Here is a 115343-nt window from a genome sequence, read left to right as displayed (position 1 = left end):
TTGGATAAACTACTGCAAAGGCTGGTGGATTACGGTAATTTTACACTGGCAGAAGTTTGGCTGATCGGCGCCGATAAGAACAGGATCAGTTTGGCAGCGCATATATCCGGCATCCCGGACATGAAGCAATTTTATGATGCAAGTGAACGCTTAAAAAGTTTTGCAAAAGGGGAAAGCCTGCCGGGCGCCGCCTGGGCGGTCCAAAACATACTCGTGTGGGACCATCTCGATGAACGGAAAGAATTTATACGTAGGCACGCGGCCAGGCTGGCAGATTTGAAAAAAGCTTATGGCATTCCCCTCGTTTCAGAAAATGCGGTTATTGGTGTTTTACTATTGGGGATGTGCGACGATGAAATCCCGGAAAATAACCTTATAGCACTATTTAATTCATTTGGAACCCATTTTGGTGCGGAGATCAGGCGTAAACAACTGGAACAGGACCTTGACCAGGTATTTAATTTTGCCCCGGATATTATCGCCATTTTAGGTGCCGACCGTTATTTTAAAAAGGTAAACCCGGCGATGAGCATTTTACTGGAATATACCGAGGAGGAACTGTTAGCGATGCCCATGAATGCACTGGTACACCCGGATGAGCTTGTTGAAAGTAAAGCCAGGACCCAAAGTTTTGTAAAGGCCGGAGCTACCATCTACTTCGAAAACCGGTTCATCACGAAATCCGGCAAGATCAAATGGATTTCATGGACAGCTACGAGCGGCACAGAGGAAGGCCTGATATTTTGTGTCGGTAAGGACATTACCGATAAAAAAAACCTCGAGAACCTGCTGAACAAGGTAAACGGCCTTGCCCGGATAGGCGGCTGGGAGGTTGACCTGGTCAGGGAAACGCTCTACTGGTCAACCATCACTAAGGAAATACATGAAGTAGCCGGAGATTTTGAGCCCGGCCTGGCAACCGGCCTCAGTTTTTACAAAGAGGGGAAAGACCGCAGCCTGATCACCCGCAAGGTAAATAAGGCTATTGAAAAGAGGACTGCTTTTGATTTGGAACTACAAATTGTAACGGCAAAAAAAAATATAAAATGGGTGCGCGTAATTGGTGAGCCCGAATTCATCGACGGTAAATGCGTAAGGATATATGGTAGTTTCCAGGATGTCGATGCACGGGTAAAGGCTGAGCTTAATGCGAAGCATGCGCTGAAGGAAAGGAATATCATATTGGAAAGCATCGGGGACGCTTTTTTTGCCGTTGATAAAAATTGGGTGGTCAATTATTGGAACAAAATGGCCGAAAAAGCACTTCGCCGAACAAAAAAAGAAGTGCTTGGCCATGACTTATGGGACATATTTGCTGATGCCATTAATTCTGATTCCTATAAAAAATACCACCTGGCCATTGAGTCGGGCAAACCGGTTCATTTCGAAGACTATTACCAGCCTTTGGATAAATGGTACGAAATCGGTGCCTACCCTTCAGCCTACGGCTTGTCGGTTTATTTTAAAGACATATCAGAACGCAAGTTGAGTGAGGCCCGTTTAATGGAGTCGGAAAAACGGTACAGCGAATTGTTCCAGTTTAGTCCGCTGCCAAAATGGGTATTTGACCTGGACACCTTAAGGTTTTTGGATGTTAACCAGGCAGCGATCCACCATTATGGCTACAGCAGGAAAGAGTTTCTCTCCATGACCATCAAAGACATCCGGCCGCCTGGGAAAATACCGGAAATGGAAAAAGCCTTAATCCGGGACGCCAAACAAAAAACCGTTACTTTTCACGACGTTTTCACCCATAAAAAGAAGGACGCCAATTTGATCCAGGTGGATGCTCAAAGCAAACATATTCAATACAAAGGAAAAAGGGCAAAAATCGTAGCCATAAATGACATTACAGAGCGATTGAATTATATACAGGCGATAGAAGAACAGAACGTAAAACTTAAGGAAATATCATGGATGCAGTCGCATGTGATCAGGGCCCCGCTGGCCCGGATAATGGCGCTTATCCCGCTCGCCGTTGATGAACAGACGAACGCGGTTGACAGAAAGCAAATACTGGACTACCTGCAAACTTCAGCAACCGAGCTGGATGAGGTGATAGGCGACATCACCAATAAAACCGCAGTGGCGGATTATACAGGTATGACGAAAAATCAAAAAACAGCGGTGCTTGCTCAAAGTTCATCAAAATGACGGGTATTATAGCCGCCGACTTATTAAGCAGCTTTAGCTGAATCAATTAATACGTTAGCCAAAAGCGACAAAACCGGTGGTCACACAACCAGTTTGGGTAAGGCAGCTATGGTTAAAACAGGAAAGTGTCGATACAAATCGCGATAGTATCGGCACTCGTTTTTTTACCGGGTTTTATATGATTCCTTTGCCCGTGAAGAAGCACCACCGTACATGAACCCAAAAGGAATTTTATTATTTTTCAGCTGCCTGATCAGCGGGATGACAGTGTTTGCCCAGGACAGCCTGAACGTTGTTAAATGGAATTTGCAGACCTGTCTGGACTACGCCAAAAAAAACAATATCCAGGTGAGCGGCGCCCGGCTCAGCCAGCAAACCAGCCAGCAGGAACTGATCCTTTCCAGGGGTGCTGCATTACCCAATTTGTATGGTTCAGCCACCCAATATGTCAATCATTATCACAACGAAGCGGTTTATGGCTCCGGTAACTACGGACTGACATCATCCTGGACTCTTTACCAGGGCGGCTACATCAAAAGCGATATCCGGCAAAAGAACTTGGAAGTAGAGCGGGCCAACCTGAGCATCCTGCAACAGGTCAATGACCTGACCCTGCAGATCACCCAATATTACCTGAATATTTTACTGGATAAAGAAACCATCATTTACCAGCAAAATGTAGTCGCTACTTCACAGGCACAGGTAGACCGGGCCAAAAAACGCCTGGAAGCCGGCAGTATCGCACAAAAGGACGTTGCCCAGCTGCTGGCCCAGCTGGCAAACGACAAATACACACTGGTTACCGCCGAAAATGCACAGCGCCAGGACCTGATCAGTCTGAAACAGCTCCTTCAGCTGACCGTAGCGACGTTCGATGTGGTCACACCCGATACCATCATTTCTAAAAAAGCGGTCGATAAGCTGCTGAACGTACAACAAACGGCCCTTAAAGATCGCCCGGAGGTAAAAAATGGCGAGCTGAATATTAAATCGGCCGAATTCGGATTGCAAAAAGCCAATTCCGGTTACCTGCCTACCCTTACCGCCTCGGGCTTTGCCGGCAGCAGCTACCAGGGCGCTGGGAGCGGTTATTTTAACCAGTTGAACAACGGCTTTAACCAGCAGATCGGACTTACCTTGTCCGTTCCCATTTTTACCCGCAAAGTTAACCAGGTGAACCGGGCGGAAGCGAAGATCAATATTGATCAGGCCAGGCTCTCGCTAAAAGATACCCAAACGACCCTTGCGCTAACGATCGAAAAGGCTTACATCAACGTGGTCAATTCACAAAATCAATATGATGCGGCAGCCGAGGCATTTAAATACAACCAGGAAACTTACCGGGTCGCTAACGAGCAATTAAAAGTAGGTATCGTAAACATGGTTGACTTTCTACAGCAAAAATCCCTGTACACGCAGGCCCTTCAACAATATATACAGGCAAAGTACAACGCGGCCCTTACCATAGAGATCTACGAATTCTACAAAGGCACTCCTGTTAAACTTTAACCGCGCATGATCATTATGAAAAAAAATACAAAAAGAACGCTCGTTATCGCTGCCATCATTATAGTGGTTGGCGGTATTTGGTTCATTACTACTAAAAAGAAAGAAAAACTGGTGGTGCTGCCTACCGAAGTACCAACCTATGGTTACATCGCCCAAACCGTTACCGCAACCGGTACCATTCAACCCGTAGATACCGTAGCGGTAGGCACCCAGGTATCGGGCATCGTTAAAGTAATCAATGCCGATTTCAACTCCAAAGTAAAAAAAGGCCAGTTATTGGCGCAGCTGGATAAATCGCTATTGCAGGCAACGGTCGATCAGGCCAGCGCTACCCTGCGCACACAGCAAAGCCAGCTGGTTTACAATGAGAATTTTTATAACCGGCAAAAGCTGTTGTACAGCAGCGGCTCGATCAGTAAGCAGGATTATGAATCGGCTTTGAACAATTTTAATTCGTCGAAAGCGGCGGTTGATAATGCTTCGGCTGCGCTGCGCTCGGCCGAAAAAAACCTCTCTTATACCGACATTTATTCGCCGGTAGACGGCGTGGTGCTATCGCGCAGTGTCAGCCTCGGGCAAACCGTTGCCGCAGCATTCAGTACACCAACGCTTTTTGTGATCGCTAAAGATATTTCCAAAATGCAGGTACAGGCTGATGTGGACGAGGCCGACATCGGCAACGTAAAAATCGGCAACCGTGCCAGCTTTACGGTAGACGCCTATATCGATGATGTGTTTAAAGGAACAGTATACGATGTTCGCCTGCACCCGAAGAGCACTTCAAACGTAGTGACCTATACCACCATTATCTATGCCCCTAATGACAGCCTGATGCTTAAACCAGGTATGACCGCCAACATCAGCGTTTATACCAAAGAGGTCAAAAACGCACTGATGGTCAGCTCCAAGTCGCTGAATTTTGCGCCTGATTCCCCGCTAAGAAAACAGTTTGTTTTAAAACCAATGGCGCAGGGCAATAACGGTAATGCGACTAATGGCCCCGGAAAACCAGGAAGCGTGTGGCTTAAAAAAGGTAAGGAGCTGGTACAAACCCCGGTTCGCTACGGGCTGGATGACAATACGCATGCCGAGATCCTTGCAGGGCTTTCTGTAAAAGACACCATCGTATCCTCGCTGCCGGTACCGGTGCAGGCCGAAGCAGGTACATCTATCCTACCCAGCCCGGGCGGCGCTGATAAAAACAAGAAGCCGTAATGAAAAAGATATTAGAGTTACATGATATTAAACGGGAATTCCAGATGGGGTCGGAAATTGTGCGGGCACTCAAAGGGGTAAGTTTTGATGTATTTGCCGGTGAGTTTGTGACCATTATGGGCAGCAGCGGCTCGGGCAAAACAACCTTGCTGAATACCCTGGGCTGCCTGGATAAACCAACCAACGGCAATTACCTGCTTGATGGCGTATCTGTGCGCGAACGGAGCCGGGACGAATTGGCCAAGCTTCGAAATGAGAAGATAGGTTTTGTGTTTCAGGCATATAACCTGCTGCCGCGAACCACGGCTTTGGAAAATGTGGAGCTGCCGCTGTTTTATAACCCTACGGTAACGGCAGCAGAACGCCGGGAACGGGCCGCCGCCGCCTTACAAGCGGTAAAACTGGGCGACCGGATGCATCACCTGCCCAACGAAATGTCGGGCGGGCAGCAGCAACGGGTCGCCATTGCCCGTGCGCTGGTGAACGAGCCGGTGATGATACTGGCCGACGAAGCTACGGGTAACCTGGATACCCGTACATCTTACGAAATTATGGCTTTGATGCAGGACCTGAATCAAAGCCAGGGCAAAACCATCGTTTTTGTAACCCACGAACCGGATATCGCCGCTTTTAGCAGCCGAACGATTACGCTCAGGGATGGCCGGGTGGTGAAAGATCAAATTAACCAGCAGGTACGTTCGGCCAAAGAGATGCTGGCCGCCTTACCTCAAACCGAAGATTACCACGTATGAAAGTTTTAAATTTGATCAGGCTCGCGCTACTGGCCCTGCAACGCAATAAGTTAAGGGCCGTGCTTACCATGCTCGGTATCATTATTGGTGTGGCCGCCGTGATCACCATCGGGGCAATCGGCGCTGGCTCCACCGCCAGTGTCCATAATTCGCTTGCCGGCATGGGCTCCAACCTGATCATGGTCATGCCCAACAGCAATGCGCCGGGCGGTGCGCGTTTGCAGGGCGCCAACGTGGAAACCCTGACCGAAAAAGACCTCGTTGCCATAAAAAAGGAAGCCACTTATATTAATGCCATATCGCCTTCGTCACAATCCAAAGGCCAGGCCATAAATGGTTCGCTGAACTGGCCGACCACCATTGAAGGGGTGAACCAGGACTATCTTGCCATCAAAAATATATCGCTCAAAGACGGTAAAATGTTTTCGGACCGGGATGTACACACTTACGGGAAAGTTTGCCTGCTGGGCCAAACCGTGGTCGATAATGTATTTCCAAAGGGTGTTGATCCGGTCGGTAAGATCATCCGTTTTAAGAAAATCCCTTTCCAGGTCATCGGCATACTCAATAAAAAAGGGCAAAACACTTTTGGGCAGGATCAGGACGATATTATCCTTGCGCCCTACACCACCGTTCAGAAACGGATCATCGCATCCATCTATTTCGGCAGTTTTAATGCCTCGGCTAAATCTGAAAACCTGTCGCAGGCAGCAGCGGACGAAATGGAGAAGATCCTGCGTAAAACGCACCGGCTCCGCCCGGCCGAAGACAATGACTTTACGGTACGCACCCAGGCCGAACTTATACAGACCCTGAGCTCCATCACCACGTTGCTGACCGCATTACTGACCGCCATAGCGGCCATATCGCTGGTCATCGGGGGGATTGGCATCATGAATATCATGTACGTATCGGTAACCGAACGTACCAAAGAAATCGGCTTGCGCATGGCGATCGGGGCACGCGGCAGGGACATCCTCAGCCAGTTTTTAACTGAAGCCATTCTCATCAGCGTTACCGGCGGCCTCATCGGTATCCTGATCGGCGAGACACTGGCGTTTGTTATCGCCAATGCGCTGAAATGGGCGCCTATTATTGATAAAGCATCCATTATGGAAGCATTTGGTTTCTGCACACTGATCGGCGTTTTCTTTGGCTATTACCCGGCCCTGAAAGCTTCCCGGCTGGACCCGATAGAGGCTTTGCGATATGAATAAAATTAATTTAATCACCAATAAATCCTAAAAAACATGAAAATTAAAAAACTGATCCCCACCGTGATGGCCATGGCCATCGTAACATTCGTTTATGCGGCCACTGATATCAATGGTCACTGGAAAGGTTCCATTAATGATCAAATTGAAGTGGCCTATGATTTTAAAGTGGACGGGCAAAAGCTAAGCGGCAGTACTCAGGGCCCGGACGGGAACACCATTCAATTAACCGATGGCTGGTTTAAAGATGACAGCTTAGCGTTTACATTGCCCATCATGGACCAGCAGTTTAAAATGACCGGCAAGGTAAAAAGCGCTGACCAGATCGTGCTTTACATGAAGGGCGGCCCGATGGGTGATATGAGTTATGTGATCAAAAAAACAAAATAATTCAGGAACCGGGCTGACGCCAGCTTTTCATAAAATTGCCAAATGCCTCCCGGTAAGGTTCAGATACCGGGATGGCAACCCGGCCAACCTGGACGGACGTTTTGCTTACGGCTGTCACTTTATCTATGGCCACAATGAAGGAACGGTGCAAGCGCACAAAGTGGCTGGCGGGCAGTTTTTGTTCTGCTACTTTTAAAGTCATCAGCGTCTTTAGCGGTTTGGGCTGATCTTCCAAATAGATCTTGATATAGTCAGCCATACTTTCCACGTAGCGGATCTGTGCCGTATCGATGCGAACCTGTTGGTAATTGGCATATACATGAAGGTACTGCCGCTCGTGATCTTGCTCCAGCAAAGTAAAATATTCCCGTGCACGGTTGGCGGCACGGGTAAAATCAGCAAAACTGAATGGTTTTAACAGGTAATCCAGTGCGGCCAGCTTGTGCCCGTCCAGCGCGTACTGATCAAAAGCGGTTGTAAAAACGATGCGTACCGATCGCCGGTTGTCACCCTGATCAATCATGCCCGCAAACTCCAGCCCGTTCAAATCAGCCATCCTGATGTCTAAAAAAACAAGCTGTACTTCAGGGTGTTCATTCAAAAAGTTTAGTGCAGTCACGGCGCTGGCACATTTGCCAACCAGTTTCAGGAATCGGGTCTTGGCTATATAAGCGGCAATCATTTCTAAAGCCACCGGCTCATCATCGACGGCGATACAGTGAATGGTCATGTCAAAGTTATTTGAAGTTCGATCCTGAATTCCTGGAGCTCGCGGTCTTCTTTAACGGTGAGCTTGTATTTGCCCGGATAGATCAGGTCCAGGCGGCGGCGTGTATTGGCCAGGCCGATCCCGCTGCCCTCATCCGTTTCCTTTGCCGGTTCCGCAAATAAAGTATTACGTACCTCAAAGCGCAGCAATGCCTGGCATAACTGTGCCGATATATAAATATGACTCGGCTGAACCGTACTGATGCCATGCTTAAAGGCATTTTCCACAAAAGGCAGCAGCAGCATAGGCGAAAGTGGAATATTAAGCGGGCCTTCGGGCCGGTTAAAAACAACCGCTACATGTTCCGGCAGGCGCAGTTGCATTAACTGCCGGTAGCTGTCGATCAGGCGTAACTCTTTTTCCAGGGTGGTTGACGGCTGCCGGGTTTCGTACAAGACATAACGCATCATATGCGACAGGGTGTAAATAGCCTCACGGGCCCGGTCTGTATCGATCTCGGTGAGCCCGTAAATGGTATGCAATACATTGAAAAAGAAATGAGGGTTGATCTGTGAGCGTAAAATGGCCAGTTCGCCCGCGATTCGGTCATTCTCCAGCGCTTTCTCTTTTAACAGGTCGGCCTGCACTTTCCGGGTAACCGATATAATAATAGCGATCCCGATGACGATCATGGTCATGATCATGATGCTGAGGTCGCCTACCGGTGTATAACGATCATCCACGGGAGGATGTCCGGGCGCAAACCTGCGGAGCAAGCCCTGCAGGTCTATCAGTTTATCAGCCTGGTGGTTTAATACCGGCGCGGCGATACAGATCAGGAAAACGATCAGTGCGAAAATGCCCCCGCGGTTGTTATAAAGCAGTTTGGGGATAAGTACCCGGAGATGGAGGTAAAATATACCCACCAAAGCAGCATACAGCGTTAATTGCTTGGTCCAGATCTGTACCGGTAGCGACGATGTAATGGTCAGCGGGATACAGGTAAACACCAGTAAGCCCAGTAGCACTGCAAAGTGTACTGAAAAGATAATGGATCGCAAACGGGTTATTTTAGCCAGAGATAACACATTACAAATTACCGCCTTTTATTTTCAAAAGCAAAGTATCTCCAATTGCGCTCCCGGGGTTTCTATAGGAACATATCGCCTTTCCGTCGATACACCTTTATAAACAGGCCCCGAATGGTATTATTTACATGAATGACTATCGTGCAAAAACGCTGTTTTTTTGCCTAATACATAAAAAAGGCCGTCTCATTTCTAAGACAGCCCGAAATTGTATAAAAGATGAGGTTAATAGCCGTTATTTTGTGGATAAGGCGGGCCTGACAATACGTTGTTTATTAAACTTTGCGGTATCGGCCAGCGTGCATGATAGGGCTGAACATTAGGACCGCCGGCTATGTTATACATTTGATTCCGTCTTACCAGTTGCTGAGTCCTCACCAGGTCATACCAGCGGCGCGGGTCACCATACAACTCCCTGCTGTATTCATCCAGTATCAGGTCCATCCCGCATAATGAACCTGCCGTAGTCGTATTGTTTGGAATAGCGAGTTGCGCCTGTTGCGCCGGCGTTAACAGTATAGCTGCGGCATTGGCCGTATTGGCGGCACTTTGCGTTGAAGCTGTTACATAAAACTGGTTTTTAGCAACAGCATTGGCATCAGCCGGGCTGCGGTAGGCAGCCCGCTGCCTGAGGACATTCAATGAGGCGGCGGCATTTGAGGTATTACCTAACATGTAATTTGCTTCAGCATTCATCAGGTAAACTTCAGAAAAGCGCATCAAAATAATCGGCCTGCTGGAGAAGTCTCCTGTAGCAGTCCGCGTAGGGTCATCAAATTTTTTCACCGTTGGGAAATTGAGCGCCGTAAATTGTTTTGGTGTAATGATCAGCCCTTTAAAGGCATTACGGCGGGCCATCGTAACATCTGTACTCGGCATTAAAATAGCAGTGTCGCCATCTGCAGGTACATTAAACGAAGACAGCGATACGTTAGAAGTCGGTACAAGTGTGCCTTTCAACGTAACGCCATCGCTTTCCAGGCCTGGTGAAGTTACCCTGTTGCAAATCCAAAAAGTTTGAAAGGTAGCGTCGTAACGGGTATCGTGTATTTGATCGGCAAAAGCCACATCCATGGTATATGGTTTATTGGGAGCAAGGCGAACATATGGGCGGCCATTATAAACGTCTCTGAGCATGCCCGGTTTAGCCGTGCTGATCACCTGCGGTACGGCATCGATACCTGCAACATTGTCAACCCCGGGTCCGACATAATTGAACCTTGCCAGGACGTAAAGTTCATTAAGGCCATAACCACCGGAGCCTTGTAGTGTGTAACCGGTATAATTAGGATCGGCTTTACCGCCGTAATCGATCGCAAACATATTTTCCTGACCGTAATCATTCGCAGGCTTGTGTTCATCAAAATAATCCTGCCACAGATTAAGTCCATAGGTGCCTTTATTGGTGATCAGGTCAGCGGTAATGTCTGCAGCCTGCTGAAAATCTCCGGGTTGTTTCGCCTCTGTATACCCCCGGGTCAGGTAGGTTTTGGCTAAAAAGGCTTTGGCCGTCGCCGCGGTCGCACTTTTGCCGACGCCTGCGGCTGAAAAAGGGTTCGAACTGGTGACCGTGTTAGGCAGTCCGGCAGCGGCATCCGTAAAATCCTGAATGATCAGTTTGTAAATATCCGATAACTGCGCGGGTACATCTGATGTGGTCGCTTTTGTGATAAAAGTTGTATGCAATGGTATACCGCCTTTTTGTGTAGCAGTTAGTCCGCCGTATGTCTGGACCAGCCAAAAATAAATGAAACCCCTTAAAAACTTAGCCTGGGCAACGTATTGGGTACGTGCTGTCGGATCCGTGATCGCTGATGCATATTGAAACACGCCGTTAAGCGTATTGATATCCACGTACAAACCTGTAATGTCCGGTCCGTTAGATGAGGTGATCCCTTTAAATGAATTATATAATGGCGCTACGGTTCCCGCACTGCCGCCCGGTATGTTTTGGTCGGTGCCATCGTACATAAATACCAAACCTTCACCTGAAAAGGCACTTCTAAGGTCGTTGTAGACCCCTACAACAGCGGCCTGAACGCCGCCCGCTGTGCTGAAATAATTTGGATAGAGTGCGGCGCGCGGATTCTCTAGCAGAAGCTTTTTACAACTGGTGGCTGCCGTTAATACTGCTACTACAGTAAAAACAATGGTGTATTTATTAAATATTTTCATAAAACATCAATTAAAATCTTGCATTAATACCTAAAATAAAATCCCTTGTATTTTCGGCGGCGTTGTTCACACTGACACCACGGAAAAATTGCCCGCCGTTACCGGCATTTGCGCCCCCAATATTACCGCTGACCGACGGGTCAGCAGGTACCGCCCCTGCATTGTAGGCAAAACCGGATTCTGCATCGGGCACAGAAAATCCATGACGGCGTATTGGCGCGTAAATAAAGAATGGATTAGATACGCTGGTGTAAATCCTTAATGAACTCATACCTAGTTTATTCGCCAGTTTGTCAGAAAAGTTGTAGCCTAAGTTGATGCTCTTTGCCCGAATAAAGGACCCGTCATAGTATTGCAGGGTTGAATAATAAGGCAATTGCGTGTACGCATTTGGCTCAGGAAACGCGTTTGAAGGATTGGTCGGTGTCCAGTAATTTATTACCGGCTGGTTGTGGCGTCCCAGGTTCAGGAACTGCCACCCATTGGTAGATGAGTTGGAGGATGATACATAAGGTACAGCCGTGGTAAAGCCCATCCGCGCCTGTACAACAATACTGATGTCAAAATTCTTATAGCTGACACGGTTGGTCAGACCAAAAGTGTAATTAGGATTGAAATGGCCGATGATCTGATCGTCTTTGGCATCAATTTTTCCGTCACCATTAAGATCCTGGATTTTGATGGAACCCGGTTTTTGTCCATAAACGGCGGCCTGCGAAGCTTCGCTGTTTTGCCAGATCCCTGTTTTACGCACATCATAGATTACGTTAAGGGGCTGACCTACGAATTCACCGGAACTGATGTTTTGCAAAGCGCCGTTTGGGAGGCTCAGGATTTTTTCGCGGTCAAAACCGATATTGAAATCCGTGGACCAATTGATCCCGCGTTCACTTCGAATGTTAACGCTGCTCAGTGTCAGTTCCAATCCTTTATTTTGGGATGTGCCCAAATTAGAAACCTGGGATGACGCGCCATTGGTCACCGGCAATTGGTTTGGCAAAATAATCCCGGTCGTCCTGGTTTGGTAGACCTCCACAGATCCTGTGATACGATTTTTAAGGACGGCAAAATCCAGTGCCAAATTATATTCAGCGCTTCGCTGCCAGGTAAGATTTGAATTGACGAGCGTAGTCACCCTGACACCCTGCTGATCTCCTGTGGAGGCCCCGCCGAACTGATATTTACTTGAACTTAGCTGTCCTAAGGTGTTGTAAGGTGAAATTGTAGTGATCGTTGATGTTTGTCCATAGCCACCGCGCAGCTTCAGGTTATCGATGAAAGTAAACCGCTTCATGAAATCTTCATTGCTGATCACCCAACCTAAACCGACAGACGGATACGTTGTCCGCTGATGCCCTGCGGCGAGTGCCGAGTTGGCGTCTGAGCGGATAGCGAGCGTAAGGTTGTATTTCCTGTCGTAAGCATAGTTCAGGCGTCCCACATAAGAGACGAGGCCCTGTTCACTGTAGGCCCCGTTTTGCGGAATGACAGTCTGCGCCAATGCCAGGTTGGAATTCAGGTTCGCATTAGAAGGTATGCCTGTAGCGTTGAACCCGGAATTTTCAGTATGCGCAAGTTCATTTGAAAAAACCGCGACAAAGTTGACCGCATGTTTTTCAGCAAAGACGTTATCATACGTTAATAAGTGCTCTTGCGTTAAACGGTATGAATAATTGTTTACGGTACTTGCCGTAGTTTGTGGTATGGTTAAGATACCAATGCCGTTAACACCATTGTAGGTTCCGGCCAGCGACTGATTATAGCTGTAATTTACGCTATACCTGTATTTTAAATGCTCGACAGGACTCAGCTCTCCGTATAAAATACTGTTACTTTCAAATCCGCGTGTATAGTTATAATATAGATCCGGACGGGAACCGGGATAAAGCGGGTTACCCGTTGTGGCATCGAATTGATCCGATTGCGGCAACAAGTTGATCGAACCGTCTGCATTATAAGGGTAGGTCAGCGGGCTCATATAATCCGCGGCCTGTAACTGGTTACCGCCACCTGCATTGATCATCCGTAGTGTAGTCAGGCTGCTGAGCCCGAACTTAATATATTTATTGATCTTGTGATCCAGCGTTGCATTCAATGAAACACGTTTGGTACTGTTATTGGGCTCCAAACCGGTATTGACGCGGTATCCGGCACCGACAGTAAACTGCGTTCTCTCTGTACCGCCAGATACCCTGAGACTTTGATCCCAGATATACCCATTTTTCAATAAAAGATCCGGGTAGTTGGTACTGATACCCGCGTTCAAAGCCTTGGTTTCAGTGGCAGATAAAGCATAATTGTTTCCTACTACGTTGCTCTGGAGCAATGCGCCTTGCGTCGCATCGGTTTCTAACTGAGCGAATTGATTACCGTTAAGCAATTTCATACTGCCCTCAGGGGTACTGATACCGTAATAACTGTCATAGCTGGTGATGGTCTGCCCGACGCGGCCCCTGTTGGTGGTGATCAGAATCACCCCGCCGGACGCGCGTGAACCATAAATAGCGGTTGCTGAAGCGCCTTTTAACACATCGACACTTTTGATGTCATTCGGATTAATATTTTCTATGGAGTTATAAAAAGGCGCCCCGTCAAGAATGATCAGCGGACCGTCTGTGCCCGGCGAGGCACCTACGGTGCGGTCGCCACGGATGGTAATCACAGGCCCGTTGGTACTGGTAACGACATCCAGACCGGCCACCCTGCCTTGTAATTGTTGAAAAACATTTGAAGACGGTATCTCTTTCAGGGTTTTAGCATCAACGGTGGCTACAGTTCCGGTAACGTTCTCTCTTTTTAGGGTACCATAACCTACAACGACCACCTCATTAAGATTTTTTGAAGAAGGGTTTAAGGTGATGGTTCCGAGATTTTTGATGCCTGGTGGAATTGCTTTAGTCAGCTCAGTATAACCGACAAAGGATATCACGATTTCCCTGGTGTCATTGGGAACAGCTAAAGTGAAATTTCCTTCCACATTGGCTGTGGCGGCGGCTGAAGTGCCGGGAATGCGAACGGTGGCACCGATCAGCGGCTCTCCTTTCTGATTCACGATTTTGCCGCGCAGCGCAATTGTCTGCGCATAAAGGGTAATGGAAAACAGATTCACCGATAGGGTGATCATCATAATTTTCCAGATTTTAAAAAGTTGAAGTTTTTTCATAAAAAAGTAATAACGGTTAAAAATTGTTTTGATAGCCGGCAGGTCTTACCTGTCCGGATTAGTGGGAGGAGTTACATGTTATTTTTTTTATCATATGGCTTGTTAATTTGGTTTATAAAGCGTTGGCATTTAATTCAGGTATTCAGCAGTACGAGATGGAAACCCACAAAAATCCCTTTTGGGACATTGTTAAAGTCTGCAATCGATTGCACAATTATTCAATAGCGCACCAGTTATTTATTTTTCTGGCGAATTAGATAATTGGTGTGTTATTTATTTATAATGGTTCTCTGCCGAAGACCGGTCAGTTTGGTAAATTTATTGTTGCCAAACTTCAGCAATCGTAAGGATGCGAACTGTCCCAATTGTCTAAATTCTTCTTTCAAATGTTTAATTTTACGCTGTTTAAGGGTTTTATTGGCAGGATATAGAAAATCCCTGGTGAAAACCAGGTTTAGCGCCGGCCAGGAAAAAGAAGCAGCCTGACAGGTGTCAATATTTAATACAGGCCTGCTATTGCAGTTAAATGAACCGGCGAATACAAGGCTAAATGAAACATTGTCTTAGCTGCATAGCTTATTGAAATCAACTTAGTGTTCTGATACATTTGTACTAATATTTAGCACATCTCTCCTATTCAAATCTGTTCGTACTGCCTATTATTGCCAGCTATAAAAGAATCTAAAAATCCACATTAGTCTTACTCCCGGTTAGCCTTTACATTTTGAAAATGAACTATAGTACTATTGGTCGCAAAACAAATGCATGAAATGAAATTGATCACGCGGTGCAAATACCTGCTTTCCGGCGGCGGACAAATCCGGTCTTGTCAAAGCATCCTGTTTCTTTTGTTAATCCTTACTGCTGCGAAAAGAGCCGGCGCAGAAAACGGACATGGCTTATGGCTAAGAAAAGGCAAAACAATTTCAGTGACAGTAACCTGCCGCAGCAGCGCTGCAATGGTGCAGCTTGCCTGTGCGGAACTAAGAGAAAACTGGTGCGGAAAACCTGGCGAAAATATAACCATTGCTTTAAAACCGGACAAAGCGATAAAAGGCGATGGTTTTATACTTACGCCACATTCCATACAGGCAGCCACACCGGCAGGAGTACTCTATGGCGTTTTTGATTTTTTAAGAAGGCAAAAATGCAGGCAGGACGCTTCTATAACTTCTAATCCTTCCTACGGGCGCAGGGTCCTGGATCACTGGGACAACCTTAACGGCACTATCGAACGCGGGTATGCGGGTAAATCTATCTTCTGGCGTGACGAAAAAGATTCATTGAGGGTTACCGGTCAGGACAGAAAGCTGTGGCGCGCGTATGCCAGGGCCAATGCTTCCATCGGCATAAACGGGGCCGTTTTAAATAATGTAAATGCCGCTCCGCCTATTTTATCAGGCAGGTATTTAAAAAAGATAAAAGAAATTGCAGACGTGCTGCGGCTTTATGGCGTCCGCACCTATCTTTCTGTAAACTTCGCCTCGCCAATTGTGCTGGGGAAACTCAAAACTGCCGATCCCTTAGATCCGGAAGTTATTAAATGGTGGCAGAACAAGATCCATGACATTTATACAGTTATTCCGGACTTTGGCGGGTTTCTCGTAAAAGCGAATAGTGAAGGGCAGTCCGGCCCGCAAGATTATCACCGGACACATGCTGATGGCGCTAATATGTTTGCGGATGCTTTGCGGCCATACGGAGGCATTGTCATGTGGCGGGCATTTGTGTATAGCGCCAGTGATAACGACAGGGCGAAGCAGGCATACGCAGAGTTTATGCCCTTTGACGGGCAGTTCAGGGATAATGTGATCATACAGGTAAAGAACGGGCCGGTAGATTTTCAGCCGCGTGAGCCTTTCAGCCCCTTGTTCGGTGCAATGAAAAAAACTTCGGTGATGCCTGAATTTCAAATTACTAAAGAATACTTGGGCGAAAATATCCACCTGGTTTTTTTATCGACTTTATGGGAAGAACTACTGAACAGTGATACCTACCAGGCCTGCAAAGGCAGCACCGTTGCGCGATGCACGGATGGCAGTATTTACCCGCAAAAATATACAGCCATTGCCGGCGTGGCCAACATTGGGCTTGACAGCAACTGGTGCGGCAGTGATTTTGACCAGGCAAATTGGTATGCTTTTGGCCGGCTTGCATGGAACGATCATTTATCAAGCGCCCTGATCGCCGATGAGTGGCTCAAGCTTACTTTCTCACCGGATTCTTTAACGGCGGCACAACTTTCCGCTGCTCATAATTGGCAGAACAATTTTCTGGCTCCCGTAAAAGACATGATGTTAAAAAGCCGGGAGGTGATGGTTAATTATATGATGCCGCTTGGCCTTCACCATATTTTTAGCGCTAACCAGCATTATGGCCCCGGCCCGTGGTATGCACCTAAAAACGTACGGGTTGACTGGACACCACCCTACTACCACCGTGCAGATGCAACAGGAATAGGATTTGGCCGTACCCGCTCAGGCAGCGATGCTGTTGATCAATACCATCAGCCCCTCGCAGATGAATTTAACGGTATTAAAACCTGCCCCGACAAATATCTTTTATGGTTTCATCATGTCCCCTGGACATACAAGATGGCCAGTGGGCGCACTTTGTGGGATGAGCTGTGCTTTCACTATCAGGATGGATTACAGTCGGTAAGAAACTTTCAAAAGCTGTGGGATACCGTGAGCGGTTATGTTGACGAGCAGCGGTTTAATGATGTGCAAAGTAAATTACGCAAGCAGTGCCACGATGCGCAGGTGTACAAGGACGGATGCCTGTTGTATTTTCAAACTTTTAGTAAAATGCCATTCCCAACCGGTTATGAGCGGCCCGTTTACGATCTCCCGTACCTGGAAAGCATTGATCCGCTAACGATGGAAAGATTGCCGTTTTCCAACAAAAAATGAGCTGTCGCTCTGATTTTTTAAAATCAAAAATGATCCCCGGCTTAAAAAAAACATTCAGCTAATGGACGATGGCATAGACGCCGCTACCGGCCGTATTACAGGAACTTAAATCAAAAACATACGCGCTTTGCTATTTTTCCTTCCGCAGCAGCCTGATATCAGATACTTCCATAGTCCGGGATCCCTGCACAGCAATAAATTCAACCGTTATAGGGCCATTTTTTATATCCGGAGGTAAAGCATATGCTGCGCTGAACGATTGCTCAGCCCCTTTTGCTGCGGACTCCACATGCGCAATCTTTAATTTGTTCACCAAAATATCAAATGAACAATTCTTACCGGGCGATTGACAGGAGACATACAATATTTTAGCAAACGGTGAAAAACGCATTTGGTAGCTAAAGAAACCTGATGCAGATCGCCAGTGTGTATTATTTAGGAACCCGGTTTTACTGCCGTTCTCCTGTAAGTGGTGATCCGCTTCTGACTGTTGTTCACCCGGTGAAACCGCGTCGATGGTGAGCGGAGCCAATCTGAGATATTTTTCATCAAGCGCGGCAAGTTCCTTTTCCTTTTGGCTGACGCTATCCTTTGTTGTTATGGGCCAATACAGCATATAGCGCGTGTCCTGGACACGGTAGAAAGGTATCAGTTTCAGATTTTTAAACCCTTGCTGGAGGATCAGGTCGCCCGCTTCAAAAGACATTTGCGGGGATACCGATCTTTTAAGGGCGGACGCGGGATTATCCCCTGACCGAATCAATAGCGGGGATCTGGTCAAGGCATACAGTGGCCCATTTGCAATATGGCCCCAGCGGCTATCACCGGCAAACAGGCCGGGCATATTGGCCGTGTCTGTCGGCGCCGCTAAAACGATGGGCCCATGCAAAAACGAGATCCAACCCGAATTATCCGGCAGGGATTCAGTATAAGTCGTCATCGGCAAGGCAATGGTGATGCGATCCCCATTATGCCAGATCCGGTTGATCTCTGCATAGGCTCCTTTAAAATTGATTCCGGATGCGGCCTTATCGTTAATCTTGATTATAAACCCGTTATCGGCTACCCAGTAAGGCTTCCTAATGAATAAGCTGAATTTTTTAGGTGATAAGATATCGAGTGACAAGGTGGTTCCCTCTTCATCAGGAAATTTGTTTCGCTGTATGAGTTTCACTCCTTTTTTTGTCCAATTGAGTACCGAGGGGATAAACAGGTTTACATAAAGGTTGTCATTGTTATGCGTATAGATCAGCTCGCCATATTTCCCGTGGTTTTCCATACCTGTACCTACGCAACACCAAAAGCTCTCACTGGCAGTAGAATAAACCCGGTAGTGTTGTGGATGGACCGGCGTAAAATAAACAAAACCGCCGGTTACCGGTCGTTGTGATGACAGTACGTGATTGTAAAGCAGGCGTTCATAAAAATCGATATATTCAGGTCTGCCTTCATTTAAAAAAAGCATTTTTGACAATTTGAGCATATTATTGCTGTTGCAAGTTTCCGGGCCTTGTTCCGACTCGACCATCGATGAGAAGTTGTCAGTTGGATTGAAGTGTTCCCGGACACTGTTGCCCCCGATTGAGATACTGCGATGCCGAACCACCGTTTGCCAAAAAAAACGGGCAGCAGCATGATAACTGCTGTCGTTACTGAGTTCGGCAATCCGTTCAAACCCTATCACTTTAGGAATCTGGGTATTGGCATGCAGGCCGGTAAGCTGGTCTTCATGTTTTTCCAGGGGATCCAAAATCAGACGATGACAAAACCTTTCCGCGAGCTTCAGGTATTTAAGATTTCCGGTGAATGCGTAAGCGTCTGCAAGCACTTCATCCATGCCGCCCTGTTCCATGTTGAGCATGGTTTGCATTTGTGTATCGCTCAAACCGCTGGTTTCATTAGCCGTCCAGTCGGCAAGCTTCAAAAATTCCTGCCGGGCTTGCTGATCGCCTTCCAGCAAAAAGCAATCGCGTAAACCGGCAAACAGTTTATGCAGGTTATACCATGGCACCCATTTTTTATTGAATTCGCTAAAATCACCCAGTCTAAACAGCGCCCACATATGCAATCCGCCGGGAACGCCGCCTATATACCCGTTTCCGTTATTAACCTGGCAGCGGCCAAGTTCGCTGACCATGTACTCCAGGCGGCGCTTACATTCGGCTGATCCGGTTGCAGCGTACATTTGTGCCAGCGCGGTAAGGTAATGACCTGCCGTATGCCCGTCAAGCCCGGTATTTTCCCAGTTGCCATAGCTCTGTGCTTTAGGTTTCAGGCCTGCTTCACGCAAAAAAGGGGCTAATAACCGGTCGGGTTCCAGCTTAAGCATGTAGTCCAGGTCGGTTTGTTCCGCCGACAGGAACGGGCTTTCCAGCAACCGGACCTGACTAAGATCAAATGTCCGGATTTTATCGGTTTGGCTTAAGGCAGGCATAAAATAGCAGGCTGCGATAACTGTTATTAATATTTTAAAAAGATTGTTCTTCATATATTAGGTTGTGTGAAATTAATATATTTTTTTTACTGCTGCGTGGTGACTGCATAAAAGCAGCCAGCTTCTTCATATATTCATTAAGGTTGATCCGTCCGGAAAGGTGAAGCCGGTAGTCCTTCCCTGTTTATTAAATTAGCGCCTTCCGGGTTATCAGCCCAGGCATACCGGACGTAAGCGGGTCGCTGAACTTCGGGGCTACTGACCGAAACCTTATCGCCTGTAATCCGGGCCACAGCCCGGACAAAACGCTTATCCGGCCCTGCGATCTCAAAACAGGCCGGTGGTTCATCCTGTTTTGTAGCCAATCCGCCTCCAATGTCAGAGAAAGTAAGGACGATGTGGTCGCCATCGATCCGGGCAGAATGGAAAATTGGCCCGGAAGCAATTATTTTACTATCCCCATAGGCAAGCTTTTGCGCCGCAATCGCCAGCCGGTCACCGACATCCTTTTTATCAAGGGGATGAATATCGTTCCATTCGCCGGCATCTATAGTTACCACCAGCCCTGTATGAGGCAACGAAAGTGCCTGCAGTTGCGCCTCCCTGATCCCGGCCCAGGAACTTTCGGATGGTGAATACTGCACGTCGCCAAAATTAGGTAGCTGAACGATCAGAAATGGCAAGTCTTCCCTTTTCCAGCCGGCACGCCAGTTGCTGATCAGTGAGTCCAATAACTGGTGGTAATTGCTGGTGCCTGTATTCGATTCCCCCTGATACCATATAATGCCTTTAACCGGGAAATTCAGCGCCGGGGCCACCATGGTATTGTATAAGCCCGTAGGTTCATTCTGTGACGAAAACGGCGGGCTGCCCGCCATTCCCCGCCTTAAATTAAAAGGAGGGTAAGCCGATCCGACCTGGTAACTCCAATCGCCGCGCAAATCAATCTTTATCTCGCCATCGGTTAGTTCATAACGTTTATCAGGAACAAAACCACCTTTTCCTGCTATGTTGGTGATACGCACCGTAATCAGGTTCTTACCTTCTTTCAACAGACCCGGCGGGACTTCATACCGTCTCGGTGGATACTCATAGGTCGTATTACCCACGAGCCTGCCATTGACATAAGTTTCATCGGCATTGATGATACGGCCCAAAAATAATTTGGCAGGTTTGCCGGCCATTTCGGCGGGGACAGTGATTTCACGCCTGAACCAAACGATGCCATTCAAGTCACGGACGCCCTGGTCTGCCCAATAACCAGGCAGCCAGAACCGGTGCCAGTTTTTTGGCTCGAATGCCGGATCATACCATTTAACCTCGCGGGTCATGCCCTTGTCTTCCAGGGTCACCGGTTGTTTGACAGTGTCGCCGGAACCTGCCGGATGTAATAGATGGGCCATAAAGATCGAATCGTGAAACTGCTTCAATCGCTTGTCATAACCGTCTATTCCCATAATTCCCTCTTCTCCGATCCATGCCTGGATTGGTGTTCCGCCTACGCTTGAATTGATAATCCCAAGGGGGATATGATATTTTGTGTACAGCTTTTTGGCGAAAAAATAAGACACAGCGCCGATATCCAGTATATGTTCGCTTGTCACAGGCACCCATTTACCCGGTGCCAGATCAGCATGTATTTTTTGGACATCTGCCAGGGTGGGAACAAAGAAATACCTGATCGCCGGAAAATTGGCACCGGCAATCTCATCGGGATATTTCTCTTTAACCCGTTCCATTTTTATGGTCATATTCGATTGTCCTGAACAGAACCAGACGTCCCCTATAAGAACGTCGCGCAGGATAATAAGGTTATCACCTTTTACTTCCATTTGGTAAGGCCCTCCTGCATGCATTTCAGGTAAGGTGACAGACCAGTTACTATCGGTTCCCGTATGAGTAATGATTTTTATGCCGTTGAATTTGATACTAACTTTTTCACCTGGCCTGCCCCAACCCCACACCTTGAGTTTAATGTCCCGCTGAAGAACCATACCGTCAGCGATAAGTTGCGGCAAGCGTATATTTGCGCTTGCTTTGGCACATTGAACTAGTATTAAAATCAATATTAAACAGATGATATGTCCATATCGCTTTTTCATATTTTATCAGTTGATCTTTATACTGGCTGTGATTATTTTCATTAAATAGTGGCAAACCGCATTATTAACCTGCAGATATGTTGTTTCTGTAAACTTCATAGCGGATACCCTACAGGACAGCTATACCCTTTGTTCACTGCTATCCGTTGTAAATATATAGGGTGGCGGTTATGATGACCAAACCGGGACACCGAATGGATTTGGTGTTAAAACCGGGAAAATCAGGCGAAAGGTCACCATAACTTTTTAGCCGGAATTGATGCAGGCAAATAGTTGAATTTAAAACAGATTCACAATCAGCTGATATGCAAACAATTAAATATTATACGCTATTGAATATTTAGTTTGCAGTATTGAAAAAGCAACAGCGCTGACGCTTCAATGGGCATCCGTGCCGTGAAACAAGACTGAACATTTGTGGTAAAAATTTGGCTATTTGTTACGATCAAAAAATGGCGGGCACTGCTTTATCGCACGCAGATAGCCCTGTGCTAATTAATCCGGATTCACTCGTCCTTTCAGCAGTCAGGAAAATTCGGACTGACAATACACTTCTATCCGATTGCTTTTTTATATTTGTGTTTACAACCAATCAAAACCAGTTTGATCGCTCGTGCTAAATCGTGTCTTCAAATAACTCACCGATGCAAAAAATCCTGAAAAGATATTTATTCGCATGCCTTTTCTTGTGGCGCCCGCTTGTCAGTACAGCGGCTGACGGCAACATCAATTTCACAAATATTACAGTAAAGGAAGGCCTGCCCTCAAATGCGGTATCTGCGATCATCAAAGATAAATTTGGATTAATGTGGTTTGGCACAAGCAATGGCCTCTGTAAATTCGATGGTACCAATTTTGTCATTTACAGACATGTTCCGGGGAAAGCCAATACCTTGCCTGGAAATGAAGTGTTGTGTCTTTACGAAGACGGCAGCGGCAGGATATGGATAGGAACCGGAGCCGGCGGCCTGAGTTATTATGACAGAATGAAGGATGAAATCATTCCTTACAAGGGCAACGGAACCTGGCCGGAACTACCACATGTTTCACCCAGGGCGATTATGCAGGATCACCTGGGAAATTTATGGGTCGGCACCTATGGCGATTTACGAACCATTGACCTGCGATCCGGAAAAATAACCGCTGTTCATTTGAGCGGGTCTGTTAAAGACGATGAAAAAACGAAAGACGGAAATACTTTTGTGGCGCTTTCTTTACTGGAGGATAACAAAAGCCGGATATGGATAGGGACAAACAGGGGACTTTATAGATATGACCTGCGTGTTGGTAAAATGACCAGGTTTATCAATGATCCGCACATTCAGGGTAGTTTATCCGATAACGTTGTTAAATCGCTGCTTAAAGACAGGAATGGCGACATATGGGCTGCGACATTTGGCGGCTTAAACAGGCTATTGCCCGATGACCGCTTTGAAATTTTCAGGCATAAAACCGATGCTCCCGGTTCTTTGAGCAGCGATGCATTATTTGCAATACAAATGGATGCCGATGGCAAACTTTGGATCGGAACAGAAAATGGTATCGATATTATGGATCTGCCTTCAAAATCCTTTCGCATTCTTCAACCAGATCCAAGGAATGTCTTCAGTCTTAAAGATCGGTCTATCCGTAGTATTTTCATTGACCCAAAGGGTATTTACTGGATCGGGACGTTTGGGGGCGGGTTGGCCAAATACGACAAAAACCTGCCCTTGTTCAACCTGAAACACAGTGACCCGTTTGACCGTTCAGGTTTAGGATCTTCGTTTGTTGATGCTTTTGCCGAATATGATAAAAACTCGATCTTCGTCGCAACCGACGGAGGCGGGATACAGCTTTTTAACAGACAATCGGGTTTATTCACGAATTTAGCTATAAAAAGCAGGTTGCGCAGTCCCAGGTCCGGATTAACGGTATGGCCACTGTATATGGATCATGCAAGGGCTTTATGGGCAGGCACCTACCATGACGGACTTTTTCGAATTGATCCCCGTTCAGGAAATTACGAGCAATTCGTAGCGGATAAAGTTCCGGGTGCCCTGAACAGCAATGACATCACTTCGATTATGGAAGATGAACATGCTAAAATTTGGATAGGTACGCTGGGCGGCGGCGTGAGCATTTATGATCCCCTTAGCCACCGGTTCACACCATTTGCACAGGAATTCCGGCAGCGTTTGCCGCTAAACGACTTCATTAGTTGTATCGCAAAATCGCCATCCGGAAAAATTTGGATAGCTTCTTCAGGTACGGGGATGGCGGTCTTTGACCCGGCAACGCGGCGCATCAAACACTACACGAAGGCGCAGAATAAATTGCCGGACGACGTGGTAGGCAACTTATTTTTTGACAGTGACGGTGTTCTATGGCTTTCAACTCAATCGGGAATGTGCTGCCTTGATGAAAAGACACAACGGGTGACCACCTACACTGAAAAAGACGGACTGGCGGACGGCATGGTTAAAAGCATCGTGGAAGACAAGTCAGGGTTGCTTTGGATAAGCACAGCGCATGGGATCAGTTCATTCGATAAACACACTGGAAGATTTCAAAATTTTGATAGCGAAAATGGCGCTCAGCAAGGAGATTTCATAACTGGCGCCAGCTTGAGACGCTCAAATGGTGAGATTTATTTCGGGGGCAGGGATGGTTTTAACTATTTTAACCCGGCCAATGTGCAGCATCAATCCGGTTCAGGACCGGTTTTGTTAACAGATCTAAAAGTAAGTAACGAGTCGGTTGTGCCCGGTGAAGATGCCCCGATAAAGGAACAAATAGCTGTCGCCAAAGAAATAAACCTGAAATATGGTTTAAATTTTTCGGTCAGCTATGTGGCGGTAAATTTTACTACGCCATTTCAGAACCAGTACGCCTATAAACTTGTCGGATTCGACAAAGACTGGAATTATGTCCACAAAGGCAAAACTGCCAATTATACAAATATCGACCCTGGCACCTACACTTTTGAAGTTAAAACCAGTAACGATGGGGAGCACTGGACCACTCCAGCCACTTCGATTAAGATCAGGGTCCTGCCGCCATTCTGGCGTACAGGATACGCCTACGCGCTTTATATTTTTATGGCCGGGTCGATTTTATATTTATTAAGAAGACGAGGTATTCAAAAGATCAGGCATGAATTCGAGGTTCAGCGGGAAAAATCGGAGTTCAGGCAATTGTTGGAGCGGGAACGCCGGGAAGCTGAACAGTTGCATGAGTTAGACCTCTTGAAAATCAAATTTTTAACTGACCTCAGCCATGAGTTCAGAACGCCAATATCACTGATAATGGCGCCTGTCGACAAATTGCTCCGGCGGCGATTAGCAGACGAAGAACTTGAAGACATCCGAATGATCAACAGGAATGCCCGACGCTTGCTGAACATGGTCAACCAGCTCCTTGATTTCCGCAAGATGGAAGAACAGGAACTCCACCTGAACCTGACCTTGGGAGAGATCATCAGTTTTATCGGGGAGGCAGGCGATTCATTTAGAGATGTTGCCGGTAAAAAACAAATTTCATTCACTATAAAGGCGCACTGCCCATTTTGGTGGGCCAATTTCGATCATAATAAACTGGAAAGGATCATTTTCAATTTATTATCCAATGCTTTTAAATTTACGCCTGCGGGTGGAGAAGTAAAATTGACCATGGAAATGATCGAGATTCCGGACGCTGATTCACATCTGATCATTACGGTTAGCGATACCGGCGTAGGTATTCCCGAAAAGGATCTCGCAAGAATATTTGACCGGTTTTTTCAGCACCAGACAGACACCATACTTAACCAGGGTACAGGTATCGGATTATCCATCACAAAAGAATTTATTGAGATGCATGGAGGTAACATGCGTGTAGAAAGCCAGGTGGGGGTTGGTACCCGTTTTATTGTTGATCTGCCATTGCCAACTTATAACGGGGATGTATCTGCTCATATCCCAGCGAATGATTACTTAGCCGGAAGTGCCGCGGTTACAACGGAACAGTTTATGCACGCAGTCCGGGAAGAAGATCAACTGCTGTTGAATGGTGACCAAAACGAAACTCACAAAACGAACACCACTATTTTACTGGTGGAAGATAATGAGGAATTCCGTACTTATTTGGCCCGGCACCTCCGGAAATATTACCAGATAGTTGAGGCCGCAGACGGTAAGCAGGGCTGGCAAAAAACCCTGAATGCCCACCCCCAGCTTGTTGTCAGCGATATCAATATGCCCGTAATGACCGGTATAGAATTAAGCAAGAAAATAAAAGAAGATAAACGCACTTGTCACATACCTGTGATCTTACTGACAGCAATGGCTGGCGAAGATGAGCAATTGAAAGGTTTGAAATCAGGTGCCAGCGACTATCTTTCAAAACCGTTTAATTTTCAGATACTGAATACAAGGATAGGAAATCTGCTGAACCTTAATAAGAATGTAAAAGATACCTATTCAAAGCAAATCCAGTTAGAAGGAAATGATATTGTGACAGCATCAGGTAATTTAAAATTGCTGAATTCCATTCTCAAATATATCGAAGATAAATTAAGTGACCCTAACATGTCTGTAGAGGACCTGAGCAAACACGTAGGCATGAGCAGAGGTTCCCTTTACTACAAATTAATTGAGCTTACCGGTCTGTCGCCAATAGAATATATCCGTACGGTAAAATTAGAGAAAGCGGCCACGCTGATGGAAAGAAGCGAACTCAATGTCACACAAATCGCTTACATGACAGGTTTTGGGACCCCCAGTTACTTCACACGTATGTTCAAAAACAAATATGGCATCGTTCCGTCCGAATATTTAAATGCTAAGCGGACGCCACCCAAACCAGTTATTTACCCGGCCGTTTGATAGTATGATGAATAATGCCTGATATTCAATTTATCAAAGTTAGCTTTTACAAAAGCACGTCGTGAACCGGTAAAGGAGCCTAAACGAAAGGTCATCCTTTACACCCGGATAAGCAAAAGGATTGAATAATTTGCCGCAACTTAAACATTTGTGATACCATTTTGGCGAAATGGATTAATTCATCCAAACCTAGCCATGTACTTTCGCTTACCAGTTATGTTATCGTAAATTATAGGTGTCGTCGTTCGGTCACGCTGTTTACAGCATCCTGAAAATAAAAGCATTTGTGCCTGATCTCCAGGTAGTTTTAATGGCCTGGCAACCCGCTAAGACTGGATTGGATCAGCGTTAACAATAATTATAATCTTTAGCCTGACTTTACGAATAATTCCGATATGCAATATTTCCGATTACCTCTTCTACTATTTGTCGTGCTGTTATCTGCCCCGATCTGTATTTACGCGCAGACCAAACCAACAGTTGACTCCTCTTCTTTTTATCAAACGGTGCAGACCTACGTTAATCCCGTATTGCCCGGAGATCACCCCGACCCCACTTTATTGCAGGTAGGTAAAGATTTTTATCACTGCGGATCCAGCTTTCATTTTAATCCTTATCTGCCGGTTTATCATTCTACTGATCTGGTCCATTGGAAGATTATCGGACGGGTACTGGCGCCGGCAAAAGCAGACTGGGTAACAGATCGTCCTTCAGCCGGAATCTGGCAGGGGGCTATTACTTATTTTTACGGGTCTTATTGGATCTATTTTTCCGCCAACGGTCAATGGTTTTCCAGGGCCAGCTCTCCGGCAGGACCGTGGTCTGCACCCGTACATCTGAAAACCGACCTGGAAACCGGGAACCCCGGCTATGATAACTCCATTTTTGTGGACGACGACAGTAAGCCTTATATGCTGATTAAGAACGGCCAGAAAGCTAACCGCCTTCACGAGCTCGGGCGGGACGGACAACTGACAGGCCATCTAATCAATTTAGACTGGGTGAATGCCCATTTGCAATACAGCTGGGCAGAAGGTCCGGTCATGTGCAAGCGGAACGATGTCTACTATTACTTTCCGGCCGGTGACGTTACAGGTGGTCAATATGTCTTGAAAAGCAGCGCCTTAACCGGAGATTCAACTAAATGGCAAAGGCTGGGCAATTTTTTTAAACCCGTTACCGATCCCCATGCCGGTTTCAGGCATCCTAACCATATATCGGCTCCTGTTCAGTTAAGTGATGGTACATGGTGGACGCTGGGCCAAAGCTATGAAAAATATGATGGGGATGACTGGTCAGGCATGGGCCGTCAAACTTCTCTTTACCCTGTGATCTGGGAGGGCGACAGGCCATGGGGAATGGCCCCTGCGTCGCAGCCGATTGTTAAGCCGGACCTGCCACAGTCCGGCATTTTATGGAGGAGCGTAACGACAGATTATTTTGCCGGCGAAGCACCGGGCTTGTGCTGGCATTTCCTGACGAAAGCTTCATCCTGTAAATATTCGCTGACCGCCAGAAAGGGATGGATCAGGCTAAGCCCGGATTCAGTGCGCACGCATATCGTTCAAAAAGAAACCGATCATTTTTATACAGTGATTACAAGGGTAGATTTAGCTGCTGCAGATAAGAGCGCAAAAGCGGGAATATACCTTAGCAACGGAGGTCAAACTGTCATCGGGCGTTTGTATACCGGTTATAGTGATGGAAGGAAGATCGTTTTACAATTGGATACCGCGATAAGAACCTTAACCAATCCTTTTGGCCGGACAGTCTGGTTAAAACTGGTTAGGAATGGCCATCAGCTCAGTGGCTATTTTAGCGGTGACAAAAAGGCCTGGACAACACTTGGCGCCCCTGTAAGCGCAATAAAACTGGATAAGGCGCAGCCCAATTATAATTCATGGGTGGGCACCAGCATCGGTCTTTTTGCCGAAGGCAAGCCCGCTGACTTTGATTGCTTCATTTGTAAAGACGGGCGGTCTGTTTTACCGGCAGTAGGTTACAGCAATTATTTTGGAACGGCCGCTGTTAGCATGGGCAACGAAAAAGCCGTAACCAATACTTCCGGGAAAGGTGGGTGGTTTATGATATCAGGTGTGGAAACAGGCAGAATTTCGCCTCTATCAGTTGCCCTTACCTGCCGGATAACAGCCAGGACAAAAATCGAGATATGGCTGGATGATCTGCAAAAAGGCCGTTTAATCGCCACATTAAACCTGGACGCATCGGGTAGCAGGCAATGGCAGGTTTTTAGCAAGACAATTAAAGGCGTTACCGGACAACATGACGTTTTTGTCCGTTTCATTCCCGGGACTGCACAAAGTGCGTATATCAAAAGCATTCAATTCGGTGATCATATTATTTAAGCATATATTTTAGCAAGCCTGAAAAGAAAGAAGTATCTCTTACAAATCATTTTATAACTGTTCAATTTCACAATATTGTAACTGTCTGTTGTACAATATTGCCTGAGGTATTGTTTTTTTCGTCTGGCTGGGAACCACCGGCGCTGACCGTCATTTTACCTTTTAATGCCACCTGCCCTCCATTAACATTGGTGACAGTCAAGTCATCCCGGGAAAGATTGAAGTTTATGATTCGCCGCTCCCCGGCTTTAAGAAATAAACGTGTAAAGCCCTTCAGTGCCTTTAACGGAACTTTAATCCGCTGATTTTCATGTTTAACATATATTTGAACCACTTCATCGCCTGCCATTGGTCCTGTATTGGTGATCCTCAAGCTTATAGGTATTGCCTTACCGGGCTTAACAACCGTCGGCATAACCAGGTGATCATATTTAAAAGTGGTATAGCTTAACCCATAGCCAAAACCGTATAAGGGCGTACCCTTAAAGTAACGATAAGTCCTATTATTCATAGAATAGTCGGTAAAATCGGGCAGATCGTCATCGCTTTTGTAAAAAGTAACGGGAAGCCGGCCAGCCGGATTGTAATCACCGAAAAGCACATCGGCCACAGCTGTTCCGGCCGCCTGTCCACCGTACCAGGCGTTTACAATGGCCGGAATATGTTCAGCCTCCCACGGGATAGCCAGAGCGCTGCCAGTCATTATGACAAAAACAACCGGTTTACCGGTTGCCTGTAATGTTTTCAGTAGGCTAGTTTGTGCGGATGGTAATTGGATCGAGGTTCTATCGCCACCTTTGAAGCCGGGATAATTAACCTGCATTTCTTCACCTTCAAGTTGTGGAGAAATGCCGCCAACGTAAATGATCGCATCCGCATCCTTAATGCGGCTGACTAATGCGGCCTCATCGGTTTTTTGATAGTTGCCGGCGCTTAGCCTGATGTTCGCCTTGCCGTCACCCTGCCAAAATTCCAGGCAAATTTGATAAGTTTTACCGGGGGCAGTGTCCAAATGATATTGCTGAGCTCCCCAACGGTTTTTTGTCCAGGCATTCAAAACTTCCTTACCATTGATCAGAAGCCGGTAGCCGTCATCACCCTCAACTTCAAATGTTACCGCTTTTTCGCCATGAGCCGAAAAAGTGGTACTGTACCTGGCCGAAAAGTCTCTTGCCTTGATGGTGCCTGCAACTTCCTCGTCTTCCTGCCAGACATGGGCTACCGTATCCTCATATCTTACCACCGGTTCGCCCTTTAGGTCGCGGTTGTTAAAATATTCCGCCCGGAAGCCCTGATGGCCACCTGTATGATATTGTTGCGCAACGTTGGCATAAACAAGCATCGTATCGTTCGTAAAATTAACCGCTTTTTCATATGACACTGCTGCATTAGGTAGTTTTTGCCTGATACCCTGAAAAACCGTTGTTACCGCAGACGGTATACCATTGTAATTTCCTAAAATGGCAATCGGGTTGTCCGCATTGGGTCCTAATACAACTACCTTCTTAATGGATTTACTTAAGGGTAAGGTTTGACCGGCATTTTTAAGTAATACAATCGCTTGCCGGGCCATTTTAAGTGCAAGTTCCCGGTGCGCCGGGCTTTCTAAGGTCGAAGCCGGCGTCTGCGCGTATTTTACCATTTTCGGCGGATCAAACATACCCAGCCTGAAGCGGGTCATAAATAAACGCCTTACAGAAACATCAATTTGCGTTTCAGCTATCCTGCCATCTTTTACAGCAGCAACCAACGACTTAAAGGCATCGGTACCGCATTCCACATCGGTACCGTGCAATACCGCGTCTGCAGAGGCATCTTCCGCATTGGCGTGGGTTTTATGGTTTTTAAAAAAATCATCGATCCCCCAACAATCCGAGGTCACATAGCCGGAGAAATTCCATTGGTTACGCAAAATATTCACCATGAGCAGATCACTTCCACAGCAGGGTTGCCTTTTAAAGGCATTGTAAGCGCACATTACCCCGGCCACCTTTGCATCGACCACCAGTTTTTTAAATGCCGGCAAATAAGTGTCCCACAGATCATAATCACTAACATCGGCATTAAAGATATGGCGTGATGGCTCAGGGCCGCTGTGCACGGCGTAATGTTTGGCGCAAGCGGCCGCCTTCAAATATTTAGGGTCATCGCCCTGAAGTCCTTTTACAAAGGCACTGCCCATAGCGGCGGTCAAAAAAGGGTCCTCCCCATAGGTTTCTTGCCCCCTGCCCCAGCGCGGGTCCCGAAAAATGTTGATATTCGGCGTCCAGTAGGTCAAGCCCATATATCTTTCCCCGGCCCGGCCCATTTGCAAAGCTTTGTTGTGTACGGCCCGGCCCTCCAGTGCAGCATAATCCGCCATTTGATTTAAGGATCCCTGATCAAATGTAGCCGCCATGGCTATGGCCTGTGGGTACACTGTTACTTTAAACGGGGTTCTGGCTACACCATGTAACACTTCGTTCCACCAATCATATGCCGGAATACCGAGCCTTGGAATCGCTGGCGAGGAATTAAGCATTTGGCTTACCTTTTCTTCCAGTGTCATCCGTTTTACCAGGTCATTCACCCTAATATTAAAATCAAGTTTATAATCCTGATACGGGTATTGCGGTGTTTGAGCAGCAGCAATTAAAGGCATTATGATCGCTGCCAGGGCACAAATTCTTGAAGGTATTTTCATCTTAAGTTAATAAGCTATTTAAAATCAACCTCTTGCAATCGCATGTTGAATGGAGCCGAGTACGCGTCTCCCGTATTTCCCGTGCCTAACAACAATAAGGGAATTAATTGTTTAAAGTAATTATCAATTCCTAATCAGAGAAAATTATTCACAAAGGTTGCGCAACTCTTATTGAAAAAATGCCGGCCAACTATAGCCAGCATTTTTATTATTGATCCTGTCAGCAAGTACCGGTTTCTCTTCATCATCGATGTTACTTATCCCAGAAAATCCGGGTATCCATACTGTCCGTCCCGCCGATGCTTGCCACTGCGGCCTGGTAATTTGTCAGGTTCGCGGAAAGCTCAAGTGTTGGGTAAACGTATCGGCGCACAAACCCGCCTGTTATATTTTGCCCCGCAATGGTGTTAGGCGATAAGGCGGGGAAACCGCTTCTTCTGAAGTTCGCCCATGCCTCGGCGCCATTACCCCACGATGCAATCCAGTATTGCGTATTGATAAGTTTTAAGGCATTTGCCGCGCTATAAGCGTTAACAGGATTATTGATAAAGGCATTTTCAGTGGATAAGGGAATTACGGCAGAAGAACTGTAAGAGGCCCATTGATCCATTGCTGCCCGGATCCCGTTTGCATAGTAAACATCCGGCGTATTTCCCCCGGTTAACCATCCCCTGAACGCAGCTTCTGCCAGCAGTAATTGTGTTTGTGCACAGGTAACAAAAAACTGAGGCGCGGTTAAATTACCCAGAAAGCTATAATTCACCTGCGAGTAATTGTAGCCTGAGCCATTCGCTCCCCGGTAACCAGGAGCAGTTGCCAGCGTGGCGCTGCTGTAGCCAATCGGCAGGCCAAACTGGTCAGATGACAGTGTATCCGGCACACCGCTTGTTGCGGCAGCCGGGTTGGGGTATATAGCTGATATATACTTCAGCCGCGGATCGCCTGAATTTTTTAATTGGTTTACAAAAGGCTCCGCCAAATAATAAGTGTTGGTAAGTGTAGAAAGATTTTGACTAACAGGGTTAACGAAAGTCACATTATATTTTAAAAAGCAGTTATCAGCATTCGAGGTCATCACGCCGCCTGCAAACGCAGCCTGTACAATGCTTTGCGCCTTGGTTGCATCGTATTTTGAATAGCGCATGCCAATGCGTAATAACAAGGAATATCCCAGTTTTTTCCATTGGGCTATGTTACCACCATAAAATACATCTGCCGTAACAATGTCCTTTGCAGGATCAAGCCCTGCAGTAGCGCTTGTTAATTCATTTACAAGATCTGTGTAAATAGCTACCTGGTGATCGTACTTTGGCGTAAGTATGTTACCGAGGTAAGCCTGGGCTGCTTCGCTATAGGGCACATCGCCATAGGTATCAACCAGCGTCATAAATTGATATGCCTTCAAAATCCGGGCTTCGTTATATAAATTTGTCCTGGCGGCATTGCCCTTCACCTGGCTCAATATCTGAACCAATAATTGAACAGGCCCGGCAGAAGTTGTCGCCCCTGTATTCGTACCCGTAAATTCGGCATTCCACCGTTGTGCAGTGTATGTTTGGTTTACCTGGTTAAAATTAAACGCGGAAGTTATCCCGGTAAATGGATTGATGAATTGTTGTACAACTGTTGGTTCTGTTTCCATAATGGCCGCATACGTGCTAAACTCTGCATTAGTAAATAAAAATGCGGCGTCAAGTTTCGTAGGGTTGTTTGGATTGATATTCAAGCTATCAAATCCTTTGTTGCAGCTGCTGACTAATGTAATGCAGATTACTGAAACTAAAATAAGGGTTATATTTTTCATATTTTATTTAGGATTAGAATTTTATGTTCATGTTAAGTCCGTACGTACGTATGGTTGGTAATGATGCCTGCTCGTATCCTGTCAAATTATCACCACTTGACCCTATTGCCTCAGGATCAATATTAGGGGTGTACTTCTTAATAATCAGCACATTGTGGCACACTGCTGAAAGCACTAAACTTTTTACATACTTTTTATTAATGAACTTTGATAGATCATATCCTAACGACAGGTTTCGCAACTTGATGAAGCTCGAACTATAGATAAAAGGGTCCAGAATATTTTTTGAACGATAATTGGCATAAAAATCTTCAGCATTTACCGCAGTGGTATTGGTCAAGCCATCGGAAGAATTGACGCCCGGGTATACTACTCCCCCAACCCTGCCCGGTAATGATGCTTTTGACAGCCCTTCCCTTAATAAATTCAAGTTTGTACTTGACAGTACTTTACCGCCAGCTTTATAGTCGATATGCGCAGCGAAGATAAACCCCTTATACGTTACCGTGTTTATCCAACCGCCTGTTGATGTAGGCAAGCCGCTGCCAAAGTTAACAGGTGTAGTGCTGGCATTAGGTTTTCCACCTGTTAAAAGTACATTTCCCGCTGCATCCCGCTTATAGGTGGCACCCTGGATTTGATTAAGCGGTAAACCTACTACATCCACAATTGTTCCAAAAAACTCCGGGCTACCTACAACCAGTTGTGATTGGTTGTTGGCTAAAGATAAAACCTTTGAAGAATTAAATGCGGAGTTAAAAGCTGTTTTCCAGGTTATCGTTTGGCTTCGAACCGGCGTCAGCTCCAGGTTGAGTTCCAGTCCCTTATTGTCCAAACCACCTAAGTTCACCAATGTGCTGCTATAACCGCTTGCAGCAGAAAGACTGATTGGAACTGCCTGGTTGGTGGTTTTTTTATCATATGCAGCAACATCCAGGTTGACGCGGTTATTAAACATATGTATCTCCAGCCCTATTTCCTTTTCATTAACGCCAAAGGGCTTGATCCGGGGGTTTGGCGAACTTGTATTATTGATACTTCCTAAAGGGAGGCCATTAAATGCATTTGAAGATAGCGCAAAAGTTAGGGCATTATATGGCCCTACTGTCCCCGCGCTTCCCGTTTCTGCGATCGCAACCCTGATCTTTCCAAAATTTAGCCATTTTGCACCGGGAAGCAGTTCCGAAAAAACGAAACTACCGCTGATCGAAGGGTAAAAGTAATGATCAAGATCTTTAGCTAATACCGAATACCAATCTGTACGGCCGGTTACGTTGAGGTAAAACAAATTTTTATAGGAAAGCTCGGCGGTACCATATAGGGAATTGACCGTTTGTTTAGACAAATTATAGGTAGAGGTATTTGTTACGCCATTTCCAATAGTGTATAAGTCTTTAATATAAAAGTTGGTAACGCTTTCACTAAACGTTGAAGCGACCAGGGGAAAGTTATTACCACCCACAGTGGCATTAAGCCCAAAATTTTTCCAGGTATGAGCTCCCCCCAGTAAGAAATCAAAATTGTTTTGTCTGATGTTTGCGGTGTTGATGGCATAGCCGCCATTGAATAGCCCCTTTGGTGCTGCCCCGACAGCTAAAGTTCCAGTTGGGGTGTTCGTTTCAAAAGTGCTCTGTAAAAGATCTGTATTGGCGCGGCCCTGCAAATATAGCCAGTCGAAGAATTGGTAGCGTAAAACAGCAGTTCCCAATAAATGATCCTTAGTTTGCCTTTGAAACTGTTTGGCCAATATCCAATAAGGATTGGTAACGGTGGAAAAACGCGAAGTAGGTGTTTCATTGCCATTGGCATCAATAGCACCCGCTTTAAGCACGTCGAAATCTGTCGAATTGGCAAGCCTGTAAATAGATGTTGGAATCGATAGCCCCTGTACCCCAATAACCGGCGGGTTGTTGTTAAACTCGTGGTCATAATTCACGTAAAACTGTGCAGACAACTTATCAGTGAGTTTATAATTAATACCTACGTTAAATATCTTTTTGTGGAAGTCGTTGTTTGGGATAATGCCATCTGCATCCTGATTAGAAAACGAAACCCGGAAGCCGCCTTTATCATTTCCCCCTGAAATTGCAATTGTATTGCTCCATGATGGCGCAAGCCTGAAAAAGGTACTGATGCGGTTTTTAACGGGAGCATACGGACGCTGAACGCCATCGAACTGGTAAGTTGGAACATTATCAAACGGCACCCCAAAACTCCAGGCGCCCGAACTTTGAGCTGTACCCTGGGATGAGGGCCGGATGTTGTTTTCGCCTTGCCCGTATTCGTACTGGAAGTCGGTATAATCAAGCGCCTGGCTTTCGGTGAAGTTTGAATTGAACTCAATGCCAAGGCCCGTATTTTTAGCCCCGGTTTTAGTAGTGATTATTATAGCGCCGTTAACCGCCCGCGAACCGTATAGGGCAGCCGCCGTTGATCCTTTTAAGATAGTCATGGATTCAATGTCATCCTGGTTAATACCCTGCAAATTATCTCCCTGGTCAGTATTTTGAGTATAACCATTGTTGCTGCTGGCGCCCTGCGACATTGGCAACCCATTTATTACAATAAGTGGCGAATTGTCGGCTGTAAAAGAAGATTGTCCGCGTAAGCGGATTTTTGTACTGCCGCCTGGGCCCGCTGCAGGGGGCGAAACATCTAAGCCCGCTACCAGGCCTTCGAGCGAATTGGCAAGGTTGGTTGTCCGGTTGGTTTGCATGGCCAGAACATCAGCTTTTTGGGCGGAATATCCAAGGCTTTTTGCCTCTCTTTTAATACCCAACGCGGTGACGATAACCTCGTTTAGGGCGCTGGCGGAGCTGGTCATCCTTACATTTACCGCTGTCTGGCTTCCGACCGTTATTTCAAGCGGGTTGTAACCGATGAAGGTAAAGACCAACACCGCGCCGTTATTGGCAACATTTATTGCATAGTCGCCAGACGCATTCGTAGTCGTTACGTTATGGGTGCCCTTTTCAGTGACTGTCACACCGGGCAAGGCGGCTCCATTTTCATTCGTTACTTTACCCGTTACGGCTTTGGCAACAATTTTTGCATCCGGGGTAGCCGCGGCCTTATTAAGCCTATTGCCGGGTCCCCACCCCGTCATGTTTTTGTAGTAAGTTATCTTAGAAACGCCGGTACCTTCGGCAATAGCGTTCTTCGAGGTATTTAGGAGCACTGCTGTCGTTAAAAAAGCACAAATAAATAATAGTGGTAATGACTTTTTTTCCATAATTTAATTAGGTTAAATAGGTTAAAATTTGAAATGACGATCCCAACGCAACTTGATGAAGCTACTTTCGTCTGTTTTGGAAAAATAAAGGATAGAATTCGGCGCACCCAGGCGCTATTCTGTTAAATTGAAGTAAATTTTATCTCATATGTCGACATTTATTTCTAATTAATCAATTTAAATTAACGGAATTTTAATGGTACTAATCATGTTCGCTGAAACACACCAAACTAATAGTGTTAACTACCGTGTTTAGGGAATAGCAGGCAATAAATAACAAGGTCTTTTATCTATAATTGGTTTCGAAACGGTTGTATTACGAAAACAAAGGAAGACAACTTTGATGAAAAGTAATTTTAGTATTAAAGCAAAAAATTGTAACATATTAACAATGCGCAATAAAGAGATGAAGCAATTGTTGTAATGTATTAATATCCCGTCTGGATAAAGTCGACCTTCTACGTCTAATATTTTAGATGCCAACCCATCTGTTCGCTGCTAAGCAGACTTTTGATAGGTAACACCCATGATGGCAACTTATCTATTCGTACTCAATGAAACCATGGATATCTCAAAAAAAATGTTTCAGAGTATAAAGCTTAATTTATAACTTACAACTGTAATTAACCAATTATACATATGAAGGCTACGTTGAAAAAGGCCACTCCGAACCCGGAGCATTCTTTTAATATTCATAAGGATATCGGGCATGCTATAACAAGCGCCTGGCACTATCATCCAGAATGTGAACTGTTAGTACTTAAACGAACTTATGGCACCTGCTTGATAGGTGACCATGTCGGCCCTTTTAAGAACGGCGATGTATTTTTATTTGGCTCCAATTTACCACATACCTTCAGAGGCGAAAAAAAATACCTTGAACGGAATGATGAAAAAATCGGAGAAACGATCGTGATCCTGTTTCAGAATAATTTCTGGGGGGATGTATTTTTAAATCTTCCCGAAATCAGTCCGATCGTAAAGTTATTAAATATAAGTAAGCTGGGTTTGCGGTTAAAAGGATCAACCAGGCGAAAGGTAGCTAAGATAGCAGAGGAAATGCTTCATGGCCCTCCTGCAAGAAAGTTGATCAATTTGTTATCGGCGCTGGAGTTGATAGCAACTTCGAAGGAATATGAATTGATATCGTCCAGCGGTTTTAACCAAGAAGTAAACAGGGTCGACCAAAGCCGGATTAATACGATATTTGAGTATACCTTTAATAACTATCACCAAAAAATAGTTTTGGAAGATGTGGCAGGCATTATAAATATGGGGAAACATTCGTTTTGCAGGTACTTTAAATCAAAAACAAAAAAAACTTATATCCAGTTCCTGATGGAAGTTAGGATAGGAAATGCTTGCCGGTTACTTGTAGAAGAAGACTTTAACATGGCTGAGATCGGTTACGCTTGCGGTTATAATAATATCTCTCATTTTTACCATCAATTTAAGGCATTCACCAAAAAAAAACCGCTGGATTACAGGAACAATTACCTCAAAACCGAAGCGCTAAGGCCCACTGAATAGTAATGCATTGATAATTAACAAAAAAAAGCCATTTGCGGATTTCCATAAGAGGCATATTTGACGGATCATGCTGCTCAAAAGCAAGCCAACCCAAATAACAGCCCCACCATTTTTATCTACTACTGATTTATCTTGGTTCGTATAAATATACGCAGCCTGGGGATCATGCACGTTCACCATGGCGCACGCTTTAGTCCGCCCGAAGGTTTAATAGCGCTCGCCACTTTATTATTGAAGCAATTTTTTGTATTATATTAACAATATACTTTAAATAAAGCTTTATAAGGCATATTTGCTGATCGCTTGAAAGATTCAGGGTTCTAAAAATAAGGCCATCAACCATATATTCAACCTGACTAAGCTTAACCAATTATCATGAGAATTTATAAAACAGCGCAGGGTATTATTATCAGCCGGCATCAGCAATATTTTCTGACTGAAGAAAATAACTGGAATGCTTTTATTAACCGCAGCGATCTTTATAAAAACGTAAGCAATGAATTGCAACATCTTAAACCTGACAATAGGCTAAAGGAACTGATCGGTTCAGCTATATTAGCCCCGATAGGTGATCAGGAAGTGTGGGCGTCGGGCGTAACTTATTTCCGCAGCAGGGAAGCCAGGATCGAGGAATCAAAAGATACTAAGGGAGGCGACTTTTACAGCCGTGTATATGACGCAGAACGCCCGGAACTTTTTTTTAAAGCCCCTGCATCCCGTACCGTTGGGCCTGGTGATGAGGTTCGCATCCGCAGAGATTCTAAATGGAACGTCCCCGAGCCGGAATTGACCTTGTTTATTTGCGCGGAGGGCACAATAGAAGGCTATACTATAGGGAATGATATGTCTTCGAGGGATATTGAGGGTGAAAACCCGCTTTACCTACCCCAGGCCAAATCATACAATGGCGCGGCGTCGCTTGGCCCCTGCCTGTTGGTGCAAGAGGGGCCTATAGATCCAGATACCAATATCGCCATTGAAATTATCAGGGGATCGGCTGTCGTTTTCAGCGACCAGATATCGATCAACCAAATGAGACGTAAGCATACAGAACTGGTCAGTTACCTGTTTAGGGAACTGGACTTTCCCCTTGGCGTTTTTTTAATGACCGGCACCGGGATCATCCCCGCCGATGATTTTACCCTATTGGGTGGGGACGTGATAAAAATAGCGATTGCCGGGATCGGAGCCCTTGTTAATACAGTTGCAATATGAACGTTGAAGAACATATTATAGGTTTAAAGGCCCAGCCGAAGGAAGTGTTATGATCATATAGGCAGCTTGTCCGATGAATTAAAAAACACAAACCATTTGGCTATCGGCGGGTAATCAACGGCAGCATGCTCAAGGAAGCAATATAAATTACAAAAACATTATACATAATATGGGATCATATAGAAGTTCAGACTGGTTCGGAAAAAAAGATAAGATGGGCCTTATCTACCGGAGTTGGATGAAAAACCAGGGAATGCCGGAGGATATGTTTGACGGCAGGCCGGTGATCGGGATTTGTAACACCTGGTCGGAACTCACACCCTGCAACGCTCACCTGCGCGATATCGCCGAAAGTGTGCGGCGCGGGGTACTGGAAGCTGGAGGATTTCCCCTGGAATTTCCGATTATGTCTTTAGGCGAAACGTTGCTAAAACCCACGGCCATGCTGTTTCGCAACCTGGCCAGTATGGATGCGGAGGAGTCGATAAGAGGCAACCCGATTGATGGAGTGGTATTGCTTACCGGATGCGATAAAACCACGCCATCCACCTTAATGGGTGCAGCAAGTGTAGATCTCCCGACAATCGTGGTGCAGGGAGGGCCGATGTTGAATGGCAAATACCATGGTCATGACATCGGGTCAGGTACCAGTGTGTGGAAGCTGACCGAAGAGTTAAAAAAAGGTAATATCAGCTATGAGGAATACGCAGAAGTAGAAAGCTGCATGTCCCGTAGCCCGGGTCATTGCATGACAATGGGGACGGCTTCCACCATGGCCTGCATGGTGGAAGCATTAGGCATGAGCCTGACAGGCGGGGCCGCCATACCGGCTGTTGACGCAAGACGGAAGAGGCTTGCCCAACTTTCCGGTAGAAGAATAGTTGAAATGGTTAAGGAAGATCTGCGAATCTCCAAGATACTCACACGTGATGCTTTTGAAAATGCTATTAAGGTAAATGCCGCCATAGGTGGTTCGTCAAACTTCATCATCCATCTTACGGCAATTGCCGGCAGAATAGGTGTACCACTAAACCTGGAGGACTTTGATGATTTGGGAAGTAAAATGCCGCTGCTGGTAAACCTGATGCCTTCGGGGAAATTCCTGATGGAGGACTTTTATTATGCAGGCGGTATCCCTGCCGTTTTAAAACAGATGCAACCGGTTTTAAATATGAACACCATTACCGTGAGCGGTAAAACCCATGGTGAAAATATTATCAGCGGGGGAATAAATTATAATAAGGAAGTTATTTATGAATTTGCGCAGCCGCTTATTTACGAAGCCGGCATAACTGTGTTAAAGGGGAACCTGGCAATAAATGGTGCCGTAATAAAACCCTCCGCCGCTACACCAAGCCTGATGCAACACCGGGGCCGCGCGGTGGTATTTGATGACATTGAGGATTACCACGCCAGGATAGACGACCCGGACCTGGACATTGATGAAACTTGCGTAATGGTATTAAAAAGCGTTGGGCCCGTGGGCTACCCCGGCATGCCGGAGGTCGGTAATATGACCCTGCCAAAAAAGCTGCTGGATAAAGGCGTGATCGATATGGTGAGGATATCAGACGGCAGGATGAGCGGCACCGCTTATGGTACGGTTATCCTGCACGTATCGCCCGAGTCAGCCATTGGTGGAAATTTGGGGCTTGTTGAGAACGGCGATATCATCGAATTGGACGTAGCCAACAAGCGAATCCACCTGGAAGTAACCGATGAAGAACTTTCCAGCAGAAGAAGTCAATGGATACCTCCGGTTCCGTTGGCATCCCGCGGATATGTGAACTTGTATATTAAGCACGTACAGCAGGCAGACAAAGGCGCGGACCTGGATTTCCTGGTAGGTGGATCAGGATCGACGGTAACACGCGATTCGCATTAAACAGAACCATGGCCATATTCGTCGTGTTTGTCTGTATCGTTACGCTTGTGCTGCTCATAACCTGGGCCAGGGTCAATACCTTCCTCGCGTTTTTAGTGGTATCTGTTATGGCGGCTTTGCTCCTGGGCATGCCCATAAACCATATCCCGTCGGCAGTTAACAAAGGGCTGGGCGATACGCTTGGCTCATTAGTGATCATCATTACGTTAGGAGCGATGCTTGGCAAGCTGGTGGCCCACAGCGGTGCCGCACAAAAAATAGCTACGGTGTTAAAAAATGTTTTTGGTTATAAATATGTTACGTGGGCCATGTCATTAACGGGGTTTATCGTCGGTATTCCCTTGTTTTATAATGTAGGCTTTGTATTACTCATTCCCATCATATTTTCTGTAGCTTATAATTATAAGCTGCCATTGGTATATGTAGGATTACCCATGCTTGCATCGCTTTCCGTAATGCATGGTTTTGTACCGCCGCATCCCTCTCCCATGGCTCTGGCCATCCAGTTTCATGCCGACCTCGCCAAAACCTTTTTATATGGCGTATTAATTGCTATACCAGCTATGATTATTGCAGGGCCCGTTTTTGCAGGTACATTAAAAAATATGCGATCCGGCCCGACAATTAATTTGCAGGGCCATCAGTTGCCTGACGAAGAATTGCCCGGAATAGGCACAAGTATGATCTCCGCCTTACTGCCTGTGCTGATCATGGGAAGTACGAACTTGATAGCCAGGTGGTATGGCGATAACATTTTTATAAAAAACATGGCTGGTTTTATTAGCGAACCTATTATAGCTATGATATTGACCATCTGTATCGCAACGTATACCCTGGGCATCAGGATGGGTAAAAAGCTAACTGTGGTTATGGCCATATATGCCGAAGCAGTAAAGGATATCGCGATGATCCTGTTGATCATTGGAAGCGCCGGGATTTTAAAACAAATTTTTATTGAAACGGGGGTGAGCGCTCAGCTCGGCTCGATTTTGCTGGGTCTTAATCTGCCGCCCCTTCTTTTGGCATGGCTTATCACAGCCATACTACGGCTTTGCCTGGGCTCGGCTACCATAGCTGGTCTTACCGCCGCAGGAATAGTTTATCCGTTGCTTGCACACAACGCGGTCAATCCTAACCTGATGGTCCTGGCCGTAGGCGCTGGCAGTCTCTTCTGCTCTCATGTTAATGATACTTCCTTTTGGCTGTTCAAAGAGTACATGGGTTTATCCGTGAAGCAGACTTTTTTGTCTTGGTCTTTGATGGAAACACTTGTCTCATTTATCGGTATCATCGGCATACTCATTCTGAACCAGATGCTTAAGTAAATAAGGATCAGCATTTACCGTCGCCTGCATTGATAATATAAGTGGGTGGCGTGTGGCTGTTAACCTGTAATTCGTTCGATTAAAAACCGATGGTTGCTTGCCGGAATTATTGCCTAATAAATTTTCACGCGAATATGTTTGATCAAATATTTTAGGAGCATAAAACAGAGCATGAGCACTTTGGTTATCAAAACTAATCTAAGTTGTAGTTACGTAATTTAAAAGAGATCGTTAAATTTGTATCAATCACTGTTAAAGAATATGTGAGCAAAACAGTGACTAGTTTTAAAAAGCCTCCATCAAGTTGTTGATATATAGTAATTTGCGGAAAGGATTAATCGTCCTGCCATACCGATCACCGTACCGCTGGCGATAAATTTATGGCGGATTCCACAACTATCTTAGTAATCTCTTTAATACAGTCCCGGTGAAAGGTTTCCAGCATCCTGCCTGCGACCAGGTCGAAAATGGGCTGTGTCAGTAGATAGTTGCCCGTGGGCTTCCCCGTTGCCAGGATCGCGTGTTGATCCGTTGGGCCTTTTGTGTACGCCGGGCACTTTATGCAACCTGTATAGGGGTGGACAACGCATCACTCCATTATTAAGTTTAATAATAAATGTTATATATTTTATCACGACACTGAGCTTTCGGGCAAAACAAATCTCAGGAACGTTAAGGTTACCAAACTGCATCACCTCGATAATGGTAAGTTGGAAATGATTAATACTTATAAAGTTGGGTAAGTGAAACTTATTACGATCCGTAACAGCCGCATAAAAACTTTGCCGCTGCTGCGCGTTTAATTTTCGATCGGCTAAGGGGATAGCTCTTCAGATATTTTAGTTTATCAGCTTTTCTATAACATAAGTTTTACCAGGCGTTGTCGGCATATCGTAAACCCATGTCTTAGTTAGGTTGGGTGAAATGTTTTCGTTGCTGGTTTTTACTATCGGTGCTTTTAAATCCATCACCTGGTAAAAACGATTCTTGTTACTTCCCTTTGCTGCTGCTAAAAATTTGTTATTCATTTGTTGATTAAAACGCAGCCGGCAGTTTCCGCCAAGCGAGGAATGTATAACCAGCTTTATAATTTTGTGGTTGGCCCACTTCATATCAACTTTAAAGCCACCTCTTGCCATTAATCCCGAAACGCTGCCATTTTTCCACTCATCAGGCAATGCCGGCAATAGGTAAATTGCACCGTCATGGCTTTGTAAGAGCATCTCTGCTATCCCGGAGGTGCAGCCAAAATTACCATCAATTTGAAACGGCGGATGAGCATCAAATAAATTGGGATAAGTGCCGCCGGAGTTCCCTGTTACAGGTTTTATTTGATCTTTGATAAGTTTATAAGCATGATTGCCATCCAATAAACGAGCCCACAAATTGATTTTCCACGCCATTGACCACCCGGTTGATACATCGCCACGGTAATTGAGTGAATTTTTTACGGCCGCAAACAGTTGTGGTTGCGTAAAGGGAGATATTTGGTTTCCCGGAAACAGGCCGTAAAGATGAGAAACATGCCGATGGTGATCGTCGGTGCGGTCAAAATCCTCAAGCCACTCTTGTAGCTGCCCATGTTTGCCAATTTGCATAGGAGGTAATTGGCTTCGGTAATTTACCAGGCTATCCGCAAAAACCTTATCCAATTGCAGTTCTGCTGCAGCCTTTATAACATCTGTAAATAAGCCGTAAACCAATTGGTTGTCCATGGTAGCACCCGCAGTTACAGATACCTGGTTTTTGCCGTCGATATATTCGTGTTCAGGCGATATCGAGGGTGATACTACCAGCCAACCATGTTCGGGTTCTTTTTGCAGGGCGTCAATATAATACTCAGCGGCGCCCTTCATAATTGGATAATATTCCTTCAGGAATTGTTTGTTGCCTGAATACAAATAATGTTCCCAAAGATGCTGATTGAGCCACGCGTTTGATGTGGGCCACAATCCCCAAAAGGCACCATCAACTAAGCCGGTGATACGCCAGATATCGGTGTTATGATGCAACATCCATCCGCGTGCTCCATACATTATTTTTGCAGTTGGCGTGCCCGTAACTGACAGATCTTTTATCATGTGAAAAAGGGGCGTGCTTAATTCCGGTAATTGCGTTACCTCACTTGGCCAATAGTTCATTTCGGTATTTATGTTAACAGTATACTTACTGTCCCACGGGCCTTTAACCTCGCCATTCCAAATGCCTTGCAAATTGGCGGGTTGCGACCCTGGTTGAGAAGAACAAATCAACAGGTAACGACCGTATTGGAAATATAATTCTGCCAACTGGATGTCATTATTATTAGAGAAATTTTTTATACGGATATCTGTAGGGAGGCTTGCTGAGCTATCGATACCTAAGTTGAGTTTAACCCTATCGAAATAAGAGTGGTAAAACCTGATGTGTTTAGTTAGCAGTTCATCGAAGTTATGCTGATAGCCTTTATCTAAAATATTTTCCGCCCGTGTCATTGAATTTGCCGAAACATCATGATAATTAACAAAATTGGTGGCTATCGAAAGATATATCACCGCCGTATCGGCATTTACAATGGTTATGCCCGATGTATCCGTAACACAAGTTCCCCTGGAGTTTTTAACTCTTGTGAGCACAGTATATTTAATCTGTCCTTTTTGGCCCTCATGGTCGCTGCCCTGGCCGGATAAAACAAGTGTTGCTTTGTCAGTTATGCTAACAGCAGATTTTAAAGGGCTTAGGAGTTTCAACTTGCAGCTGATCATGCCGGGCTTATCTGCCGTAAGCCTGGCCATAAACACATTGCTCCCAAATGCTGTAAAATATTCCCGCTTGTAGTTAACACCGTTTAAAGTGTATTTTACAACAGCCGTGGCATTTGCAATATCCAAATCGCGATAGTAATTGCTGACGCTATCAGTACCATCAAACTTAATGTACAGGTTGCCTGCAAGTTGGTACGGCATGCCGCTATTGCCTTTTGGCCCAAGTTTGTTGTTGGCTAATTCCTGCGCTGCTTCATATTTTTTGTCTGCGAGCAGCGCCCTCACCTGATTAATGTAAGGCTTTGCGTTCGAATCGATTGTATTATTGGGACCTCCTCCCCATATCGTTGATTCATTGAACTGGATGCGTTCGTTTTGTACATTGCCAAATACCATACCCCCTATAAAGCCATTCCCGATTGGTAAGGCTTCATTCCAGTTTTTTGCCGGTTTTTTATACCATAGTTTATAGCGCGCATTGTTCTGCGGCACAATTGTTTTTTTACCTGCATGTTTTTGTTGCGCCTGTACCGATGAAAATATCAATAATGCCGCCGTAAAAATGTTCATCTTCTTGTAAAATACTCCTGTCATATATTAGGGTTTGTTACTGGTTAAAAATTCACAACAGCCCAGTAGGCCTTTTTGCGTTGCCTGTTTTCGTCAAACAATAAAGGGTAGGCTTTTCTAACAACGCGGGGCGTATTCGCGCCGGCTGCGGCACCTCCCATAAGTCCTCCTCCCCTCCCGTCTAACCAGCTTGACCGATCGGACACATTCCAGAAGGTAACGCCTGTTATAAACCTCTTATATTTCCGGAAAATATCGAACGCCATTTTGTATTGGGCAATTTGTTTGGCTTCTGCCAGGGGAGTGTAACCTGAGTCGGGGACTGCCGTTGCGGCGGGCATTGTGCCGGAAGCGGGGTTTGGCTTAGGCAAACGTATGGTAATATCCATTTCGGTAAACTGTACCTTTAAACCCAGTGACGTCACTTCGTCCAGGGCTTTACGTAATTCGTCGGGCGACGGATCATTCAATTTCCAATGTGCCTGCATCCCAACGCCATCAATAGGTGCGTGGCCGGCAATCAATTTCTGCAGCAGCTTAAATATTTTCTCTCTTTTTACGGGATGTTCGCTGTTATAGTCATTGTAGTATAATTTCGCATCCGGGTCGGCTTCATGTGCATACTTAAAGGCCGAATCGATAAAATCAGGGCCATTGCATATTTTGTACCAATTGCTTTTACGATATACCTGCGTGGTATCGTCACTGTCATCAACCGCCTCATTTACAACATCCCACGCGTAAATTTTGCCCTTATACCTTCCGGCTACAGCAAAAATATGGTCTTTTAAACGTTGTAAAAGCAATTCTTTAGTTGCAGGTTCGCCGTTCGGCCCCTTAAACATCCATCCGGCTTCCTGGTTATGCCAACATAAATTGTGGCCGCGTATTCTGATGTGCCGGCTCACAGCAAAATCAACAATAGCGTCGGCATTTTTCCAATTATAAACATTTTCGGATGGGTGTATCGGCCCCATCTTCATATCATTCTCTGGCGTTACACTGTTAAATTCCTCCACAATTAAAGCAGAGTCGGGCCCGTGCAACGAGGCCATGCTTACTGCCACACCAATTGGAAAATAATCTTTATAATAATCTTTTAAGCCTTTACCAGTAGCTGTACCAACCAGGGAAGCTGCTGTTACCTGATGCTTTGACGTACATTGAACAAAAAATAAAATGCTTAGTGTGATTGTCAGGTACATTAGGGCTGGACTTGTTTTTTTTATTAAAGTGAGAAAATCCATAATTTTTAATTGCTTTTTTTGTTTTTATCAATGTGTCCAACTATCGTATGATCAGCCCGTCAGGCAAAGCCTGATGTTTACTGATCTTCCTTAACCTTATAACCCAATAGTGAAAGCATTGTCCCGCCATATCGTCTTCCCAACAACCTGCATCCCTCGGCTGTAAAATGGAGGTGATCCGGCGAGCAGGTGCAGCCCGCCGAAGAAATAACATAGGAGTTGGGAACAGTTTGGGGGAGCGTGGCTATAATTTTGTTCATGCTTGCGCAGATACCGCCCTGGTCGGCATTAACCACTTCGCCTGCAAGTAAAGGCAATTTTTTAGGTTTAAGGTTTAAATCTTTCATCAAATTATCGTAAACGCCTTTCACTTTTTTAGTCCATAGCGTATCGTTGGTATTGGATTCACCCTGATGCAGCAGTATCCCCTTAATCACACCAGCCTTTTGCGCTAATTTAGCTAGCGCTATTAATCTTGCATATGGATTTCCGCCGTATTCAGCGGCTATATTTTTCATCCAGCCAGGTACCGTTGCGAGGTACGACTGGTAACTGTCCTTTTCAAAAACCTCAATTTTGGCACCGGCAACAGAAACGTTTATCACGCCAATCCGTATTTTTTTTGGCAGATTGGCTACCAGTGTTCTGCCAAAATAGTCGGCCGGGGTTAAGCCGGTTTTACACCGTGCCAATGGCGGTATAGCGGTGTACCAATTATCTTTTAGCCTGCCTTCGCCACAGTCAACCGCTTGCAATACCTGAAACCTGCTGTCGATACCAATAGAATCTTGAGCCTGTATCCTCGCATTGCCCTCCATGTTCGATTGCCCGAAGCAAATAAAAATGTAAAACTTCTTATCCTGCGAAAAACTTTTCAAAGTCAAAAGAACCAGGCACACCATGGCTATGAATCTAAATTTCATTTTCATGGCTAATTAATTCTTGAATATCAGGCTTGCAAACTGGTTTAAGGAACGTCTCCAAGATTGCCATTCATGTGCGGTTCCCGGCGATTGGTAAAACACCTGTTTAATGCCCGCCTTGTCAAGCGCCTCGTGAAATCCCTTTACCATGGTTTGCATTCTTTCCGGTTCGTCAGTACCCACGCTTAAATAAAGTACTTTAACTTTTTGGTTAAAAGCATTTGCATCGGCAAACACGCCGTTGTACATTTTGGATACATCGTTACCAGGCTGCATAAATGCAGCTCCGCTAAAACCTCCTACATAAGCAAATTTGTCCAGATTGGTCATGGTAGTTTGAAAGGTTTGAAAACCTCCCATTGAAAGCCCTGCCATAGCGCGGTGATCGCGGTCGGCAAGCGTCCTGAATTTTGCATCAACCATAGGGATAATTTCCTTTACCAGCACATCCGGAAAAACATTGCCTGCCATAAATGCACGATTGCTGGTAGTTACCGGCTGTGTTGGGTCGGTGGCGTACCCCCTGTCCATCACAACTATCATCGGGGCTGCCTGTTTAGCTGCTATCAGGTTGTCCAATATAAAATTCATTTTTCCTTGTGCAGGCCAGCCGGTTTCGTCTTCGCCCGAACCATGTTGCAGGTAAAGTACCGGGTACCGTTGGTCGGTTTGTGTATCATAACCGGGTGGCGTATAAACATTTGCCCGCCTCCATGACTTGGTTATATTGGAGTAGTAGTTTACCGAGCGTACTTCGCCGTGGGGTACATCTTTCACGGTATAATAATCACCGTTCGGATCAGGAATGTCAATGCCGCTGGCCATTCTCCCCATGCCATAAAAAGTTTGCGTAGCCGGATCAACAACAGCAACGCCGTCAACTATCAACGAATAGTAATGGAAACCCAATGCAACAGGATCAGTAGTTACTGTCCAATAGCCGCCTGTATCTTTGTTCATTGGATATTTTTTTAACAGGTCAATTTGAACACTTTTTGCATCGGGTGCCTTTACACGAAAAAAAACGGTATTATCTGGAAATATCTCGGGATATTTTACACCCGGAATATTTGTAGATGCGGGTACACCTGCCTCGTTATAAGTATATTGAGGAAAAGTTGATGGATCTACAGGTTTGAAAATCAATTGCGAAAACATATATAAGCCATTTTTCCATACCTTAAAGTTGTGAACGCCCGGCTCGATGTAATATATATGAGGTACATTTTTTTCTACCAGGTAATCGTGGGTACGTTTGCTGAATGAGAGCAACCCGTCGCTCGAGCCGCATGATATCCAAAGCAATTTCAGTTTATTTTTTACGGCATCGGGATCAGGAACCAAATCTTCGGGCTTTTTGGTATTGGGGGCTGCAGAAAAAGCGCCTACCCATGAAAATTCGCTAAGGTTGCCCAAACCGAAATTTAATGATTGCCCACCACCCATTGAAAGGCCGGCTACAGCCCGGTGATCTTTATCGGTGTATACATGGTATTTGCCATCGATAAACGGTATCAAATCGGATAACAAATCTCTTTCAAAATTGGCAAAACCCTGCACCTTTTCGGGGGCCATTACGTTTCCAACTGCACGGTCGTCTTTTATGGCCCTGCCGTTTGGCAACACCACGATCATAGGTACAATTTTATCCTGTGCATACAGGTTATCCAATATCACCTGGGGACCGCCACCGTTATACCATTCCTTTTCATCACCACCAATGCCATGCAAAAGATATAATACGGGGTATTTTTTATTTTTCGAATATCCCGGAGGCGTATAAATAAGTGCGCGGCGGGTGTTGCCCACGGTCTTTGATTCGTAAGTGATGGTATCGATTTTACCGTGCGGGATAGCTGCACGAAATTCATCAAAACCTACCCGTGCCTGGGTAACTATGCCTTGCGGGTAAGCTGTTATGCTAAAAAAAACGAGGGTAACCGCCGTAAAAAACAATCGTTTTGTTTGTTGAGAGATGTTCATTGTTATCGTGTTTATCGGTTAATAGAATTTCAAATTGTTTGTGGCTGTATCAACTGGTATTTGCCGCTGAGATGCATCAGGCTGAATACGTATAGTAAACCATCATAATACGGATCGAAATAACTATCCGGATAAGGTTCCAGCCTGGCGCTCCAAAGCGGGCGTACAAAATCGAATTTTGTATTGTCGGTAATCATCAGCGAGGCTGCAGCCGATGTCGCTACCAAACCCAGCGAGTGCCGTAATTTTTTTACACCACCTGCCGGTAGCACAAATTCAGGTGCAGTGCCATCAGTGTTAAACTGATCGTCGAAATCGTTGATGCCTTTTGAGCGCAGAAAATTTTGGATGCGTTTTGCATAAGCTTGCTGCCACATTTTATCTTTCCCGAACCAAACATAATCCATCGCGATATTCATAGGTACCCGCCAGGAGTCGAAGCGGAAGGCCGGCTTCATTTGGCCCCAGGTACGCGGTTTGCCACTAAACTCGCTGTTATCAGGATTAAGGCCGGTTACAGGGTCACAAGCCCGGTGTAAAAACACCCTTGCCGTGTCGGCACAATCCCGGTAAAATTGTTCGTGGCCATCTTTCGCATAAAGCGCCCATACTTCGTAAAATGCAGGCAAATCGTACGATGGATCAGTCCATTCATACCCTTTACCTTCGGGTACAAAGGAAATTTGTTTTGACTCCATATTTATTATCGAATGGATATTGCCTGTACCGTCTTTTTTCCACATCAAATCCAGTATCCTTCTGGCCTCCGCGTAATAATTAATGCCTGTATTATTTCCCCAGCGGTTGGCGGCAAAAAGCAAATCGGTAACAAAATACAACTCCCCGTCGGAGGCAGAACCCTCCGAATTACGCTTCATTGTTACAGGATTAATGCTCCAGGCAAAGTAGCCTTCCCGTGGCCCGTCCTGGTGCTGAAGAAATTTCTTCGACCATCGCCAGATCCGGTCAAAAACATCTTTTTTGTTCAACTGAACAGCTATCATCATACCGTACGAAAGGCCCTCTGTCCGGGCATCGTGGTTTTTAACATCAGACACATAGGCCATGGAATCGCCTACCTCAAAATAAACCTTATCAGGGCCTTCAAACACATCGTGATACGCCTTTGCCACCTTGCTGTCAATGTCGGCCTTGGTATAACCTGCTTCGTTTAAAAGATTAGGATACTTGCCGGATACAACTGCGCCCCTACCCTGCATTTTTTTTGAAGCCTTGTGGCTTTGGCAATTTGCAAAAACGGGCCATGCGATAGCCATTAAATATAAAGGCACTAATTTTCTTATATTCATATTTTAATTAAATAGCGATTTGTTTATATGATTTTGATCTTTATAATTTTCAGATCTTTATTATCCGAGCTTTCTCCATAAAGTAATTCATACTCGCCGGGCGTTACTTTTATTACCGCGTCAGTGGGGTCAAAAAACTCAAAGGTTTTTGCGGGCAGATCTATTTTTATCATCTCTTTTGCTCCTGATGATAATTGTATCCGTTTAAATGCGCGCAACGTTTTTACTGGCGCAGCCCAGTCATTTAATTTCCGCACATACACTTGCAACACTTCTGTTCCATCGCGCTTTCCCGTATTGGCAACAGGCACGGTCAATTGTACGCCTTCAGTTTTAAGTATTTGGGTTTTGCTGGCTAAGGCATCGCCAACGTTAAATGTTGTATACGTTAAGCCGAAACCGAATGGAAACAATGGTTCGGATGTCATATACCGATAGGTGCGCCCCTTCATGGAGTATTCGCTAAAATCAGGAAGTTGCTGTACATTTTTGTAAAAGGTGATCGGTAAATGGCCCGCCGGGTTGTAGTCGCCAAAAAGCACATCGGCAACTGCCTGTCCGCCTTGTTCACCGCTATACCATGCCTGCAAAATGGCATCGCAGTTTTCCGTTTCGGGAACCATTGCCACTGCCGAGCCCGAGCAATTCACAAAAACAACTTTTTTACCTGCCTTCTTTAATGCTGCAATACAACTGCGCTGTATAGCAGGCAATTCAATATCAGTGCGGTCACCGCCCTTAAACCCTGGTAAAGAAATAGGCATTTCCTCCCCTTCAAGTCGCGGCGATATGCCGCCAACAAAAATAACTACTTCAGCATCCTTTACTTTATCAACCAATTTATCGAAAGTTACCGGGATTTCTTTGCCGTAGGTAAAGCCCAAACTCGCATCCCAGTTATTTAATTGCTTGTAACGCACTTCTATTTTATACGCTTTGCCGGCTGCTGCATGCAAGGTATAACGTGTAGGTATTGCCCGCCAGCTGCCTGTCCTCAACACCGATTTATCATCAATAAAGAGTTCGGCAGAGCCAGTCCCCTCCAACTTGAATACAATTTCATCGCTAACAGTTGGCGTATAGGTAGTTTCATATTTTGCCGAAAAGTTTTCGAGGCTAACGCCCTGGGCAAACTGGTGTGCACCCAATGTTGTAAGTGAAATAGGGTTAGTTATTTGACCGGTAATTACCGCCGGCCCTTCAAAAGTCCGGTTGTTCCAATAAGTAGCGCGAATGCCTTGTTTGCCGTCAATAGCTGATTGATCGAATCCGTTTAACGTGATTTTATCATCGGTTAAGTCACAGGCCTGGTCGTAGATAACTTGTCCGGCGCTTAATTTAGCCTTAATGCCATCTAAGATATTTATGGTATTAGTTGGGGTGCCATTATAGTTTCCCCAAAGCATTTGCGAATTATTGGCGTTAGGGCCTATAACTGCGATTTTTTGCAACGTTTTGCTGAGCGGCAAAATGTTATTTTTATTTTGCAGCAACGTCATGGCTTCCCGGCCCATTTGAAGGGCAAGCTTTTGATGTGCTTCGGAGTTAACTACAGACATTGGAATTTTGGTCCAGGGTACCAGTTCGTCCTTGTCCATCTCGCCAAGCTCAAAGCGCTGTGTCATCAGACGGATTACGCTCGTATTGATATCCTTTTCTTTAATTAGCCCATGGGCAACCGCCTCAGGTATCTTATCAAATGCGTAACCGACGCACTCAACATCGGTACCCGAAAGCACAGCTTTTGCTGAAGCGTGCGCGGCATCTGACGATGAATGATGGCTACGGTAGAAGTCGGTTATGGCACCACAATCAGAAACAACAAGGTACTTAAAGCCCCAGTCATTGCGTAATATCTGGCCTAATAGCCTGCTGTTACCACAGCAGGGCTCATCATCAATGCGCTGATAAGCACACATAACTTCCCTTACGTCAGCCTGTTGTACCAGGGCTTTAAAAGCCGGAAGATACGTTTCCCACAAATCGCGCGGTTCAACATTTGTTATATTAAGTTGATGACGGGTTGACTCTGGCCCGGAATGTACCGCGAAGTGCTTGGCGCAAGCGAGCAATTTTCGGTATTTGGCAGCTGCCGGGCCTTGTAAACCGCGCACCACCTGTACACCCATGCGCGAGGTTAAATATGGATCTTCGCCGTAGGTCTCCTGCCCCCGCCCCCAGCGCGGATCGCGGAAAATGTTTACGTTTGGCGTCCACACAGATAAGTCATGGAAGCGCTGGCTTTCGCCTTGTTTTTTATACGCATTATTTTTTGCCCGTGCTTCGTCGGAAACCGCATCAAAAACGTTGAAAACCAGCTGATCATCAAATGATGCGGCCATACCAACGGGTTCGGGAAAAACCGAAACCGGGCCCTGGTTGGCATAACCATGCAAGGCTTCGCTCCACCAGTTGAATTTTTTAATCCCTAACCTGGGGATAGCGTCTGAAACATCCTTCATCAATGTCACTTTTTCTTTAAGCGTCAGCCTGGATACTAAGTCTTTTGCTCTTATCGCCGATGGTAAATTAGGGTTTTGGTATGGTAGCTTTTGCGCAGAGGCGCAGGAGCCGCATACGATCAATATAGAAGTAACTAAGTTTTTCTTCAGGTCCATCATGTTTAATGTAATCAGTGATTTAATTAGCGGCCAATCCATGTGGGTCAAATGTATTTTGAAAATAGAACTTGATATGCCACAAATGTTGAGTAACTGAACACTTTGGTTGAAATAGGCATAAAAAATGTCGAATATTTTTTTTCTGCAATCGATTGCCGAATCGGATTTTAAACTTTAAATTTACACTGTGGGTACGCCATCATACCTTTAGTTGGCAGCCGAACCTTTATAAACCATTGTTCTAAATAATTAAATTATTGGCATACTTATCTTCTGATAAAGGGATTGCCTGTACCATTTAAAATAACAGCCTTGCCATGTTAATATCTCTACTACAACTCAAGCGTACTCAGGTTAAAGTGATGTATTGTATTGCATTAGTAGCAGCGTTGCTTAGCGCAACCTGTCAATGCCATGGCCAAACGATCCGGTTTACGGTATTGACTTCCCACGATGGTTTGCTATCTAATACGGTTAATGCTATTATTAAGGATCGTTACGGATTTTTATGGTTTGCAACAGCCGATGGGCTTGACAGATTTGACGGCATGGAACATAAGGCCTACCGTTTTGACCGGTCCGATAAATTGGGATATCGCTCAAAGGAGATTACATGTATGTATGAAGATGGCGCAGGAAAGCTTTGGGTAGGTACCATGGGCGGCGGGTTATATTTCTTCGACCGCTCGCAAGACAAGTTTCAACCTTACAAAGAACTTTCCTCCTACAAGGAAGATGCGGACAGGTATATAAGGGCAATGTACGGCGATAAAAATGGCCGGCTCTGGCTTGGCACGCTTACGGGTGTGTGCGTACTTGACCCTAAAACCAGGAGAGAGGTTTTCTACAAGTCCGACGAAAACAAATTCGGGGATATTCATCCGGGTATTGTATTGGCCATCTATAGGGACAGCCAACAACGGATGTGGGTTGGAACAGGTAAAGGGTTATACCTTTATAATGAAGCGGCAAACAATTTTAGATGCTTTCGGCACGATGAAAAAAAAACTTCTAGCATCCCAAATGATGGGATAAATACGATAGCAGAATGCCGGCATACACTTTGGATAGGCACAAATGGGGGGCTTAGCACCCTATCGTCCGATTTAAAAACCTTTCGGACGCTTAAATACAGTGCCGACGACAATGGTACATTGAGCGGTGACCTTATTTATAGTATAGCCGCCAGCGGCGATGATATTTGGGTGGGTGCCGAGGGCGGGTTGAATATTGTAAATACCGTTTCCGGAAAAGTAAAGCGCTATAACCATGACGACAGAGATAAATTTAGCGTAAGCAGCAAATCTATCCGCTGTATTTATAACGATCCTCAAGGCATTTATTGGATTGGCACTTACCAGGGAGGTGTGGATAAGTATGACAAAAACCTCACTTTGTTTAACTCCAGGCAAAATAACGCTTATGATCCTGCCGGCTTAAACGCGCCATTCGTTTCCTCGTTCGCCGAGAATAAAGACGGAGATATATTTGTAGGCACAGACGGTGGAGGATTAAATCTTTTCCATACAAAAACAGGCTTGTTCAGTCATATTGCCATTAAGGCCAAAAAAAAGAAGAACTCGGCTGGTCTTCCGATATTAACGATGATGCTGGACCGGAACCGGCAGCTTTGGATAGGCACTTTTCAGGACGGGATATTTATCTACAATACCAAAACAGGACAATACCAACAGTTAACTGCAGGAAATGACGCCAGGCATATCAACCAGAACGAAATTTTTTGCTTCAAGGAAGACAGCAAAGGAAGGGTTTGGATAGGGACCAATGGCGGCGGTGTGAACGTATATGACCCCGGCACAAAAACTTTTTTAAAATATGTGTCAAGTCCTGTATCTGCCGATGAAAGGTATTTGCCGGTTAATGGTTTCATAAGAGCTATTGAAGAAGACCATCAGGGAAACATTTGGATTGGAACCTATGGTAGTGGTATAGCCGTGCTCAACCCAAGTACCCAAAAGTTTACCGTGTATGACAATAAAAATACCGGAATGGCGGTTGATCGGGCATTTTCATTACTGGAAGATCATGACCGGAACATGTGGGTAGGTACCGCCGGCGACGGTTTATACTGCTACAACGCCAATCGTAAAAATTGGGTGAGTTATCCGGCACCAGAAAATCTTCCGGACCCTGTAGTTCACAAGTTGCTGGAGGATCAAAGCGGTAACATTTGGGTTAGCACCAGTAAGGGAATATGCAAATTCAACGCAGCGTTGAAAAAGTTTACGCGTTATTCCGCTTATAACGGCCTCCAAAACGATGCATTTATAGATGGGGCGGGTATCCGTACAAGCAAGGGTTTGTTTTTCTTTGGCGGAGCAGAAGGGTTCAATTATATTGACCCACAGCAGGATGTAAATCATAACAAAAACGTCCCCCCCGTATTTTTTACCGCCTTGAAAGTAAACAATGCCGTTGTGCCGGCAGGCGATCACTCACCTCTCAAACAAAACATTTCGGTAGCAAAGCAAATTGATTTGGATTACAAGCAAAATTTTTCAATCAGTTATTCGGCAATTAATTTTACGGTTCCGCAGCAAAACCGATACGCCTACATGCTTAAAAAATTCAATAAAAACTGGAATTATGTTGGTTCGGCGACAACAGCCTATTATACAAATTTGGATCCCGGCGAATACGTGTTTATGGTGAGGGCTTGTAATAACGATGGGATATGGAACAATACCGGGACACAAATCCGTATCGTTATCCATCCACCGATATGGATGACCTGGTATGCGTATTTGTTGTATGTGCTAACGGTGGTAGGCGCGCTGCTGTATATTCGCCATAGAGGAATTAACAAATTGAAGGCAAAACTTGCCATCGAGCAGGAGCGCAGGGAAGCAGATCGGGTACATGAACTTGACCAATTAAAAATTAAGTTTCTTACCAATTTGAGCCATGAGTTCCGCACACCAATTTCGCTTATAATGGCACCGGCCGATAAGTTATTGGCTGAGCATAAAGATGACCACACCACCGGGCAGCTGGCAGTCATACGACGAAATGCCCGGCGGCTGTTGAATTTAGTAAATCAGCTTTTAGATTTCCGGAAATTAGAAGAACATGAATTAAAGCTTAGCCTCAGCGAGGGTGAGATAATTTCCTTTATAAGCGGAGTTGTTGATTCGTTTCATGATTTGTCGGAATTGCGCGGTATTGGGCTTGAGTTTAATACCCGGCATGAAAAATTGTTTGTATGCTTTGATCATGACAAAGTAGAACGGATCCTATTTAACCTTCTTTCAAATGCCTTTAAATTCACCTTGCCAGGAGGTACAGTCTGTGTCGACCTCGTTCAACATCCTGCATCCCGGCCAAATAAAACCGTACTGGAATTTAAAGTGAGCGATAACGGTATCGGTATAGATCCTGATACAAAACAGTTGATATTTAAGCGGTTTTATCAGGCAGGCGATAACGGCGTCGGTAAAGTAAATGCGGGGACCGGCATCGGGCTTTCAATCACTAAGGAATTTATTGAAATGCATGATGGCAGCATCTCTGTTGAAAGTGAAAAAGGTAAAGGATCGGTATTTACTGTATTGCTCCCGCTCGAAGTTTTCGCAGACAATTCCATAAGCAATTGTTTGCCGCTTAAAACAGTTACCTGCGAACAGGACATCATTGCCAAAGCCGATAACAAATCCGCTGCGGGAGAAATGCCGGTATTGCTTATAGTGGAAGATAATGATGAGTTCCGTTACTATATTAAGGATAATTTAAAAACACGGTACAAAATTGTGGAAGCGGTAAATGGCGAAGATGGTTGGGATAAAGCACTATCGTGCCACCCCGATTTAATCATCAGCGATATAACCATGCCGCTTATGAACGGTATAGCACTAAGCAGGAAAGTTAAAGCTGATAAACGCACCACCCACATCCCGTTTATAATGCTTACCGCCCGTACCGGCGAGGATGAACAGCTAAGAGGACTTGAATCGGGAGCGAACGACTATTTGACTAAACCATTTAACTTTGAGATTTTAAATATAAAAATCAAAAACTTGTTACAACTTAACACATCGCTTAAAAATACTTATACAAGGCAATTAAAAGTGGTACATACCGGCATGGAAGTTGAATCGAGCAAAGAAAAGTTTTTAGCCAAAGTAGTAAGCTATATCGATAATAATTTAAACAACCCCAAATTTTCTGTTGTGGATTTAAGCCAGCACGTGGCCATGAGCCGTGGAGCGCTTTACACCAAAATATTCGAACTTACAGGCCTTCCGCCCGTTGAGTTTATCAGATCATATAAACTAGACCGTGCCGCGGTATTGCTGCTTAAAACTGATCTTACCATTTCACAGATAGCTTATGAGGCTGGCTTCGCTACACCCCATTATTTTTCGCGTTCGTTTAAAGATAAATTCAATGTACTTCCAACCGAGTATCGGAAGATTGAAAAAAACAGCATAATGGCATAAAGCCGTTATGCTGTTTTTTAACTGATAAGGTTTATGACGGAAATTCAAGCTGTTACTCAAAACTTATCCAATCAACTTCCAGGTTACCCACGCCTTGCAATTGTACAACGAGATTTTTCACACCAACGGGAATCGATTGCAGTGTAATTTTAGTTACGTTCCAATCATCGCCCTTTGGTATGCTCACCTTTGCTATAATTTTGTTTGGCACTGCTGCTGTACTTATCAATAATGTGCCCCCTGTAGTTGAACGGGCATTTACACAAATATGCTTCAATTTTTTATTGGCGAACGAAACACTGTTGTATTTTACCCATGAGTTTGGCTTATTGAAAATGGTCTTCCAGCCTTGAAATTTGCTTGCTGTGTCAAGAAACGCTATTGCTATCCCATCTGTGCTTTTAGCACTAAACCTATCAATTTCAATTTTTTTTGTTGCGCTGGTTATCCCAACTCCCCGTAAAGTTGGGATAACCTTAAGGATGGTTCCATCTTCATTAAAAAACAAACTGTCAACTCTTACCGATCTGTTTTTATCAAACTCCGGCGACAGGTCGTCGTTGTGATAAAATAAATACCATTGGCTTTTAAAATCGATGACTGATTGATGATTTGTCCAGCACCCCGAAGCGGATTCGTCCATCAATACGCCTGCATATTTAAACGGCCCCAGGGGATTGTCAGACATGGCATATTCAAGCCGCTCGATCTTATCAGTGACATGCGGATAAGTCATATAATAAATGCCCTTGCGTTCGAATAAATAAGGGCCCTCCTTTAAGCCTTTATCAGGAAAGCCTTCCAATTTTACCGGTTCGGAATCTAACTCCAGCATGTTGGCCTTTAGTTTTGCCCCGTACAGGTTTCCCTGTGCCCAGTAAATATATGCCTGGCCATCCAGGGCAATTTGCACATTAGGATCTATGCCGTGGATGCCCACTATGGGCGTTGGCTGAGGGACAAACGGGCCCGCTGGGTCGTTAGCTATTGCAACACCAATTGAAAATCCTCTTCCACCGCCCGCCTTTGCAGGAGCAGGAAAATAGAAATAATACTTTCCCTCCCGCTCAATACAATCGGGGGGCCACATGCTATAGGTTGCGGAGTCGACCCATGGCACTTTATTTTGACTTACAATTACACCATGGTCTGTCCAGTCAGTTAGGTTTGATGATGAAAATACATGATAGTCCTGCATACAAAACCATCCAACCTTGCCATGCCCGGGTGAAGCCAAAATATCATGCGAGGGATAAAGATAAACCTTGCCATTAAATACCCGCGCCGAAGGGTCGGCAGTGAATTGATTCCTTATTAATGGGTTTTGTGCCATTAAATAATTGACGCACAAGATTAAGCCCGATAACATCAGGCGTTGCTTAAAATATCTCATCGTTTTTAAATTTTCAATTGTTTTTTGATTATTACTTGAATAATAGCGGAGCAAAATGGTAAAGGTCATTTCTCCAAACCGGCCATGTATGCCCGCCCGGATATTCGTAATAGGTATGATGTATGTGCAGTTCGTCAAACCTGGCCAGCATAATTTGGCCGTTTTTATAGGCAATATCTTCCTTACCCCCCGCTGACAACCAAAACAATTTCAGATCATTATTAATCTTGGAACTGTTTTGCTTCATGTATCCATATTGGGCGTCGGCTATGCTGTTTTGCATAGGCACTATCCATCCGGAACTGAACACCCCCAAATATGAAAAGTAATTGGTGTTATAAACGCCGGTGTACAGTGTATTAATCCCGCCCATGGATAACCCGGCCAGCGCGCGGTCCGCACGCGTATTTTTCACCCTGAAATTATTTTCAATAAACGGGATAATGCTTTGCTTCATTTCTGCTTCAAATTCCTTTAAGCCGTCTATACCAAACGCTGTGGCGCCCATATTGGCATCAGGCATTACGACCAGCATTGGCCTGGCCTTTTTTTCGCAATCAGGTTGTCCATAATCATAGCTGTTTTCCCCTGTGTAGCCCAGCCACGCTCGTCTTCTCCACCGCCATGTAAAATGTAAAGCACAGGATATTTTTCACTGATATTTGTGTCGTATCCGGGAGGTGTATAGATGTAAACCTGCCGCCACGATTTGGTAACCGTAGAGTAATATTTTTTTATGCGGATGTCGCCGTGCGGCACATCTTTTTCTGCATAGTAATCGCCCGCAGCAAACGGAATTTCAATGCCACTGGCCATCCTGCCCATTCCATAAAAACTTTCGCTTGCCGGGTCGGCAGTTGCAAAACCATCTAATAAAAGCGTGTAATAGTGAAATTCTTCACTTACCGAGTCTGTCGTTATTTTCCAAAAACCGTCATCGCCCTTAATCAAATCGTATTTTTTTCCTAAGTCTATTTGCACCTTTTGCGCATCCGGTGCCTTTATGCGGAATATAACATGATGATTAGGCAAAATAAGCGGGTATCTCGCCCCCCTTACATTTGTAACAGCCGGCAAGCTTCCCATAGTATCAGGAATGGCTTTATTATCCTGCGATTTGGCTTCAAACCCGAAAAGCAACAACAAGGATAAAAGAGGTATTAAGCTTTTCATATTTCTTTTTATTACTGTTGAGATAGTATTTTATCGCTTATCTGAAAATAATCGAAATCGGCGTAGCCCCCTGTGGCTTTTGTGGCATAATTAAAAAGGCCAAACCTGTAACCCATAAAGTGCGGAAGGGTATATGCCATTTGGAGCGTAGAACCTATTGAGATCCAATTAATGCCATCAAGGCTATAATAAAAGTTTGCTTTATCTGCCCGGTCTTTAAACTCACATGATGTTTTAAAATATACCAAGTTTTGGTTAAGCGGAATATTTATTGACTCGATTGAAGAGCCACTTTGTGCGTTTACCATTACAATAAACTTATTGCCACCCTCCTTTTTAACGCCGACCCAACCAAATTTTTTTTGTAGCAACACAAGTCCGGTCCGGTCACCATCTTTAAGCCCGGAAACATCAATGGCCGTAATACCCGAGCATTCAGGCCCGAAGGTGCGTTGAGTGAGCGTATTTCTGGCCGATAGTATAGTTGTGTCAACCCTTCCAGTAGTGAGCCTAAGGTATCCTTTATGTTGCCTTACTGACCAAAGTTCATTTACCGGGTTATGGTTCCATTGCCAAACCAACGGCAAATCACGCTCCCCGCGTTTACGGTTAAAATCATCTGATGAAACGATTCCCGGCATTAGCGATTTGTTTCCCGGTAATGGTATTGTATCGGGCGCCTGATGATTTATCCCCAATATGGGCCAACCATTATCCCATTGTACCGGAACCAGATAGGGCACACGCCCCACAGCACCGAAATCGCGGAAAAGATATGAAAACCATCGGCCATCTGGCGCGTCCACCAAACCGCCCTGAGCTACGCCATTGTCCTGCAGGGCCAACCGGCCTTCGTAAGGGCCTGCGATATGATCAGCGCGATGAATCAGTACAGTTCGCATCCCGCCTCGTGGCCATGAGATATTAAAAAGATAATACTTCCTCTTGATTTTAAACATTTGAGAGCCCTCCGCCGGTAATCCTAAATTTGGCCCGGCAGCCAGGCTGGCGTTCTCTATCAAAACCTGCGGCTTTGTGCCGGGTTCTATTCCGGTCAGATCATTCCTCAATTGGGCTAACATTATCCACCCGCTGCCATAAATCATATAAACCTTGCCATCGTCATCAAAAAACAAGGAATGATCGTGCAGGCTGGGTTTAAAGGACAAAGCCTTCCACGGGCCTTTTTCAATATTACGCGTACTATAGATATAGGTTTTGCCGGTATTGCCGGCAAAGGTAGACACGTAGTAAATACCATTATTATAACGCAGGCTGCTTGCCCACGAGCCCTTTCCATAACTGTTTTGACCATTATTTAAGTTCAGGTCGTCTGTATCTTCTAAAATATTATAAGCGTAACTCACAATTTTCCAGTTAACCAAATCTTTCGACTTCATTATCGGTACGCCCGGACTCATGTACATTGTAGTACTGCTCATATAGTAACTATCCCCTACCCTTATTATCGACATATCCGGCACATCAGCATAAATAATTGGATTATGGGCCTGTGCAAGCGCACCGAATTCGAATAACAACAAAAAGCCCGGCGCCAAAATCAGTTTGATCAAAAATTTACGCATCACTGGGTATCAATTTGAAGCACGGTTATTGAATATTTGGGGAAGCTATAAGTAAAGGCCTTCTTAAATCCTTTATACGCCACAACTGCAGGGGTAATTTTTTTCGGTTCGGTTATTGTATTTGTATCCTCCGGCTTATCGGCCTTCATGACAACTACTTTTCCGTTGCCTTTTACTGATGAAACGCCCTTTAATTCTAATAATACCTCTTTGGCGGCATCGCCTGCGTTAACAATTTTAACATACAGCCTGCCGTTTTTTGTGTCGCGGGTGGTTACATAAAATAAGGAGGGATAAGTTTTGGGGGTAACTTTATTTAAACTATCCTTATGATCCAATTTTTGCAACTGTACCGGGATGCCTTCGCCAACCATATCCACCACGTTATCGCCGTGGTAATTACTGAACATTTGCTGTGCGTAATACGATGGAGAACCATAGCTAGTTAAGGTATTATAGCCAATTAAATCCGACTCCCATTGCATGCCGCCAGGGTTTACATTCACAAACAAAGGTGCCGAACACCCCATCACGACAATATCCGAATTCCGTTCCATTCCCGTCATCCACGCGGCATCGCCAAGTGCCGAGTTGAAATTTGGTGTTGGCTTACCCTCACGTGTAGCCCATTCGCCGACAAATATTTTCGGGCCTTTTCTGTCATAGCTGTCGTAATGGTCGGCATCGCTTTCCATGTCGAAGGCATTTCTATAATAATGTTCGTCCATCACATCGGGAATGCGTTTGGCAAGCGGGAAACGCGCTCCCAAAAAATCCTTACCGCCGGTGGTTGAAACAATATGCAGGTTTGGATATTTACTGCGGATGGCATCATAAAATTGGGTGAACCTGCCTTCATAACTTCCTGACATATCGAAACCGTCCTCATTCCCAACTTCAACATAATGTAACGGGAAAGGGGCAGGATGTCCGTCACTGGCACGTTCTTTTCCGTATTTGGTAGTTGTATCGCCGGTAACGTATTCTATCTCCTCCAGGGCTTCGTCAACATAGGGCTTCAGGAATGGCCCTGCTTCTACATAATCGCGGTTTAAGGTGTAGCCCATGGTTCCATTTGTAAATCTTCGCACCAGTCCAGGTATTCCAGTAAACCCATTCCGTCGGACGAGCGGTACCCCCAGGTACCCTGATGACCGGGCCTTTCATCAATTGGGCCTAATGTTTTTTTCCAGTTATATCTTATGGAAAACATATTGCCTTCCAAATAATTGCCACCGGGCAGCCGCAAAAATTTAGGGGCCATGGAAGCGAGAAGCTGCATAATATCGCGCCTGTTGCCGTTAGCTGTATTTTGATAGGTGGGCGGGAACAACGATACAAGCGTAAACCAATAATTGCCTTTAGTTGAAGGCCGGATAACAAAGCGTGTATCGGCAGTTGGTGTTACAGATGCTGTTGTATTAAGGTTAAAGCTGAATTTTTTCCAAAGCCCGCTAACCCTTGTGACATTTGCTGTCGCAAACATGCTTTTGCCGTCCGTCGATTCGATACTTACTGTAATTGGCCCCGCGTTATTGCCATCAGTCATCGCATAAAAACTGCCCTGATAATTAGTTGAAGGAAAAACAGGTATCCCCCAAAAACCATCATTCGCTAAGCCGGTATTTTTGCCATCAGTTACCAGATTGAGTTTTAGGCACTCGGTTAAAGCTTCGTTAACCGGATGCTTATTATCCAATACAATAGCAGATGAATCAGCAACGCCCTTTATTAAACTCCAATGATCAGGATTCTTAGCATTATCCTTAAAACTACGGTTCCTGATTAGCTCGGCGTAAATTCCGCCATCATAGGAGTAATTGATCTCTTCGGTCATCAAGCCGTATAATACCGGGCTTGATGGATGCCCCGGTTGGTCAAGCTGAAGCGTTAATTTTGTTGGCTGCTGCGCCAAAGCCTGCCTTCCGAAAAACATACCACATATTAAAATAACGTATGTGCAACTTCTTATTGATTTTAGCATTTGTAATTAGGTTTTTAGATACAATTAATTGGCTTTGATGAAATACCTGGGGCTCAACTTTAATTGTTAAACAATAATGGAGCAAGCTGTTTTAGGCTCCGGCGCCAGGTCAGAAATTCGTGGGCCGTATTATCGGAAATAAAGGATACAGCATTGTAGCCTGCATCTTTTAATGCAGCAGTAGCCTTATTTACACCGGTGGGGTTTTCCTTACTGCCGCAGCTTATAAATATAAGTTTAGCTTTAGGTTTATCTTGTAATTCGGCAGGGGTGTAGGTGCCCCCGCTTAGCAAACCGTAGTAGGCAAACTCGTCGGGCTTTGCAAGTGTAATTAAATGTGTTTCCATGCCACCCATGGAGAGCCCTGCCATTGCGCGGTTTTCCCTATTGGCAATAGTGCGAAAGTTGGCATCCACATAAGGCACCAATTCATCCGTCAATACGGTTTCAAAGGCATCTATTTTGAAGTTCCTTATACCGCCGGGCTTTACGTCATTGGTCATGCCATAGGTCATCACAATAATGAAAGGTTTTGCCTTGCCTTCTGCAATCAGGTTATCCATAATCAGGTTGGCATGCCCCTGGTTGCTCCATGCGGTCTCGTCCTCACCCCAGCCATGCTGCAGGTACAGCACAGGGTATTTTTTCGATTTATCCTTTTCGTAACCCGGAGGTGTGTAAACAAACGCCCTTCGTTGGGTATTTGTGCTCTTTGAAGGAAAGAGTACCTGCTGAACATTCCCGTGAGGAACATCCGTTAAAGCATAAAAGTCCTGGTCATGGGCCGGTATCTCAATACCGCTTTCCCAACGGGTGGATCCATAATAATTCAATGTACCCGGGTCATTAAATATGCCCCCATCAACTATTAGATGATAATAGTGGAAACCTTCGTCCATCGGGGCCTCAGTTGTGCCTGTAAAATATCCGTCGGTTCCTTTGATAAGTTTAGTACCTCCTCTTCCACCCAGGCCTAAGGTAACCCTTATACTGTCCGCCTTAGGTGCTTTTATGCTAAAACGTACATAGCCTTGCGAATTAACCCGGGGATAGTCCTGCCCGGGCTGGTTAAGGCTGGAAGCTTGAAAATCGTCCTTAATTTCTCCGGATGGCGTTTGAGCCTTGCAAAGGGGCCCGGCCAGGGAGGCCGCTAATACAACAATGGTTAAATATTTTAAATTCATTTTTTATAATTTAAGTTTCAGGAAGAAACGCATTTTCTAATCGTGAGTCTTTTTAAATGCGACAAATAACTGCAAATGGGTTAGTCGAAATTTGAATTGATAAGTGTTACAATGCCGGGAAAAACTTTGCCCTAAATTCTATTTACGTTTTATTAAACGATGCCATTTTTTACCATAAATAGCCAATAAATGTTTAAATCGATTATTTGAACACAGCCAGGTTTTTGTTGACGTCTTAATGCTGTCGTGGCATCCAAAACTAATAGTGAAGTATGAACTTCTGAACGAACGTTGTATATATTTATTAATTGAAGCGATGATTTTCCTTCGAATGGCGGTACAATTGTCATCTTATTATACACCGATTATTATACACCAAAAAACGATATAAATTCAAGTATCTACTATGAATATTAAACGCAATGCATTATTGCTGGCAGTGGGCTTCGTAATTTTGGCAGCATTGAAGTCACAAGCACAGTCTGCCATTTCAGGAGGCAGGGCTGATAAAATAACTGATAACGATACTGTGCGAACTATCACACCATTCTTTACCCCGGCAACTACGTCAAAAAAGACCCCGAACGTCGAGGGGTTTATTCAGCGCTGGTTACTATTAGAGCCTATAAACAAGTCGATACGAAGTAATCTTGTCTTTACTTATAGTTACCTGAAAAAACAATTTGATACTGCTTATTTCCAAAATCAGTTTACCGTCATCCCTAAAGATCGGGACCAAATAAAGGTTGGAGAACAGGAATTGGCATGGCATGCGTTGGAAAGTCCAACTTTCAACGTCAAATTATTTCGTCTTGCCTACGGGTTAAAGAAACATACTTATTCAGTATTGTTTTGGGCGGTAACCATAGTCAACAGTCCGCGGGAAATAAAAAATGTAAGATTGGCTGTAGGATCAAATGGGGGATCAATGTGGTGGCTAAACGGACAGGAAGCTGTGGTACTTGACGGAGACAGACGAATGGTAATGGATGATTGTGTCTCGCCCCGATTGACCCTTAACAAAGGGAAAAATATAATCAGGGGAGCATTAATCAATGGCCCCGGACTTAGTGATTTTTGCGTTCGGCTCCTGGACGAAAACGGAGAACCGATCAAAGATCTCACTATCACTCTCAAATAAATTAGTTGATCGTCCCATTTACGTCGAATTTGTATAGCAATCGAGTTATTATGAAATTAATAGTTAAAGCAATAAGCATTATATCCCTATTTTCACTATTGCGGGCAGGGAGCGCGATAGCACAAGTTGGCAAGCCATTTATACATGATCCGTCAACCATTGCCGAGTGTGATGGTAAGTATTACACATTCGGGACAGGCGGTGGCGGATTAATATCCGAAGACGGTTGGACATGGAATGGAGGTGCAGTGAGACCAGGCGGAGGGGCCGCTCCTGATGTATTAAAAATTGGTGATCGCTACCTTATTGTTTATGGTGCAACCGGCGGCGGCCTGGCGGGCGGACATAATGGAAAGATATTGACCATGTGGAATAAAACGCTTGATCCGGGATCGCCGGATTTTAAATATTCGGAGGCTGTGGTAGTTGCCTCATCCGATGGTATTGAGGATAACGATTCGATAGATCCGGGTCTCCTGCTGGATCCAACCGACGGCAAGTTATGGCTATCCTACGGTACATATTGGGGTTATATACGCCTTGTGGAACTTGATCCCAAAACAGGCAAACGTGTGGAAGGTAATAAATCATTAAATATAGCCATCGATTGTGAAGCCACAGATTTGATATATCGGGATGGGTGGTACTATCTGCTTGGAACACACGGCACATGCTGCGACGGCCCAAACTCAACCTATAATATTGTTGTTGGCCGCTCCAAAAAAATAACCGGACCTTATCTTGATAACATTGGTAGAGAAATGTTGAAGGGAGGTGGGAAATTGGTAGTTGCAGCCGGCGACAGGCGGATTGGCCCCGGACATTTCGGACGTAGCGTAGTTAGCGATGGTGTTGAAAAAATTTCTTGTCATTATGAGGCTGATTTGGATCAAAATGCACGCAGCGTATTAGGCATCCGCCCATTGCTATGGAAAAATGGATGGCCTATTGCAGGTGACACCTTCAAGGAAGGGACGTATGAGATTGAATCTGAACGAAGAGGATACGCCTTACAATTAGGCGTGGATTTTACAAGAATGCCGGGTGGCATGCGATTCAACCGTAACAATGACGAGCCGGTAAAACCAGTGTCATCCCAGGAATTATCGGATGTAATTAAAACCTGGCCGACCGGAAACATTGTTGTTAACTTGAGTGATTACATGTTTCGCCCTCATCAGAAATGGACTATTTCACCGGTAGCTGGTGCAGGGGGATATCTGGGCGGCCCATATTATAAAATAGTAATTGCCGGAACAGACCGTGCACTAGCAGCAACACCAGATGCTGAACTGATAACAGTTCCAAAGTTTACGGGTGCGCCGGAACAATTATGGCGGATCGATCAGTTAACGGATGGAACTTACAGGATCATGCCAAAAGTGGTTTCAAATCCGAAGGGGCAACTGGCTTTAGTTTCTTCCGGAGACAGCACACCGACACTCGCGACGTTTGATATGAACAGCGATAATTCGAAGTGGAATTTTAAGACTCACTAACCTGTTTAGTTAAAGAAAACGCAATTTAGATGGATGGGTATTTCAAAAGGAGGCACCTGCCTAAAGGTAAAACCCGGGCTAAATAGCCTTCTGTTTGTTAAAATTCAAACTAAATAATTATCTGAATCAAATACCCGATAGCTATTTGTCTGGTTTATTCACACTTATGACCGCATTGATGATTTGCTTTGCGACATTGACACAGGCACACAATACGCCGGTGTATGCGTTCAAAGCCGACACCGCAAAAAAGCACTTAAAGAAGGACGGGACACCGGACAAGCGCTTTAAGGAAAACAAAGCAGCCAAGCCACCACTAAAAAAGGACGGGACACCTGACATGCGTTATAAGGCAAACAAAAAAGCTGATACGGCAAAGAAAGCCAAGCCAGCCAAGGCGCCTAAAAAGAAAAGCTAACAGGGAACCGCTAAAGAGGCTGTCACTTCAAAAGGGGGCAGCCTCTTTGGCGGTTTTGGAGGGATAGATTTGTTCCGTTTTTTAAAAGTTAAAGGGCAAAAAGCGACTTTTTTAGCCAGCGTAGGTACTGAAGAAACAAATTTGCACCATTAATTCAGTACCTGTTCATCAGGTCTTTGCCCCTACCACCATCCCCTTACCGGCAACCAGCAATTCCTGCGTGATCGCCCTTGTATACGCTTTGATCTCCTCCTGGAATCCCGTTACCGAAGCACCGGAGCGAATCTCTTCAAGTTTTTTCTCCCAGTTGCCGGTCAGCTCTGCCTGCGCAATCCGGTGATCTTTCACGACATTATAAACGGCAAATCCCGTCGGGGTCGGCACCAGGTTCTTCCTTTCGCGGACGATATAGAACCGTTTAATAAGCGTTTCTATAATGGCGGCTCTTGTTGCGGGTGTGCCAAGCCCGCTGTCCTTCATGGCATAGCGCAGTTCTTCATCGTCAATTTCCTTGCCGGCAGTTTCCAAAGCTTTTAAGAGGCTGGCCTCGTTATAGAGGGGCTTTGGTTTGGTCTGTTTTTCCAGCAGGTTCTTTTCAGTGATGGGCAAGTCCTCCCCTTGTATAACTTTCGGAAGCGAGGCGTTTTCCTCATCCTTCTTTTCTTCATCCGGGTCGTTAAAGACCGCCCGCCAGCCTGCGGTGCCGATCACTGTACCGCTGGCGATAAATTTATGGCCGGATTCCACAACTATCCTGGTAATCTCCTTGATACAGTCCTGGTGAAAGGCTTCCAGCATCCTGCCTGCGACCAGGTCGTAAATGGCCTGTTGGTCTGGCGAGAGCTGGCGGGGCGTCTCCCCTGTTGTCAGTATCGCGTGGTGATCCGTCACCTTTTTAGTGTTGACACTGCGCTTGTTCAATTTAGCTTCTGTTAAGACACTAGCCTGTTTACCGAATTCGGGATGATCTTTAAGTTTTTCGACCAGGCTGGGCACCGTTGCAAACACATCATCCCCGATATACCGGCTGCCCGTCCTAGGATAAGTCACCAGCTTGTTTTCATACAGGTTTTGTAAAAGCGTTAGTGTTTGGTCTGCCGTAAAACCTTTCTTTTTGTTCGCTTCCTGCTGCAGGCTGCTTAAGTCATGCAAAAGCGGTGGCGGTTCTTTGCGTGGTTTGGCATCAACGCTTAAGATATTCCCGGTTGCTTTAACGCCGTCAACAATCAGTTGTGCAGCCTCCTTTGTTTTGTATTTCTCCTCTGTTATCGCCCGGAACACCTGCCCTTCTTTATCGACCATAATACTCACCTGGTAAAACTGTTCCGGAACAAAGTTTTTGTTTTCGTTATAGCGGAAGCAGATCATCGCCAGCGTCGGCGTTTGCACCCGTCCCAGTGATAGCACCGAACGTGACCCCGCTGACAAACTCAAAGCCTGTGTGGCATTCATGCCCACCAGCCAGTCCGATTGGGAGCGGCAATGCGCAGAATTGAACAGCGTATCGTAATCCGATCCCGGCTTCAAATTTCTGAACCCATCCTTAATCGCCTCATCCGTCTGCGAAGAGATCCAAAGTCGTTTAAAAGGCTTCTTACATTTCAAATAATAATAAATATACCGGAAAATCAACTCACCCTCCCGCCCCGCATCCGTCGCCACAATGATCTCCGTGGCCTCGTCAAACAAGGCTTTGATGATATCCAGCTGCTTACGGACGCCCGGGTCCTCCACCATGCCGTCCTTAGACTTCACCTTCCGGATCGCCAGCTTAAATTTCTGCGGCAGCATCGGCAGGTTTTGTACGTTCCAGCCATAATAGCCATACTCCTGCGGCGAAGCCAGTTGCAGTAAATGACCAAAAGCCCAGGTGAACGTATACCCCTTGCCTTCGATATAGCCGTCCTTCTTCGTCGTCGCCCCGAACACCCTGGCAATCTCCCGCCCAACAGAAGGCTTCTCCGCAATGATCACTTTCATACCCGCCGAAAGTAGTTAATAAGCGCTACCGTCGCAACCTATAATGGCGGATGAATTCCTAACAAATCAGAAATTTTCAACAATCTTTAATGGTGTTCAGTCAATAGTTAAGTTTGCCATATATGTCAGACCTGGTCCAAATCGTTTCCAAATATATCACGCTCCTGGAAGGGAGAAAAACCTTAAAAGGGAACTGCCCGTTCCACCCCGACCAATCCAGTTCATTTATGGTATCCCCGGAAAAAAACATGTTCAAATGCTTCGGCTGCGGTAAAGAAGGCGGCCCGGCGGAATTTGAATTATGGATCGCAAATAAACCAAAATGAGGAAGATCTTAAGATCGCTGCGAAACCACAGCAGACGCTAATAAAATCTGTGGGTTGATCCGCACCGTCGAATGTCTTTTATCAAGGAGGGCCGAACTGGTTTAATTTACCCGTTTAAAGCCATCTATACCCTTCGCTCCCTACATTTGTGCAGCAAGACACAAACACATGAGGTGCATTTTATTTTTCATCATTCTTTTCGTAACCGATGGCGCCGTTATCCTGCTCCGGGCCATCTGCTACCTCCTATCTTTACCCAAGCCGGCACAACCAATTCCTTGTACAATGAATTCCTGCGGCATAGGGGAACATGGCTTATGACGATATAAAATTTCCGGTTTAGGGTGCATTCAACAAAATGTCAATCAGTTACTATCACTAAAACTGAAACCTATCCTGCTGAAAATCACATCAATCAGCGAAACCCAAATTTTATTTCAGGTTGCCACCCTCCTTCCTACCCAATCCCCGTCCCCGAACCAGCCAATTTTGTCGTCGTCAACGGCAGCGAAATTTCGCAATAAGCCCGCTGACGGAAAGTTATTTGACGTACAGGGAGAAAACATTAACCGGCTAACAACCGGAAATCCAGTGAAGGTGAGATCGTATCACACGCCGAAAGCGCTGGGGCAGGCCCGCGGGCCCATATCGTAGGATATGACGGAAGTACTCCCGATCAAAAATATTTAAAGGGGAGCCGCATCGGTTCCCCTTTTGTATTATATGACACTGACATTTAGGAAACGCCGCCACGCCGTGAAACTGCCACATTATCGAATTGAAGAAATCAAAGAACTCGGCAACACCCCCGCCATCACCGCATACCTGAAGGAACGCGGCGTTTGGCAGACAGCCCAGGGCAAGCTCAAAGAAGTATATTACTACGTCGAAGACCAAAAGAAAACCCGCAAACAATTCTATGCTGCCGGCCACCAAAACGAAAACGGCGGCTGGCAGGTACACAGCCAAAAGTTTCACGCCTGCATCGGCCTAAAAGGACTAACCATTATTCCTGGACAAACTGAGGAAGTATCGGTGTTCAACGACTTCTTCGCTTACCTGGAATGGCTTACTGAAAATCAGCAGCAGGGAACAGTCGTAATCGTAAACGATCCGGCATTACTACCCCAGGCAGCAACATTTTTCAACAACCCCTTGCCCGTAAATGAAAAACGCTAAATTTGAAACCCGATGCAAACCGCCGAACTCGAATACACCGTTCACCCAACCGAAATCCCGGGGCAATTCATCCATGAATACCCCAATGGGCGGCGTGTGCTTGTCGAAATCGACCCCGATACTAAAGCCGTTCGCTTCATCCGGGAACTGTAGGTACGCGCTTAATCTGAAAAATTTCCAGCGTAATATTTTATTGAATTAGCTACCACTTGCTATTACAGCAAACAGTAAATTTACCCCCGTCACCACAATTATTCCTATTTTTGTAAAAAGGAATAAGCTGATGAGCGCTAAAATAAAACGAAAGACAGTTTTTGATATGTCACCAGAAGAATTTAAAGAATTGATTCATCCTGTTGCGGAACAGGTACTTAAGGAAACATGGGCAAAAGACTCATTCATCACTTATTACGACGAAAAGATCTGCCCGGACGCCGACACATTAGTCCAGGAATACAAAGACCATTCAGAGCTGGTCCGAATTGACGACCAGGGAAGAGCCGTAGTAATAAAACAATTAACCGATGAGCGTTCTCACAAAAAAACAACTGATTATCGTAGCGGGGCCGAACGGAGCAGGTAAAAGCACTTATTCCGCCAAATTTTCAGATAAAGATGCGATCGTTTTTGATCCCGACAAAGAAAGTCAAAAGGTTCAGGATACCTACCAGAACCTTCCTATAGACGGCATTTACTACTTCATAAATAACCATTTCCAGGACCAAATTGCCAAAGCCATAAAATCCAAAAAGGACTTTATTCTTGAAACGAACTTCAGGGATTTTCAATTAATGGAAACCGTCGACCAATTCAAGAATAAAGGGTATGCAGTAAACCTGATGTACTTTCTATTAAGTTCCGAAAAAGAATCGATGCACCGCGTAACATCCCGCGTAAACAAGGGCGGACATTTTGTGGATACGCACAGCATACGTTTAAATTATGACGAAGGGTTAAAGAACCTTATGTTTTTCGCACATCGCTTCGATAATGTTTTTCTTCTTGATGCTACCCATCGAATAGGTGAACAAGAACCCTTATTGAACATTGAAAGGGATAAAGTCAAATTTATTAGCCAGAAAATACCAAATTGGGCAGAACCAGTCATCCAGGGACTTATGTCCGCATTGCGCATAAGTCCTCATCCGCAAAAAGACAATAATCCTCAAACAGGTTTTGACCGGTGATCCACAGATCAAACCATCAGCTTAAAACAGCCGCATCTCCCTAAAAATCCATGCCGGCTCCATAGCTATATTTTGGATTTTACCGGAGCGAAAGCTATGACATTGGCAAGCAAGGACAGCCGATAAACGCCCATCCACTTACATTAATGGAAATGTCGGCCTTAAACGAGTTATTGCAGGCAACACAGGAACTCAAAGGCGGTTACCTCAAAAGCCGGGGGATTTTGCCATCAAAAGTCCTATATGTGAATTATGGCACGAATGGTTATGCCCTTTGGTACACACCGCCAAAGGAAACCAACTTGTTTTTTGTGGACAGTTTAAACATACCATCAGGTAAGGCAAAAGTCCCGGCGATGGTTTGGAAAGCCTCCGCAGATAAATTAATGGTTTACGCCGTAAAGGGCAAAACTAAACCAAACGGGCAAACAGTCTTGCATCATGCCCCCTACCTTAATATTTACAATAACGGGAATGTATGCATGGGAACCGTTAAAATTGACATCGGGCGAAATGCCTGTTTAGAGGATTTTATGAGCCAATGGGAAAACTATTTTTATAATAGCTACTTCAGCCATTCTATCAATGGCGGAAGCAGCACCAAAACCGACACCAAAGAATTGTGGCGGACGCTGATGGAAACAGGCAAAGACTTTCCGCTGGATGAACTACGCAAAAATGGCCTTACATTAAAGCAACTGATTATATGAAAGCAAAGAAAAAAGAACCCGCAAAAACTGCGGTTCACATCATACAAAAGGAACTATTACAGCCTTATAACCCGGTAACAGTTAATCTCATCGGCGCAGGTGGTACAGGTGGGCAGGTGCTGACTGCTTTGGCCAGAATGAATCACGCCTTAATTGCCCTAGACCATCCGGGTTTAATGGTCAGGGTTTGGGACAATGATAAAGTAGAAAGGGCGAACCTGGGCAGGCAGTTGTTCACCACGTCCGAGTTAGGCCAGTTCAAATCGGTCACATTGGTGAACCGCATCAACAGGTTTTTTGGCACAAACTGGAAAGCAGAAATGGAACGCTACGATAATAACCTGAAAGATGTGGATAAAGGAAGCGCCACTATTACCATTAGCTGCGTTGATACCGCTAAAGCAAGATTTGAGATTGCCGAAGTGTTGAAGGCATTCGCGAAAAGGTATTATGGCCGTAACCGGGTAAAATACTGGCTTGATTTCGGCAACAGCCGTGCAAGCGGACAGGTCATATTGTCGACTTTGGATAAAGTCCAACAACCTGAATCCAAGCTATACAGGCCGGTTGAAAAACTAGCTTTGGTAACCGATGAATTTAAGGATTTGTTGCTACAATCTGAACACGACGATGACACGCCGAGCTGTTCATTGGCGGAGGCACTTACCAAACAGGATTTGTTCATCAACTCGGCATTGGCCAACTGCGGGGCTTCACTCCTATGGCAACTTTTCCGGGAAGGGATATTGTTTAACCGGGGCTTTTTTCTGAACCTTAAAGATTTCAAAACGCAGCCCCTCAAAGTAGCTTAATATGATTAAGATTTTATATGGTGATATATTCCAAAGCAATGCCTATGCGCTCGTCAATACGGTCAACACCGTTGGCGTGATGGGCAAAGGCATTGCTTTGCAATTCAAAAATGAATTTCCGTATAATTATCAGCGCTACCGTGAAGCTTGCCTTAATCATGAATTGCAGGTTGGAAAACTGCTGTCTGTAAAAGACAGAAGCCTGCATTTAAGCGAACGCCTTATTATCAATTTTCAGACAAAAACACATTGGCGTCTGCCATCTGAATATACCTACATTGAACAAGGTTTGCAGGACCTCGTCCGTTTGATGAACGAAACTGATATTGGACATATCGCCCTTCCTGCTCTCGGCTGCGGAAACAACGGATTGGACTGGTATATCGTGAAACAATTAATAAATCAATACCTGGCCCATATTGAGGCTAAAATCGAGGCCTATCAACCCTCCTGATGATTTTTGCGCCTACCGCGCTCCGGCCAGCCACTTTCTCCGTTTCCCTGCGAAACAAGCTTGCCGGAAACAATGCTTGAAAAACTCCTGATCACTATTTTAACCTACCACTTCAAATCGTTTTACAAGCTAATTTGAGCCAAATTTTAAACTATGGATGAATTTGGTTTTGATAAAATGCCGGAGGTGCTCAGGCAGCTATTCGGGAAAGTGGAACTCATTGAAGATTTATTGCTCAAATTACATTTTGAACAGTAGCACAAGAAAAAATTTCTCAACGTTAATGAAGCAGCGGACTATTTACAGATCACCGTGACTGCGCTTTATTCCTTAGTCAGCAGAAAGCAGATACCCGTTAATAAGCCTGGGAAACGTTTATACTTTTTAAACACTGAATTAGATGAGTGGATTAAGGCAGGAAGAATGAAAACGACAGAGGAAATAATTAAACAAGCTGCAAAATTCAGAAAACAAATTTAAATGAGGTGTCGCAAAATGCGACACCTCATAATTGACTTATTTATACATATTACCCCTGGAGGCTGAGTTTATCCTTAAGTTGTTTCATATCAAAGGCAACTTTAGCATCTACTATTTTTGCATAGTGCTGGGTCTGCCGTAAATTTTTGTGGCCAAGCATTTTAGACACCGTTTCCATTGGCACCCCGTTACTCAAAGTAACTGTGGTAGCGAACGTATGTCTTGCAACATGAAAGGTTAATAGCTTATCTATATCGCAACGTTCGGCTATTTCTTTCAGGTATTCATTCATCTTTTGATTAGTCAACATTGGAAGAACTGCGTCCTTCGCCTGGCATTGAGGGTCTGCTTTATACTTGTCCAAAATCGTTTGTGCTGCCGGAAGTAGTGGTATCCTTGAAGCGGATTCTGTCTTTTGCCTGTTTTTAATGATCCACTGTTCACCATCGAAACCTTTCACGAGTTCGGAAGATTTGAGCTGCTTGGCGTCAATATAAGCCAATCCCGTATAGCAGCAAAAGACGAAAATATCCCGAACGTTACTCAATCGCTGTGACCGAAAGTCTTTTGAAATGATGCGTTTCAGCTCATCTTCTGTTAAATATGGTTTCTCAACTTCTTTCCTGTTTAAATTGAATCCTGCAAAAGGATCACTTTTCAACCATCCGTATTTAACACAAAGCAAAACTGTTTTCTTAAAATAAGTCAGGTATTTCATGGCGGAGTTATGCTGACATTTACGCACGCTTTTAAGCCAAAACGAATATTGACTAATGAACTCATAATTCAATTTTTTAATGTCCAGATCATCAACCCTGTATTTCCATTGAATGAACGAACGGGTATGATTCAGCGTGCGTTTGAACAAATCGAGCGTGCCAGCAGAGTATTCTTGTGGAACGAGAGCAGCAACCTGGTCATTGTGCTCCTGGAAAACTTCGAGTATCATTTTGCGGTCGTCTACGCCCAGCATCAGGTTTTTTATTCCTTGCGCTGATATTTCCTGGTCAGCATCGATTAACATTCTTTTGGCCTCGTGGGCTTTAACCTGCAAAGTATCCAGCATGTTATTGATAGAACGGGCTTCTTCATTCGTGCCTTCTGCACGGCCGCTCCTAACGTTCCATTTAGAAACGAACCATAAACGTTTAGTCGAGATCTCCTTTGAAACTCCATCTACAGTTATCCTTAAATAAATGTACATCTGATCCTTTTTGTAATTAGGGGTCTGTTTTAAGTAAAACAGCAAACCAAAGCTTTTTTCTAACATAAAACTCATTAATTAAAGTGAATAAATGTCGATAAATAAGCCCCTTAGCACAAGATGTTTCATAATCGAACATGTTGTATATCAGTAATTTATATCACTTTTAGTGAGCGATATTACCGCTATGTACTACTACACGAACCGTGCAGAGGAAAATGGTCGATTTTTGGCATTTTTTTAAGAATGTTTATTTCCAGAACACCCTCTATGTCAGTTGATTACACCACTTCCAGTGAGCGATTGGTCCGGGCAGCCACTACTACACGAATCGCTCACTGGAATATGCCTGTTTTTGACATATTTGACATAACACCTTAAATCAAAAAAGCCTGTAAATCAACGATTTACAGGCTTTTGACAAGATTTGAATTGCTTTCCAGCGGTGAGGGAGGGATTCGAACCCTCGGTACAGTTTCCCGTACGTCAGTTTAGCAAACTGATCCTTTCGGCCTCTCAGGCACCTCACCATGTTTGATTCTTGCGAACCGTATTCAAACTATTCCCTTTTTTTCGGGATTGCAAATATAGCAATTCGCCTTATCCGGCAAAAAAAAAGTTCGTTTTCTTAATAATCTACCCGCACATGGTAAATGCTCATCAACATTTTCTTGAATATTGTTTTGATGGTTTCGATATCCTTCAGCGTTATGTCACTGTCCTTCAATTGGTTTTGATCGAGTTTGTATTTTACGATCCTATCTACAAGATTACTTATTGATTGTTCATCAGGCTCCTTTAAAGCCCGCGAAGCGGCCTCAACAGAGTCGGCAAGCATCAAAACACCGGCCTCTTTTGAGAAAGGAATAGGTCCCGGGTACCTAAAAGTGTTCTCATCGATGAATTTTTCAGGAAAATTTTTCAAAAAAGATTGGTAAAAGTAATCAACACGTGTATCACCGTGATGGGTGCGAATAAAGTCGATCACAATTTCCGGAAGGTTTGCCTTCCGGGCCATTTCAATACCCTGGCTAACGTGCCTTATAATTATTTGTGCGCTTTCCTGGTATGGCAACTTATCATGCGGATTAAAGCCCGATGTTTGATTCTCTATAAAAAAGAGCGGGTTCTCCATCTTGCCAATATCATGATACAAGGCCCCAGCCCTAACCAACAAGGCGTTGCCTCCAATGCTGTATATGGCGTTTTCAGCCAGGTTGGCCACTTGTAATGAATGCTGGAAGGTCCCGGGAGCTGAGAAAGCCATCTCACGCAGCAGGGGAGCATTGGTATTGGTCAATTCAATTAAAGTAATGTCTGATGTTATGGCAAAGATCTTTTCGAAGATATAGATAAGCGGATAAGCAAGCAATGTTAATAAAACACTTACAACAAATGGTACGAAGTCCATCCAATCGATACTCCTGATGCTGCCTTCCCGAATGAATGCAATACCGAGAAATGACACGAAGTAGGTAAGTGTTATGATAAGTGCCGATATAAGGAACTGCTCGCGGCGGATCAAATTCTTGATGCTGTAAATTGCAACCATCCCCGCAGTAATTTCGAAGAATGCAAATTCAAAACTGTTTGGCACAAAAAAACCTGCTATCAACACCACAAGTAAATGGATATTTAAAGCCAGACGGGTATCGAACAAAATCCTTATTATGATAGGAACAATACAGTATGGAATGTAGTACAAGTTCGGCAATTGCAGCTTTATGGCTACTGATAGCGTGAACAGCATTGCTGTAATAACCAGCAAAATTAAGCTTACCAACCGGTTATCAGCATAAATGTCCTTCCTGAAAAGGTAAAGAAACACGATCAACAACGCAATGGTTATACCAACCAGCAAAAATTGGCCTATTAAAACCAGCCGGGGGTCCCCGTTAATCCGGGCGTTGTCTTCAAAGGCTTTTTTATACGATTGAAGTTTCTGATAGGCTTCGTCGCTTACCACCGATCCCTTGGCTATTATCACCTCGTTCTTTTGAACCATCCCGCGGGTAGTCGATAAATTTTCAACCACTTCCTTTTCAAGCCTTGATGTTAACTTATTATCAAATATCAAATTTGGCTGCAGCCGGTTATTGATCAGATCGAGTAAAAAAGCTTTATCCAGTTCCTTTTTTCCTGTCAAAAAACGATCACAATAAGCCAGCGCACTTCGTTTGGTATATAAATCACCGGTGTTTCTATCCGAAGCTACATTTTGGTTCAGGATAGTTACCTCGTAATTTTCGGTATTTTGCTGGTATTTTGGGTTTAAGGTTAAAACACCTCTATCGTATATAGATTTCAGCAAGGTATATCCCGTTAAAATATATGCGGCTTTCTTGCTGTCCTTAATACCGGCGCTGTGCCATTTTATTTCCAGATCACTGTTAAAACCGTCCAGTTCGTGTGGTGCAAGGTTAACATCCAACTGGTATATTGGTGTTATGCTTGCCAGCGCTGTTTTCTGATCGTTCTCAATTTCTTCCGGCGTTTTTAAAATTGCAAAGTTATAAGGCGATACCAGGTCCTTTTGGTTCCAGATTCGTCCTTTCTCAATATCGTAACTAAATTTTGCCTGTTTTGGAAGTGTGAAAACAATAATGCAGATACTCACCAGCATCATTAAGAACTTAACATTACGTGAGTATTTGCGAAATAAAGCCTTTTGGCGCGATGAAGATAATTTTGCCATTTATACGTTTGTCAATCAAAATTAATATAAGTTTCCGGTATATGCAGTTTTTCTTAAAATGTCAACCTGGTATACCTGCTTTGTAGTTTAAACAAAACTTCATTATTTGCTATGCATGCATAGATAAAACACTAAATTTGCAATCCAATTTACCATAATTCAAAATGAAGGAAGTAGTAATAGTTTCAGCAACCCGTACCCCTATCGGCAGCTTTGGCGGCAGTTTGGCAAGCCTTTCTGCAACGCAACTGGGTAGCATTGTTATTAAATCGGCAGTTGAGAAGGCTGGGTTAAAGCCCGATCAGATCCAGGAAGTTTATATGGGCAATGTATTATCTGCCAATGTTGGGCAGGCCCCGGCTACACAGGCGGCTATATTTGCCGGACTCCCCTCTTTACCTGCAACTACCATTAATAAGGTATGCGCATCGGGAATGAAGGCAATTATGCTGGCGGCACAAAGCATTGCGCTGGGCCAAAACGAAATTGTTGTTGCCGGTGGCATGGAAAGCATGAGCAATGTACCTTATTACTTAGATAAGGCTCGTAATGGCTACAGGCTTGGGAACGGACAAATTATTGACGGCCTGGTAAAAGACGGTTTGTGGGATGTATACAACGATTACCATATGGGTTCGGCGGCCGAGTTGTGTGCGGTGGAATGCAATATAAGCCGCGAAGAACAGGATGCATTTGCGATAGAATCCTATAAAAGAGCACAAAATTCACAAATTGACGGTAAGTTTAAGGATGAGATTACCGCTGTTGAGCTTAAAGATAAAAAAGGCGATATAACTTTATTTGCTGAAGACGAGGAACCAAAAGCTGTAAAGTTTGACAAGATCCCATCATTAAAACCGGTATTTAAAAAAGATGGAACAGTAACCGCAGCCAATGCATCGACCTTAAATGATGGCGCAGCCGCAGTTGTTTTAATGAGCAGGGAAAAAGCAGACGAACTTGGAATAAAACCCCTTGCAAAAATAGTTTCATATGCCGACGCACAACAAGCACCCGAGTGGTTTACTACTGCGCCGTCAAAGGCCATTCCGCTGGCTTTGCACCGTGCGGCGCTATCATCGGACGAGCTTGATTATTTTGAGATAAATGAAGCTTTCTCGGTAGTGTCAATAGCCAACAACCAATTATTAAAGCTCGATCCAGCCAGGGTAAATGTAAATGGTGGCGCCGTTTCACTTGGACATCCGCTGGGAGCATCGGGGGCTAGGATAATTGTTACTTTACTACATGTGTTGCAGCAAAATAATGGAAAATATGGCGCTGCCGGAATTTGTAATGGCGGCGGTGGTGCAAGTGCAATGGTTATTGAAAACTATTCAACAACAAGCGGCGAATAACTTTCTATTGCATATACGAACCTGTCAAAATTAAGGCCATTTACAACATGGGGTAAACCCAATGTATGGGTGTGTGCAGCAACCGTCCAACCATTTCGGATGCTGGGCATGCTTGGTGATGATGTATTACCTTCAACAGTTGTGAACTGATTGCCGTTAACTGCAACTACAATGCCGCAATGTCCCTGTTTTAGGCTATCGCCTTCCTGCCATACCGCAATTGCGCCTAACTTTGGAACATGGGTTGATGTTGGCCACACCGGATCGTTATGAAAGTTTCTTGCCATTTCCTGGCTGTTAAGTGATATAAGCCGTGAAGCATGCGCCCAAACAGCTGGGTTGTCTGCATATCCCTTTTTCCAGGTAAGCTTTACTGAGGCAGCACACCATTCATCGCCGTGCGCCCACCCTATCGATACCATATCGGCCTGGTACTGTTTGTCAGTCCACCCGGCATTTACCTGGATCTCGGTAATGTTTTCGGTGCTGTAATTATTTGCTATTTGTACAATTTGATCTGCTGCTGCCATAAGGATAAAGGTTAAAACACTCATTAATAGTTAAATATACCAATTAAATATTATTAGTTTTGAGAGAAAATAAAAATAAAAATATTCCCGTTATTTGGGTTAGTTACGTTACATATTACAAATGGTGATAAAGTACTTCTTTTTAACAATTACTATCCTATTTTTTTGCTTGTCCGGTTTCGCCCAGCATTCAGACGAAAACAGCCGCCTTGCACAGTTGCGATCATATGAAGATACTTTAATTGTTTTAGGTAAAACATTCATTAATAATGAAAACGACCTTGAGCGTAAAAATGCAAACTATGCCTTTATTAAAACTTTGGTTAGCGCGCTAAAGGTTCCAAACTCGTTTCTTTTCCCGTTTGATTCTGTAAAAAGCGTCAGTATATTAAATTCACCCGATAACAGGTTTCGCATATTTAGCTGGCACATTGTAAATAACGATGGTAGCTATCGGTTTTATGGCACCATACAATTGAATACCGGCGGGCCGTTAAAAATGTATCCCCTTGAAGATTATTCACCTCTTTTAAAAAACCCGGAAGATTCAGTTACCGATAACCGGAAATGGTACGGCGCGCAATACTATAAGATAATCCCGGTTTATAGCCCCAAACTATACTATGTATTGATCGGCTGGAAAGGCAATACTGTTGAATCGAACAAGAAGGTAATCGATGTGTTATCATTTAATAATGATAAGCCTGTACTGGGTATGCGTGTTTTTGATGGCAACGGTAAATCCCGGCACAGGGTTGTATTTGAATACAGCCGCGACGCCTCCATGCTCCTGAAGTATGTGTCTGACCAAAACCTCATCGTATTTGATCACCTTGCCCCTCCCGATCCTAAGTCAAAAAGCAAACCATCCACATTCGGCCCTGATTTAACCTACGATGGGTACAAGCTAAAGAATGGCAGATGGGTATATGTTGAAAACCTGGATATGAGAAACGTCCCCGAAAGCCGCGACGAAGAATATGTTGACCCCAAAAAACAAGCTGCCATTGACAAGGCCGCTGCTAAAGGCAATAATTAATTAAAAATCAATGTGTTCAAAATTGATGATTTATTTAAAAATTGTTTTAATCTCTCCAATAACAAAATATTTACACTACCTTTTGTAACACTTTCAGTATTAAATTTTGATATAAAGGAATTATATTACTTTAGTAAAATTTTTAGCTATAAATAATGCAAGAAACCGTAACTGCAACAACACCCACTGAATCCAGATTCCCCAGGGCCGTCCCGTTTATTATCGGGAATGAAGCCGCTGAGCGCTTTAGCTTTTATGGCATGCGTTCTGTACTCAGCCTTTTTTTGGTAAAACAATTTTTTAACCCTACAGATAGTGCCGCGTTAACAGAGCAGGCTAACGCTCATGCTAATAAATTACATCATTTGTTTGTGATGGTGGCTTATGCTTTGCCATTTGTAGGCGGCATGATAGCCGACTGGTTTACCGGCAAATACAAACTTATTTTATATGTATCGATGATTTACTGTGTCGGACATTTAATGTTGGCTACGTTTGATGGTGGCCTTGGTGGTTTTGAATTAGGTTTGCTTGTGGTTGCCGTTGGTGCTGGTGGCATTAAATCATGCGTATCAGCCAACGTTGGCGACCAGTTTGATGCTACCAACCAGGATTTACTATCAAAAGTTTACGGCTGGTTCTATTTCAGTATCAATGCCGGCTCTATGGTGTCAACCGTTGCCATCCCCTGGACTTATGAGCACTTTGGCCCCAAATGGGCTTTCGGTATTCCGGGGCTTTTGATGGCGCTGGCTACCATCATATTTTTTTCGGGCCGCAAAATGTACGTAAAAGTGCCGCCACAGGGCGTTAATCGCAACAACCTGGTGTTTATAACCTGGTATGCACTAACTCACCAGGGTCAGAAAAAACCGGGGCAAGCCTTTCTTGATGTTGCCAAAGGGCCCTATGACCCGGAAAAGGTTGAAGGTATAAAAGCTGTTTACCGCGTAATGGCTGTTTTCTTTTTCGCGCTGGCATTTTGGGCAGTTTGGGATCAGTGTTTGTCTGAATGGACGCTGTATGCCGAAAAAATGAATCGTGTTATTAACCTTGGGTTTACCAAAGTTACCGTACTACCCGGTCAGCTATCTACGGTTAATACCGTATTCCTGCTGCTATTCATTCCCCTCTTTAACTATGTAATATATCCGTGGCTTGATAAGCATGGGCTAAAAACCACACCATTACGCAGGCTTGGCACTGGTTTGGTTTTAACAGCGTTATCATTTGTGGTAATCGGCGTTATACACAACAACATTGAGCACGGCGGCAGTCCCTCCATTTGGTGGCAGGTGCTGGCATTTATGATACTCTCGGCGGCCGAAGTATTGGTATCTATCACGGGTTTGGAGTATGCGTATACCCATTCGCCGAAATCAATGAAGAGTACTATGACCGGCATTTGGTTCCTGGTTGTATCTTTTGGCAATTTGATTACTGCCCTGGTGAATGGCCTTATTGAGGATGGCGGCTGGTGGGCACGTAACCTTAAGGGTGCAAACTACGAGTGGTTTTTCGTTGCATTTATTGGAGTGTTCATTGTAGCATTTCTTTTTGTATCTCAACGGTTAAAGGAACGCAACTATATTACCGATCCTTATAACGTATCCGAAAACGAAGTGATTTCAAATACAAGCAACCTGTAAATTACCTGTTTCTGTAACAAAGCAGTGAAGTAAACGTTACTTTACTGCTTTTTTATTTTTTATGAAGATGAAAATCCAGTAATTTCGCCAATTATTTATCTAAATATTCCCTGGTGCCTGATAGCATAGTTATTATTCCGACCTACAATGAAAAGGAGAACATCGAACGGATGATCCGTAAGGTATTTTCTCTTGATCATGATTTTCATATACTTATTATTGATGATGGCTCGCCGGACGGCACCCAAAATATAGTTAAACAACTGCAGCTCGAATACCCGGAAAAGCTTTTTATAGAAGAGCGCGCCGGCAAACAAGGATTGGGTACCGCTTACATCCATGGTTTCAAGTGGTCAATAGCCCATGAATATGACTACATATTTGAGATGGATGCCGATTTTTCGCACAACCCGGATGATCTGTTAAAATTAAGACAGGCTTGTATAGAAGGCGCAGATGCGGTTATAGGCTCACGATACATCAACGGAGTAAATGTTGTTAACTGGCCAATGAGCCGGGTTTTAATGAGTTATTTTGCATCAGTATATGTTAGGTTCATCACCGGAATTGATGTTAAGGACGCAACTGCCGGTTTTATGTGTTACAAGCGCAAGGTTTTGGAAACCATTGAACTCAAGAAAATAAAGTTTGTGGGTTATGCCTTCCAGATAGAAATGAAATATACCACCATTAAACATGGCTTTAAGCTAGTAGAGGTCCCCATTATATTCACCGACCGCACAGCCGGTACGTCAAAAATGTCGACCAGTATTTTCAGGGAAGCATTTTTTGGCGTTATCCAGATGAAGATCAATTCAATATTCAGAAAGTATCCTGAGGGGTGAGATTGATTTCGGATTTCGGAATTCTATTTTTTTGAAAGTCAAATTTTACAATTTCTAAATACGAAATCGAACATTCGAATTCCGAAATAAAAAATTAATTTCGTAGGTAATGAACGAGCATCTTGATCCCGACCGCGAACGCCTCTCTTCTACCGAACGTGATATCGAAAAAGTTCTGCGTCCCCAGGTGTTTGAGGATTTTACCGGGCAGCATAAATTACTGGCCAACTTAAGAATATTTGTACAGGCCGCCCGCCAGCGTGGTGAGGCGCTTGATCACGTACTGCTGCACGGGCCTCCGGGATTGGGTAAAACTACCTTGTCGCATATTATAGCTAATGAAATGGGTGTTGGCATCAAAATAACATCGGGCCCTGTGCTGGATAAGCCCGGCGATCTTGCGGGATTATTAACCAATCTTGAAACTGGTGACATATTATTCATTGACGAGATTCACAGGCTTAGCCCATTGGTTGAGGAATACCTTTACTCAGCTATGGAGGATTTTAAAATAGATATCATGCTGGAGAGCGGGCCTAATGCGCGCTCGGTACAGATCTCCTTAAATCCATTTACATTGGTAGGCGCCACTACGCGCTCTGGTTTGCTTACCGCCCCTCTTAGGGCACGGTTTGGCATAAACTCACGGCTGGAATACTACGACGCGAAACTGCTGACAACTATCCTGCTACGCTCTTCATCTATATTAAAAACCCCTATAAGCGACGAGGGTGCTTACGAAATAGCCCGCCGAAGCCGTGGCACCCCACGTATAGCCAATGCATTGTTACGCCGCACCCGCGATTTTGCCCAAATAAAGGGCGATGGAAACATTGACACCGCTATCGCCAAATATGCTTTAAATGCACTTAATGTTGACGAGCATGGCCTGGACGAAATGGACAATAAGATCCTGACAACCATTATTGATAAATTTAAAGGCGGCCCGGTAGGTTTAAAAACAATAGCGACCGCTGTCGGTGAGGACGAGGGCACAATTGAAGAAGTATACGAACCCTTTTTAATACAGGAAGGCTTTTTAATGCGTACCGCCCGCGGTCGCGAGGTAACTGAAACTGCCTATAAACATTTGGGGAGAATAAAAACCGGTGGAAATCCTTCGTTGTTTTAACCAATAGTTATTACATTTGGCCGCATAAACCGATCTGCCCGGTGAGAAATAAACCAGACAGGATAAAAACCTTGTCGCTATAAACCTATTTCATCTGCAGACTATTTTGAATTACTATTATTTGCTATTTATTTTGAATATGCACAATTATAATATTCTTAATGATAAGGAATTAACCGGCTTACTGCAGCAAGGTGACGAGTACGCATTTACCGAAATTTATAACCGGTATTGGAACAGGCTTTTTACCGTTGCGGCTAACAAGATCAAAGACCTTGACGATGCTGAAGAGATTGTACAGGATATATTTGTTTCGCTTTGGAAGCGACGGGGTGAATTGGGTGTAATTGATACACTAAGTTCATACCTTGCCGTATCGGTTAAGTACCGGGTAATTAAAATATTGAATAAGCTAAATAACCGGCAAAAGTACTCCAGTTACAGTAAAAACAATATCAGCATTGCCGATGATTCAACACAGGAATGGCTGGAGTTTGAAGAACTAAGAAGCCGGCTGACAGAATTTGTAGCTGAATTACCTGAGAAATGCCGCCTTGTATACAAGTTAAGTAGGGATTCGGGCTATTCGCAGAAAAAAATAGCAAGTGAGCTGGGGATTTCCGAAAAAACTGTTGAGGCACATTTGGGCAAAGCAATTAAAACCCTACGCACCCGCTTAGGCCAGTTTTTATTGTAACCTATCAACCCAAAAAAAATATTTCACATTACACTAAGGGATTTTTATTACTGGGCGGACTTACTATTAAAGCACCCGCTGAATGGAAAACCGTTACCAGGAACTTGCTAAAAAATGGCTCGATAAAACCATAACTCCCGAAGAACAAGCGGAGTTTGCTGCCTGGTATAATCAAGATCAGGATAACCCTGTTGAGATTCCGGAAGACTTTGCCGAAAACGAGGAAGTATTAAAGGAAAGAATATTAAATAAAATAAACCGGGATATTAACCAAAAAAATACCCGCATAAGGAAAACAACGCTTCGATGGCTTTCCGTAACATCGGCGGCTGCAATATTGATGCTTGCCATCGGTTTTATATATTTTCATGAGCACAGGAATTCATCACTCAAACATATTGCATTTTCCCCCAAGTTAAAAAACGATATTACTCCCGGTGGAAATAAAGCCATCCTGACACTCTCAAATGGTACTAAGATTAATTTAAACGAAGCTAAAAACGGGGTTTTAGCCAGCCAGGGGCAAACCGTGTTAAAAAAAGATAAGGACGGACGGATCATATACCAGGCTCCCGATAAGAAGGCTATCGATTCATCTGATACATTTAATACCATTAATATCCCAAGAGGCGGGCAGTTCCAGGTTGTTTTGAGCGACGGCAGCAAAGTATGGCTAAATTCTTCATCGTCCATTACTTTTCCAACAGCCTTTTCAAAAATCGAAAGAAGAGTTACCATTACGGGCGAGGTATATTTTGAAGTTGCTAAAAACAAACAACTGCCGTTTAGAGTTGTTGCGGGTAAGCAAACTGTTGAAGTATTGGGAACACACTTTAACATTAATGCTTATACAGACGAGAGCGCAATTAAAACTACCCTCATTGAGGGCAGCGTAAAAGTTTCGGCTAATTCCAATACTGCTATCCTCAAACCGGAGCAACAATCCACTATTTTCAACAGAACCGATAAAATAAGTATATCCACTGTAGACACTGAAGATGTACTCGCCTGGAAGAACGGCAACTTTCAGTTTGAAAGCGCCGAAATACCATTAATTATGCGACAGGCTTCACGATGGTATGACGTGGATATCAAATACGAAGGAGAAGTGCCAAAAAGGCGCTTTACAGGAAGCATATCACGCAACGTCAATCTGTCCGAATTATTGAAAATGCTAAAGTATACCGGTATAAACTTTAAAATAGAAGGGAAAACTATAATAGTTACTCCTTAATACCGCACCTATATTATAAACTATTTGAAAAACAATATTGCCTGGCTTACCTGCCTTGCAACTACAATATTATTGCCTTTTGGTAATAGTATACTTATGCTTGAAATAATCAATTGTTTAACCATAAAAATAAATCCAATGAGAAAATCAATACTTAGAGCCCCCTGAAACTTGTGGTAACCTTTTATGCACCACCATAAAAATAATGGATAAAAAAAATCCGGGAAGCGTTGGCGCGCGTTCCCGGGAAATATCCGGGTTACCTCCTATCCACAATCGCGAAATTGAAATAACAAGTTTTTAACCCAAACATACAAAACTATGAAATTTAATTGTATGGCGGTGCCTGTAAAACGGCATTACCTGTTCAAAATTCTATTAGCTATGAAGCTAACCGCTGTTCTTGTATTTGCAGCTCTTTTAAACGTAAGTGCAAAAACTTACAGCCAGAACATAAGCATTCATCAGAGTAATATTTCTGTTGATAAAATATTAAAGCTGATTAAAAAACAAACCGGCTACAACTACTTCTATGATGAGGACGCTGTTGCCAAAACATCTAAGGTAAATATCGATGTTAATAACGCTTCGGTTGAAGAGGCTTTAAATCTTTGTTTTAAAAATCAGCCACTAACCTACCGTATTTTTCAGCAAACAATTGTTGTAAAGGCCAAGGACGAGACAAAACCTGTTTCGGACGTCGCGCAAAAGGTTTCAGGAACTGTAAGCGATACCAAAGGGCCTTTACCAGGCGTAAACGTTAAGGTAAAGGGCACAACAATTGGTACAGTTACCGATGTAAATGGTAAATACGTGTTAAATGATATTGATGGCGGCGCTACGCTTGTATTTACCTTCGTGGGGTATAATACGCAGGAGGTGGCTATAAACAACCGCGAAACCGTTGACGTAAAGCTTGTCGAAAGTCAGCGGGCCCTAAGCGAAGTTGTTGTGGTTGGCTACGGCACATCGAAGAGAGTTGATTTAACAGGCGCCGTGGGAAGCGTAAATGAAAAACAATTGCAGGAACGCCCTGCAATTAACCTTGAACAGGAACTTGCAGGTAAAATTGCAGGTGTTAACGTTTCCACCAACTCTGGTGCTCCCGGCGGTGCAACTAAGATCAGGATCCGTGGCTACAGCTCTATTAACTCCAATACCGATCCCTTATATGTAGTTGACGGTGTGGTTTGGACAGAAGGCGGTGCATCTATTAACCCTAATGATGTCGCGTCGATAGACGTTTTAAAGGATGCTTCTTCAACAGCCATCTATGGTACGCGTGGCGCTAATGGGGTAATATTGGTTACCACAAAAAGAGGTAGCGCCAAACAGGGTGGAACAGTAACCTACGATGCTTATGGCAGCGTAGGTGTATTAGCCCGGAAATTGAAGGTATTGGATGCCAAACAGTTTCTTGCAGTTGAAGACCAATCATACGCCAACATAAAAAAATATGACCCTGCCGGATGGGCTGCCGGAAAATACGCTGATGACGATCCCAAAGTTATCCGTACGGCGCTTATCGGCAAGTTGTTCGACGCTAATTTGAACCCGCTTTATGATGTGGACTGGCAGGATGCAACCACGCGTCACGCATTTAGCCAAAATCATAACCTGTCGTTTACCGATGGTACCGAGAAAATGAACTATGGTTTGTTTTTAAATTATGGCGACGATGAAGGTATTATTATCAACAGCTATCAAAAAAGATATAACGCCCGCCTCACATTTGACAACCAGGTAAAATCATGGCTAAAGGTTGGGGCTACAATTAACTATGACTATCGTGAAACCCGCACCCAGGACGACGGAACCGGAGGTAATAACATTCCGCGTATGTTGGTTGAAATGCCATCTATCATCCCGATAAAATATCCAGATGGCACCTATGGTAAGCGGACCGACTATCCGAATATGGAAGGTGGCGATAATCCAGTTGCCCAGGCTAATGAGATTGTATCGCTTCACTATAATCGTGTTTTTAGCGGAAATGGCTATGCAAACATCAATTTCTTCCCCGGATTTGATTTCCGTACGACTATTGGTGTAACAACTTCGAGCAACACCGAGCCGCATTCACAAACCGGCCTCGTTGGTGGCTCAACAGCTAATCAAACCTATAGCTCTGCATCTATAAACCAGTATAACAACACATTCTGGCAGTGGGAAAACCATTTTACCTATAATAAGAAGTTTAATGGTGTACACTCGTTAAATGTTGTGGCAGGTACCGAGCTTCAAAACTTCAGCCAGCTAAGCTCTTACGGGTCGTCGCAGGACCTTTCGGATAATTACTACTCTTATTATAACTTGGGAGCCGGTGCTATACCCGGTATACCTACTTCTGGCTACGATGCATGGCAAATGCAGTCGTTTTTTGGCAGGGTGAACTATGGCTACAACGATAAGTACCTGTTAACGGTAACAGGCAGGGAAGATGGATCGTCGCGTTTCGGTTCCAAATCAAAATATGGTTTCTTCCCGTCAGCTGCTGTTGCCTGGAGAATTTCGCAAGAGGATTTCCTAAAGAATAACAAAACAATTTCTGATTTGAAATTGCGCCTGAGCTATGGTCTTACCGGTAACTCAGAGATTGGTGAATATCGCTCACCTGCAAATATTAGCACTAACAACTATGTATTCGGTGGCGCACAATCTATTGGCACACACCAAACCTCTATCGGTAACGACAACCTCCAATGGGAGAAAACTGCGGAATGGGATTTAGGCCTGTCATTCGGTTTATTTAATAACCGTATAACTGTAGACGCCGACGCTTACTTAAAGAAAACCAAAAAGCTCCTGCTGAATGCGCCGCTCCCTGAAACAAGCGGTTTTACCAGCGTTTTTGAAAACATTGGAAGTATCCAGAATAAGGGTTTTGAATTGACCCTAAACACAGTGAACGTAAAATCCGAGAATTTTTCATGGAACAGCAGTTTCAATATTTCGCTTCTTGCAAACAGGATCCTGAACCTGGGCGCTTCAAATGATGATATCTTCCTGGCTCCAACCTTTTTATCGCAGTTTAACCTGATGCGGGTGGGCTTATCGGCCGGCACTTTCTGGGGATATAAAGTTTTAGGCACATGGGGAACTGCCGAAGCGACTGAAGCTGCCAAGTATGGCCTTTTACCCGGAGACTTAAAGATTTGGGATAAAAACGGGGATGGCAAAATAACGGCTGATGATAAAACCGTGCTTGGGAAATCGCTTCCTGATGGCTATGGAACGTTCCTAAACACCTTCCGTTATAAAAACTTTGACCTTGCTGTAGAACTTCAATTTGATTTTGGCAACCAGGTGATGAACCTTACCCGGCACTCAGGTCAGGATAGAACCGGGCAGGCCAACAGCTATGCATCCGTTTTAAATGCGTGGACACCTACTAATCAAAACACCGATATAGCAGAAGACAGACCAGCCTACGTTCGTTACCAAACTGAGATCTATTCAACCAAGGTTGAAAACGGCTCATTTGTTCGTGGCAAAACAGTAACACTTGGCTATAACTTCCCAAGCTCAATAGTTCAAAAACTTAAGATGAGCCGTTTAAGGATCTACGCACAGGCTCAAAACCTTTTCCTGATAACAAAATACACAGGTTATGACCCTGAAACATCCACCTATAACGGTTCAAGTAATTATACACAGGGGATTTTGTTTTATGATTATCCCAAGCCACATACCTTCCTGCTTGGGTTAAATGCTAGTTTTTAATTTGAACTTTAAGATAGAAACATCATGAAATTTAACATAAAAAAATACGGGATCGGGGTAACGTTACTCGTCCTATTGGTTACTGTAAGCAGTTGCAAAAAATACCTGGATGAGAAGAGCAACAGCAACTTCGTAAAAAACAATTATTTTAAAACAGCTTCGCAGGCGCAAACATTTGTAAATGGCATTTATTCGCAGCTTCACCTTTTTCAAAATGGTGATGCCTATGGAGAGTCGCCGTTCATTACGCTTGAATTGTTTGCCGGGCATGCAACCTCGTTGGGACAAAGTGTTAACAACAGTAACGTGATCCATCAGCGTACCGATGCAGTTAACCCCGGCTTTGAGGATGTTTGGCAAAATAGCTATAATGCTATTGCAAATGCCAACCTTGCTTTACAACAAATCCCAACAATTGGAATGGATGCCACCCTCAGCAAAAAACTACTGGGCGAGGTATACTTTTTAAGGGCATTCTTCTATTATCATTTGGTGAGGCTGTATGGCGATGTCCCGCTAATTACCACGCCGGTTACTATTGACAGCCCCGACCTTTACCCTACCCGTACAGATTACAAAAAGGTTTACGATCAAATAATCAGTGATTTGCAGGCGGCTGAAACATCGGGTTTACCTGAGACAGATCAAACAGGCCGTGTATCCTTGGGTGCCGTACACACCTTATTGGCAAGCGTTTATCTTACAACAGCGGGTTACCCAATGCAGGCAACAGCCAATTATGCATTGGCAGCAGCTGAAGCACAAAAGGTTTTGACTGATTATACGCTGTTTACTGATTATGCGTATTTGCATGACAACGCGCACAAAAACCAGGGGGAATTGATCTTCCAGGGGCAATATCTTGTTGGGGTGGCAACCAATGCGCTTACCCAATTAACTGTACCATTTAATTTAAATGTTGGTGCTTATGGCGATCACCTGGGAGCGATGATCCCAACAGATCAGTTTGTGGCCAGTTATGAAGCCGGCGATTTGCGGACACAGGAAAGACAGTTTTATTTCTCAAGCTACCCTTCGCATGACGATCCGACCAAAATTATTCAGTTTGGGGAACATTGTCTTTATAAATTCTTCCATGTGGAGAGCGCTAATGGCAACGGTATTTGTGATGAAAACTGGACCTTTTTACGCTTGCCGGAAGCTATGCTGACATACGCAGAAGCTACCAACGAAGTTAGCGGGCCAACAGCTGACGCTGTAGCACAGGTAAACAAAATAAGAGCCCGTGCGCAACTGGCTCCCTTAGGCACCTTATCAAAGGACGCCTTTCGCCAGGAGATTTGGAAGGAGCGCTACCATGAGCTGGCCTACGAGGACAAAGCCTACTTTGACATTCAACGTACGCACATGATATACGATGTGGTAAACAATAAATTTGGCGATGCCCTTAGCACCGCAAATGAACAGGGAGTGACCATGAAGGAACAATATCTATTGTGGCCAATCCCCCAACGTGAGATAAACACCAACAAAAAACTCACTCAAAATAAAGATTGGTAAAATTATCAATATAAAAGGCCGGTTATCATACCGGTCTTTTATATTTACAGGATAAATTAATTTAAACATTTAATGAAAAAACTGTATCTGTTTTTAATCCTTTTCTCCCCTTTAGTAATTTTAGCGCAAACAGGTAAACAAACATCCCTTGTGGATTATATAAACCCGTTGATGGGCACTGATTCCAAGTACGATCTCTCCAACGGGAACACCTACCCTGCTATAGCATTACCATGGGGAATGAACTTCTGGACGCCACAAACCGGTAAAATGGGTGACGGCTGGCAATACACTTATGATGCGCATAAAATAAATGGCTTTAAGCAAACTCATCAGCCATCACCATGGATGAACGACTATGGTCAATTTGCCATTATGCCGGTAACCGGGCATTTAAAGGTTTCGCAAAACGGCCGTGCAAGCTGGTTCTCGCACAAAGCTGAAACTGCTAAACCTTATTACTATAGCGTATACCTTGCAGATCATGACGTGTTAGCGGAAATTACCCCTACTGAACGCACGGCACAATTTAGGTTTACCTATCCAAAGAACGATAGCTCATATGTTGTAATCGATGCCTTTGATAAAGGCTCATACATCAAGGTGATTCCATCTGAAAATAAGATCATCGGCTACTCTACCAAATACGCCCGCGGCCCGTTAAAAAACTTCAAAAACTACTTTGTAATTTATTGCGATAAGCCAATCACCATTGCTCATACTTACAGTGATAGCACACAAACCGATTCATTGGAATTGCATGCTAAGCATGTAATGGCAGTTATAGGCTTTAAAACAAGTCATGACGAAAAGGTTCACTTAAGAGTATCATCATCTTTTGTAAGCATAGAACAGGCTGAACTTAACCTGAAACGCGAACAGGGCAGCGACAGCTTTGCTGTTACTGAACAAAAGGCGAAGGACGTTTGGAACAAAACGCTAAACCGTTTAACTGTTGAAGGTGGCTCAATTGACCAAACCCGCACATTTTATTCATGCCTTTACCGCATGTTGTTTTTCCCTAATAAATTGTATGAGATTGATGCGAACAATCAAATCATTCACTACAGCCCGTACACAGGCAAAACAATGCCGGGATATATGTTTGCGGGTACCGGCTTCTGGGATACATTCCGCGCACTATACCCGTTCCTGAACCTTGTTTACCCATCAATAAACAAAGAGATGCAGGCTGGCCTGGTGAACGACTTTAAGGAAGGTGGCTGGTTACCTGAATGGTCGAGCCCCGGTTATTCAAATGTTATGATCGGTAATAACTCGGCATCAGTAGTTTCCGATGCATACCTGAAAGGTGGAAGAGGATATGATATCAGTACGCTGTATGATGCTTTAGTACACGGTGCAAATAATGCAGGCCCTGCCGGAACAGGTCGTACTGGCGTTGAATATTATAACAAGTTGGGCTATGTGCCTTATGATGTTAAGATTGACGAGAATGCAGCCCGTACACTAGAATATGCTTATGATGATTTTACCATCTATCAGTTAGGTAAGGCATTAAACAAACCTGCTTCAGAAATCGAGATCTTCAAAAAACGCAGCATGAACTACAAAAACTTGTTCGACCCAACAACGGGCTTGATGCGCGGTAAAAACAAGGACGGCTCATGGGAAACTCCATTTAATCCATTTAAATGGGGCGATGCCTTTACCGAAGGAAACAGCTGGCATTATAGCTGGGGAGTTTTTCATGATATCCAGGGACTGATTAACCTAATGGGCGGTAAAAAGCAGTTCGTAGCTAAACTCGACTCTGTATTTACCCTGCCTCCTATTTTTGACGATAGCTATTACGGCGAGGTGATCCATGAGATCCGCGAGATGCAGATAGTGAATATGGGGCAATATGCGCATGGCAATCAACCAATCCAGCATATGCTTTATTTATACGGCTATGCCGGCGAACCGTGGAAGACACAATACCATGTTCGGGACGTTATCAACAAGCTATATAAGGCAACGCCTGACGGCTATTGCGGCGACGAAGATAACGGCCAGACTTCAGCATGGTACGTATTTTCGGCGATGGGCTTTTACCCGGTATGTCCTGCAGTTGACCAATATGTATTAGGCGCGCCCCTATTCAAAAAACTTACATTGAATTTAGAAAATGGAAAAAAGGTAATTATTAACGCGCCAAACAACAGCGATAGTAACCTGTACATCAACACTATGAGTGTAAACGGCAAACCTTACGATTTAAACTGGATCAGCCACACATTATTAAACCAGGGTGGAGTTATAAATTATAACATGTCGGCATCGCCAAATAAACAACGCGGCACAAAGGCTGCTGATGTCCCCTATTCTCTATCAAACGAAAAATAATTGTTTATGAAAAAACTTATCGGCTACGGTAAAAAGATGATTGCTTTAATAGCAATCATCTTTGCTTTTATGAGTATTGCAACTGCACAATCTTTCAGGGTTGGGGTTGCCGGTTTAAATCACGACCATATTTATAACGTTTTAAACGATTATAAGAAGGGCAGGGTAAACATCGTCGGCATTGCGGAACCCAATAAGCACCTTTGGGAAAAGTTCGGCAAACAATTTAATATCCCGGATTCATTATTTTTTACTGATCTGAAAACGATGCTGGCTAAAAAGAAGCCACAAATTGTTTTAGGCTATAACGCAGTTGGCAACCATGTTGATGTAGTTGAAGCTTGTGCGCCACTGGGCATCCCGGTAATGGTTGAAAAGCCATTGGCCGCGACCTTAGTGCAGGCAAAACGTATTGAGGAACTTGCAAATAAATACCATATAACCGTGCTGACCAATTACGAAACAACCTGGTATCCATCTTTCCAGGGAGTTTATGACATTGTAAACAAGGACAGCATCGGGGCAATCCGTAAAATGGTGGCGCATGACGGACACCAGGGCCCCCGGGAAATTGGCTGCAGCGAGGAATTTTTAGCCTGGCTTACGGATCCTGTTTTAAACGGTGCCGGTGCCCTTAATGATTTTGGCTGTTACGGTGCTGATTTAATGACCTGGTTGATGCATGGCCAGCGGCCAATTGCGGTAACAGCAGTTGGCAGACATTATAAGCCGGATGTTTATCCAAAGGTTGAGGACGATGCTACCATAACTGTTGAATACCCGACCGCTACCGGCCTGATAGAAGGATCATGGAACTGGCCATTCAGCATAAAGGATCTTGAAGTTTTTGGGCAGACAGGCTACCTGCACGCCACCGATATGAAAAACCTAAATATGCGGATGCGTGAAAACAAAAAAAGCATCATCGATTTAAAACCGTTATCAGGGCCTAATGATGATCCTGTTAACTATTTTAACGCCTTTCTAAAAAAGGAAATAAAGGGTGAGGATGACCGCACATCATTAAAATACAACATGATTGTAATGGAGATTTTGGATGCCGCCAAGAGGTCAATCAAAGAAGGTAAGAGGATAGTGTTGTAATAGTTGAATGAGTTAGATTAAGTTGATTGAGTTGGTTAAGTTTGAGAAAAAGATCAAATTGACTATAACCCTTCAACTTAATCCACCCCACTCAACTTAATCACCCAAATCCCTTAACCCCAAAGAAAAAAATATTATTTTTGCCGCAGTATAAATTATTTAATACCTCAATATCTATATATGATAAAACAACTTTTTACCGCGGCAGGCCTGTGTTTTTTAGGTCTGGCAGCTTCTGCACAGAGTAATAACGCGGCTATTATGGCGCGCAAACAAGTTCCGGTTATTTGTTATCACCAGATTCGTGACTGGAGACCAAAGGATTCGAAAACGGCCAAGGATTACATCATCCCGGTACAATCGTTTAAGGAACATATTAAAATGCTTGCCGACAGCGGTTATCATACCATACTTCCTGATCAACTGTATAACTATCTGACAAAAGGCACGCCACTGCCAAGCAAGCCGGTGATGCTAACTTTTGATGATACAGATCTTGATCAGTTTGAAATTGCCCGACCGGAATTAAAAAAATACGGCTTCAAGGGTGTTTATTTTATTATGACAGTTTCTTTAGGCAGGCCGCATTATATGACCAAGGAACAAGTTAAACAACTGTCAGACGAAGGAAATGTGATTGGCAGCCATACCTGGGATCATCACCGAGTGGACAAATACAAGCACGACCCAAATCCTAAAAAGGACGATTGGGTTGTACAGATTGAAAAGCCAACAAAAAAACTGGAGGAAATCACCGGTAAAAAAATGGACTACTTCGCCTACCCTTTTGGTGTATGGAAAAAACCTGTACTGCCAGAGATAAAAAAGTATGGTTTCAAAATGGCCTTTCAGTTAGCTGATAAAAGGGATCCTGATTATCCATTGATGTCCGTTCGCAGAATATTGGACAGCGGCTACTGGACAACAAAAACTTTCAGTAATAGCGTAAGACATAGCTTTTAAGACCCTAAACTGAAACGTGAAATTAAAGAGGCTGCTCATAAAGGGCAGCCTCTTTTTTTGTATTAATATACATTTGGACCCAATGTTAATAACTTCCTCTAAAGCAACCGTTTGCGCCATTTTTTTGAAACGGATGCACTAATAACATCATTATTTATTTTAGCTAAAATTTAAAAAATAACTATTATGAAAAAAATTCTCGCCCTTACTACTACTGCTGTAGCAGCAGTGTTATGTTTTTCGTTTACAGCACATTCGGATGTTGTAGTTGTGCCAAAAGCAGCTAAGATACACAAAGCGAAGGTTGCTATTAGAAATCCCTATGTAACCTTTCCGACAGGTGTTGCCTGGAATATCAGTTATGATGCCGGCAATTACATGGTAGCGCTTGATTGGCCGTTAGTTGACAATCCTTATCTAGCAGGCATACCATTTACATTTGAAGGTAATACACAAGTTGTAGACCCCCATAAAACTTCATACATTTTATGGGTTGGCAGTACATATGCATTGATCCCTTACCAAAGCTATACGATAAATATCGGAGGGGTAAATTATTATTTCTACATGCCCGGCAGTGGCTCTGGTAAGTGCATCATTACTGGCCACAGCTAACACCTGGCACATTGCTTTAATCTCAAAGCAGTTTAAAAATCCATTATAAGCTTTGATAGTTTTATACACCTTTTCGTCCGGATGGTATTGAAAAATGGATCGCAATAATAAAAAAGAGGCTGTCTCAGAGTAACATTTCGGGCAGCTTCTTTTTATTGGTAGATTTCTTCGTGAATTGCCCGTTTTTTATTTTTATATCTTGGCTCCTGGCTCTTATATCTTTATTTACGAATTATACTATTTTGCCGATATCCACCTGATTGCAGTATCAAGCTGATCTAACGGAAAATACCTGAACTTACCGGGTATGATATATTTAAAAAGGTCGCTATATCCCAAAATGCCTTTTTGATCGGTTACAAGGGCCACCCTGCCCCAATCAAAGAAATATTTGAATCCGATTTTTGTGTTCCCGCACCAGGCGCCGTCGACAAAATTCTTTATGTCCGTTTCAAGTATCAACACAAAGTTGATCTTCCTGTTTCGCTGAAGCAATTCATCCATTATCGGGATCAACGCTTCCTCGTATTCTGTTTCCGTAACCTCAGCAAATGCATGCAGTCCGGCAACGTGGGGCGGCAAATCGCTAATTAGCTGAAGCATATGTTATATAATTTGATAAGTTGTTACAATTATTACACCATACCGATATAAAATAATCATAATATTAAATAAATATCTCTTTGATTAAATATCAAGTATTTTCAACCCGTAATTTTAAATTTTGTTTTGTAGTATCTTTGCACAAATGCAGCAAAACAGATCAACCTATAGTCAACTCATTAAGAACGAGGCTAAAAACCTTGGGTTTATGTTTTGCGGTATTTCACAAGCTGAATTCCTGGAAGATGAAGCGCCCAGGCTTGAACAATGGTTAAAAAAGGGCATGCATGGCGAGATGCAATACATGGAAAACCATTTTGATAAACGGCTTGATCCACGGCTACTGGTTGACGGCGCAAGATCTGTAATATCCCTGGGACTTAATTATTACACAGAACTTGAACAATCTGACCCCTTTAGTCCTAAAATATCAAAGTACGCTTACGGTTCTGATTACCATTTAGTTATAAAGGATAAGCTAAAGCAATTACTTCAGCAAATTAATGAAAAAATAGGCGAGGTTGGCGGCCGAGCTTTTGTGGATTCGGCACCTGTGCTGGACAAAGCGTGGGCAAAAAAAGCAGGACTTGGATGGATCGGCAAAAACACAAACCTGATCAATCAAAAATCGGGTTCGTTCTTTTTTTTGGCCGAGCTGATTATTGATCTTGACCTGGAATATGATATAGCGCCCACAGCCGATCATTGCGGCACCTGTACCCGTTGTATTGACGCCTGCCCTACCGAAGCGATTGTGACACCCTATATTGTTGATGGCAGCCGTTGTATATCTTACCTCACTATTGAGCTTAAAAATGAGATCCCGCAAGAATTTGCCGGCAAAATGGATAACTGGATGTTTGGATGTGATGTTTGCCAGGACGTGTGCCCCTGGAACAAATTTTCTGTCCTGAATAGTGAACCCGCTTTTGCCCCTCACCCCGACCTGATGACTTTAAATAAAAAAGACTGGCAGGAAATAACAGAAGATGTATTTCAAAAGGTATTTAAGAACTCTGCCGTTAAGCGGACTAAGTTTGGCGGACTAAAGCGGAATATATCTTTTCTTAGAGAGATTAGAGATTAGAGGCCTGAGATTAGGAAAAACGAATTTTCTACAACTTTTGCCTAATCTCTAATCTCTGGCCTCTAATTAACCCTTTTTAAACTTATCGGCCAGTTGTTTCAGCATATCTTCATTAACCGGTAATACAGGGCCGTCATCTTTCTTTTTAAAAGGCTTATTTTCTGGTTTTTGGTAATTATTTGTCCTTGTATGATCAGGCTTGTGAAACTCCCTTTTGATAGGAGCCTCCGCAGGCTTTGCCTCTGCAACAGGAGTATCCTGCGGTCGTTGGGCTGCCTGCTGTTGCTGTTTCAGATGACGTTCTGCAGCTTTTTTGGTATTCCACCGGGTATAGATTTGTTCTAACTTCTTCTTAGTATATAACGGAAAATCGCCCTGCATCATCCATGAGTAATAGCTCGGCTCAATTTTCAACACGTCCTCCACAGCTTTGCCTTTATGTTTACCAAAGTTGAAGGTCTCTTCGCCATTCTCATTATAAACCATACGCCCGGCAAAATCAACCGGCTTACTAAGATTTGTAAAGTGGTGCAAAGCTTCAACATCATTCACAACAGGTTTTGACTTATTACCTTTTTTATCTTCCCACTCCATGCCTTCATACTTGGCTATTTGAGCCAGTAACACTTCCATAGTTGCCCTTGTATCGGCTTCAGCGGAGTGAGCATTAATAATCTGTTTATCACAATAAAACTGGTATGCAGCCTTTAGGGTACGCTGCTCCATTTGGTGGAAAATATTCTGTACATCAACAAAATGACGGTTATCCAGATCAAATAAAACATCGGCACGTAAAAACTCCTCCATCAGCATGGGGATATCAAACTTATTTGAATTATATCCTGCCAGGTCGCTCACATCAATAAACCCGGCTACTTCAGTTGCTATTATTTTAAAAACCGGCTCATCTTTTATATCTTCATCATAAATCCCATGTACTAATGATGATTCTAAAGGAATAGGCATACCAGGATTTACCCGCCACGTTTTCACTTTTTCGCTGCCATCGGGATGTAATTTGATAACTGATAATTCAACAATACGGTCAACTCCGAGATTGGTGCCAGTTGATTCAATATCGAAAAATGCCAGTGGCCGTTTTAAATTTAATTTCATTTGGTAAAGCTATATATTTATTTGCCGGTAACCATATTTTACAAGCGCTAGCTTTCCAATATATTCCCACACAAAGGTCGCAAAAGTGTTAAAAAGAATCAGAACTATAAATTTTTAATTTTTTTAATTTCAAGGATAATATTTTTATTTTGTAGCCTCCTAATTACTTAAACTCTGGTCATGAAAACACCTGTACTTTTTATTTTTATTTTACTCTGTTGTTCGTTCACGGCTGCTTCTGCCCAGGACTTCCCCTTTGGCACCATCACCACCCAGGAGATGAATATGAAGAACTATGCGAAGGACACTTCTGCGCACGCAGTGGTGTTACAGGAGTTTGGCAAGTCGAGAATAGATATAGGTGGCGATGACCGCATTAAACAGATTTATGAATACCACGTAAAAATCAAAATTTTTGATAGCAAAGCCTTTGATAAGGGAACCGTTAAATTATTCCTTTACAGTAATGATAAGAGCGACTCATACGAAGAAGTATCGGATATTAAAGGGGTAACTTATTACAAGGACGATAACGGGTTTACGCAAAAGGTTGAACTGGAGGATAAAAAGGTTTACCCCGTAAAAGAAAATAAGTATTGGGCCAGCCATAAATTTGCTATGCCGGGGCTACGTAACGGTTGCGTGATAGAATATAAGTACCGTATTGAATCATTTCGCTGGTATAAACTCCGCCCATGGGAGTTCCAGGACGATATTCCAAAGATTTATTCGGAATACGAGGTACATATCCCTGCATTTTTTAATTTCAATGCTTCAATAAAGGGTTTTTTAAAGCTTACCAAAAATACAGCGGTGATTGAATCGGGTTGCTTTGAAACCCATGGAGCAAAAAGCGACTGTTCACTAATCAACTACGGGATTAGCGATATCCCTGCATTTATTGAAGATGAGTACATGACTTCGCCAAAAAATTTCTTATCAACCATAAATTTTGAGCTGGTAGATTATACAAGCCCCTATGATAACATAAAGCACAAAGAAACTAAAGAGTGGAAAGACATTGATTTTGGCCTCAAAACCGAACCCGAGTTCGGTGGGCAGCTGAAACGGAAGGGGCTGCTTAAAGATAAAGTGTTACCGATAATTGCAGGCAAAACCGATGACCTGTCAAAAGCAAAGGCTATTTACCAATATTGGCAAAAATGGTTTAAATGGGATAAAATCCCGGGGATTTACAGCGAAAGCATCAGTAAGGCCTGGGATACACATAGCGGAAGCGTGCCAGATATTAACCTTTCATTAGTTACTGCACTGAATGCAGGGGGCTTAAATGCAGAAACTGTTTTACTGTCTACCCGTGATAACGGCAACATTAACACCTTATACCCCGTGATAGGCGACTTTGATTATGTTGTTGCAAAGGTAAATATAGGCGACCAGGTTTATTTATTAGATGCTACGGACCCGCTTTTACCTTTTGGAATGCTTCCCCTTAAATGCCTGAATGATAAGGGACGGGTGTTTAGCCTGGACAAGCCCTCTTACTTTATGGACTTAAACCTGCCTCAACGTGAAAAAAGCACTTATGCTTTGGATGTCACATTACAGGAGGACGGTAAATTGAAGGGAACTTTAACAAACTATTCTATCGGTTATGAGGCTTACAAGAGACGCGTTGCGATAAAGAAATTTAACAGCATAGATGAATATGTAGAGAACCTGAATGAGAGGTTAGCAAAATGGAAGATTTTAAAATCGGAAGTTGGAAACGTTGACAGCCTTGATTTACCGGTAGTTGAAAAATACGAAGTTGAAATTGATGCTTATAAAAAACTGGACGAAAACAACAGGTTAACTTTCAACCCATTTTTTTTTAATAAAATAACTGTTAACCCTTTTAAATTAACGGAACGTTCCTACCCTGTCGACATGGCTATGCCGTCGGAACGCCGCTATTCTATAATCTTACACCTGCCTGCGCAGTATACGGTAGAAACTCCACCCCAAAACGTGGCAATAGGGATTCCGAACGGCGGTGGTAAGTACATCACAAGCTACGAACCAGGCGAAAATTCATTCAGCTTTACTTATCTTACCCAATTTAACAATTCAGTTTACGGACCGGAATTCTATCCATACCTGAAGGAGTTTTATAATAAGATCATATTATCACAAAAGGGTGAAATGGTATTTAAGAAGAAATAATGAGATCGTTTATAGTTTCCTGTTGCCTTATTTTATCAACTACTGCGGCTACTGCCCAGCAAAATTACGATGCTAGTCTTATTTCGAAGGACCTTTTACCGTATGCAAGTGCAGTAGTTAGGAATGACGAGGTTAGTGTTGAAGTAAAAGACCTGGACAATGTAATTTACCATGTAAAAAAAGCAATAACTGTTTTAAATAAAAATGGTGATGACTATGCGCATATAGCTGTATACTATGATAAAAACGTCGCTATTAAGAACATTAAAGGACTGGTATACGACCAGTTTGGCAAGCAGGTGGGAAAGTTTTCTGAAAGTAATTTCGACGATGTTAGCGTTGGGGGCGAGAGTACATTATTTGACAGTGAAAGAGTAAAACATTATTTGCCATCAGTTACCGATTATCCATATACCATCGCCTATGAATATGAGGAGAAGTTTAAATTCACCTTATACTTTCATGATTGGATTCCTAATGATGACATCGGCGTAGCCGTTGAGAAAAGTTCATACACCTTTACGTGTAAACCTGATTTTAAAATAAAATACAAGGAAATAAACCTGCCCGAAAAGGCGCATATAGGCACGAACGTACAAGGTATGACAACCTATTCGTGGACAATAAATAATTTAAAGGCTATTAAATACGAACCATTTAGCCCGTACTTTAAAAATTACGCCAGCAGTGTGGAGGTGGCACCTGAGAAATTCCAGTACTACGGTTCAACCGGATCATTTGCCAATTGGAATGAACTAGGGAAATGGATCAATGATAAGTTAGTTGTAAACAGGCAGGAACTTCCTTATCAAACCATTGAGCATATGAAGGAAATTACGACCGGCATTACCGACCCTAAACTAAAGGCCAAAAAGATTTACGAATACATGCAGAACAAAACCCACTATATAAGTGTGCAGGTTGGGATAGGTGGATATCAACCTTTTTTAGCATCGGAGGTGGATAATCAAAATTATGGGGACTGTAAAGCGCTGGTTAACTACACACAGGCACTGTTAAAGGCAGTTAACATTGATTCTTATTATTGTATAGTTAAGTCCGGCGGCCAACACAATATAAGCCTGCAAAATGACTTTGCCAGCATGACCCAGGCCGATCATATCATTCTTTGTGTGCCCTTTAAAAATGACACTACCTGGGCGGATTGTACCAGCCAGACAATACCTTTTGGTTACCTTGGAGATTTTACGGATAATCGTACTGTTTTGGCATTAACACCACAGGGCGGAAAATTGATGCGTACCCCTAAGTACACCGCTGCCGATAACCTGGAAGGCAGGAAGGCGAAATTTGTTGTTAGCGCCGAAGGTGAATTGGCAGGAACAATGACCACCACTTACAAAGGCGTTAATTATCAGGATTGTGACGAAATATTGAAGGAGGCGAAAACCGAGCAATATAAATCAGAACAAAGACGCTATCCAATAAATAATATGGAGATTGAAAATCTCAATATAACGCAGGATAAAAGCTTTAAACCTGCCACCACGGAAACAATAAAGCTGCGTGCCCGTGACTATGCATCATTTAACGACGGCAAGATTTATTTCCTGCTCAATCCTGTTAACCGGGAAACATTTGTGCCGAAGCAATTGCGCAACCGTTTAAACAGCGTTTATATAACAAGAGGCGATACAGAAGAAGACGAGGTTACTTATACGCTGCCGGCAGGTTATCGTTTGGAAAAAAAACCGTTGCATGTAAATATCATCAAACCGTTCGGGAGCTTTTTTGTCACTATGGAGTTAAAGGGAGATCAGTTGACCTACAAACGCAAACTTCAATTATTTGACGGAACATATGACAAGGATACCTACCAGGACCTGGTTGATTTTTATCAATCGATAGTTGACACGGACGAATATAATGTGGTATTGGTGAAAAATTGATTAAGAACACCTGGGCGCTTTAGAATTTTCAGTTACAAAATTACTTATCGCCAGTAACTGAAAATAATTATACCCAGCACTATCCCGATAATCATAACGAGGTAGAGCAAAAGTTCATTACCTGCGTAACGCTTGTATTTTGTCCAGAATGAGTAGTCTTGTTTGGGATCTGACATGTGAATGCAAATTTACCGAATAAATTTCAATTCAGGTGTTATGAAAAAAGGAGTTTCAACTGCTTATTTACCAGTTTGATCAGGTTTTGAATAGGCGGTATCAATAATTATCGACCCACACCTTGAAAAGTATTTATAAGTGTAAGGGTCGTGCAGTTTGGTTATAATCACCCCTTTTGAAGAGCTGGCGTGCACATAATACCCGTTTTGCAGGTATACAGCCACATGACTGAATTTTTTTCCGTCGTAATCAAAGAACAGGAGATCGCCCTCAACAAGTTCTTCTTCGTATTTACGCTTGATCACGTTTATTTGCTGGCTGGTTGAACGCGGAATATTTACCCCAAAAACCTGTTGTTCAAGTAACTGGGTAAGACCTGAGCAATCCACCCCACTTTTATCCTCGCCACCAAATTTATAGGGGGTGCCCATCCACTGGTCGATAAAGGCATATAAACGACCATTCTGAATATCGCCCCTGTTAACACCCAATATGGCTGAATATTTCTCAGCAATATCTGCCTGTGGCTTTACAACCTCACCGGGTTCTCCTCTCAGCACCGCTTTCCTGCTGTGGCATGAGGACAGTATAATTGTAAAGGCCAATAAACAATACAGGTAGTGTATTTTGTTCATGATACAAATGTAAGCGGAAAGCCGTTCCGCATATTTGCAGATGTTTTTAACATATTAACAATTGGGAGTCCGAAAGACCGAAAGTCGGGAAAGTCCGAAAGATTGATTTGGAGATTTTACCCGGGTTAAGCTTTAATTAAATCCGAAATCGAACATCCGAATTCCGAAATCACCCCACTACCCCTTTATCACCCTTTGGATCTCATCCAACTTCATCAGGGCCTCAACAGGCGTTAAGGTATTTACATCAAGGTTGTTCAGCGTATCGCGGATCTTTACCAGCACAGGATCGTCAATACTGAACATCTGCATTTGCACAGCCTGCTTTTGAACTTTGCGGATACTTTCCTTAATGTGCTCCCCTCCTGTCCGTTCGTTCTCGAGTTTTTTCAGGATTTCATTCGCACGGCTCAACACCTTCTGCGGCATACCGGCCAATTTGGCTACATGGATCCCGAAGCTGTGCTCACTACCACCAGGCACCAGTTTGCGAAGGAAGATGATCTGGTGGCCGACCTCCTTTACCGATACATTAAAGTTTTTGATGCGATTGAACGAATTGCTCAGTTCATTAAGCTCGTGATAGTGCGTGGCGAATAAAGTTTTCGCCCTTGCAGTTGGTTGATTATGCAAAAACTCTGCTATCGACCAGGCGATGGAAATACCGTCATAGGTTGATGTACCCCGGCCTATCTCATCCAGCAAGATCAAACTTCTGTCGGATAAATTATTGAGGATACTCGCTGTTTCGTTCATCTCCACCATAAAGGTTGATTCGCCGGACGAAAGATTATCGGATGCGCCTACCCGCGTAAAGATCTTATCTACCAAACCGATTGAAGCAGCCTTGGCAGGTACAAAGCATCCCATTTGCGCCATCAACACGATCAGGCCTGTTTGCCTTAATAAGGCAGATTTACCCGCCATATTGGGCCCGGTGATAATGATGATCTGCTGCGTTTCAGAATCGAGGTAAACGTCATTGGTGATGTATTCCTCACCCAATGGCAAATTCTTTTCAATAACCGGGTGGCGGCCGCCTTTTATATCGATAACCCTGCTGTCGTTTATCTCGGGTTTTACGTAGTAGTTTTTTATGGAGATGGTTGCAAAATTCAGGAGTACATCCAAACGTGCAACCAGCTGTGCATTCAATTGAATAGGCTTGATATACTCGGCAAGCGAATACAGCAGATCATTGTACAACCGTGTCTCGATAACTAAGATCTTTTCTTCCGCACCAAGAATTTGCTCTTCGTATTCCTTTAACTCAGGCGTGATATAGCGTTCGGCATTTACCAGCGTTTGCTTCCTGATCCATTCTGCGGGTACTTTATCCCGGTGGCTGTGGGTAACCTCCAGGTAATAACCAAACACGTTATTAAATGAAACCTTGAGTGATGGAATTCCGGTTGACTCCGCCTCACGCTTCTGGATCTCCAGTAAATAGCCCTTACCGCCAAATGCTATTTTACGCAAGCGATCGAGTTCTTCATTGATGCCCTCGTTCATCACACTGCCCTTAACCAGCATAACCGGCGGTTCGGCACTTAGTTCTTTTTCAATCTTCTCACAAATTAGGGTGCATGGATTCAACTGCGCAGCAATTGCCTGTAATGGCAGGCTTACGGATGTTTCACCAATTCCCTTTATCGTACCAATTGCTATCAGCGCTTTTTTGAGCTGACACACCTCGCGCGGATTGGCTTTTTGCAAACCTATCTTTGAGATCAGCCGCTCCAAATCGCCGATAAGGCGGATATTTTGCTTCAGTGTTTCCCGTAACTCTTCCTGCTCAATCAGGTATTCAACTACACCAAGGCGATCATTTATCGGCTTTAATTCCTTTAAGGGCATTACTATCCAGCGGCGTAGTAAACGCGCACCCATCGGCGAACACGTATGATCTAGCACATCAACCAGCGTGGATGCATTTTCATTGGCTGAACCAACCAATTCCAGGTTACGCACGCTGTAACGGTCGAGCCACAAATATCTATCCTCTTCTATCCTGCCAATGGACGAAATATGCTGCAGGTTTCGGTGTTCGGTTTCATTTAAATAATGTAACGCCACACCTGCAGCAACAATGCCCAGGTTCAGCTTATCTATCCCAAAACCCTTTAATGATTTAACGCCGAAATGCTTCAGCAGCACCTCCGTGGCATAATCGCCGCTGTAAGGCCATTCGTCAAGCGTGTAGGTATAAAAGCGATCGCCGTAGTTTTCCTTAAAATCATGCTGGCGGCTTTTTGGGTAGATAACCTCAGCCGGCGAATAGCTTTGTAAAAGTTTATCTATATAATCGGTGTTGCCTTGTGCAGTTAAAAATTCTCCTGTCGAAATATCTATCAGGGCTATGCCTATGCTATTTTTTTCGAAATAAAGCGAGGCCAGGTAATTGTTGCTCTTTTGATTGAGGATATTATCGCTTGTGGCCACACCGGGAGTTACCAGTTCAGTAACACCGCGTTTAACAATGGTTTTCGTGGTCTTCGGATCTTCCAGCTGGTCGCAAATAGCCACCCGCTGACCGGCACGCACCAGCTTTGGTAAATAAGTATCCAACGAATGATGCGGAAAACCCGCCAATTCGATAAACGTAGCTGCACCGTTGCCCCTGCGGGTAAGCACAATGCCTAAAATACCCGCGGCCTTAATAGCATCCTCGCCAAAGGTTTCGTAAAAATCACCTACGCGAAAAAGCAGCAAAGCACCGGGGTACTTAACCTTGATCTGGTTGTACTGCTGCATTAACGGCGTTTCCTTCGTGTTGTCTTTTGCCAAACGGTTTGCTCCTGTTTAATAGGTCGGTAAAGTTAATGCATTGCCCCGTGTTTAGCGGAAATGTGGAAAAGTTAGGTGATGTGGAAACCGTTGATTTGTTTTGATTGGCCTGATTACGTTGATCTCTGTAGCCGGCTATAATAAATGAAGTTGCATAAATCAGGCAACTGCATCAATTTCATCCGCCAGCAATTTGTCTTTGTCTGTAACTTTATCCCCCGCGTCGTGAGTTGACAGCCAGATCTCCACTTTATTATAAGTATTTGTCCACGTTGGATGGTGATTGCTTTTTTCGGCGAGTAAGGCCACCCTGGTCATAAATGAAAAGGCTGCTGAAAAGTCCTTGAATTCAAAAGCTTTATAAAGCTTATTATCGATTTTGTTCCACATAGCTTAATTGTATATATACTAAACTACCGGGTTACAATAAAGTTTCAAAAAACAAATGCGAGAGATAAAACTTAACCCGGGGTCGTATTGCCCGGTCTTGAACTCATAGTTGACATGTATAAACGCCAAAGAACAAAACGGCTCCAGACTTACGACTAAGAACTATTGACTTTCCACTATGGTTGTACCGGCGTAACAGGGCGTACCGAGATCACACTATCCACAACAAACTCACTTACCCCCCGCCATGGCAGCGTATGCAGGTATTCCTTATAGTGCAGTTCGAGATAGGCTCCTGCGCTTTTATTCAACTGGTCGGCTACATGCTGGTCGGTTACAGAAAACATAAATTCATTTGATTGGATGGCGCCTTGTGTAGGTGTCCGGATTCCTGACTGGATCAACCTGCCCTCATATGTTTTGAACATATAACCCTTGTGTACAAAGTAATTCATGGTGCCGGCTTTGGTTCCATCGCCAAAAACAAAATAATAACGGTAATAAACAAATCCCACTATAACCAGTGCGATCACTATTCCAACTATAATTCCGATACGTTTCATAAACTGCGGTTTGTATGATATAACAAACATAACAGTAATTTATAATGGGTTGTTAGCGGCAACTATAAATTATTTTTAATTACCTCTTGTAAATGTAATTTATTTACTCTACACTCGTAGAGTAAACTCTCAACTCATAGAGCAATATGAAACTCACAAGTGCCGAAGAACAATTAATGGAACTGATCTGGGATAAAGACGAGATCTTTATGAAGGATATTATTGACAGCTTCCCTGATCCAAAACCCGCAACAACAACCATTGCAACCTTGCTTAAACGAATGCAAAATAAAGGCTTCGTAGCATACAAGTTAATGGGGAATTCCCGGCAATACTATGCACTGGTAAAGAAATCGGAATATTTCTCGAAACATGTTAATGGACTTATCAAAAACTTCTTTGGCAGCTCGGCCATGCAGTTCGCATCTTTTTTCACTACGGAAACAAACCTTACTGATGAGGAATTAGAGGACCTGAAAAAAATTATCGATAAACAACTTAATAAAAAGAAGTCATGATAGCTTACCTGGTAAACTCAACCTTATGTTCTGCCTTGTTGCTGGCGGTTTATCACCTGTTGCTTAAAAACAAGACCATGTACAACTTTAACAGGGTCTACCTTTTGTTAAGCGTCGTATTTTCGTTAACTGTGCCTTTAATAGTTGTGAAGCATACGATAGTCCGGCTGCCGTCGATACAAAAAACTATTGAACCGCAATTACAGTTAACGGATGCCAATAATCCTCAACCTGACTTCCAGGTTCAAACGCCTTTAAGGGTTACTCCAATTGTAAATCACCCGCATATTAATTATCTGCCCGGCATATTGATGGCAGTTTACGGCATTGTTTCACTGCTGTTGCTGTTTCGTTTTATAAGAAATTTAAACAGGATCAGGTTAACGATCAAACAAAACCAACATGTAACTTATAAAGACACCAAGCTAATATTGGTGAATGAAAATTTAACCCCGCATACCTTTTTAAGGTATATTTTCCTGAACAGGCAACAATATGAAAGCAATCAAATAGAGGCTGATATATTAAAACATGAGCAAACTCATGCCAGCCAGTTACACTCTGTGGATATCATATTCATGGAATTGATAACATGCTTCTGCTGGTTTAACCCGTTGGTATGGTTCTATCGCAATGCCATCCAATTGAATCATGAATTTATTGCAGATACAGCAGTAGTTACCACCAACTGTAATATCTCAGAATATCAGCAGTTGCTGCTTGGCAAGTTGGGCTATATGAAAAGCCTCTCTATTACCAGTCAATTCAATTATTCAATAACCAAAAACCGACTAATCATGATGAATAAAAACACCTCAGCATTAACCGCCGCGCTATCAAAGCTTGCCGTTATCCCGGTACTGGCGTTTGCCTTTACATTTTTCTGCACAAAAACAGAGGCGCAACAAACACCTGCCGTAACTAAGCAGGATGTTAAGGCAAAACCCGAAAGTTCAACTGCAGTGAAACCGAATCAACCTGTCAGGAAAGTTTCATTTCCACCACCAATGATATGGGGGAAGTTTCCTCACACTAAGGAGGGCGTTTCTGCCGATTCGCTTAAGGAATATGCTGTGCTAACGGCTAAGTTTATTGATACCAACAATAAATTCATTAAGCGATTAGGCACTATCTCGAAAGAAGACAAAAAAAGAATGAAGGATATTTTCGAGAAAATGAGCCCTGAACAGCAAATGCAGCAAAAAATTGGGTTTAGCTATCCCGCCCCTCCACTTCCGCGCGCAGTTCCTACACAAGCTCAGTTGGATTCGTGGAAGAATCCCGCTGAATTTGGGGTATGGATAAATGAAAAAAAAGCTAAAAATGCCGACCTCGAAAAATACAAAGCTGAAGACTTCAACCAGTATTTCGTGAGCAAATTATATCCTGCGGCCCGGGTTCATGTAAAATACCACTACCAGGTAGATTTAATGACCGTGGACTTTTATAATAAATACCGTAAAGAAGCGCTCGAAAATAAAACTAACGCCTATACGTATTACAGATCATGGAAGCCCGAGGGTAAATAAAATTTAAAATAGACTTAAACTTCTCTTTATTAGTAAAATTTGCGATCATTTGGTATTTGCATTTCTTTCAATTAAGCAATCTTCCTTCGGGATTGGGCCCGACTATTGCCTGCGCCCTTATTCGTTTTGAAATGTTCCGAACATATTTAAACAGTTAGTGTTTACTTATTAAACGTCTACTTATGAAAACTAATAAGATCCTATTTGCTCTATTGGTGATATTATGCGCACTGAATTTTTCCTGCGGAAATAATAAAAAGCCATCAACCACTTCAGCTGATAGCATCAGTAACGAGAAAAAAGCCGACACCTCTATTGTAGGAACAGGGCAAAAGAGTGTCAAAGACGATTCCTTGTTGGGCGACCCAAGCTCAAAGGGAGCGGCCGATCCCAATGCGAAACTTCCAAAGAAATAAAAAGCCGGACGGAAATTGCTGTTTCCATTTTATTGCTGTTTCCATTTTAGCACATGAAAGCGAGCTATCAGCTATTTTTGTGTTGTTATTTTATCTAGTTTAGCTTTTACAGCCGGGTCGTCCTTAAGCGATAGGGATTTTTTGTAGCATTCAATTGCCTTTTGTTTGTCCTTATTTGCGCTATAATATTCACCAAGAGCGGTGTACACAGCAGGACTATCCGGGTAGAATTTTGCATTTAGGTTGAAAACTGACAGCGCCTTATTGGCCCAGTTTATTTCCAAATAATCATGCCCCATGGCATTCAGTATCGACTCGGGCGGCAATAACCGGTACCCCATCCGCTTTGATACATCGGTGTAGTGCGCTTCAATAATAGCGGCTACATCTGATTTATCGTTCTTATCGAACAATAATGCCTCGGTTTTTGCAGGCAGCTTGTAAAAGCTGAAAAGGAAACGAAATGCATCATATTCTGTTATCAATGGCGATGAATTGTGGTTATCCTCATTATAATATTTATAGCTAAAAATCAATCCATTTCCCGGATTCCGCTTAAACTCGTCAGCAAGATTTAAAATTGACCGGATATGATTTGTTTGGGATGATGTATCGCGATGCGCATGTGCCGTATCATCTCCGGCGGGCATGGTGTTGGCAATTCCCATGAAGACAGATTTACCCGCAAAGTTTTTATTCCTCAGTACCTCATTAGCCTGTTTTAACAGTTTGTACTGATCCCACCACATGCTTGGGTCAACAATGGTATAAGCGTTGAAAAGCTCGGTATGATTTATCAGGATATTTACAGCCGTTAGCCCGCCAAAGGAATGCCCGATCAGCATCCGGAATGGCGCAGCCGGGTATTTCGACTCAATATAGGGCATCAACTCCTTCTCGATAAAAGCGGTAAACGCCTCACCGCCACCCGACGTTTTAAAGTCTGTAGTCGGTTTATTTTCAAAATCAACCTTGCCGATAGTTGGTGTCAGGTCCCGTGTGCGGTCGGTATTGTTTATCCCCACCACTATCATGTCCGGGCAAACCATATTACCGTTTGCTTCGCTTAGGTATTGAATGATACCGGATACCGAAGCAAAGTGCTCCGAGCCATCCAGTACATAAACCACGGGGTAGCGCATAGCAGCATTGCCCGGTTTGTTTGCACCGGCGGGCAGGCGTACCCAGATTATCCTTTTTTCGTTAAGTATTTTTGATTGGATGCTATCGGTATGGCCTAAAACAATAGCGCCGCCGATAATATCCTGTGCATTGGCTGACATAGTAAGTATCAGCAATAAATAAAGAAAAGCTTGTTTCATGCAGATTAGTAATGTTTTACTAATCTACATATTTACAAATTGAATTTATTGTTGCGGTTTGCTAAAATTTTCCGGGGGTGTTGAAACTATTTCACCAAATTCATTTACATAAGCCATCATGCTGTCAAGGTCACTGCCTGAAGCATTCTGCTGGCGATCAAGCTTGCGTTGTTCTTTATCTTCTTTTTTCTTTTGCCTGTTTTTTTCGAGTTGCTTCTTCATGAAGGTAGCCTGTGATTTTGCCATATATTATAAATTAGAATAGTAATAGCCCGAAGCTCAGCCATATAGCGATGGCAGAGAGCTGAAAGTGTAAGTTAAAGCGGGCTGGGATTAATACAAAGATAGCAAAAAAAGACCACTTTTCTTGTAAGAGCTCTCAGATGGGCGCCTGTCCCCTATTGCTGGTATGATTAATTATCATTTACTTTGCATTTCAAAGCACTTTATAGATAGTGTCGCTAGTTGGATTTTATAAGAACTATTTTATTTGCTTCCTGCTGCTATTTGCCCTTGAATTCATAATTGGCACTTGGTTTCATGATCAAATAGTCCGCCCATACGGTGGTGACTTTTTAGTTGTAATGCTGATATATTGCCTGGTTAAAAGCTTTGTGAATGCCCCGGTTATACAAACTGCCTGTTGCGCGCTGGTATTTGCTTACCTGGTTGAACTATCTCAATATTTCCATTTAGTTGCTATACTTGGCTTGCAGCATTCTAAAGTCGCCAGGATAATATTAGGTACACAGTTTTCTACTGTCGATTTGTTTGCTTATACGCTTGGCATTCTATTGGTGCTATTTATTGAAAATGTTAAACGTTGTTTAAAAAGCTTTTAAAACGATGGAAGATTACTTTGTAAGAAAGGATTCAATCGTCAGAACCATTTGGGGGAAGGCAGATACTGTTCTTTTTATTTTTGCTGGTGCCGCAGCTGAATTCGCGCTGAACAAAGCCGTCGACTGGCTTTATTTCACAGGTAAATTACCAGAGGATCCGCTCGGAAGATTATTTTCTACCGTTGCCTATGCAAGCCGGATCATATTTTCCGAAACAGACCCGGCGTTAAAAGCGATAGACCAAATAACCGGCATACATAAAGGTGTTGAAAATAAACGCGGAGCGCAAATTCCAGACTGGGCCTATCTTGACGTGCTGTTTTTGTTGATAGACTATTCCATCCGGTCGTTTGAGTTGCTGGAACGACGGCTTACTGAGGTTGAAAAGGAGGAGGTATTTAATGTATTCAACCGTGTTGGGAGTCGAATGCACTTAACAGGACTGCCACAAAATTATATGCAGTACTGCACTATGCGACAGGATTACCTACGCAAAAATCTCATAAATAGCGAATTTACAACCGACTTATACAAGCAGTACAAAACACACTTAGGCGCATTA

The 115343-nt window shown here is 43.9% G+C and carries 78 protein-coding genes, 1 tRNA gene and 2 pseudogenes (2 of these 81 only partly in view); 47 read left to right on the top strand and 34 right to left on the bottom strand.

Annotation, left to right across the window (positions count from 1 at the left end; genetic code table 11):
* The 6 genes from KXD93_RS02660 to KXD93_RS02635 form a co-directional block, all read left to right on the top strand.
* Nucleotides 1-2154, top strand: partial view of a PAS domain-containing protein gene (locus KXD93_RS02660; protein ID WP_258135312.1) — the 3' portion only. It extends 822 nt beyond the left edge of the window; only the last 2154 of its 2976 coding nucleotides appear in the window; its start codon lies beyond the left edge, outside the window; it ends in the stop codon at nucleotides 2152-2154.
* Nucleotides 2155-2367: 213 nt separating this feature from the next.
* Nucleotides 2368-3663: a TolC family protein gene (locus tag KXD93_RS02655; RefSeq protein ID WP_258135311.1), complete on the top strand. Its 1296-nt coding sequence runs from the start codon at nucleotides 2368-2370 to the stop codon at nucleotides 3661-3663.
* Nucleotides 3664-3678: 15 nt separating this feature from the next.
* Nucleotides 3679-4878, top strand: a complete 1200-nt coding sequence (locus KXD93_RS02650) for an efflux RND transporter periplasmic adaptor subunit (protein WP_258135310.1) — start codon at nucleotides 3679-3681, stop codon at nucleotides 4876-4878.
* On the top strand, nucleotides 4878-5630 hold the full coding sequence (locus KXD93_RS02645) for an ABC transporter ATP-binding protein (RefSeq protein WP_308726277.1): 753 nt from the start codon (nucleotides 4878-4880) through the stop codon (nucleotides 5628-5630). Before KXD93_RS02650 ends, KXD93_RS02645 begins: the two co-directional genes overlap by 1 nt.
* Nucleotides 5627-6847 carry an ABC transporter permease gene (locus KXD93_RS02640; RefSeq protein ID WP_258135309.1) on the top strand — a complete coding sequence of 407 codons (1221 nt, stop codon included), beginning with the start codon at nucleotides 5627-5629 and terminating at the stop codon, nucleotides 6845-6847. Before KXD93_RS02645 ends, KXD93_RS02640 begins: the two co-directional genes overlap by 4 nt.
* A 33-nt stretch (nucleotides 6848-6880) precedes the next feature.
* Nucleotides 6881-7234, top strand: a complete 354-nt coding sequence (locus tag KXD93_RS02635) for a hypothetical protein (RefSeq protein ID WP_258135308.1) — start codon at nucleotides 6881-6883, stop codon at nucleotides 7232-7234.
* 1 nt (nucleotide 7235) lies between these two features.
* On the opposite strand, the gene KXD93_RS02630 is transcribed toward KXD93_RS02635, so the two are convergent.
* From KXD93_RS02630 to KXD93_RS02615, 4 genes are all read right to left on the bottom strand, one after another.
* Nucleotides 7236-7964: a LytR/AlgR family response regulator transcription factor gene (locus tag KXD93_RS02630; protein ID WP_258135307.1), complete on the bottom strand. Its 729-nt coding sequence runs from the start codon at nucleotides 7962-7964 to the stop codon at nucleotides 7236-7238.
* Nucleotides 7961-9004, bottom strand: coding sequence for a sensor histidine kinase (locus KXD93_RS02625; RefSeq protein ID WP_258135306.1), 1044 nt, complete (start codon nucleotides 9002-9004; stop codon nucleotides 7961-7963). The genes KXD93_RS02630 and KXD93_RS02625 overlap by 4 nt, the downstream gene beginning before the upstream one ends.
* Before the next feature lie 252 nt (nucleotides 9005-9256).
* On the bottom strand, nucleotides 9257-11206 hold the full coding sequence (locus KXD93_RS02620; protein ID WP_258135305.1) for a RagB/SusD family nutrient uptake outer membrane protein: 1950 nt from the start codon (nucleotides 11204-11206) through the stop codon (nucleotides 9257-9259).
* Nucleotides 11207-11216: 10 nt separating this feature from the next.
* A complete protein-coding gene (locus KXD93_RS02615; protein ID WP_258135304.1) occupies nucleotides 11217-14369 on the bottom strand; it encodes a SusC/RagA family TonB-linked outer membrane protein in 3153 nt (1050 codons plus the stop codon).
* 770 nt (nucleotides 14370-15139) lie between these two features.
* Here KXD93_RS02615 and KXD93_RS02610 point away from each other — a divergent pair.
* Nucleotides 15140-17281, top strand: coding sequence for an alpha-glucuronidase (locus tag KXD93_RS02610; RefSeq protein ID WP_258135303.1), 2142 nt, complete (start codon nucleotides 15140-15142; stop codon nucleotides 17279-17281).
* A gap of 130 nt (nucleotides 17282-17411) precedes the next feature.
* On the opposite strand, the gene KXD93_RS02605 is transcribed toward KXD93_RS02610, so the two are convergent.
* Nucleotides 17412-19769 (bottom strand): glycoside hydrolase family 127 protein, encoded by a 2358-nt coding sequence (locus KXD93_RS02605; RefSeq protein WP_258135302.1) that lies wholly within the window; start codon nucleotides 19767-19769, stop codon nucleotides 17412-17414.
* A gap of 83 nt (nucleotides 19770-19852) precedes the next feature.
* Nucleotides 19853-21817: a sialate O-acetylesterase gene (locus tag KXD93_RS02600; protein WP_258135301.1), complete on the bottom strand. Its 1965-nt coding sequence runs from the start codon at nucleotides 21815-21817 to the stop codon at nucleotides 19853-19855.
* Nucleotides 21818-22461: 644 nt separating this feature from the next.
* Here KXD93_RS02600 and KXD93_RS02595 point away from each other — a divergent pair.
* A complete protein-coding gene (locus KXD93_RS02595) occupies nucleotides 22462-26661 on the top strand; it encodes a hybrid sensor histidine kinase/response regulator transcription factor (RefSeq protein ID WP_258135300.1) in 4200 nt (1399 codons plus the stop codon).
* 431 nt (nucleotides 26662-27092) lie between these two features.
* Complete coding sequence (locus tag KXD93_RS02590; protein ID WP_258135299.1) at nucleotides 27093-29027, top strand: family 43 glycosylhydrolase; 1935 nt, start codon at nucleotides 27093-27095, stop codon at nucleotides 29025-29027.
* A gap of 67 nt (nucleotides 29028-29094) precedes the next feature.
* Here the strand turns inward: KXD93_RS02590 and KXD93_RS02585 are convergent, their stop codons facing one another.
* The 3 genes from KXD93_RS02585 to KXD93_RS02575 all read right to left on the bottom strand — a co-directional run bounded on the left by KXD93_RS02585 (nucleotide 29095) and on the right by KXD93_RS02575 (nucleotide 36746).
* On the bottom strand, nucleotides 29095-31710 hold the full coding sequence (locus KXD93_RS02585; protein ID WP_258135298.1) for a glycoside hydrolase family 3 C-terminal domain-containing protein: 2616 nt from the start codon (nucleotides 31708-31710) through the stop codon (nucleotides 29095-29097).
* A gap of 253 nt (nucleotides 31711-31963) precedes the next feature.
* Nucleotides 31964-33514: a SusD/RagB family nutrient-binding outer membrane lipoprotein gene (locus tag KXD93_RS02580; RefSeq protein WP_258135297.1), complete on the bottom strand. Its 1551-nt coding sequence runs from the start codon at nucleotides 33512-33514 to the stop codon at nucleotides 31964-31966.
* Nucleotides 33515-33527: 13 nt separating this feature from the next.
* Complete coding sequence (locus KXD93_RS02575; RefSeq protein ID WP_258135296.1) at nucleotides 33528-36746, bottom strand: SusC/RagA family TonB-linked outer membrane protein; 3219 nt, start codon at nucleotides 36744-36746, stop codon at nucleotides 33528-33530.
* A 639-nt stretch (nucleotides 36747-37385) separates the two neighbouring features.
* Between KXD93_RS02575 and KXD93_RS02570 the strand changes: the two genes are divergently transcribed.
* From KXD93_RS02570 to KXD93_RS02555, 4 genes are all read left to right on the top strand, one after another.
* Nucleotides 37386-38276 carry an AraC family transcriptional regulator gene (locus tag KXD93_RS02570; RefSeq protein WP_258135295.1) on the top strand — a complete coding sequence of 297 codons (891 nt, stop codon included), beginning with the start codon at nucleotides 37386-37388 and terminating at the stop codon, nucleotides 38274-38276.
* A gap of 375 nt (nucleotides 38277-38651) precedes the next feature.
* On the top strand, nucleotides 38652-39491 hold the full coding sequence (locus tag KXD93_RS02565; RefSeq protein WP_258135294.1) for a fumarylacetoacetate hydrolase family protein: 840 nt from the start codon (nucleotides 38652-38654) through the stop codon (nucleotides 39489-39491).
* 169 nt (nucleotides 39492-39660) lie between these two features.
* A complete protein-coding gene (locus tag KXD93_RS02560) occupies nucleotides 39661-41376 on the top strand; it encodes an IlvD/Edd family dehydratase (protein ID WP_258135293.1) in 1716 nt (571 codons plus the stop codon).
* Nucleotides 41377-41384: 8 nt separating this feature from the next.
* Nucleotides 41385-42701 carry a gluconate:H+ symporter gene (locus tag KXD93_RS02555; protein ID WP_258135292.1) on the top strand — a complete coding sequence of 439 codons (1317 nt, stop codon included), beginning with the start codon at nucleotides 41385-41387 and terminating at the stop codon, nucleotides 42699-42701.
* Nucleotides 42702-43540: 839 nt separating this feature from the next.
* Here the strand turns inward: KXD93_RS02555 and KXD93_RS02550 are convergent.
* The 6 genes from KXD93_RS02550 to xyl3A all read right to left on the bottom strand — a co-directional run bounded on the left by KXD93_RS02550 (nucleotide 43541) and on the right by xyl3A (nucleotide 54138).
* Nucleotides 43541-46039 (bottom strand): glycoside hydrolase family 95 protein, encoded by a 2499-nt coding sequence (locus KXD93_RS02550; protein WP_258135291.1) that lies wholly within the window; start codon nucleotides 46037-46039, stop codon nucleotides 43541-43543.
* A gap of 20 nt (nucleotides 46040-46059) precedes the next feature.
* On the bottom strand, nucleotides 46060-47220 hold the full coding sequence (locus KXD93_RS02545; RefSeq protein ID WP_258135290.1) for an endo-1,4-beta-xylanase: 1161 nt from the start codon (nucleotides 47218-47220) through the stop codon (nucleotides 46060-46062).
* Nucleotides 47221-47339: 119 nt separating this feature from the next.
* A complete protein-coding gene (locus KXD93_RS02540; protein ID WP_258135289.1) occupies nucleotides 47340-48185 on the bottom strand; it encodes a sialate O-acetylesterase in 846 nt (281 codons plus the stop codon).
* 12 nt (nucleotides 48186-48197) lie between these two features.
* Complete coding sequence (locus KXD93_RS02535) at nucleotides 48198-50168, bottom strand: alpha/beta hydrolase-fold protein (RefSeq protein WP_258135288.1); 1971 nt, start codon at nucleotides 50166-50168, stop codon at nucleotides 48198-48200.
* A gap of 29 nt (nucleotides 50169-50197) precedes the next feature.
* Nucleotides 50198-51478: a family 8 glycosyl hydrolase gene (locus KXD93_RS02530; protein WP_258135287.1), complete on the bottom strand. Its 1281-nt coding sequence runs from the start codon at nucleotides 51476-51478 to the stop codon at nucleotides 50198-50200.
* 23 nt (nucleotides 51479-51501) lie between these two features.
* On the bottom strand, nucleotides 51502-54138 hold the full coding sequence (gene xyl3A / locus KXD93_RS02525) for a xylan 1,4-beta-xylosidase (protein WP_258135286.1): 2637 nt from the start codon (nucleotides 54136-54138) through the stop codon (nucleotides 51502-51504).
* Nucleotides 54139-54461: 323 nt separating this feature from the next.
* On the opposite strand from xyl3A, the gene KXD93_RS02520 reads away from it, so the two are divergent.
* Entirely contained in the window at nucleotides 54462-58556 is a 4095-nt protein-coding gene (locus KXD93_RS02520) for a hybrid sensor histidine kinase/response regulator transcription factor (RefSeq protein WP_258135285.1), read from the top strand.
* Between the two features lie 52 nt (nucleotides 58557-58608).
* Here the strand turns inward: KXD93_RS02520 and KXD93_RS02515 are convergent, their stop codons facing one another.
* From KXD93_RS02515 to KXD93_RS02485, 6 genes and pseudogenes are all read right to left on the bottom strand, one after another.
* Nucleotides 58609-59949, bottom strand: a complete 1341-nt coding sequence (locus KXD93_RS02515; RefSeq protein ID WP_258135284.1) for a family 43 glycosylhydrolase — start codon at nucleotides 59947-59949, stop codon at nucleotides 58609-58611.
* 31 nt (nucleotides 59950-59980) lie between these two features.
* A complete protein-coding gene (locus KXD93_RS02510; protein WP_258135283.1) occupies nucleotides 59981-60484 on the bottom strand; it encodes an alpha/beta hydrolase in 504 nt (167 codons plus the stop codon).
* Complete coding sequence (locus tag KXD93_RS02505; RefSeq protein ID WP_258135282.1) at nucleotides 60472-61122, bottom strand: hypothetical protein; 651 nt, start codon at nucleotides 61120-61122, stop codon at nucleotides 60472-60474. The genes KXD93_RS02510 and KXD93_RS02505 overlap by 13 nt, the downstream gene beginning before the upstream one ends.
* A gap of 11 nt (nucleotides 61123-61133) precedes the next feature.
* Nucleotides 61134-62708 (bottom strand): glycoside hydrolase family 43 protein, encoded by a 1575-nt coding sequence (locus tag KXD93_RS02500; protein WP_258135281.1) that lies wholly within the window; start codon nucleotides 62706-62708, stop codon nucleotides 61134-61136.
* Nucleotides 62709-62710: 2 nt separating this feature from the next.
* Nucleotides 62711-64450: pseudogene (locus tag KXD93_RS30720) on the bottom strand (alpha-L-arabinofuranosidase family protein); the annotation flags it as partial.
* Nucleotides 64451-64751: 301 nt separating this feature from the next.
* Nucleotides 64752-65876 carry an alpha/beta hydrolase-fold protein gene (locus KXD93_RS02485; protein ID WP_258135278.1) on the bottom strand — a complete coding sequence of 375 codons (1125 nt, stop codon included), beginning with the start codon at nucleotides 65874-65876 and terminating at the stop codon, nucleotides 64752-64754.
* A gap of 406 nt (nucleotides 65877-66282) precedes the next feature.
* Between KXD93_RS02485 and KXD93_RS02480 the strand changes: the two genes are divergently transcribed.
* The 3 genes from KXD93_RS02480 to KXD93_RS02470 all read left to right on the top strand — a co-directional run bounded on the left by KXD93_RS02480 (nucleotide 66283) and on the right by KXD93_RS02470 (nucleotide 68934).
* Nucleotides 66283-67017 carry a hypothetical protein gene (locus KXD93_RS02480; protein ID WP_258135277.1) on the top strand — a complete coding sequence of 245 codons (735 nt, stop codon included), beginning with the start codon at nucleotides 66283-66285 and terminating at the stop codon, nucleotides 67015-67017.
* A gap of 50 nt (nucleotides 67018-67067) precedes the next feature.
* Nucleotides 67068-68516, top strand: coding sequence for a family 43 glycosylhydrolase (locus tag KXD93_RS02475; protein ID WP_258135276.1), 1449 nt, complete (start codon nucleotides 67068-67070; stop codon nucleotides 68514-68516).
* 166 nt (nucleotides 68517-68682) lie between these two features.
* Entirely contained in the window at nucleotides 68683-68934 is a 252-nt protein-coding gene (locus KXD93_RS02470) for a hypothetical protein (RefSeq protein WP_258135275.1), read from the top strand.
* A gap of 168 nt (nucleotides 68935-69102) precedes the next feature.
* On the opposite strand, the gene KXD93_RS02465 is transcribed toward KXD93_RS02470, so the two are convergent.
* On the bottom strand, nucleotides 69103-70914 hold the full coding sequence (locus KXD93_RS02465) for a DNA topoisomerase 3 (protein WP_258135274.1): 1812 nt from the start codon (nucleotides 70912-70914) through the stop codon (nucleotides 69103-69105).
* A 122-nt stretch (nucleotides 70915-71036) separates the two neighbouring features.
* Between KXD93_RS02465 and KXD93_RS30590 the strand changes: the two genes are divergently transcribed.
* From KXD93_RS30590 to KXD93_RS30585, 9 genes and pseudogenes are all read left to right on the top strand, one after another.
* A complete protein-coding gene (locus KXD93_RS30590) occupies nucleotides 71037-71240 on the top strand; it encodes a CHC2 zinc finger domain-containing protein (protein WP_373417341.1) in 204 nt (67 codons plus the stop codon).
* A 756-nt stretch (nucleotides 71241-71996) separates the two neighbouring features.
* The gene (locus KXD93_RS02460) at nucleotides 71997-72419 is read left to right on the top strand and encodes a DUF8464 domain-containing protein (RefSeq protein ID WP_258135273.1); all 423 of its coding nucleotides are present in this window, start codon (nucleotides 71997-71999) and stop codon (nucleotides 72417-72419) included.
* 12 nt (nucleotides 72420-72431) lie between these two features.
* Entirely contained in the window at nucleotides 72432-72572 is a 141-nt protein-coding gene (locus KXD93_RS02455; protein WP_258135272.1) for a hypothetical protein, read from the top strand.
* Between the two features lie 130 nt (nucleotides 72573-72702).
* Nucleotides 72703-73002, top strand: a complete 300-nt coding sequence (locus KXD93_RS02450; RefSeq protein ID WP_258135271.1) for a hypothetical protein — start codon at nucleotides 72703-72705, stop codon at nucleotides 73000-73002.
* A complete protein-coding gene (locus KXD93_RS02445) occupies nucleotides 72944-73606 on the top strand; it encodes a zeta toxin family protein (protein WP_258135270.1) in 663 nt (220 codons plus the stop codon). The genes KXD93_RS02450 and KXD93_RS02445 overlap by 59 nt, the downstream gene beginning before the upstream one ends.
* 152 nt (nucleotides 73607-73758) lie before the next feature.
* Entirely contained in the window at nucleotides 73759-74316 is a 558-nt protein-coding gene (locus KXD93_RS02440; RefSeq protein ID WP_258135269.1) for a prokaryotic E2 ligase family D protein, read from the top strand.
* On the top strand, nucleotides 74313-75128 hold the full coding sequence (locus KXD93_RS02435; protein WP_258135268.1) for a PRTRC system ThiF family protein: 816 nt from the start codon (nucleotides 74313-74315) through the stop codon (nucleotides 75126-75128). The genes KXD93_RS02440 and KXD93_RS02435 overlap by 4 nt, the downstream gene beginning before the upstream one ends.
* 1 nt (nucleotide 75129) lies before the next feature.
* The gene (locus KXD93_RS02430; RefSeq protein WP_258135267.1) at nucleotides 75130-75582 is read left to right on the top strand and encodes a macro domain-containing protein; all 453 of its coding nucleotides are present in this window, start codon (nucleotides 75130-75132) and stop codon (nucleotides 75580-75582) included.
* A 282-nt stretch (nucleotides 75583-75864) separates the two neighbouring features.
* A pseudogene (locus tag KXD93_RS30585) lies at nucleotides 75865-76062 on the top strand (helix-turn-helix domain-containing protein); the annotation flags it as partial.
* Nucleotides 76063-76111: 49 nt separating this feature from the next.
* On the opposite strand, the gene KXD93_RS02425 reads toward KXD93_RS30585, so the two are convergent.
* The 3 genes from KXD93_RS02425 to KXD93_RS02415 form a co-directional block, all read right to left on the bottom strand.
* Nucleotides 76112-77341 carry a site-specific integrase gene (locus KXD93_RS02425; protein ID WP_258135266.1) on the bottom strand — a complete coding sequence of 410 codons (1230 nt, stop codon included), beginning with the start codon at nucleotides 77339-77341 and terminating at the stop codon, nucleotides 76112-76114.
* Between the two features lie 368 nt (nucleotides 77342-77709).
* A tRNA-Ser gene (locus KXD93_RS02420) sits at nucleotides 77710-77796 on the bottom strand.
* 98 nt (nucleotides 77797-77894) lie between these two features.
* Nucleotides 77895-79961, bottom strand: a complete 2067-nt coding sequence (locus KXD93_RS02415; RefSeq protein ID WP_258135265.1) for an HD family phosphohydrolase — start codon at nucleotides 79959-79961, stop codon at nucleotides 77895-77897.
* A gap of 164 nt (nucleotides 79962-80125) precedes the next feature.
* Here KXD93_RS02415 and KXD93_RS02410 point away from each other — a divergent pair, with 164 nt between their 5' ends.
* Nucleotides 80126-81319: an acetyl-CoA C-acyltransferase gene (locus KXD93_RS02410; RefSeq protein WP_258135264.1), complete on the top strand. Its 1194-nt coding sequence runs from the start codon at nucleotides 80126-80128 to the stop codon at nucleotides 81317-81319.
* Here the strand turns inward: KXD93_RS02410 and KXD93_RS02405 are convergent.
* The gene (locus KXD93_RS02405) at nucleotides 81295-81849 is read right to left on the bottom strand and encodes a CHAP domain-containing protein (RefSeq protein WP_258135263.1); all 555 of its coding nucleotides are present in this window, start codon (nucleotides 81847-81849) and stop codon (nucleotides 81295-81297) included. The genes KXD93_RS02410 and KXD93_RS02405 overlap by 25 nt on opposite strands.
* A gap of 121 nt (nucleotides 81850-81970) precedes the next feature.
* On the opposite strand from KXD93_RS02405, the gene KXD93_RS02400 reads away from it, so the two are divergent.
* The 12 genes from KXD93_RS02400 to KXD93_RS02345 all read left to right on the top strand — a co-directional run bounded on the left by KXD93_RS02400 (nucleotide 81971) and on the right by KXD93_RS02345 (nucleotide 98720).
* Entirely contained in the window at nucleotides 81971-82888 is a 918-nt protein-coding gene (locus tag KXD93_RS02400; protein ID WP_258135262.1) for a hypothetical protein, read from the top strand.
* 155 nt (nucleotides 82889-83043) lie between these two features.
* Complete coding sequence (locus KXD93_RS02395; RefSeq protein WP_258135261.1) at nucleotides 83044-84537, top strand: POT-type proton-dependent oligopeptide transporter; 1494 nt, start codon at nucleotides 83044-83046, stop codon at nucleotides 84535-84537.
* 113 nt (nucleotides 84538-84650) lie between these two features.
* The gene (locus tag KXD93_RS02390) at nucleotides 84651-85382 is read left to right on the top strand and encodes a polyprenol monophosphomannose synthase (RefSeq protein ID WP_258135260.1); all 732 of its coding nucleotides are present in this window, start codon (nucleotides 84651-84653) and stop codon (nucleotides 85380-85382) included.
* Nucleotides 85383-85491: 109 nt separating this feature from the next.
* Nucleotides 85492-86514: a Holliday junction branch migration DNA helicase RuvB gene (ruvB, locus tag KXD93_RS02385; protein ID WP_258135259.1), complete on the top strand. Its 1023-nt coding sequence runs from the start codon at nucleotides 85492-85494 to the stop codon at nucleotides 86512-86514.
* Nucleotides 86515-86653: 139 nt separating this feature from the next.
* The gene (locus tag KXD93_RS02380) at nucleotides 86654-87211 is read left to right on the top strand and encodes an RNA polymerase sigma-70 factor (RefSeq protein WP_258135258.1); all 558 of its coding nucleotides are present in this window, start codon (nucleotides 86654-86656) and stop codon (nucleotides 87209-87211) included.
* An 82-nt stretch (nucleotides 87212-87293) separates the two neighbouring features.
* On the top strand, nucleotides 87294-88445 hold the full coding sequence (locus KXD93_RS02375; protein WP_258135257.1) for a FecR family protein: 1152 nt from the start codon (nucleotides 87294-87296) through the stop codon (nucleotides 88443-88445).
* Nucleotides 88446-88766: 321 nt separating this feature from the next.
* Nucleotides 88767-92168 (top strand): TonB-dependent receptor, encoded by a 3402-nt coding sequence (locus KXD93_RS02370; protein ID WP_258135256.1) that lies wholly within the window; start codon nucleotides 88767-88769, stop codon nucleotides 92166-92168.
* A gap of 24 nt (nucleotides 92169-92192) precedes the next feature.
* A complete protein-coding gene (locus tag KXD93_RS02365; RefSeq protein WP_258135255.1) occupies nucleotides 92193-93689 on the top strand; it encodes a RagB/SusD family nutrient uptake outer membrane protein in 1497 nt (498 codons plus the stop codon).
* 72 nt (nucleotides 93690-93761) lie between these two features.
* Nucleotides 93762-96038 (top strand): GH92 family glycosyl hydrolase, encoded by a 2277-nt coding sequence (locus KXD93_RS02360; protein WP_258135254.1) that lies wholly within the window; start codon nucleotides 93762-93764, stop codon nucleotides 96036-96038.
* Between the two features lie 6 nt (nucleotides 96039-96044).
* The gene (locus KXD93_RS02355; RefSeq protein WP_258135253.1) at nucleotides 96045-97142 is read left to right on the top strand and encodes a Gfo/Idh/MocA family protein; all 1098 of its coding nucleotides are present in this window, start codon (nucleotides 96045-96047) and stop codon (nucleotides 97140-97142) included.
* 180 nt (nucleotides 97143-97322) lie between these two features.
* Nucleotides 97323-98105: a polysaccharide deacetylase family protein gene (locus KXD93_RS02350; RefSeq protein ID WP_258135252.1), complete on the top strand. Its 783-nt coding sequence runs from the start codon at nucleotides 97323-97325 to the stop codon at nucleotides 98103-98105.
* Nucleotides 98106-98291: 186 nt separating this feature from the next.
* Nucleotides 98292-98720, top strand: coding sequence for a hypothetical protein (locus KXD93_RS02345; protein ID WP_258135251.1), 429 nt, complete (start codon nucleotides 98292-98294; stop codon nucleotides 98718-98720).
* Nucleotides 98721-98957: 237 nt separating this feature from the next.
* Here the strand turns inward: KXD93_RS02345 and KXD93_RS02340 are convergent, their stop codons facing one another.
* The gene (locus KXD93_RS02340) at nucleotides 98958-99323 is read right to left on the bottom strand and encodes a SpoIIAA family protein (RefSeq protein ID WP_258135250.1); all 366 of its coding nucleotides are present in this window, start codon (nucleotides 99321-99323) and stop codon (nucleotides 98958-98960) included.
* Between the two features lie 145 nt (nucleotides 99324-99468).
* Between KXD93_RS02340 and queG the strand changes: the two genes are divergently transcribed.
* Nucleotides 99469-100410, top strand: a complete 942-nt coding sequence (queG, locus tag KXD93_RS02335; protein ID WP_258135249.1) for a tRNA epoxyqueuosine(34) reductase QueG — start codon at nucleotides 99469-99471, stop codon at nucleotides 100408-100410.
* 66 nt (nucleotides 100411-100476) lie between these two features.
* On the opposite strand, the gene KXD93_RS02330 is transcribed toward queG, so the two are convergent.
* A complete protein-coding gene (locus tag KXD93_RS02330; RefSeq protein WP_258135248.1) occupies nucleotides 100477-101526 on the bottom strand; it encodes a 3'-5' exonuclease in 1050 nt (349 codons plus the stop codon).
* Nucleotides 101527-101706: 180 nt separating this feature from the next.
* Here KXD93_RS02330 and KXD93_RS02325 point away from each other — a divergent pair, with 180 nt between their 5' ends.
* Together KXD93_RS02325 and KXD93_RS02320 are read left to right on the top strand one after the other, a co-directional pair.
* Nucleotides 101707-103692, top strand: a complete 1986-nt coding sequence (locus KXD93_RS02325; RefSeq protein WP_258135247.1) for a DUF3858 domain-containing protein — start codon at nucleotides 101707-101709, stop codon at nucleotides 103690-103692.
* The gene (locus KXD93_RS02320) at nucleotides 103692-105602 is read left to right on the top strand and encodes a DUF3858 domain-containing protein (RefSeq protein WP_258135246.1); all 1911 of its coding nucleotides are present in this window, start codon (nucleotides 103692-103694) and stop codon (nucleotides 105600-105602) included. Before KXD93_RS02325 ends, KXD93_RS02320 begins: the two co-directional genes overlap by 1 nt.
* Nucleotides 105603-105841: 239 nt before the next feature.
* On the opposite strand, the gene KXD93_RS02315 is transcribed toward KXD93_RS02320, so the two are convergent.
* The 4 genes from KXD93_RS02315 to KXD93_RS02300 all read right to left on the bottom strand — a co-directional run bounded on the left by KXD93_RS02315 (nucleotide 105842) and on the right by KXD93_RS02300 (nucleotide 110154).
* The gene (locus KXD93_RS02315) at nucleotides 105842-106414 is read right to left on the bottom strand and encodes a C40 family peptidase (protein WP_258135245.1); all 573 of its coding nucleotides are present in this window, start codon (nucleotides 106412-106414) and stop codon (nucleotides 105842-105844) included.
* Between the two features lie 177 nt (nucleotides 106415-106591).
* Entirely contained in the window at nucleotides 106592-109201 is a 2610-nt protein-coding gene (mutS, locus tag KXD93_RS02310; protein ID WP_258135244.1) for a DNA mismatch repair protein MutS, read from the bottom strand.
* A 159-nt stretch (nucleotides 109202-109360) separates the two neighbouring features.
* Complete coding sequence (locus tag KXD93_RS02305) at nucleotides 109361-109591, bottom strand: 4a-hydroxytetrahydrobiopterin dehydratase (RefSeq protein ID WP_258135243.1); 231 nt, start codon at nucleotides 109589-109591, stop codon at nucleotides 109361-109363.
* Nucleotides 109592-109767: 176 nt separating this feature from the next.
* Entirely contained in the window at nucleotides 109768-110154 is a 387-nt protein-coding gene (locus KXD93_RS02300; RefSeq protein ID WP_258135242.1) for a hypothetical protein, read from the bottom strand.
* Nucleotides 110155-110300: 146 nt separating this feature from the next.
* Here KXD93_RS02300 and KXD93_RS02295 point away from each other — a divergent pair, with 146 nt between their 5' ends.
* The 3 genes from KXD93_RS02295 (at nucleotide 110301) to KXD93_RS02285 (ending at nucleotide 112617) form a co-directional block, all read left to right on the top strand.
* Nucleotides 110301-110672, top strand: a complete 372-nt coding sequence (locus tag KXD93_RS02295; RefSeq protein ID WP_258135241.1) for a BlaI/MecI/CopY family transcriptional regulator — start codon at nucleotides 110301-110303, stop codon at nucleotides 110670-110672.
* Complete coding sequence (locus tag KXD93_RS02290) at nucleotides 110669-112201, top strand: M56 family metallopeptidase (RefSeq protein WP_258135240.1); 1533 nt, start codon at nucleotides 110669-110671, stop codon at nucleotides 112199-112201. The genes KXD93_RS02295 and KXD93_RS02290 overlap by 4 nt, the downstream gene beginning before the upstream one ends.
* A gap of 182 nt (nucleotides 112202-112383) precedes the next feature.
* Complete coding sequence (locus tag KXD93_RS02285; protein ID WP_258135239.1) at nucleotides 112384-112617, top strand: hypothetical protein; 234 nt, start codon at nucleotides 112384-112386, stop codon at nucleotides 112615-112617.
* A 71-nt stretch (nucleotides 112618-112688) separates the two neighbouring features.
* Here the strand turns inward: KXD93_RS02285 and KXD93_RS02280 are convergent, their stop codons facing one another.
* Nucleotides 112689-113939 carry an alpha/beta hydrolase gene (locus KXD93_RS02280; RefSeq protein ID WP_258135238.1) on the bottom strand — a complete coding sequence of 417 codons (1251 nt, stop codon included), beginning with the start codon at nucleotides 113937-113939 and terminating at the stop codon, nucleotides 112689-112691.
* A 45-nt stretch (nucleotides 113940-113984) separates the two neighbouring features.
* Nucleotides 113985-114185 carry a hypothetical protein gene (locus KXD93_RS02275; protein WP_258135237.1) on the bottom strand — a complete coding sequence of 67 codons (201 nt, stop codon included), beginning with the start codon at nucleotides 114183-114185 and terminating at the stop codon, nucleotides 113985-113987.
* A gap of 209 nt (nucleotides 114186-114394) precedes the next feature.
* Here KXD93_RS02275 and KXD93_RS02270 point away from each other — a divergent pair, with 209 nt between their 5' ends.
* Entirely contained in the window at nucleotides 114395-114781 is a 387-nt protein-coding gene (locus KXD93_RS02270; protein WP_258135236.1) for a ribosomal maturation YjgA family protein, read from the top strand.
* A gap of 4 nt (nucleotides 114782-114785) precedes the next feature.
* On the top strand, nucleotides 114786-115343 hold the 5' portion of the coding sequence (locus KXD93_RS02265; protein WP_258135235.1) for an oxygenase MpaB family protein. 207 nt of this gene lie beyond the right edge of the window; the window shows 558 of its 765 coding nt (coding positions 1-558); its start codon is at nucleotides 114786-114788; the stop codon falls past the right edge of the window.

The organism is Mucilaginibacter phenanthrenivorans (assembly GCF_024721155.1).
GTDB classification, from domain to species: Bacteria; Bacteroidota; Bacteroidia; order Sphingobacteriales; family Sphingobacteriaceae; genus Mucilaginibacter; species Mucilaginibacter phenanthrenivorans.
Note: the sequence above shows the minus strand (reverse complement) of the source record. Positions and strands in the feature narration are given on the sequence as shown.

Bases quoted from the DNA above. Each gene is read 5' to 3' on its own strand.
- KXD93_RS02655 (WP_258135311.1), top strand. From the start codon at position 2,368: ATGAACCCAAAAGGAATTTTATTATTTTTCAGCTGCCTGATCAGCGGG.
- KXD93_RS02650 (WP_258135310.1), top strand. From the start codon at position 3,679: ATGAAAAAAAATACAAAAAGAACGCTCGTTATCGCTGCCATCATTATA.
- KXD93_RS02645 (WP_308726277.1), top strand. From the start codon at position 4,878: ATGAAAAAGATATTAGAGTTACATGATATTAAACGGGAATTCCAGATG.
- KXD93_RS02640 (WP_258135309.1), top strand. From the start codon at position 5,627: ATGAAAGTTTTAAATTTGATCAGGCTCGCGCTACTGGCCCTGCAACGC.
- KXD93_RS02635 (WP_258135308.1), top strand. From the start codon at position 6,881: ATGAAAATTAAAAAACTGATCCCCACCGTGATGGCCATGGCCATCGTA.
- KXD93_RS02630 (WP_258135307.1), bottom strand. From the start codon at position 7,964: ATGACCATTCACTGTATCGCCGTCGATGATGAGCCGGTGGCTTTAGAA.
- KXD93_RS02620 (WP_258135305.1), bottom strand. From the start codon at position 11,206: ATGAAAATATTTAATAAATACACCATTGTTTTTACTGTAGTAGCAGTA.
- KXD93_RS02615 (WP_258135304.1), bottom strand. From the start codon at position 14,369: ATGAAAAAACTTCAACTTTTTAAAATCTGGAAAATTATGATGATCACC.
- KXD93_RS02610 (WP_258135303.1), top strand. From the start codon at position 15,140: ATGAAATTGATCACGCGGTGCAAATACCTGCTTTCCGGCGGCGGACAA.
- KXD93_RS02605 (WP_258135302.1), bottom strand. From the start codon at position 19,769: ATGAAGAACAATCTTTTTAAAATATTAATAACAGTTATCGCAGCCTGC.
- KXD93_RS02600 (WP_258135301.1), bottom strand. From the start codon at position 21,817: ATGAAAAAGCGATATGGACATATCATCTGTTTAATATTGATTTTAATA.
- KXD93_RS02595 (WP_258135300.1), top strand. From the start codon at position 22,462: ATGCAAAAAATCCTGAAAAGATATTTATTCGCATGCCTTTTCTTGTGG.
- KXD93_RS02585 (WP_258135298.1), bottom strand. From the start codon at position 31,710: ATGAAAATACCTTCAAGAATTTGTGCCCTGGCAGCGATCATAATGCCT.
- KXD93_RS02580 (WP_258135297.1), bottom strand. From the start codon at position 33,514: ATGAAAAATATAACCCTTATTTTAGTTTCAGTAATCTGCATTACATTA.
- KXD93_RS02575 (WP_258135296.1), bottom strand. From the start codon at position 36,746: ATGGAAAAAAAGTCATTACCACTATTATTTATTTGTGCTTTTTTAACG.
- KXD93_RS02570 (WP_258135295.1), top strand. From the start codon at position 37,386: ATGAAGGCTACGTTGAAAAAGGCCACTCCGAACCCGGAGCATTCTTTT.
- KXD93_RS02565 (WP_258135294.1), top strand. From the start codon at position 38,652: ATGAGAATTTATAAAACAGCGCAGGGTATTATTATCAGCCGGCATCAG.
- KXD93_RS02560 (WP_258135293.1), top strand. From the start codon at position 39,661: ATGGGATCATATAGAAGTTCAGACTGGTTCGGAAAAAAAGATAAGATG.
- KXD93_RS02555 (WP_258135292.1), top strand. From the start codon at position 41,385: ATGGCCATATTCGTCGTGTTTGTCTGTATCGTTACGCTTGTGCTGCTC.
- KXD93_RS02550 (WP_258135291.1), bottom strand. From the start codon at position 46,039: ATGACAGGAGTATTTTACAAGAAGATGAACATTTTTACGGCGGCATTA.
- KXD93_RS02545 (WP_258135290.1), bottom strand. From the start codon at position 47,220: ATGTACCTGACAATCACACTAAGCATTTTATTTTTTGTTCAATGTACG.
- KXD93_RS02540 (WP_258135289.1), bottom strand. From the start codon at position 48,185: ATGAAATTTAGATTCATAGCCATGGTGTGCCTGGTTCTTTTGACTTTG.
- KXD93_RS02535 (WP_258135288.1), bottom strand. From the start codon at position 50,168: ATGAACATCTCTCAACAAACAAAACGATTGTTTTTTACGGCGGTTACC.
- KXD93_RS02530 (WP_258135287.1), bottom strand. From the start codon at position 51,478: ATGAATATAAGAAAATTAGTGCCTTTATATTTAATGGCTATCGCATGG.
- xyl3A (WP_258135286.1), bottom strand. From the start codon at position 54,138: ATGGATTGGCCGCTAATTAAATCACTGATTACATTAAACATGATGGAC.
- KXD93_RS02520 (WP_258135285.1), top strand. From the start codon at position 54,462: ATGTATTGTATTGCATTAGTAGCAGCGTTGCTTAGCGCAACCTGTCAA.
- KXD93_RS02515 (WP_258135284.1), bottom strand. From the start codon at position 59,949: ATGAGATATTTTAAGCAACGCCTGATGTTATCGGGCTTAATCTTGTGC.
- KXD93_RS02510 (WP_258135283.1), bottom strand. From the start codon at position 60,484: ATGCTGGTCGTAATGCCTGATGCCAATATGGGCGCCACAGCGTTTGGT.
- KXD93_RS02505 (WP_258135282.1), bottom strand. From the start codon at position 61,122: ATGAAAAGCTTAATACCTCTTTTATCCTTGTTGTTGCTTTTCGGGTTT.
- KXD93_RS02500 (WP_258135281.1), bottom strand. From the start codon at position 62,708: ATGCGTAAATTTTTGATCAAACTGATTTTGGCGCCGGGCTTTTTGTTG.
- KXD93_RS02485 (WP_258135278.1), bottom strand. From the start codon at position 65,876: ATGAATTTAAAATATTTAACCATTGTTGTATTAGCGGCCTCCCTGGCC.
- KXD93_RS02480 (WP_258135277.1), top strand. From the start codon at position 66,283: ATGAATATTAAACGCAATGCATTATTGCTGGCAGTGGGCTTCGTAATT.
- KXD93_RS02475 (WP_258135276.1), top strand. From the start codon at position 67,068: ATGAAATTAATAGTTAAAGCAATAAGCATTATATCCCTATTTTCACTA.
- KXD93_RS02470 (WP_258135275.1), top strand. From the start codon at position 68,683: ATGACCGCATTGATGATTTGCTTTGCGACATTGACACAGGCACACAAT.
- KXD93_RS02465 (WP_258135274.1), bottom strand. From the start codon at position 70,914: ATGAAAGTGATCATTGCGGAGAAGCCTTCTGTTGGGCGGGAGATTGCC.
- KXD93_RS30590 (WP_373417341.1), top strand. From the start codon at position 71,037: ATGTCAGACCTGGTCCAAATCGTTTCCAAATATATCACGCTCCTGGAA.
- KXD93_RS02455 (WP_258135272.1), top strand. From the start codon at position 72,432: ATGCAAACCGCCGAACTCGAATACACCGTTCACCCAACCGAAATCCCG.
- KXD93_RS02450 (WP_258135271.1), top strand. From the start codon at position 72,703: ATGAGCGCTAAAATAAAACGAAAGACAGTTTTTGATATGTCACCAGAA.
- KXD93_RS02445 (WP_258135270.1), top strand. From the start codon at position 72,944: ATGAGCGTTCTCACAAAAAAACAACTGATTATCGTAGCGGGGCCGAAC.
- KXD93_RS02440 (WP_258135269.1), top strand. From the start codon at position 73,759: ATGTCGGCCTTAAACGAGTTATTGCAGGCAACACAGGAACTCAAAGGC.
- KXD93_RS02435 (WP_258135268.1), top strand. From the start codon at position 74,313: ATGAAAGCAAAGAAAAAAGAACCCGCAAAAACTGCGGTTCACATCATA.
- KXD93_RS02430 (WP_258135267.1), top strand. From the start codon at position 75,130: ATGATTAAGATTTTATATGGTGATATATTCCAAAGCAATGCCTATGCG.
- KXD93_RS02425 (WP_258135266.1), bottom strand. From the start codon at position 77,341: ATGAGTTTTATGTTAGAAAAAAGCTTTGGTTTGCTGTTTTACTTAAAA.
- KXD93_RS02415 (WP_258135265.1), bottom strand. From the start codon at position 79,961: ATGGCAAAATTATCTTCATCGCGCCAAAAGGCTTTATTTCGCAAATAC.
- KXD93_RS02410 (WP_258135264.1), top strand. From the start codon at position 80,126: ATGAAGGAAGTAGTAATAGTTTCAGCAACCCGTACCCCTATCGGCAGC.
- KXD93_RS02405 (WP_258135263.1), bottom strand. From the start codon at position 81,849: ATGGCAGCAGCAGATCAAATTGTACAAATAGCAAATAATTACAGCACC.
- KXD93_RS02400 (WP_258135262.1), top strand. From the start codon at position 81,971: ATGGTGATAAAGTACTTCTTTTTAACAATTACTATCCTATTTTTTTGC.
- KXD93_RS02395 (WP_258135261.1), top strand. From the start codon at position 83,044: ATGCAAGAAACCGTAACTGCAACAACACCCACTGAATCCAGATTCCCC.
- ruvB (WP_258135259.1), top strand. From the start codon at position 85,492: ATGAACGAGCATCTTGATCCCGACCGCGAACGCCTCTCTTCTACCGAA.
- KXD93_RS02380 (WP_258135258.1), top strand. From the start codon at position 86,654: ATGCACAATTATAATATTCTTAATGATAAGGAATTAACCGGCTTACTG.
- KXD93_RS02375 (WP_258135257.1), top strand. From the start codon at position 87,294: ATGGAAAACCGTTACCAGGAACTTGCTAAAAAATGGCTCGATAAAACC.
- KXD93_RS02370 (WP_258135256.1), top strand. From the start codon at position 88,767: ATGAAATTTAATTGTATGGCGGTGCCTGTAAAACGGCATTACCTGTTC.
- KXD93_RS02365 (WP_258135255.1), top strand. From the start codon at position 92,193: ATGAAATTTAACATAAAAAAATACGGGATCGGGGTAACGTTACTCGTC.
- KXD93_RS02360 (WP_258135254.1), top strand. From the start codon at position 93,762: ATGAAAAAACTGTATCTGTTTTTAATCCTTTTCTCCCCTTTAGTAATT.
- KXD93_RS02355 (WP_258135253.1), top strand. From the start codon at position 96,045: ATGAAAAAACTTATCGGCTACGGTAAAAAGATGATTGCTTTAATAGCA.
- KXD93_RS02350 (WP_258135252.1), top strand. From the start codon at position 97,323: ATGATAAAACAACTTTTTACCGCGGCAGGCCTGTGTTTTTTAGGTCTG.
- KXD93_RS02345 (WP_258135251.1), top strand. From the start codon at position 98,292: ATGAAAAAAATTCTCGCCCTTACTACTACTGCTGTAGCAGCAGTGTTA.
- KXD93_RS02340 (WP_258135250.1), bottom strand. From the start codon at position 99,323: ATGCTTCAGCTAATTAGCGATTTGCCGCCCCACGTTGCCGGACTGCAT.
- queG (WP_258135249.1), top strand. From the start codon at position 99,469: ATGCAGCAAAACAGATCAACCTATAGTCAACTCATTAAGAACGAGGCT.
- KXD93_RS02330 (WP_258135248.1), bottom strand. From the start codon at position 101,526: ATGAAATTAAATTTAAAACGGCCACTGGCATTTTTCGATATTGAATCA.
- KXD93_RS02325 (WP_258135247.1), top strand. From the start codon at position 101,707: ATGAAAACACCTGTACTTTTTATTTTTATTTTACTCTGTTGTTCGTTC.
- KXD93_RS02320 (WP_258135246.1), top strand. From the start codon at position 103,692: ATGAGATCGTTTATAGTTTCCTGTTGCCTTATTTTATCAACTACTGCG.
- KXD93_RS02315 (WP_258135245.1), bottom strand. From the start codon at position 106,414: ATGAACAAAATACACTACCTGTATTGTTTATTGGCCTTTACAATTATA.
- KXD93_RS02305 (WP_258135243.1), bottom strand. From the start codon at position 109,591: ATGTGGAACAAAATCGATAATAAGCTTTATAAAGCTTTTGAATTCAAG.
- KXD93_RS02300 (WP_258135242.1), bottom strand. From the start codon at position 110,154: ATGAAACGTATCGGAATTATAGTTGGAATAGTGATCGCACTGGTTATA.
- KXD93_RS02295 (WP_258135241.1), top strand. From the start codon at position 110,301: ATGAAACTCACAAGTGCCGAAGAACAATTAATGGAACTGATCTGGGAT.
- KXD93_RS02290 (WP_258135240.1), top strand. From the start codon at position 110,669: ATGATAGCTTACCTGGTAAACTCAACCTTATGTTCTGCCTTGTTGCTG.
- KXD93_RS02285 (WP_258135239.1), top strand. From the start codon at position 112,384: ATGAAAACTAATAAGATCCTATTTGCTCTATTGGTGATATTATGCGCA.
- KXD93_RS02280 (WP_258135238.1), bottom strand. From the start codon at position 113,939: ATGAAACAAGCTTTTCTTTATTTATTGCTGATACTTACTATGTCAGCC.
- KXD93_RS02275 (WP_258135237.1), bottom strand. From the start codon at position 114,185: ATGGCAAAATCACAGGCTACCTTCATGAAGAAGCAACTCGAAAAAAAC.